This window comes from Pseudomonas sp. 10S5, assembly GCF_035019745.1.
GTDB lineage: Bacteria > Pseudomonadota > Gammaproteobacteria > Pseudomonadales > Pseudomonadaceae > Aquipseudomonas.
Window position 1 is genome coordinate 173,015 of sequence record NZ_JASJVL010000001.1, and the last position, 115,343, is coordinate 288,357.

General features: G+C 54.9%; 106 protein-coding genes (2 of these 106 running past the window's edge). 87 read left to right on the top strand and 19 right to left on the bottom strand.

Annotation, left to right across the window (positions count from 1 at the left end):
- The 58 genes from QN378_RS00785 to QN378_RS01070 form a co-directional block, all read left to right on the top strand.
- Window positions 1-537 carry the 3' end of a glycosyltransferase gene (locus QN378_RS00785; RefSeq protein WP_322204108.1) on the top strand. 3,048 nt of this gene lie to the left of the window's left edge, so only the last 537 of its 3,585 coding nucleotides appear in the window; its start codon lies beyond the left edge, outside the window; it ends in the stop codon at window positions 535-537.
- Window positions 538-967: 430 nt separating this feature from the next.
- Window positions 968-1,741, top strand: a complete 774-nt coding sequence (gene rfbF / locus QN378_RS00790; RefSeq protein WP_322204106.1) for a glucose-1-phosphate cytidylyltransferase — start codon at window positions 968-970, stop codon at window positions 1,739-1,741.
- Window positions 1,723-2,859 (top strand): CDP-glucose 4,6-dehydratase, encoded by a 1,137-nt coding sequence (gene rfbG / locus QN378_RS00795; RefSeq protein ID WP_323549514.1) that lies wholly within the window; start codon window positions 1,723-1,725, stop codon window positions 2,857-2,859. Before rfbF ends, rfbG begins: the two co-directional genes overlap by 19 nt.
- The gene (locus QN378_RS00800; protein WP_322204102.1) at window positions 2,856-4,082 is read left to right on the top strand and encodes a class I SAM-dependent methyltransferase; all 1,227 of its coding nucleotides are present in this window, start codon (window positions 2,856-2,858) and stop codon (window positions 4,080-4,082) included. Before rfbG ends, QN378_RS00800 begins: the two co-directional genes overlap by 4 nt.
- Before the next feature lie 84 nt (window positions 4,083-4,166).
- Window positions 4,167-7,097, top strand: coding sequence for a TIGR00180 family glycosyltransferase (locus tag QN378_RS00805; RefSeq protein WP_323549517.1), 2,931 nt, complete (start codon window positions 4,167-4,169; stop codon window positions 7,095-7,097).
- A gap of 28 nt (window positions 7,098-7,125) precedes the next feature.
- The gene (gene pseB / locus QN378_RS00810) at window positions 7,126-8,151 is read left to right on the top strand and encodes a UDP-N-acetylglucosamine 4,6-dehydratase (inverting) (RefSeq protein WP_323549519.1); all 1,026 of its coding nucleotides are present in this window, start codon (window positions 7,126-7,128) and stop codon (window positions 8,149-8,151) included.
- A complete protein-coding gene (gene pseC, locus QN378_RS00815) occupies window positions 8,148-9,317 on the top strand; it encodes a UDP-4-amino-4,6-dideoxy-N-acetyl-beta-L-altrosamine transaminase (protein ID WP_322204096.1) in 1,170 nt (389 codons plus the stop codon). The genes pseB and pseC overlap by 4 nt, the downstream gene beginning before the upstream one ends.
- Before the next feature lie 31 nt (window positions 9,318-9,348).
- Complete coding sequence (locus QN378_RS00820; protein WP_322204094.1) at window positions 9,349-9,969, top strand: pseudaminic acid biosynthesis-associated methylase; 621 nt, start codon at window positions 9,349-9,351, stop codon at window positions 9,967-9,969.
- Window positions 9,966-10,676, top strand: a complete 711-nt coding sequence (gene pseF / locus QN378_RS00825) for a pseudaminic acid cytidylyltransferase (protein WP_323549522.1) — start codon at window positions 9,966-9,968, stop codon at window positions 10,674-10,676. The genes QN378_RS00820 and pseF overlap by 4 nt, the downstream gene beginning before the upstream one ends.
- Complete coding sequence (gene pseG, locus QN378_RS00830; RefSeq protein ID WP_322204090.1) at window positions 10,673-12,181, top strand: UDP-2,4-diacetamido-2,4,6-trideoxy-beta-L-altropyranose hydrolase; 1,509 nt, start codon at window positions 10,673-10,675, stop codon at window positions 12,179-12,181. The genes pseF and pseG overlap by 4 nt, the downstream gene beginning before the upstream one ends.
- Window positions 12,174-13,226, top strand: a complete 1,053-nt coding sequence (gene pseI / locus QN378_RS00835) for a pseudaminic acid synthase (protein ID WP_323549524.1) — start codon at window positions 12,174-12,176, stop codon at window positions 13,224-13,226. Before pseG ends, pseI begins: the two co-directional genes overlap by 8 nt.
- A gap of 227 nt (window positions 13,227-13,453) precedes the next feature.
- On the top strand, window positions 13,454-14,380 hold the full coding sequence (locus QN378_RS00840) for a ketoacyl-ACP synthase III (protein ID WP_322204086.1): 927 nt from the start codon (window positions 13,454-13,456) through the stop codon (window positions 14,378-14,380).
- Window positions 14,381-14,460: 80 nt separating this feature from the next.
- A complete protein-coding gene (locus QN378_RS00845) occupies window positions 14,461-15,753 on the top strand; it encodes a motility associated factor glycosyltransferase family protein (protein WP_322204084.1) in 1,293 nt (430 codons plus the stop codon).
- Window positions 15,750-16,013, top strand: a complete 264-nt coding sequence (locus QN378_RS00850; protein ID WP_322204082.1) for a hypothetical protein — start codon at window positions 15,750-15,752, stop codon at window positions 16,011-16,013. Before QN378_RS00845 ends, QN378_RS00850 begins: the two co-directional genes overlap by 4 nt.
- 293 nt (window positions 16,014-16,306) lie before the next feature.
- Entirely contained in the window at window positions 16,307-17,494 is a 1,188-nt protein-coding gene (locus QN378_RS00855) for a flagellin (RefSeq protein WP_322204080.1), read from the top strand.
- Between the two features lie 271 nt (window positions 17,495-17,765).
- Window positions 17,766-18,848 carry a flagellin gene (locus QN378_RS00860; protein WP_322206882.1) on the top strand — a complete coding sequence of 361 codons (1,083 nt, stop codon included), beginning with the start codon at window positions 17,766-17,768 and terminating at the stop codon, window positions 18,846-18,848.
- Between the two features lie 74 nt (window positions 18,849-18,922).
- On the top strand, window positions 18,923-19,288 hold the full coding sequence (locus QN378_RS00865; RefSeq protein WP_322204078.1) for a flagellar protein FlaG: 366 nt from the start codon (window positions 18,923-18,925) through the stop codon (window positions 19,286-19,288).
- A gap of 87 nt (window positions 19,289-19,375) precedes the next feature.
- Window positions 19,376-20,803, top strand: a complete 1,428-nt coding sequence (gene fliD / locus QN378_RS00870; RefSeq protein WP_322204076.1) for a flagellar filament capping protein FliD — start codon at window positions 19,376-19,378, stop codon at window positions 20,801-20,803.
- Window positions 20,804-20,933: 130 nt separating this feature from the next.
- Entirely contained in the window at window positions 20,934-21,314 is a 381-nt protein-coding gene (gene fliS / locus QN378_RS00875; protein ID WP_322204073.1) for a flagellar export chaperone FliS, read from the top strand.
- A gap of 25 nt (window positions 21,315-21,339) precedes the next feature.
- Window positions 21,340-21,636, top strand: a complete 297-nt coding sequence (locus QN378_RS00880) for a flagellar protein FliT (protein WP_322204071.1) — start codon at window positions 21,340-21,342, stop codon at window positions 21,634-21,636.
- Between the two features lie 167 nt (window positions 21,637-21,803).
- Window positions 21,804-23,279: a sigma-54 dependent transcriptional regulator gene (locus tag QN378_RS00885; protein ID WP_322204069.1), complete on the top strand. Its 1,476-nt coding sequence runs from the start codon at window positions 21,804-21,806 to the stop codon at window positions 23,277-23,279.
- Window positions 23,280-23,400: 121 nt separating this feature from the next.
- Entirely contained in the window at window positions 23,401-24,615 is a 1,215-nt protein-coding gene (locus QN378_RS00890) for a sensor histidine kinase (RefSeq protein WP_322204067.1), read from the top strand.
- Window positions 24,615-26,039: a sigma-54 dependent transcriptional regulator gene (locus QN378_RS00895; protein ID WP_322204065.1), complete on the top strand. Its 1,425-nt coding sequence runs from the start codon at window positions 24,615-24,617 to the stop codon at window positions 26,037-26,039. The genes QN378_RS00890 and QN378_RS00895 overlap by 1 nt, the downstream gene beginning before the upstream one ends.
- Window positions 26,040-26,241: 202 nt before the next feature.
- Window positions 26,242-26,568: a flagellar hook-basal body complex protein FliE gene (gene fliE, locus QN378_RS00900; protein ID WP_322204063.1), complete on the top strand. Its 327-nt coding sequence runs from the start codon at window positions 26,242-26,244 to the stop codon at window positions 26,566-26,568.
- A 14-nt stretch (window positions 26,569-26,582) separates the two neighbouring features.
- Window positions 26,583-28,367: a flagellar basal-body MS-ring/collar protein FliF gene (fliF, locus tag QN378_RS00905; RefSeq protein WP_322204061.1), complete on the top strand. Its 1,785-nt coding sequence runs from the start codon at window positions 26,583-26,585 to the stop codon at window positions 28,365-28,367.
- Entirely contained in the window at window positions 28,360-29,379 is a 1,020-nt protein-coding gene (gene fliG, locus QN378_RS00910; protein ID WP_322204059.1) for a flagellar motor switch protein FliG, read from the top strand. The genes fliF and fliG overlap by 8 nt, the downstream gene beginning before the upstream one ends.
- A gap of 10 nt (window positions 29,380-29,389) precedes the next feature.
- Window positions 29,390-30,232, top strand: coding sequence for a flagellar assembly protein FliH (fliH, locus tag QN378_RS00915; RefSeq protein WP_322204057.1), 843 nt, complete (start codon window positions 29,390-29,392; stop codon window positions 30,230-30,232).
- Entirely contained in the window at window positions 30,222-31,583 is a 1,362-nt protein-coding gene (gene fliI / locus QN378_RS00920; protein ID WP_322204055.1) for a flagellar protein export ATPase FliI, read from the top strand. Before fliH ends, fliI begins: the two co-directional genes overlap by 11 nt.
- A 2-nt stretch (window positions 31,584-31,585) precedes the next feature.
- Entirely contained in the window at window positions 31,586-32,035 is a 450-nt protein-coding gene (gene fliJ, locus QN378_RS00925) for a flagellar export protein FliJ (RefSeq protein WP_322204048.1), read from the top strand.
- A 105-nt stretch (window positions 32,036-32,140) separates the two neighbouring features.
- Window positions 32,141-32,446, top strand: a complete 306-nt coding sequence (locus QN378_RS00930; RefSeq protein WP_322204046.1) for an STAS domain-containing protein — start codon at window positions 32,141-32,143, stop codon at window positions 32,444-32,446.
- A 3-nt stretch (window positions 32,447-32,449) separates the two neighbouring features.
- Window positions 32,450-34,156 (top strand): fused response regulator/phosphatase, encoded by a 1,707-nt coding sequence (locus QN378_RS00935; protein ID WP_322204044.1) that lies wholly within the window; start codon window positions 32,450-32,452, stop codon window positions 34,154-34,156.
- Window positions 34,157-34,237: 81 nt separating this feature from the next.
- The gene (locus tag QN378_RS00940) at window positions 34,238-34,546 is read left to right on the top strand and encodes an Hpt domain-containing protein (RefSeq protein ID WP_322206881.1); all 309 of its coding nucleotides are present in this window, start codon (window positions 34,238-34,240) and stop codon (window positions 34,544-34,546) included.
- Window positions 34,547-34,617: 71 nt separating this feature from the next.
- Window positions 34,618-36,063: a flagellar hook-length control protein FliK gene (locus tag QN378_RS00945; RefSeq protein ID WP_323549530.1), complete on the top strand. Its 1,446-nt coding sequence runs from the start codon at window positions 34,618-34,620 to the stop codon at window positions 36,061-36,063.
- A 128-nt stretch (window positions 36,064-36,191) separates the two neighbouring features.
- The gene (fliL, locus tag QN378_RS00950) at window positions 36,192-36,686 is read left to right on the top strand and encodes a flagellar basal body-associated protein FliL (protein ID WP_322204040.1); all 495 of its coding nucleotides are present in this window, start codon (window positions 36,192-36,194) and stop codon (window positions 36,684-36,686) included.
- Window positions 36,687-36,696: 10 nt separating this feature from the next.
- The gene (gene fliM, locus QN378_RS00955) at window positions 36,697-37,665 is read left to right on the top strand and encodes a flagellar motor switch protein FliM (RefSeq protein ID WP_322204038.1); all 969 of its coding nucleotides are present in this window, start codon (window positions 36,697-36,699) and stop codon (window positions 37,663-37,665) included.
- A gap of 60 nt (window positions 37,666-37,725) precedes the next feature.
- A complete protein-coding gene (fliN, locus tag QN378_RS00960; protein WP_322204036.1) occupies window positions 37,726-38,193 on the top strand; it encodes a flagellar motor switch protein FliN in 468 nt (155 codons plus the stop codon).
- Window positions 38,194-38,273: 80 nt separating this feature from the next.
- On the top strand, window positions 38,274-38,654 hold the full coding sequence (gene fliO, locus QN378_RS00965) for a flagellar biosynthetic protein FliO (RefSeq protein ID WP_322206880.1): 381 nt from the start codon (window positions 38,274-38,276) through the stop codon (window positions 38,652-38,654).
- A complete protein-coding gene (gene fliP / locus QN378_RS00970) occupies window positions 38,654-39,412 on the top strand; it encodes a flagellar type III secretion system pore protein FliP (protein ID WP_322204034.1) in 759 nt (252 codons plus the stop codon). Before fliO ends, fliP begins: the two co-directional genes overlap by 1 nt.
- A 16-nt stretch (window positions 39,413-39,428) precedes the next feature.
- Window positions 39,429-39,698 carry a flagellar biosynthesis protein FliQ gene (fliQ, locus tag QN378_RS00975; protein WP_322204032.1) on the top strand — a complete coding sequence of 90 codons (270 nt, stop codon included), beginning with the start codon at window positions 39,429-39,431 and terminating at the stop codon, window positions 39,696-39,698.
- A 4-nt stretch (window positions 39,699-39,702) separates the two neighbouring features.
- Entirely contained in the window at window positions 39,703-40,488 is a 786-nt protein-coding gene (gene fliR / locus QN378_RS00980) for a flagellar biosynthetic protein FliR (protein ID WP_322204030.1), read from the top strand.
- Window position 40,489: 1 nt separating this feature from the next.
- On the top strand, window positions 40,490-41,626 hold the full coding sequence (gene flhB / locus QN378_RS00985) for a flagellar biosynthesis protein FlhB (RefSeq protein WP_322204028.1): 1,137 nt from the start codon (window positions 40,490-40,492) through the stop codon (window positions 41,624-41,626).
- A 237-nt stretch (window positions 41,627-41,863) separates the two neighbouring features.
- Window positions 41,864-43,993, top strand: coding sequence for a flagellar biosynthesis protein FlhA (gene flhA, locus QN378_RS00990; RefSeq protein WP_322204026.1), 2,130 nt, complete (start codon window positions 41,864-41,866; stop codon window positions 43,991-43,993).
- An 11-nt stretch (window positions 43,994-44,004) separates the two neighbouring features.
- The gene (flhF, locus tag QN378_RS00995; RefSeq protein ID WP_322204024.1) at window positions 44,005-45,336 is read left to right on the top strand and encodes a flagellar biosynthesis protein FlhF; all 1,332 of its coding nucleotides are present in this window, start codon (window positions 44,005-44,007) and stop codon (window positions 45,334-45,336) included.
- A gap of 110 nt (window positions 45,337-45,446) precedes the next feature.
- On the top strand, window positions 45,447-46,280 hold the full coding sequence (gene fleN / locus QN378_RS01000) for a flagellar synthesis regulator FleN (protein ID WP_322204022.1): 834 nt from the start codon (window positions 45,447-45,449) through the stop codon (window positions 46,278-46,280).
- Window positions 46,277-47,017 carry an RNA polymerase sigma factor FliA gene (gene fliA, locus QN378_RS01005; RefSeq protein ID WP_322168512.1) on the top strand — a complete coding sequence of 247 codons (741 nt, stop codon included), beginning with the start codon at window positions 46,277-46,279 and terminating at the stop codon, window positions 47,015-47,017. The genes fleN and fliA overlap by 4 nt, the downstream gene beginning before the upstream one ends.
- Window positions 47,018-47,273: 256 nt before the next feature.
- Complete coding sequence (locus tag QN378_RS01010) at window positions 47,274-47,648, top strand: chemotaxis response regulator CheY (RefSeq protein ID WP_322184084.1); 375 nt, start codon at window positions 47,274-47,276, stop codon at window positions 47,646-47,648.
- A gap of 19 nt (window positions 47,649-47,667) precedes the next feature.
- Entirely contained in the window at window positions 47,668-48,456 is a 789-nt protein-coding gene (locus tag QN378_RS01015) for a protein phosphatase CheZ (RefSeq protein ID WP_322204020.1), read from the top strand.
- Window positions 48,457-48,487: 31 nt separating this feature from the next.
- The gene (locus QN378_RS01020) at window positions 48,488-50,698 is read left to right on the top strand and encodes a chemotaxis protein CheA (RefSeq protein ID WP_322204018.1); all 2,211 of its coding nucleotides are present in this window, start codon (window positions 48,488-48,490) and stop codon (window positions 50,696-50,698) included.
- Window positions 50,699-50,749: 51 nt separating this feature from the next.
- Window positions 50,750-51,889 (top strand): chemotaxis response regulator protein-glutamate methylesterase, encoded by a 1,140-nt coding sequence (locus QN378_RS01025; protein ID WP_322204016.1) that lies wholly within the window; start codon window positions 50,750-50,752, stop codon window positions 51,887-51,889.
- Window positions 51,889-52,629 (top strand): flagellar motor protein, encoded by a 741-nt coding sequence (locus QN378_RS01030; protein ID WP_322204014.1) that lies wholly within the window; start codon window positions 51,889-51,891, stop codon window positions 52,627-52,629. Before QN378_RS01025 ends, QN378_RS01030 begins: the two co-directional genes overlap by 1 nt.
- Window positions 52,630-52,639: 10 nt before the next feature.
- Entirely contained in the window at window positions 52,640-53,527 is an 888-nt protein-coding gene (gene motD, locus QN378_RS01035) for a flagellar motor protein MotD (protein ID WP_322204012.1), read from the top strand.
- Between the two features lie 45 nt (window positions 53,528-53,572).
- Window positions 53,573-54,361 (top strand): ParA family protein, encoded by a 789-nt coding sequence (locus tag QN378_RS01040; RefSeq protein ID WP_322204010.1) that lies wholly within the window; start codon window positions 53,573-53,575, stop codon window positions 54,359-54,361.
- A gap of 87 nt (window positions 54,362-54,448) precedes the next feature.
- Window positions 54,449-55,282, top strand: coding sequence for a CheW domain-containing protein (locus QN378_RS01045; protein ID WP_322204008.1), 834 nt, complete (start codon window positions 54,449-54,451; stop codon window positions 55,280-55,282).
- Between the two features lie 55 nt (window positions 55,283-55,337).
- The gene (locus QN378_RS01050) at window positions 55,338-55,817 is read left to right on the top strand and encodes a chemotaxis protein CheW (RefSeq protein ID WP_322168526.1); all 480 of its coding nucleotides are present in this window, start codon (window positions 55,338-55,340) and stop codon (window positions 55,815-55,817) included.
- Window positions 55,818-56,222 (top strand): DUF2802 domain-containing protein, encoded by a 405-nt coding sequence (locus tag QN378_RS01055; protein WP_322204006.1) that lies wholly within the window; start codon window positions 55,818-55,820, stop codon window positions 56,220-56,222. It begins immediately after the preceding gene.
- Window positions 56,223-56,436: 214 nt separating this feature from the next.
- Window positions 56,437-57,756, top strand: coding sequence for an MFS transporter (locus tag QN378_RS01060; protein ID WP_322204004.1), 1,320 nt, complete (start codon window positions 56,437-56,439; stop codon window positions 57,754-57,756).
- 21 nt (window positions 57,757-57,777) lie between these two features.
- A complete protein-coding gene (locus tag QN378_RS01065) occupies window positions 57,778-58,530 on the top strand; it encodes an Asp/Glu racemase (protein WP_322204002.1) in 753 nt (250 codons plus the stop codon).
- Between the two features lie 57 nt (window positions 58,531-58,587).
- The gene (locus QN378_RS01070) at window positions 58,588-59,475 is read left to right on the top strand and encodes a LysR family transcriptional regulator (RefSeq protein ID WP_322204000.1); all 888 of its coding nucleotides are present in this window, start codon (window positions 58,588-58,590) and stop codon (window positions 59,473-59,475) included.
- 75 nt (window positions 59,476-59,550) lie between these two features.
- On the opposite strand, the gene QN378_RS01075 is transcribed toward QN378_RS01070, so the two are convergent.
- Both QN378_RS01075 and QN378_RS01080 read right to left on the bottom strand, forming a co-directional pair.
- The gene (locus tag QN378_RS01075) at window positions 59,551-59,874 is read right to left on the bottom strand and encodes an EscU/YscU/HrcU family type III secretion system export apparatus switch protein (protein WP_323550948.1); all 324 of its coding nucleotides are present in this window, start codon (window positions 59,872-59,874) and stop codon (window positions 59,551-59,553) included.
- Complete coding sequence (locus QN378_RS01080; RefSeq protein WP_322203996.1) at window positions 59,874-61,454, bottom strand: flagellar hook-length control protein FliK; 1,581 nt, start codon at window positions 61,452-61,454, stop codon at window positions 59,874-59,876. Before QN378_RS01080 ends, QN378_RS01075 begins: the two co-directional genes overlap by 1 nt.
- Before the next feature lie 201 nt (window positions 61,455-61,655).
- On the opposite strand from QN378_RS01080, the gene ccmA reads away from it, so the two are divergent.
- From ccmA to QN378_RS01130, 10 genes are all read left to right on the top strand, one after another.
- Complete coding sequence (gene ccmA, locus QN378_RS01085; RefSeq protein ID WP_322203994.1) at window positions 61,656-62,291, top strand: cytochrome c biogenesis heme-transporting ATPase CcmA; 636 nt, start codon at window positions 61,656-61,658, stop codon at window positions 62,289-62,291.
- A complete protein-coding gene (ccmB, locus tag QN378_RS01090) occupies window positions 62,288-62,959 on the top strand; it encodes a heme exporter protein CcmB (RefSeq protein WP_323550947.1) in 672 nt (223 codons plus the stop codon). The genes ccmA and ccmB overlap by 4 nt, the downstream gene beginning before the upstream one ends.
- Window positions 62,960-63,034: 75 nt before the next feature.
- On the top strand, window positions 63,035-63,820 hold the full coding sequence (locus QN378_RS01095; protein WP_323550946.1) for a heme ABC transporter permease: 786 nt from the start codon (window positions 63,035-63,037) through the stop codon (window positions 63,818-63,820).
- Entirely contained in the window at window positions 63,817-63,993 is a 177-nt protein-coding gene (gene ccmD / locus QN378_RS01100; protein WP_322203988.1) for a heme exporter protein CcmD, read from the top strand. The genes QN378_RS01095 and ccmD overlap by 4 nt, the downstream gene beginning before the upstream one ends.
- The gene (gene ccmE, locus QN378_RS01105) at window positions 63,990-64,472 is read left to right on the top strand and encodes a cytochrome c maturation protein CcmE (protein WP_323550945.1); all 483 of its coding nucleotides are present in this window, start codon (window positions 63,990-63,992) and stop codon (window positions 64,470-64,472) included. The genes ccmD and ccmE overlap by 4 nt, the downstream gene beginning before the upstream one ends.
- A gap of 3 nt (window positions 64,473-64,475) precedes the next feature.
- Window positions 64,476-66,449, top strand: coding sequence for a heme lyase CcmF/NrfE family subunit (locus QN378_RS01110; RefSeq protein WP_322203984.1), 1,974 nt, complete (start codon window positions 64,476-64,478; stop codon window positions 66,447-66,449).
- The gene (locus QN378_RS01115) at window positions 66,446-66,982 is read left to right on the top strand and encodes a DsbE family thiol:disulfide interchange protein (RefSeq protein WP_322203982.1); all 537 of its coding nucleotides are present in this window, start codon (window positions 66,446-66,448) and stop codon (window positions 66,980-66,982) included. The genes QN378_RS01110 and QN378_RS01115 overlap by 4 nt, the downstream gene beginning before the upstream one ends.
- Entirely contained in the window at window positions 66,979-67,449 is a 471-nt protein-coding gene (locus QN378_RS01120; RefSeq protein WP_322203980.1) for a cytochrome c-type biogenesis protein, read from the top strand. The genes QN378_RS01115 and QN378_RS01120 overlap by 4 nt, the downstream gene beginning before the upstream one ends.
- On the top strand, window positions 67,446-68,681 hold the full coding sequence (gene ccmI, locus QN378_RS01125; RefSeq protein WP_322203978.1) for a c-type cytochrome biogenesis protein CcmI: 1,236 nt from the start codon (window positions 67,446-67,448) through the stop codon (window positions 68,679-68,681). The genes QN378_RS01120 and ccmI overlap by 4 nt, the downstream gene beginning before the upstream one ends.
- Before the next feature lie 11 nt (window positions 68,682-68,692).
- Entirely contained in the window at window positions 68,693-69,082 is a 390-nt protein-coding gene (locus tag QN378_RS01130; RefSeq protein ID WP_322203977.1) for a hypothetical protein, read from the top strand.
- Between the two features lie 18 nt (window positions 69,083-69,100).
- On the opposite strand, the gene QN378_RS01135 is transcribed toward QN378_RS01130, so the two are convergent.
- Complete coding sequence (locus QN378_RS01135; RefSeq protein WP_323550944.1) at window positions 69,101-70,018, bottom strand: AraC family transcriptional regulator; 918 nt, start codon at window positions 70,016-70,018, stop codon at window positions 69,101-69,103.
- Between the two features lie 118 nt (window positions 70,019-70,136).
- Here QN378_RS01135 and QN378_RS01140 point away from each other — a divergent pair, with 118 nt between their 5' ends.
- Window positions 70,137-70,913, top strand: a complete 777-nt coding sequence (locus QN378_RS01140) for an SDR family NAD(P)-dependent oxidoreductase (protein ID WP_322206879.1) — start codon at window positions 70,137-70,139, stop codon at window positions 70,911-70,913.
- Window positions 70,914-71,154: 241 nt separating this feature from the next.
- Complete coding sequence (locus QN378_RS01145) at window positions 71,155-72,351, top strand: YbfB/YjiJ family MFS transporter (RefSeq protein ID WP_323552370.1); 1,197 nt, start codon at window positions 71,155-71,157, stop codon at window positions 72,349-72,351.
- Here QN378_RS01145 and QN378_RS01150 read toward each other — a convergent pair.
- Complete coding sequence (locus QN378_RS01150) at window positions 72,257-73,183, bottom strand: LysR family transcriptional regulator (protein WP_322203971.1); 927 nt, start codon at window positions 73,181-73,183, stop codon at window positions 72,257-72,259. The two genes, QN378_RS01145 and QN378_RS01150, sit on opposite strands and share 95 nt — an antisense overlap.
- Before the next feature lie 467 nt (window positions 73,184-73,650).
- On the opposite strand from QN378_RS01150, the gene QN378_RS01155 reads away from it, so the two are divergent.
- The 6 genes from QN378_RS01155 to QN378_RS01180 all read left to right on the top strand — a co-directional run bounded on the left by QN378_RS01155 (window position 73,651) and on the right by QN378_RS01180 (window position 80,525).
- Window positions 73,651-74,514 (top strand): LysR family transcriptional regulator, encoded by an 864-nt coding sequence (locus QN378_RS01155; protein ID WP_322203969.1) that lies wholly within the window; start codon window positions 73,651-73,653, stop codon window positions 74,512-74,514.
- A 147-nt stretch (window positions 74,515-74,661) separates the two neighbouring features.
- Window positions 74,662-75,738 carry a putative 2-aminoethylphosphonate ABC transporter ATP-binding protein gene (locus tag QN378_RS01160; RefSeq protein WP_322203967.1) on the top strand — a complete coding sequence of 359 codons (1,077 nt, stop codon included), beginning with the start codon at window positions 74,662-74,664 and terminating at the stop codon, window positions 75,736-75,738.
- 1 nt (window position 75,739) lies between these two features.
- Window positions 75,740-77,464, top strand: coding sequence for a putative 2-aminoethylphosphonate ABC transporter permease subunit (locus QN378_RS01165; protein WP_322203965.1), 1,725 nt, complete (start codon window positions 75,740-75,742; stop codon window positions 77,462-77,464).
- Between the two features lie 17 nt (window positions 77,465-77,481).
- Window positions 77,482-78,354, top strand: coding sequence for a phosphonoacetaldehyde hydrolase (gene phnX / locus QN378_RS01170; protein WP_322203963.1), 873 nt, complete (start codon window positions 77,482-77,484; stop codon window positions 78,352-78,354).
- 3 nt (window positions 78,355-78,357) lie between these two features.
- Window positions 78,358-79,371: a putative 2-aminoethylphosphonate ABC transporter substrate-binding protein gene (locus QN378_RS01175; RefSeq protein ID WP_322203961.1), complete on the top strand. Its 1,014-nt coding sequence runs from the start codon at window positions 78,358-78,360 to the stop codon at window positions 79,369-79,371.
- Between the two features lie 14 nt (window positions 79,372-79,385).
- A complete protein-coding gene (locus QN378_RS01180; protein WP_322203958.1) occupies window positions 79,386-80,525 on the top strand; it encodes a TIGR03364 family FAD-dependent oxidoreductase in 1,140 nt (379 codons plus the stop codon).
- 77 nt (window positions 80,526-80,602) lie between these two features.
- On the opposite strand, the gene QN378_RS01185 is transcribed toward QN378_RS01180, so the two are convergent.
- Window positions 80,603-82,921 carry an EAL domain-containing protein gene (locus tag QN378_RS01185; RefSeq protein WP_323547263.1) on the bottom strand — a complete coding sequence of 773 codons (2,319 nt, stop codon included), beginning with the start codon at window positions 82,919-82,921 and terminating at the stop codon, window positions 80,603-80,605.
- Window positions 82,922-83,196: 275 nt separating this feature from the next.
- Between QN378_RS01185 and QN378_RS01190 the strand changes: the two genes are divergently transcribed.
- On the top strand, window positions 83,197-83,430 hold the full coding sequence (locus QN378_RS01190; RefSeq protein ID WP_322203954.1) for a hypothetical protein: 234 nt from the start codon (window positions 83,197-83,199) through the stop codon (window positions 83,428-83,430).
- Window positions 83,431-83,576: 146 nt separating this feature from the next.
- On the top strand, window positions 83,577-84,803 hold the full coding sequence (locus QN378_RS01195; RefSeq protein ID WP_323547261.1) for an MFS transporter: 1,227 nt from the start codon (window positions 83,577-83,579) through the stop codon (window positions 84,801-84,803).
- Between the two features lie 18 nt (window positions 84,804-84,821).
- Here QN378_RS01195 and QN378_RS01200 read toward each other — a convergent pair whose 3' ends face one another.
- From QN378_RS01200 to QN378_RS01220, 5 genes are all read right to left on the bottom strand, one after another.
- On the bottom strand, window positions 84,822-86,876 hold the full coding sequence (locus tag QN378_RS01200) for a bifunctional DedA family/phosphatase PAP2 family protein (protein WP_323547259.1): 2,055 nt from the start codon (window positions 86,874-86,876) through the stop codon (window positions 84,822-84,824).
- Window positions 86,877-86,948: 72 nt separating this feature from the next.
- Entirely contained in the window at window positions 86,949-90,068 is a 3,120-nt protein-coding gene (locus QN378_RS01205) for an efflux RND transporter permease subunit (RefSeq protein WP_323547257.1), read from the bottom strand.
- A 21-nt stretch (window positions 90,069-90,089) separates the two neighbouring features.
- The gene (locus tag QN378_RS01210; protein WP_322203946.1) at window positions 90,090-91,157 is read right to left on the bottom strand and encodes a hypothetical protein; all 1,068 of its coding nucleotides are present in this window, start codon (window positions 91,155-91,157) and stop codon (window positions 90,090-90,092) included.
- Complete coding sequence (locus tag QN378_RS01215) at window positions 91,154-92,524, bottom strand: TolC family protein (RefSeq protein WP_323547255.1); 1,371 nt, start codon at window positions 92,522-92,524, stop codon at window positions 91,154-91,156. Before QN378_RS01215 ends, QN378_RS01210 begins: the two co-directional genes overlap by 4 nt.
- Before the next feature lie 69 nt (window positions 92,525-92,593).
- Window positions 92,594-93,187, bottom strand: coding sequence for an undecaprenyl-diphosphatase (locus tag QN378_RS01220; protein WP_323547254.1), 594 nt, complete (start codon window positions 93,185-93,187; stop codon window positions 92,594-92,596).
- Between the two features lie 267 nt (window positions 93,188-93,454).
- Between QN378_RS01220 and QN378_RS01225 the strand changes: the two genes are divergently transcribed.
- Together QN378_RS01225 and QN378_RS01230 are read left to right on the top strand one after the other, a co-directional pair.
- Window positions 93,455-94,117: a response regulator gene (locus QN378_RS01225; protein WP_322203940.1), complete on the top strand. Its 663-nt coding sequence runs from the start codon at window positions 93,455-93,457 to the stop codon at window positions 94,115-94,117.
- A 98-nt stretch (window positions 94,118-94,215) separates the two neighbouring features.
- Window positions 94,216-95,505 carry an ATP-binding protein gene (locus tag QN378_RS01230; protein ID WP_322203938.1) on the top strand — a complete coding sequence of 430 codons (1,290 nt, stop codon included), beginning with the start codon at window positions 94,216-94,218 and terminating at the stop codon, window positions 95,503-95,505.
- A gap of 77 nt (window positions 95,506-95,582) precedes the next feature.
- Here QN378_RS01230 and copD read toward each other — a convergent pair whose 3' ends face one another.
- The 6 genes from copD to QN378_RS01260 form a co-directional block, all read right to left on the bottom strand.
- Complete coding sequence (gene copD / locus QN378_RS01235; protein WP_322203936.1) at window positions 95,583-96,521, bottom strand: copper homeostasis membrane protein CopD; 939 nt, start codon at window positions 96,519-96,521, stop codon at window positions 95,583-95,585.
- A gap of 3 nt (window positions 96,522-96,524) precedes the next feature.
- Window positions 96,525-96,908 carry a copper homeostasis periplasmic binding protein CopC gene (gene copC / locus QN378_RS01240; RefSeq protein ID WP_322203934.1) on the bottom strand — a complete coding sequence of 128 codons (384 nt, stop codon included), beginning with the start codon at window positions 96,906-96,908 and terminating at the stop codon, window positions 96,525-96,527.
- Between the two features lie 446 nt (window positions 96,909-97,354).
- Window positions 97,355-98,854 carry a multicopper oxidase family protein gene (locus QN378_RS01245; protein ID WP_322203932.1) on the bottom strand — a complete coding sequence of 500 codons (1,500 nt, stop codon included), beginning with the start codon at window positions 98,852-98,854 and terminating at the stop codon, window positions 97,355-97,357.
- A complete protein-coding gene (locus QN378_RS01250; RefSeq protein ID WP_322203930.1) occupies window positions 98,851-99,261 on the bottom strand; it encodes a hypothetical protein in 411 nt (136 codons plus the stop codon). The genes QN378_RS01245 and QN378_RS01250 overlap by 4 nt, the downstream gene beginning before the upstream one ends.
- Before the next feature lie 303 nt (window positions 99,262-99,564).
- Window positions 99,565-100,953, bottom strand: coding sequence for a heavy metal sensor histidine kinase (locus QN378_RS01255; RefSeq protein ID WP_323547251.1), 1,389 nt, complete (start codon window positions 100,951-100,953; stop codon window positions 99,565-99,567).
- The gene (locus QN378_RS01260) at window positions 100,950-101,639 is read right to left on the bottom strand and encodes a heavy metal response regulator transcription factor (protein WP_322203926.1); all 690 of its coding nucleotides are present in this window, start codon (window positions 101,637-101,639) and stop codon (window positions 100,950-100,952) included. The genes QN378_RS01255 and QN378_RS01260 overlap by 4 nt, the downstream gene beginning before the upstream one ends.
- A gap of 365 nt (window positions 101,640-102,004) precedes the next feature.
- On the opposite strand from QN378_RS01260, the gene QN378_RS01265 reads away from it, so the two are divergent.
- The 4 genes from QN378_RS01265 (at window position 102,005) to QN378_RS01280 (ending at window position 108,530) form a co-directional block, all read left to right on the top strand.
- Window positions 102,005-104,359: a heavy metal translocating P-type ATPase gene (locus tag QN378_RS01265; protein WP_323547249.1), complete on the top strand. Its 2,355-nt coding sequence runs from the start codon at window positions 102,005-102,007 to the stop codon at window positions 104,357-104,359.
- 396 nt (window positions 104,360-104,755) lie between these two features.
- Complete coding sequence (locus QN378_RS01270; RefSeq protein WP_323547248.1) at window positions 104,756-106,576, top strand: copper resistance system multicopper oxidase; 1,821 nt, start codon at window positions 104,756-104,758, stop codon at window positions 106,574-106,576.
- A gap of 3 nt (window positions 106,577-106,579) precedes the next feature.
- Window positions 106,580-107,512, top strand: coding sequence for a copper resistance protein B (locus QN378_RS01275; RefSeq protein ID WP_323547246.1), 933 nt, complete (start codon window positions 106,580-106,582; stop codon window positions 107,510-107,512).
- A 340-nt stretch (window positions 107,513-107,852) separates the two neighbouring features.
- The gene (locus tag QN378_RS01280; RefSeq protein WP_322203918.1) at window positions 107,853-108,530 is read left to right on the top strand and encodes a haloacid dehalogenase type II; all 678 of its coding nucleotides are present in this window, start codon (window positions 107,853-107,855) and stop codon (window positions 108,528-108,530) included.
- A gap of 188 nt (window positions 108,531-108,718) precedes the next feature.
- Here the strand turns inward: QN378_RS01280 and arnT are convergent, their stop codons facing one another.
- On the bottom strand, window positions 108,719-110,413 hold the full coding sequence (gene arnT / locus QN378_RS01285) for a lipid IV(A) 4-amino-4-deoxy-L-arabinosyltransferase (protein ID WP_323547244.1): 1,695 nt from the start codon (window positions 110,411-110,413) through the stop codon (window positions 108,719-108,721).
- 170 nt (window positions 110,414-110,583) lie between these two features.
- Here arnT and QN378_RS01290 point away from each other — a divergent pair, with 170 nt between their 5' ends.
- Window positions 110,584-111,249: a response regulator transcription factor gene (locus tag QN378_RS01290; RefSeq protein WP_322203914.1), complete on the top strand. Its 666-nt coding sequence runs from the start codon at window positions 110,584-110,586 to the stop codon at window positions 111,247-111,249.
- Window positions 111,239-112,651, top strand: coding sequence for a HAMP domain-containing sensor histidine kinase (locus QN378_RS01295; RefSeq protein WP_322203911.1), 1,413 nt, complete (start codon window positions 111,239-111,241; stop codon window positions 112,649-112,651). Before QN378_RS01290 ends, QN378_RS01295 begins: the two co-directional genes overlap by 11 nt.
- 119 nt (window positions 112,652-112,770) lie before the next feature.
- Here QN378_RS01295 and ppnN read toward each other — a convergent pair whose 3' ends face one another.
- Window positions 112,771-114,144 (bottom strand): nucleotide 5'-monophosphate nucleosidase PpnN, encoded by a 1,374-nt coding sequence (gene ppnN, locus QN378_RS01300; protein WP_322203909.1) that lies wholly within the window; start codon window positions 114,142-114,144, stop codon window positions 112,771-112,773.
- A 243-nt stretch (window positions 114,145-114,387) separates the two neighbouring features.
- Here ppnN and QN378_RS01305 point away from each other — a divergent pair, with 243 nt between their 5' ends.
- Window positions 114,388-114,912: a DUF3087 family protein gene (locus QN378_RS01305; protein WP_322203907.1), complete on the top strand. Its 525-nt coding sequence runs from the start codon at window positions 114,388-114,390 to the stop codon at window positions 114,910-114,912.
- A gap of 113 nt (window positions 114,913-115,025) precedes the next feature.
- On the opposite strand, the gene QN378_RS01310 is transcribed toward QN378_RS01305, so the two are convergent.
- A protein-coding gene (locus tag QN378_RS01310) for an HWE histidine kinase domain-containing protein (RefSeq protein ID WP_323547242.1) crosses the window boundary here: on the bottom strand, window positions 115,026-115,343 show its 3' portion. The gene runs 2,199 nt beyond the window's last position; 318 of the gene's 2,517 nt are visible here — the last part of the coding sequence; the start codon falls outside the window, past its right edge; its stop codon occupies window positions 115,026-115,028.

Here is a 115,343-nt window from a genome sequence, read left to right on the forward strand (position 1 = left end):
TTGCGCGGCAATCGCCGGACGTCAAAAAAACCACGGATTGGTTGGGGCGGTGGCACCAGTCACACGGGTGATTTGGAGATCATTGCTGAGGTTATCCGGGAGTTGGCGGACGAGGTCGAATGGGTGTTTTTTGGTATGTGCCCGAAAGAACTACGGCCTTATCTTCACGAGTTTCATCCGATTGTGGGTATGGATCAGTACCCGGCGAAGTTGGCAAGTTTGAACTTGGACCTTGCGCTGGCTCCGTTGGAGTTCCATATCTTCAACGATTGTAAGAGCAACTTGCGGCTGTTGGAGTACGGCGCGTGCGGTTTTCCGGTGATTTGCACTAACACCCAAGCCTATCAGGGATATATGCCGTGCACGCGGATCATCACAAACACTACGGATGAATGGCTGCAGGCTATCCGAATGCATTTGTCCGATCCCGATGCCAGCTACCGCATGGGTGATGACTTGCGCGAAGTCGTTCTTCGGGACTACATGTTGCGTGGCGATAATTTGCAGCAGTGGGTAAACGGTTGGATTGCAGATTAATTCCGATAGTTTGTCAAAACGTGCATAACTTATGGATCAAAAACATAAGTCTGCAGGCGCTGCCGAAGGCTGCGATTCGACCGGGTAAGGGTTGCTTTAGTGATACCGCTGAAGGTCGTGCCGACCTTATCGTCGCCTTCGGCAACTCCTACAGGGTTTAGTGATTCTCTGTAGGGCCCAATTCGTTCGGGAGGGCGTCAATTCCGACGCCCAGCCACTCCCCGACGCCGTGGCAACTCTTATAAAACTCATCCCCGCTTGAGTAATTTGAGCTGGCACGCTTCCTGCTAAAACCTCTCTGTATCGCCAAAAAAACTTTATTCCCGCCGCGGTAGCAAAATGCTTCGCGTCGTAGGCAGGCGATCTATTGATAGGGTCCGCGAGGTCGATAACGCTTAGTGCGCCCTTTTGCCAAACAAGAGAGGACAGGATGAAGGCAGTAATTCTGGCGGGCGGTCTGGGTACACGTATCAGCGAAGAGTCGCACCTTAAGCCGAAACCGATGATAGAAATTGGCGGCAAGCCAATTCTTTGGCACATCATGAAACAGTATTCGGCTCATGGTATCAACGACTTCATTATCTGCCTCGGCTACAAGGGCTATGCGATCAAGGACTTCTTCGCCAACTACTTTTTGCATACCTCCGACGTTACGTTCGATATGGTCGCCAATCGGATGGACGTGCACCAGAATTACAGTGAACCATGGCGCGTGACGCTGATTGACACCGGTGAAGAGACTCAGACCGGCGGCCGTTTACGGCGGGCTGCCGGCCATTTGGAAAACGAAGAAGCTTTTTGTTTTACCTACGGCGACGGTGTATCAGATCTGAATATTGGCGCATTGGTGGACTTTCACCTGTCCCACGGCAAGTTAGCGACCGTGACCGCAGTGCAACCGCCGGGACGTTATGGTGCTTTGGATCGCCAAGGCAATTCAGTACAGGGTTTTACCGAAAAACCCCGTGGCGATGGCGGTTGGATCAACGGTGGTTTTTTTGTGCTTTCACCCAAGGTTCTGCCGTTTATTAAAGGCGACTTAACCGCGTGGGAATCTGAACCTTTAGCCGACCTTGCGGCTGGTGGCCACTTAATGGCGTTCCAGCACGACGGTTTTTGGCAGCCGATGGATACCTTGCGCGACAAGAATCATCTTGAGGAGTTGTGGCAAAAAGGAGAGGCCCCATGGAAGCAGTGGGACTAAGCCCGCCATTCTGGCGCGGCAAGCGGGTTCTGCTGACCGGTCACACTGGCTTTAAAGGCAGCTGGTTAGCGCTGTGGTTGAAGAGCCTGGGTGCCGATGTCACCGGTTTCGCCTTGGAACCTCCGACCGAGCCGAATCTGTACACGCTTGCGCGGGTTGCCGATGGCTTGAACGATAGGCGCGGTGACTTGCGTGACTTGGGCGCTTTGCTGGAGGTGATGGCGGATGTCGAACCTGAAATCGTCTTGCACCTGGCGGCTCAACCGCTGGTGCGAGAAGGCTACCGCGACCCGTTAGGCACCTATTCCAGCAACGTGATGGGCACCCTTAATCTGCTTGAAGCGATTCGCCAGGTCGGCTGCGTCCGGGCCTGCGTGTTGGTCACCACCGATAAGGTTTACGCCAATAAAGAATGGCTGTGGCCTTACCGCGAGAACGAGCCGCTGGGTGGGCATGATCCTTACAGCAGCAGCAAAGCCTGCTGCGAGCTGTTGGCTCAATCCTATGCGGCGTCATTTTTCGCCGCTGGTCGCTATGAAGAACACGGTTTGGCGTTAGCCACCGCGCGGGCAGGCAATGTGCTTGGCGGCGGCGACTTCGCCGCTGAGCGTTTAATCCCCGACGTGTTTAAAGCATGGTCAGCCGGCGAGCCGGTCACGTTGCGTTATCCACAGGCCATCAGGCCTTGGCAACACGCGCTGGAACCTTTGGCGGGTTACCTGCAACTGGCGGCAGCGCTGTATGAAAAAGGTCCGGAGTTTGCCGGGGCATGGAATTTCGGCCCGAGCGAAAGCGACATGTGCAGCGTCGGTGAAGTGGTGAATCAACTCGCCCAACGCTGGCCGCAAGCGCCAGGGCTGCGCATCGAACCCAGCGATCTGCATGAAGCCGGCCTGCTACGCCTGGACAGCAGTCGCGCTCATCAATTGTTAGCCTGGCAGCCCCGTTGGTCCCTACAACAGTGTCTAGAACACACAGTGGATTGGCACCTGGCCTGGAAAAATGGCGCAGACATGAGTGACGTGACGTTGGCCCAATTGAATTTGTATCGAGGGCTGTCGGAACGAGACCCCTCGTCTTCTGCACTGGACCCTCGGCTTGTTGGAGTTTCGCTATGAAGTGTAGAGGTTGCGCCACTCCACTGGTTTTGCCGTTGATCGATCTCGGCACCGCACCGCCGTCGAACGCTTATTTAAGTCCACAGCAGCTTGGGCAATCGGAGCAATGGGTGCCGCTCAAGGTTCAGGTGTGTCAGGCCTGTTGGCTGGTACAGACCGAGGACTACACCAGCGCTGAAACCCTGTTTGACGCCGATTATGCGTATTTCAGCTCGTTCTCCACCACTTGGTTGGCGCACGCCGACCGTTACGTCGCCGAGATGGTTGAGCGCTTTGGTTTGACCACCGACAGCCGGGTGGTGGAAATCGCCGCCAACGACGGCTACCTCCTGCAATACGTGGCTCAACGTGGCATTGCCTGCCTGGGCATCGAGCCGACGCACAGCACGGCGCAGGCAGCAAGAGAAAAAGGCCTGGAGATTCGCGAGCTGTTCTTCGGTCAGGCGGCTGCTGCGCAGTTAGTGGCAGAGGGCTGGTCCGCAGACTTGATGGCTGCCAACAACGTCTTGGCGCACGTTCCTGATATCAACGACTTTCTGAGCGGTTTTGCTCTGCTGTTGAAACCCGAAGGCGTTGCGACCTTTGAGTTTCCGCACTTGCTGACACTGATGGCTGGCGCTCAGTTCGATACGCTTTACCACGAGCACTATTCGTATTTGTCGCTGACAGCGGTGCAGCTGTTATGCGAGCGCAATGGCTTGGCGATTTTTGATATCAGTGAGCTGCCGACTCACGGCGGGTCGTTGCGGGTGTTTGTCCAACGTGCCGATGGGCCGCGCCGGACGATTGAACCGACGGTGCAACGGGTGCTGGCTGTCGAGCTGGCTGCCGGAATGAAAACCCCGGAGTTTTATTCCACGCTGGCACCCGCTGCCGAGCGGATCAAACATGGCCTGTTGCGGTTCTTGCTTCAGGCCAAAGCCGACGGCAAACGCGTCGTGGGCTACGGCGCTGCGGCGAAGGGCAACACGTTGCTCAACTACGCCGGGGTCAAGCCTGATTTGTTGGCATGGGTGGCGGATGCCAATCCCCACAAGCAGGGGAAATTTTTGCCTGGCAGTCGGATTCCGGTCGTGGCGCCTGAGCGGCTGGCCATTGAAAAGCCGGATTACGTGTTGGTCCTGCCTTGGAATCTATTGAATGAAGTCAGTGAGCAGCAAGCGCAAGTGCGTGAGTGGGGCGGGCAGTTTGTCATTGCGGTGCCCAAGTTGGTCATGCTGTGACGGGGGCGTCGGCCAGCTGGCCCCTGATCCATTGCACACTCATTAATACAACTTCTTATGACCGTTCGCCGTTTGGGGAAAAGCATGCAAAATAATGACAGTACTGATGAGCCTTCGTCTTTGGCCGAGCGGCTGACGCTGGTGATTATGACCCATAATCGTCCGGCCTTTTTGCTCAGAGCGCTGCAGTTCTATAGCGATTTTCCGTGCACCTTCCTCGTGCTTGATTCTTCTCCAAATGCTGTTGAAGGTCTGACTGAGCGCTTTCCAGATGTCAATTACCAACACCTTCCGCAGTTTGCGTATACCGGCCTGCAGGGGAAGTTAGCCTACGGTCTGACCTTGGTGACCACGCCGTATATGTTGTTTGCGGCGGACGATGACTTTATTTTGCACGATGCCATTGGGCAGTCGTTGGCGTTTCTCGAAACGAACCCGGACTACGGTGTTTGTTACGGATACAGTTTGATGTACTTGGCACACAGCAACTTTGTGCAGTACTACCGTCGCGATAAAAAGGTCCAGGAAGATTACGCGTCTGATCACCCGGAGCAGCGGGTTCGGGACTTCTTTAGCCAATTTATTCCACCGTTCTATTCGGTAGCCCGAACCGAGTTGCTGCGCCAGTGGTTTGAGGCTGCGCCGCTAGACATCATCGTGGAGTGGGGTGAAATCGGCCACGCTTACTATCTTTTAGTCTCGTCAAAAGTTCGTATTCTTCCGATTCCTTACAGTGTTCGAGAGCTGAACTACATTACGTCAGACCACAACACTGAAGTGACGACGGTGCTGGGCCCTAGAGACGCCAAGGGCGAACAGGATCGCGAAGACAAGGCGGAATTTTTCGCCAGTCTGTCTACGACGATTACTGACCTCGATCAGGCGCAGATCAAGCAATCAGTGCTGGACAGTTTTCACGAGATGCTGGACGGCTTGTGCAAAGGGACTGCCTTGACCATGGAGCCTATCTTTATGTCCAGCTGGACCAGTCCGCTCAGTGGGCCGTCCCGGCAGTTCGGTCCGATGCAGTACGTCGAATTGCCGTTCTACAACCAGGCTTTTTTCGACCAACTGACGCAGATTGAGTTTTTGCTTCACGCCATGCCCGCTGGCCGCGTGCAGCTTGAGGAACTCGAAGGTGTCTGGGCATTGCAGCAGGAAGCGTCACTGGAGCACGACACCGATAGCATCAAAACTATTACCGGGCGTTTGTGGCCGGCGATGGACCGTAGTCCATTCAACAAGCAGGTCGTTGAAAGCCTTTCGCATAATCTCCAGCTACTGGATGAGCCCGGAGAATCTGGAGCGTTGGTTGATTGGTTAAAGCGACTGGACGCGGTGTCGGTTCAGAATCGCAACACTCAACTCGCTAAAATGCCTTCCGGTCGCCTGATTAACTGGCTGGAGGCGCGTGCGCCCAGTGCGGATCAAGGCACGTTAATTACTAAACACCTTGATGCGCATCACGGTGGTCCTCAAGTTTGTATATTGCTGTTGAATGCAAACAACGACAACAGAAAATTACAGATAACCCTCGACAGTTTGATGGAAAGTCAGTTTAGAGCGTTCAAGGTCGTGGTGTTTACGAATGGCATGCCTGCGACCACCACCACGGCTCAGGACATGCTGCATTTTGTTAAGATCACCCATGAAAACTGTATCGATAAACTTAACCAAGTGGCACGGCAAACATCCTGTGATTGGATACTACTGGCCAATGGCGGCGATCAGTTCACCGCCAGCGGATTATTGCGCGCCAGTGTCGAGTTGTTAGCAGCGCCTGATTGCCGTGCGGTATTTGCTGACGAAGTACAACGATTGCCGAGTGGGTCGCTGATCGATGTGTTCCGTCCGGATTTCAACTTGGATCTGTTGCAAAGTTTCCCCGCCTTAATGTCGCGCCATTGGTTGATCCGCAAGGACGTGTTTGTCGACGCTGGTGGTTATTCCGCAGACTTCGACAGTGCATTGGATTTCGAATTGCTGCTGCGCATTATCGAGCGCGGTGGAGTGAGTTGGTTGGCCCACCTTGACGAGCCGTTGCTCATTTGCGAGCAGCCGTGGATCGGTGAAAATGGCCATGAAAGCCTGGCGTTAAACCGGCATCTCACCGGCCGCGGCTACAAGGCCCACGTGAGTTCGGCAGTGCCGGGCACCTATCAAATCGACTATCGTCACCGCGAGCAACCTCTGGTGTCGATCATCGTCCACAGCCACAACAATCTTGAGTGTCTCAAACGTTGCCTGACCCATGTTCTGTTGAAAACCCGCCACCGGTTCTACGAAGTGCTGATCGTCGACGACCAGAGCACCGATGACGAAACGATCAGTTGGTTGGCTCTTCAGGATGTCGCCGGCAGTCGAGTAAGGGTGCTGCGCAACGAACAAGCCCTGAATGCGTCAGCGTTGCTCAACGACGCGTGCCGTCAGGCTAACGGCGAGTACCTGGTGTTGCTCTCGGACGAGGCTGAGGTGGTGAGTCCGAACTGGATCGAGCTGCTGCTTAACCAGGCTCAGCGCCCTGAAGTCGGGGTCGTCGGCGCCAAGCTGATTGAAAGTGACGGAAAAATCACTCAAGCCGGTCTGATTCTAGGCCTGAACGGCGGCGTCGGTTCGGCGTTTGTGGGTGAAAAGAAAGACGCCAAAGGCTACTTGCACCGCTTGGTCGTGGAACAAAGCTACTCCGCTGTTTCCGCCAACTGTTTGATGGTTCGCAAAGAACTGTTCGACGCGGTCGGTGGGCTGGATGAAACCGATTTTAGCGAAGCCTACAGTGACGTCGATGTGTGCTTGAAAATCGGACAAGCCGGTTACTTGATCGTTTGGACGCCGCAGGTCGAAATCATTCATCCGGGTACGACGCCGACGTCTGAGGGCGCACTGGAAAAATTGCGCGATAAGTGGAGCAGTCAGTTTGCCCACGACCCAGCCTACAACAGCAACCTGTCCCTGACCGGCAAGGGGTTCACCCTGGGTAAAGCGTCCGGTGTGAACTGGGCTCCGTTGCTCGTTTAAGTCAGGTATCGGTCTAAGGACTCACAGCATGTTCAACGGCAAATCGATTTTTATCTCAGGCGGCACGGGTTCATTCGGCCGTAATTTCATTCGCCGCTTGCTAGAGCAGTATCAGCCCAAGCGCGTCGTGGTGTTTTCACGCGACGAGCTCAAGCAGTACGAAATGCAGCAAACGTTCAATGCACCGTGCATGCGTTATTTTCTTGGCGATGTGCGCGATGCCGAGCGTTTGCGGGTGGCAATGCGAGGGATCGATTACGTGGTACATGCCGCGGCCCTTAAGCAGGTACCAGCGGCGGAATACAATCCGACGGAGTTCATCCGAACCAACGTCAATGGCGCGGAAAATATTATTGCCGCCGCCATTGATAACGGGGTGAAACGGGTGATTGCCTTGTCCACGGACAAGGCCGCCAGCCCGATCAATTTGTATGGCGCAACCAAGTTGCTGTCAGACAAATTGTTCGTCGCGGCGAACAATATTGCCGGCGACCAATCGACGCGTTTCTCGGTGGTGCGTTATGGCAACGTGGCGGGTTCCCGAGGCTCAGTGGTGCCGTTTTTCAGCAAGCTGATCAGCGAAGGTGCGCGGGAACTGCCGATCACTGATGTCCGGATGACACGCTTCTGGATCACCCTCGATCATGGTGTGCAATTTGTACTCGACAGCTTTGCCCGGATGCACGGCGGCGAAGTGTTTGTGCCGAAAATTCCCTCGATACGGGTGGTGGATTTGGCCAAAGGCATGGCAGCGCATTTGCCGCACACGATTGTCGGTATCCGTCCCGGTGAAAAGCTTCATGAACTGATGGTGCCGTTGGACGACGCGCGCATGACCATAGAGTTCAAGGATCACTACACCATTCAACCGTCGATTCGCTTCACCAGCGTCGATGTCGATTTTGCCATCGACGGTGTGGGTGAGCAGGGTGTGGCGGTGGATGAAGATTTTGAATACCGTTCCGACATCAACCCCGAATTTGTGAGTGTGGGGCAGATTTCAGCCCTGCACGAAGAGTCACCTCCCCAGCTGCCGGTCGAGCTACCGGCATGAGCACCTTTTCGATTCCTTATGGGCGACAGAACATCGACCAAACGGACATCGACGCCGTAGTGGCGGTTCTTAAATCGCCGTGGCTGACTCAAGGCCCGACCATTGAACGCTTTGAAGCGGCAATGGCCGAGCGCTGCGAGGCTGATTTTGCGGTGGCGGTGTGCAATGCCACCGCAGCGCTGCACATTGCGTGTCTGGCTGCGGGGTTGAGCGAGGGCGATTGGTTATGGACCACGCCCAATACCTTTGTGGCCTCCGCCAACTGCGGACGCTATTGCGGCGCCAAGGTCGATTTTGTCGACATCGACCCGCTGACCTGGAACCTCGATGCGGATGTGCTGGCGAAAAAGCTCATCGCTGCCGAGGCCGCTGGGACATTGCCCAAGGTAGTGGTGGCGGTCGCCTTTTCCGGCCAAAGCTGTGACCTGCGCGCGATGGCGGCACTGGCTGAGCGTTATGGATTTACGTTAATTGAAGACGCATCCCATGCCGTCGGCGCGACGTACCTTGGGCGTCCTGTAGGCTGTGGCGCGTACGCGGCGATGACCATTTTCAGCTTTCATCCGGTGAAAATCATTACCTCGGGCGAAGGCGGCATGGTCCTGACTAATCGACCGGAATTGGCCGAGCGTTTACGTCGGTTGCGCAGCCATGGGATTACCGCAGACCCAGCACAGATGTCGGTGCCGAGCGAAGGGCTTTGGTATTACCAACAAGTCGAGCTGGGGTTCAACTATCGAATGACGGACTTGCACGCCGCGCTGGGGCTGTCGCAAATAGCCCGGATCGAGGGTTTTATTGCGCGGCGGCGTCAGTTGGCGGCTCGTTACGAGCGACTGTTGGCCGGGCTTCCTATGCAATTACCAAGCTCACAATCCGGCGCTGAATCAGCGTGGCATCTCTATGTGGTGCGGGTACATTTTGATCGGCTTACACTCAGCCAGCGAGAGCTGTTCGACGCTATGCGGGCGGCGGGTATCGGCGTGAACTTGCATTACATTCCAGTGCATTTGCAGCCTTATTACCAAGGCTTAGGCTTTGGCGAGGGTGATTTTCCGGTGGCCGAAGGTTATTTCGGTGAAGCAGTCAGCTTGCCGCTGTTCCCTGATCTGACCGATGAGCAACAAGACTATGTAATCGAGCAGCTGCGCCGCCTTTTGGCCTAAGCGTTGTGCGATTAGTTGATGAGAATGATCGATGCGTGACTTGAGTGAGCAAGAACAGTTCTGGCAGGGCAACTTCGGTGATCAGTACGTGAGGCGCAATCAAGGCCAGCCGCTGACCGCTGCCAACCTGGCGTTATTCGCCAAGGCGCTGGCGCGCACTTTGCGGCTCGACAGCCTGTTAGAACTGGGCACCAACACGGGCAATAACCTGCAGGCGCTGCATCAATTATTTCCGAGCTGCGAGTTGCATGGCGTCGAGATCAACGCACACGCTCACGTCTGCGCTCAAGCGCTGGGCATTGGTGATGTATGGCACGGTTCGTTGTTCGACTATCCCCATGACCGAACCTTCGACCTGACGCTGAGCAAAGGCGTGCTGATTCACTTGGCGCCCGAGTTACTACCCACGGCCTACGCGCAACTGCACGGCCTAAGCCAGCGCTACATTTTAATCTGCGAGTACTACAACCCGGTGCCGGTAGAAGTGGCCTATCGCGGCAATAGCGGCAAGTTGTTCAAGCGTGATTTCGCCGGTGAAATGCTTGACAGTTACCCGGATCTGCAACTGCTGGATTACGGCTTCAGTTACCACCGCGATCCGCAATTTCCCACGGACGACATCAACTGGTTTCTGCTGGAAAAACGCCTATGACAGCGGTGGCGATAATCCCGGCCCGGGGCGGCAGCAAACGGATTGCGCGCAAGAATCTCAAGCTGTTCAACGGCGAACCGATGATCGTCTGGTCGATACGCGCCGCGCTTAAATGCGGGTTGTTCGATCAGGTCGTGGTTAGTACGGATGACGATGAAATTGCAGCGATAGCCAGGGCGAATGGAGCGCAGATGCCGTTCATGCGCCCGGCGCATTTGGCCGACGATTTCACGGGCACGGCAGCGGTTATTGTTCATTCGCTGACGACGCTCCAGGAACAAGGCCAGCGCTTCGAGTATGCGTGCTGCATTTATGCCACCGCGCCGTTACTGCAAGCCCGCTACCTGGCTGAAGGATTGACCCTCCTGAAGCAGCACCCCGACAAATCCTATGCTTTCTCGGTCTGCGGTTTTGGTTTCGCTGTGCAGCGGGCCTTGGGGTTGACCGAGGAGGGCGCCTTGCAATCGATGTATCCGCAATTCCGGGAAACCCGCTCGCAAGATTTGCCCGTGGCCTATCAAGACGCCGGGCAATTTTATTGGGGGCACAGCGAGGCGTGGCTGCGTGGTGATGTGTTGTTTTCCGAGCAAAGTCTGCCGGTTATCCTGCCTCGGCATTTGGTTCAGGACATCGACAACGAAGAAGACTGGACTCGGGCTGAATACCTTTACGCCGCCTTGCTTGCGGGCGGGGAGCTGGAGCCGTGAACGTCCTGATTCGAGCCGACGCGTCCCATGCCATTGGCAGCGGCCATATTGCGCGCTGCCTGACCCTGGCAACGGTGTTGCGCGACAGCGGTGCGCAGGTGAGCTTTGCCTGTCGTTTACTGCCGGGGCATTTGCTTGACCGGTTAACGGCTCAAGGTTGGCGCACCTATGCCTTGCCAGCGGCGTATGCCGAAACGTCCGATGCCGGACAAGACATTGAAGCTGCATTGCCCTGGCAGGCCGATATTGCAGCGCTGCAACAGGTGTTGCCAGTGGATGAGTGCTTCGATTGGATCATCGTCGATCATTACGGCCTGGACCATCAGTGGCAGACCGCAGCGCGGCAATGGGGATTAAAAATTGCGGCCATCGATGACTTGGCCAATCGCCGTCACGCTACGGATTTACTGCTCGACCAGAATTTCAGCGGCACACCCGAGGCGTACGATCCCTGGACTACCCCCGCATGCCGATGCTTATTGGGTCCACGCTTTGCGATGATTCGTGACGAGTTCAAGCGCCCCCCGGTACCGATTCGGCCGCAGGCAAAACGGATTCTGGTGAATTTCGGTGGCTTCGATGCGGCGGGTGAGACGTGGAAAGCCATGTTGGCGCTTGTCGACTTTCATGAGCTGGAGGTTGATTTCATCGCAGGCACCGGCAACCCAAAAGGGTCCTCTATGCAGGCCATGGCCAGTACGCGTCCGACCTGGCGCTTACAGACCCATACCGAGCACTTTGCTGAACTAATGGCGCACGCGGATCTGTTTATTGGTGCGGGCGGCGGCACCAGTTGGGAGCGAGCGGCTTTAGGGCTGCCGACTATCTGTATTGCGGTGGCGGCCAATCAACAGGCCAACGCCCAAGCTATGGCCGCCGTCGGCGCACACTTGTATCTGGGGCCGTGTGAAAGCGTTTCGGTCGAGCTGCTGCGCGACGCCATTGGTGTGCTAGTGACGAATCACGGCTTACGCCAGAGCTTTGCCGAGCGCTCGCGTCAGATGGTTGATGGCCAAGGCGCAAGGCGTGTCGCGGTGGCACTGGAGGGTGAGTTTTTGCAGGTGCGTTTGGCAACCATGGCCGATGCACGTTTACTGTTTGACGGACGCAACGCGCAGCCTGTTCGCCAACGCTCGGGGCACTCTCAATTAATCGACTGGCACAAACATCTCGCTTGGCTGGCGGCCACGCTCAGTAATGTTCAGCGAGTATTGTTGATCGCCGAAGCGCGCGACGGGCCGGTAGGGGTTTTACGTTACGATCTCACTGGCGAGCGAGCCGAGGTCTCGGTCTATCTGCTCGACGGCCGCTTTGGGCTCGGTTGGGGCCGGGCGCTGTTGCTAAAGGGTGAACACTTCGCTCGGTGTCATTGGCCTCAATTACAGGCTATTGAGGCTCGGGTACTGCCCGCCAATCAAGCGTCAATCCGTCTGTTTCGAGAGGCTGGGTACGCCCAAGCCGATTGCCGCTTCGAGCGCGTTTTAAAGGATCATTCAGATGACTAGCATCAAGATTGGCCAACGCTCGATTGGTGCTGGATCGGTACCGTTTATCATTGCCGAGATGAGCGGTAACCATAACCAGTCGTTGGAGGTTGCACTGCAAATCGTTGAGGCGGCGGCAAAAGCCGGTGCTCACGCCCTGAAACTGCAAACCTACACCGCCGACACCATGACCCTGAACCTTGATCACGGCGAGTTTTTCATCAAAGACCCGGACAGCCTGTGGGCGGGCTCATCGTTGTATACGCTGTACGAAAAAGCCCATACGCCCTGGGAATGGCACGCGCCGATTTTCGCCCGGGCCAAAGCGCTGGGCATGCTGGCGTTCTCGACGCCCTTCGATGAAAGTGCAGTGGACTTCCTGGAAAGCCTGGAGGTTCCGGCCTACAAAATCGCCAGTTTTGAAAACACCGATTTGCCGTTGATTCGTCGTGTAGCCACCACCGGCAAACCGATGATCATGTCCACCGGCATGGCCAGCGTTGCCGAGTTAGACGAAAGCGTCCGTGCTGCCCGTGCGGCCGGGTGCAAAGACTTGATCCTGCTCAAATGCACCAGCACTTACCCCGCTTCGCCAGTGAACAGCCACCTGCGGACGATTCCACACTTGCGCGAACTGTTCGGTTGCGAAGTGGGGCTGTCCGATCACTCCATGGGCGTTGGCGTTTCTGTTGCGGCGGTAGCGCTGGGGGCAACTGTGATTGAAAAGCACTTTACTCTTGACCGTTCTGCAGGCGGGGTTGACGCCAGTTTTTCGTTGGAACCGGCGGAGTTGGCGAGCCTGGTGGTTGAAACCAAGCGTGCCTGGCAAGCCATGGGGCAGGTGCATTACGGCGTGACGGAGGCCGAGCGTAAGTCGCTGGTTTATCGTCGGTCGTTGTATGTCACCCAAGACATGGAGGCGGGTGAATTGTTCAGCGCCGACAATCTGCGGGCCATCCGCCCCGGCCTCGGATTAGCGCCCAAACACAGCGACGCGGTCATCGGTCGGCGTGCCAAACATGGGTTGAAACGGGGTACGCCCTTGGACTGGTCGATGGTCGAATAACGGCATTTGTCGATCATTCGGCAAAATAGCGTGACCTGTGAGTCATAACGCGCATCTTCACTGTATTGTATTGACCGGGGATGATGGCGCCTGGCTCTTCTAAAGGTCCAGTGGTAGCCCTTTACTCTCTCTCGTTGTCGCGCCTTGAGACGACATAATTTCTGATTGAAAGCACCCTTGACATTCGCGAGTGGTGGTATTCAGCAGCTCATGATTGGGAAGCCATAATGATTGGCATAAAAAGCATAGCGAGTTACGTGCCCGTAGCTGGCGTCGATAACTACGCACAAGGTGCCAAGTTCGATAAGAACGAAGACTTCATCCTCGGCAAGATCGGCTCTGCCTTCCTGCCGCGCAAAGACGCCGAGCAAGAAACATCGGACCTGTGTGTGGAAGCGGTGAATGCGTTGTTTGCGAACAACCCGGATCTCAAGCGCGAATCCATTGATGTACTGATCGTCGTCACCCAGAACGGTGACGAAGAAGGCCTGCCTCACACGGCGGCCATCGTTCAGGACAAGCTGGGGTTGCCCACCACCGTCGCCGCCTTCGATATTTCCCTCGGCTGCTCGGGTTACGTCTACGGCATCTACGCGATCAAAGGCTTCATGGAGGCCACGGGCATGAAAAACGGCCTGCTGGTGACCGCTGACCCGTATTCGAAAATTGTCGACCCGCAAGACCGCAACACCACCATGCTGTTCGGTGACGCGGCCACCGCGACCTGGATAGGCGAAGACGCGGCTTGGCAGTTGGGCAAGGCCAAGTTTGGTACCGACGGCTCGGGTGCACCGCATCTGAAAGTCAGCAATGGCGTGTTTTTCATGAACGGCCGTCAAGTGTTCAATTTCGCGTTAGTGAAAGTCCCTGCGCATTTGCATGAGCTGCTCGACGAGTCAGGCCTGACAGGCAACGACATTGACGCTTACTGCATTCACCAAGGCAGTGCGGCCATTGTCGATGCCGTGGCACGGCGCTTCGAAGGCGAGCCAGAAAAATTCATCAAGGACATGCTTGAGACCGGGAACACCGTGTCGTCGAGTATTCCGCTGTTGCTAGAGAAGCATGTATTGAATTCAACCTGGAGACGCGTGGCAATCAGCGGTTTCGGGGTGGGCTTGTCGTGGGGATCGGCGATTCTCCACCGCCCGTAAGGGCAGCCGACAGCTAAGTGGCGCTTCAGGTGAGGTAACCTGAAGCGCTATTTTTTTGCGCAGGGTTTGAGCGAGGCCGCATGAGCGAATGTTTTCAGCAAAATGCCGCAGTCCTGGGTCGTCGTTGGCCGACGGTGTTGTCCCGCCTAGTAGCCGAAGAGGGTGAGGCATTGCAGATTGAGTGGGTGCAAGGGCTGGACTCAACCCTGAGAACCGGCGGCATCCAACTGACCAGTCGTCATGACCGCGACGCTGAGGCGCGGCTTCAGGCTGCCATCCTTACTGTTGAAAGTCCGCTGTTGCACGTTTATGGCACCGGCCTAGGCGATCTGCAACGGGTGTTGCTTGAGCGTCCAGCCCTTGAGCGTTTACACGTCCATATCCTCAATGGCGGGCTGTTCAAGCGGGTGCTTGAACTGCTCGACCAAACGGCATGGCTGAATGATCCTCGGGTAGCGCTTTGCTACGCGGCTGACTGCCCGGATATCCAGTTGCCGTTCTTTGCGTTGCCGGGTGAACTCGAGTTGGCGGATGGGCTAAATGCCAGAATTCGCGATCGGCTGATCAGCGAAGTGCACTTGAGCTTCAATAACCGCCATTTCGACCCGCAGGCTCCTGAGATCCTCCAGCGTTTGCAGGACAACCTTGAATGCGTGCGCGGTGATGCGGACGTCGCTGAGCTTTTCGCTACGCAGCCGGGGCGTGATGTTTACGTGATCGGCACCGGGCCAACCCTGGAATTGCACTTTGAAAAGCTCTTGGCTCTCCGTGCGCAGTCGCCCCGACCGCTCTTCATCAGTGTCGATACGGCCTATCGGCCGTTGCTGGAGCACGGCATCAAGCCGGACCTGGTGGTCACCGTCGATAAAAACATCACGCTGCGGCATCTGCCGCTAGAGGGCTCAGACGATCTGCCGCTGGTCTACGTGCCCATGAGCAACCCAAGCGTAGTGCAGGGCTGGCGAGGGAAGCGCTACACCGCCTATTCCGTCAGCCCGATCTATGCCGAACTGCGCCAACAGCTCAGCAAAGCACAACTCAATGTGGGCGGCAGCGTGATGCACCCTGCGGTGGACCTGGCGGTGAAAATGGGGGCCGCACAGATCACTTTGTTCGGTGCCGACTTCGCCTTTCCAATGAATAAAACCCATGCGGGTTGGAATGACGGTGATTTGGGCCCCGGCGCGGACCTGGCCAAACATTGGGTGCTCGATGGTCATGGGCAACGGGTCAAGACGCAGCTCAACTTCCGTGGCTACCTCGCCGTGCTGGAGCGTTACATTGCCGCACATCCTCAGGTGCGCTTTCTCAACAGCAGTAGGGCAGGTGCCATGATTGCGGGCACCACCTACGACCCGGAATTTTGCCAATGAACGCTGCACCGGAGCTGATCCTGGCAGCGCGCCAGTGCGCTGGGCTGTTTCGATTGGGACGGGATGTCGAGGCGGCGTCGGAAATGGTCGAGCTGTTCACCCGGCTGATGCCGCTGTTTTCTGAAGAGCCGGCCAAAGTGCAACAGAAATGGCTCCTTTTGCTGACAGTAATGTTGGCCCATCAGGAGAAGCGCGACGTACTGGGTATGGCGGACTATCTCGAATTTGAATTGGTTGAGTTGTTGGGGTTATGCCCATGAATTTTTGAATGGCTTGATGCGACCATCGATCAGTGTCTATCAGCTCACCTTTTCCAGCTTTACTCTCTCTTTTTTTATATTTTTTCACCCAAAAATAAATCCTTATAAAATCGGTGCTTATAACCTAAATACCCTACATACGTCGGGTATTTGTGCTTATTAATTCCAAAATAATCTTAAAAAGCACATTAAAGCCACTTGTTATTCTTCCGATAAACACTTTGTAGGTGTTCAGGGCATGCCGGATGCAGCCCGCTTTTGAACGCCAGCAATCGTTATCTGAGGAAATCACTATGGCTTTAACTATCAACACCAATACCGCTTCATTGTCGGTTCAGAACAGTCTGAGCCAGAGCTCTGATTCGGTGAACACCACCATGTCCCGCTTGTCTTCCGGCTTGCGCATTAATAGCGCTAAAGACGATGCAGCCGGGATGCAGATTGCCAGTCGACTAACCACGCAAATTCGAGGCATGACCGTTGCCATCCGAAACGCAGGCAACGCCATCTCTATCGCTCAAACCGCCGAAGGGGCGATGGACAAATCAGCCAGCCAGTTGCAGCGGATGCGCGAGTTAACGATTCAGTCTCAAAACGGCAATAACGGTCCCAAAGAGCGCATCGCCCTTAATGCCGAGTTCAAACAAAATCTGGAGGAACTCACCCGGGCTTCTAAGTCCGTGACCTTCGGTGGCGATTTGAACGTAATGGACGGCAGTGCGGGCACCTTGACCTTTCAAGTCGGGGCTAACGCAGGTTCTAACGAGAAGATCAGTCTCTCGCTGTCCGACGACTTTTCCTCAGAGTCATTGTTTGTGGCGGCTAAAAATGTCGCTGGGGTCCAGGAAGACGCTACTACCACCGGTTCCAAGGGCATCGTGGCGGGTGAGTACACGGCGTTTTCAATCGACGGGAAAGGCAGTCGCAAGACCACGGGCGATGATGTGCTGGAGGCCGCTGTTGCTGACAAAACCAAGGCGCTGGACCTCCTGAGGGAGGAGCTGGCCGCGTTGCCCATCCCGCCCGCGCCAGCCGTCACCCCGCCTGGCGGCACCCCCCCAGCGCCTGACCCAGCCGCCGCTGCCTATGAGGCGAAGTTAGCCGAAGTCGCAGCTGCCCAAGAGGAGAAGAACGTGGCCGACGCAGCACTAAAAGTTGACCTGGATAAGAAGAAGCCCTTAATCGACAAGGCCATTTCCGACAACCTGGATTCAACCCTTAAAGCGATCGACGCGGCGCTGCAAAAAATCAACAGCGCCCGCGCCGAGTTGGGGGCCAAGCAAAACCGCCTGACCAGCACCATCTCGAACCTGACCAACATGGTGCATAACGCGACGTTTTCTCGGGGGCAGATTCAGGATGTCGACTACGCCGCAGAAACCGCCGAACTCACTAAGCAGCAAATTCTGCAGCAAGCGTCCACAGCGATTTTGGCGCAAGCCAATCAATTGCCGGCCGCCATTCTGAAGTTGCTTCAGTAAAAAAACGTCTTCGGATATGTTTCAACCCTGGCGTCCTTTTGGGACGTCAGGCCTCACAGATTGGAAATTGATGGTTTGAACCGGTAATGGACGACGAGGCAAATAGCGCTGCAGCCCCCGACAAGTGTAGGGATGTCAGGGTAATGGCAATATTTTTTAAAAAACCCCTCAAGGTCCGTGCTGTCTCGACGATAACCATCATGAAGGTTCTCTAGCCAACCCGGCGGTTGCCAGGGCCGGAAGCCGCATTACCCCAATCGATGAGGAATTCATTATGTTAGGCGTAAACACAAACATTGCCTCCTTGGCAGTACAGAACAACCTGAACAAAGCGTCTGACGCACTGACCTCCGCGATGACTCGTCTGTCTTCCGGCCTGAAAATCAACAGCGCTAAAGATGACGCTGCCGGCCTGCAGATTGCTAACCGTGAAACCAGCCAAATTCGTGGCCAGACTGTAGCAATTAAAAACGCTAACGACGGTATCTCGATGGCGCAGACCGCTGAAGGCGCGCTGCAAGAATCGACCAACATTCTGCAGCGTATGCGTGAATTGTCGGTTCAGTCACGAAACGACAGTAACAGCAGCTCGGACCGTGTGGCTCTGAACGCTGAATTCGGTCAAATGTCTGACGAATTGACCCGTATCGCTGCAAGCACCAGCTTGAACGGCAAGAATTTGCTGGACGGCTCAGCGGGTAACCTGATCCTGCAAGTCGGTTCTGAAACCGGCTCTGCTAACCACATTAACCTGGCCTTGGGTAACAAGTTCGACGCCGCCTCGTTGTCTGTTGCCAGCGCCTCCGTCTCTGTTTCGGGTACTTCCGATACTCAGGCTGTAGCGTCTTCAGCTTCCGTAGCATCTGCTGCATCTGCTGCATCTGCTGCTTCTTCTCCTTCTGCGGCTGCTAACGCTGGTTCTCCTTCCGTAGCATCTACTGCTACTAGTGCTTCAGTCGCTGCTGTTCCATCCTCAGCATCTACTGCTTCTTCTCCTTCATCTGCTGCAGTCGCCGGAAACGCCTCTTCTGCTTCGGTTGCGTCTGCTGCTTCTGTTGCGGGTACCGCTAGCGGCAACATCGACAACGCGATCACCGCGATCGATGCTGCACTGGCTACCATCAACAGCACACGTGCCAACCTGGGTGCTTCGCAGAACCGTCTAGCCAGCACCATCCGTAACCTGCAAAACGTAAACCAGAATGCTACCGCTGCACTGGGTCGTATTCAGGACACCGACTTCGCGGCTGAAACAGCTAACCTGACCAAGCAGCAAACACTGCAGTCTGCTTCCACTGCAGTTCTGGCTCAGGCTAACCAACTGCCTTCCGCTGTACTGAAACTGCTTCAGTAATTTCGGAATGAGTTTTGGCGGGGGAGTGCGTTTACGTGCTTTCTCGCTTTTTTAGTTTTAGGGAGGTGATGGACATGGATATGAGCGTTAAGCTGAACTCGACTTACCCCACCCCCGTGCCCGTTACTACGGCCGCTGTTAAATCTGCTGCGACGTCTGCGGTCGTCGTTACAAGGGACGCTACTGTTGCAGAAGTGCACGCAGACAAAAGCACCGACACGGAAAAATTGAAGCAGGCCGTCCAGCAGATTGAAAAATTTGTGGATGCCACCAAACGTAATCTGAAATTTTCTATCGACGAAAGGTCCGGCAAGATCGTGGTAAAAGTAATTGCCAGTGAAACCGGCGAGGTTGTCCGGCAGCTCCCTTCGGAAGAAGTGTTGAAGCTCGCAGACAGCTTGAAGAATGCGAGCAGCGTGTTGTTCAACGGCAAAGCATAAAGCTGGCATGAATTGTGTTGTTAAGTTCTGTTGACCACACAGTGGTCAAAAGACTGTCGTACGTAAAAAGAAAGGAGATCCATCTACATGGCAAGTCCAATTACTACCAGCACTGGCCTTGGTTCAGGCCTTGATATTGGCTCGATTGTGTCTGCATTGGTAGCTTCTGACACGATTGCCGATACGACGCAGATCAAATCTCAAACCGCTGATGTGACGGCTAAGCTTTCAGGCGTTAGTCAGCTGAAAAGCGCAATGGCGACCTTCCAGACCGCCCTGACCGGTCTTAGCAATCCCAGTGCTCCAGCGTTTACCGGTTTTTCTGCTACTTCATCGACCCCGGCAACTTTAACCACCAAGTCGGATAACACGGCGGTGAGTGGCAGTTACCTTATCGCTGTGCAGCAACTGGCTACTGGATCGAAAGTCGCCAGCGCATCATTTTCTGGCGGTGCATCCAGTGCCATTCCGACTGGGACTTTGAACATCAGTCAAAATGGCACTGTTTATAAAGTTACTATTCCGGATGGCTCAACGCTTCAGTCAACGCGGGATGCCATCAACTCGACCCTTAAAAGCAACGGAGTTACAGCCAACATCGTGACCGATGCCAATGGCTCTCGTCTGGTGCTGGGCTCAACCACTTCCGGCGCTGGCAGCGACCTCAGTACCAGTGGTATTGCGGGGCTGGTCATCAATGGCACTACGTTGATGGATGGCAGTTCAGGCAGTGCCGGTTATATCGGGGCAGTTGCTCAGGACGCGAAATTTACCGTTGACGGCTTGGCAGTGTCCAGCGCCACCAATACCGTAACCCCTATTAGCGGGATCAGCATGACACTGCTGGTGGGTGCAGGTGCAACTTCAACGGTAGCCGTCGCGACTAACACTTCCGGGCTGCAGACATCCCTGCAAACGTTCATCAGTGCCTACAACGCGTTGACCAAAACCATTAATACGCTGACAGCGCCTGGTGCAATTGCGGCTAACGGGACTGTGGGCGATGGTGGCGCGATGGCGAACGATCCATTGCCACGCTCGCTAATTGCCTCTCTTAGGGGCGTGTTGGTAACGCCTGGGCCGGGCAGCAAGCTGTCGGTGCTGTCGCAGCTGGGTATTCAGACTTCTCAAGCCGATGGGACGTTGAGCTTGGATACCGCCAAATTTACATCAGCGATGAACGACAAAAATCTGGGTGGTCAGGTTCAGAACCTGTTTTCCGGAACGCCCAAAGCCGATGGTACACCAGGCGTCAACGGTATGCTGACACGTATGGCCGCTGTCCTCACGCCTTACACACAACCGGGCGGTATTCTCGCTACTCGTACTACCAGTTTGAACTCTGAGCAAAGGGATCTGACTGCTCGGCAGACCGCGCTAAACACGCGCACAGCCAGCCTGACAGCTCAGTTGACCGCGAAATATAACGCGATGGATTTGATCGTTGGTCAGCTCAAAGCCACTGCAACCAGCATTACCGCATTCTTTGCCTCGCTGAACGGGACAAAAGCCTGATCGTTCGCTTTTGAAGAAAAAGCCCGGCTGCGTTCAATCCGCATGCCGGGTTTTTCATTTGAAGTCTAAAGTTTCGGCACGCTGCGTCGATAGCCTTTTATACCCATTTTGAGATGTGATGAGGCAGAACATGAATCCGATGTTAGCTCTACGGCAGTATCAGAAAATTGGCGCGCAGGCCCAAACATCTGAAGCCAGTCCGCACCGTCTGGTACAAATGCTGATGGAAGGCGGCCTTGACCGTATTGCCCAGGCTAAGGGCGCCATGGAGCGTAAGGACACCGCAGGCAAAGGCATGCTGATCGGGAAGGCCATAGACATTGTTGGTGGCTTACGCGAAGGTTTGGACATGCACAACTCAGCGCAATTGCTGGGGCCGCAGGACAACCTGTACATGTACATGATGACTCGCTTGGCCGAAGCCAATATAAAAGATGACCCAAAAATTCTCGATGAAGTCACTGACCTGCTGCGCACGGTCAAAGATGGCTGGGATGCAATTGCGGTCTAACTGCCTGCTGTTTGAGGGAAGCACCATGAGTCTTGCATTGCAGCGTATCGAACAAACCCGTGAAGCCTTGGTCGGTGCGCTGGCAGAGCGCGACTGGAATGCTATCGGTCAATTGGACTTGGCGTGCCGCGCCTGTGTCGATGACGTAATCAGCGAAAGTCCGCTCGACGAAACGGCGGTGCGCAGTAATTTGGAAGAGTTGCTAGGGGTTTATCGCCAACTGCTTGAGGTCGCCATGGGTGAGCGTCAAGCGATAGTCGACGAGATGACGCAGATCCAGCATGCCAAAAACGCGACAAAGGTTTACCATCTGTTCGGCTGAAAGCTGGGTGGATCGAAAAGTAGTGCGCCATAAATTTGACAGTGTATGGTTTTTTGACTTAACTAGTGATGCTTACCATTTTCTGACGTCTAAATTGTCATACGGGCTTTAGACGCCAAGCTGCCTTATTTCATGGGCATTGAGTTGACTAGGGAAGTTGCTATTGCATGTGGCGTGAAATCAAGATTCTACTAATTGATGACGATAGCCAGCGCCGCCGTGATATGGCGGTTATTTTAAATTTTCTTGGTGAAGAAAATTTAGCCTGTTCAAGCCAGGATTGGCAGCAGGTGGTTACTCCTCTTGCCTCAACCCGCGAAGTCCTGTGCGTGCTGGTTGGCGCTGTGAGCGCACCTAGTACTCTCCATGGGCTGCTTAAGACACTCGCTGGGTGGGATGAGTTCCTTCCTGTGATGTTAATGGGAGAAGTGGGCTCTATTGACCTCCCGGATGACTTGCGTCGGCGAGTGCTGTCTACCCTGGAAATGCCCCCGAGCTACAGCAAGCTGCTGGACTCTCTGCACCGCGCCCAGGTCTATCGTGAAATGTACGACCAAGCCCGGGAGCGCGGTCGTCATCGTGAGCCGAACCTGTTTCGCAGTCTGGTAGGCACCAGTCGCGCCATTCAGCATGTTCGGCAAATGATGCAGCAGGTCGCGGATACCGACGCCAGCGTGCTGATCCTCGGCGAGTCTGGAACTGGCAAGGAAGTGGTTGCACGTAATTTGCACTATCACTCCAAGCGCCGCGACGCGCCATTCGTGCCGGTCAATTGCGGTGCGATCCCCGCAGAGTTGCTCGAAAGCGAATTGTTCGGTCACGAGAAGGGCGCCTTTACCGGTGCGATTACCAGCCGTGCCGGGCGCTTTGAACTGGCTAATGGCGGTACGTTGTTCCTCGATGAAATTGGCGACATGCCGCTGCCCATGCAGGTCAAACTGCTGCGCGTTCTGCAAGAACGCACATTTGAGCGCGTCGGCAGCAACAAGACTCAAAGTGTTGACGTGCGAATCATCGCTGCAACGCACAAAAATCTTGAAAGCATGATTGAGGTCGGAACGTTCCGTGAAGACCTGTATTACCGCTTGAACGTATTTCCAATCGAAATGGCTCCGCTGCGTGAGCGCGTAGAAGACATTCCGCTGTTGATGAACGAGCTGATCTCGCGCATGGAGCATGAAAAGCGTGGCTCGATACGCTTCAATTCCGCCGCCATCATGTCGCTTTGCCGCCACCCTTGGCCGGGTAACGTCCGGGAACTGGCAAACCTCGTAGAGCGTATGGCGATCATGCACCCCTACGGAGTCATCGGTGTTATTGAGCTGCCCAAAAAGTTTCGCTACGTCGATGATGAAGACGAGCAGTTAGTTGACAGCCTGCGCAGTGACCTGGAAGAGCGGGTGGCTATCAATGGACACACGCCGAATTTTGCCTCCAGCGCGCTGTTGCCGCCGGAAGGTTTAGACCTCAAGGATTACCTGGGCGGACTTGAGCAGGGCTTGATTCAACAGGCGCTGGACGACGCCAATGGCATCGTGGCCCGTGCTGCAGAAAGGCTACGCATACGCCGCACCACATTGGTGGAAAAGATGCGTAAGTACGGCATGAGCCGTCGTGATGGCGATGAGCAGGCAGATGATTGACGCGCGGATTTTGGCCTGATAACTAAACCCCTGAATATACAGGGGTTTTTTTTCGGCATGGGTATTGCTAGGTCACTGGCTACACACCGTTTAATGACGGTTCGCCATGCGAGAGATCACTATGCCCCAGGCCGCCCAGTTGTCTTCTGCCGTTCCTCTCGGAGCGCAGCCGTCCCTAGAAGCAGAAAGTCGGGCCGGTCTTGAGCAGGCATTCTCGCTGTTCAATCAGATGTCGAACCAATTAAGTGATTCCTACGGTTTGCTTGAAGCGCGGGTTGCCGAGCTGAAAGGCGAGCTGGCCGTGGTCAGCGCCCAGCGGATGCAGGAGTTAGCTGAGAAAGAGTTGTTGGCCAATCGTTTGCAAAACCTGTTGTCGCTGTTACCCGGCGGTGTGATCGTCATCGACGACCATGGCAGAGTGCGTGAAGCCAACCCGGCGGCTGGCGATTTGTTGGGCGAGCCCTTGGTTGGCGAATTGTGGTGGCGAGTGATCGGTCGTTGTTTCGCACCGCGTGACGATGACGGTCACGAAGTTTCGCTCAAAGACGGGCGGCGACTGTCAATTGCTACGCGTTCACTCGACGCTGAACCAGGTCAGTTGGTGCTGCTGACCGACCTCACTGAAACCCGCCATTTGCAAGAGCAGCTGGCTCGCCACGAGCGCCTGTCATCCTTGGGCCGAATGGTTGCCTCTTTAGCGCATCAAATTCGCACGCCGCTGTCCGCCGCGTTGATCTACGCCAGTCATTTGACTGAGCAAGAGTTGCCGGTGGCGACTCAACAGCGGTTCGCCGGCCGCTTGAAAGAGCGTTTGCACGAGCTTGAGCATCAGGTGCGCGACATGCTGGTGTTCGCTCGCGGTGAGTTGCCGATGACCGACCGCCTTGCACCGCAACAGCTGTTTCAAGCCTTGCAGGCGTCGGCCCAGAATCAGGTGCGAGATATGCCGGTGCGCTGGCAATGCGATCCGCTTGAGGGCGAATTACTCTGCAATCGCGACACCTTGGTGGGTGCACTGCTCAACCTGATTGAAAACGCGATCCAAGCCAGTGCCGGTAAGGCCCGCTTGAAAATACACCTGTATGGGCGCGGCGATACCCTTCGTGTCTGCATCAGTGACAACGGCAGCGGTATTGATGCCGCGGCATTGGCACGGATTGGCGAGCCGTTTTTCACCACCAAAGCGACCGGTACCGGTTTGGGCTTGGCGGTTGTCAATGCAGTGACGCGTGCGCATCAGGGGCAGTTACAGTTTCTCTCCCGTCCGGGCCGTGGCACTTGCGCGATTATTTCCCTGCCATTGATACCCGCTGCCATCGTTACAGGCCTCAACTGATGGCGATCAAAGTATTACTGGTCGAAGATGACCCGTCGCTGCGTGAAGCATTGGGCGAAACCCTGTTGCTGGCCGGTCATGATTTTCGCGCGGTCGGTTCTGCCGAGGAAGCGCTGGAGGCGGCGGCCGAAGAGCTGTTCAGTTTGGTGGTCAGTGACGTCAACATGCCCGGCATGGACGGCCACCAATTGTTGACTGCGCTGCGCAGTCGCCATCCGCAGTTGCCGGTATTGCTGATGACGGCGCACGCGACGGTTGATCGTGCCGTAGATGCCATGCGTCAGGGCGCAGTGGACTATCTGGTCAAGCCGTTCGAGCCCAAAGCATTGATGGAACTGGTTGCGCTCCATGCACTGGGACGTCCGGGGCCGGTCGACGGTGAAGGGCCGGTGGCTGCCGAACCTGCCAGCGCGCAATTGCTGGACTTGGCGGCGCGTGTGGCGCGCAGTGATTCTACGGTGTTGATTTCCGGCGAATCTGGCACGGGTAAGGAGGTGCTGGCCCGCTACATTCATCAACAGTCGACTCGCGCCACCAAGCCGTTTATTGCGATTAATTGCGCGGCGATTCCAGACAACATGCTTGAGGCGACTTTGTTCGGGCACGAAAAAGGGTCTTTCACCGGCGCTATAGCGGCGCAGGCCGGCAAGTTCGAGCAGGCCGAAGGCGGCACTATTCTGCTCGACGAAATCTCGGAAATGCCTTTGGGTCTGCAAGCGAAACTGCTGCGAGTCCTGCAGGAGCGAGAAGTTGAACGCGTCGGTGCGCGCAAGCCCATTACCTTGGACATCCGTGTGTTGGCCACCACTAACCGCGATCTCGCTGGCGAAGTGGCGGCTGGGCGTTTTCGGGAAGATCTTTACTATCGAATTTCGGTATTCCCTTTGGCGTGGCGCCCTTTGCGGGAACGGACCGCCGACATTCTGCCGCTGGCTGAGCGGCTGCTGTCTAAACACGTCAATAAAATGAAGCATGCCGGCGTTCGATTGTCGGCGGACGCTCAGGCATGCTTGGTCAGCTACCCGTGGCCGGGCAATGTGCGTGAATTGGACAACGCGATTCAACGCGCATTGATACTGCAACAGGGCGGAGTGATTCAGGCTCAAGACTTCTGCTTGGCCGGTCCGATAACGGCGTCGCCGATGCCGGCGTTGGGCGTACCCACTCAGCCTCGGCTGCTTGTGGTGGCGCGTACCTCACTGGAAGGTTCGCTACCCGATCCGCCTGCAAGCGAGTCCGCCGGTGCGCTGGGTGACGACCTGCGGCGTCGTGAGTTTCAAATGATTATCGACACTCTGCGCGCTGAACGCGGTCGTCGCAAAGAGGCTGCCGAACGGCTGGGCATCAGTCCTCGGACCTTGCGTTACAAGTTGGCCCAAATGCGAGATGCCGGGATGGATGTCGAAGCGTATTTATTCGCTTGAATCCAGAAAAGCGTGGGTTGGCATTGTTTTATGGCGACGAGGCGGTTAGCCGATTTGGCCGTTGAAGGAGAATTTGGCAGCTCAATCGTCTTCAATGCATTTCATGCCAAAAGGCCATTACTCATCTGGCACTCTTGTTGCTAAGTCTTAGATAACCGCTCACTGAGTGTCAAAAATCTGCGGCCCCTTTGAGAGAGACGTCATGAGCCAAGGTGTTGAATTTAATCGCTTGATGTTGGATATGCGTTCCATGCAAATGGATGCCATGTCGATGCCGAAGGTTGCAGGCACTCCAGCTGTAGGCACTAGCAGCTTTGCGGACATGCTCGGCCAGGCGGTCAACAAAGTGAACGATACCCAGCAAGCCTCCAATCAATTGGCAAGTGCTTTCGAAGTCGGTAAAAGCGGCATAGACCTCACCGACGTGATGATCTCCTCGCAAAAAGCCAGCGTGTCGTTCACCGCGCTGACCCAGGTTCGTAACAAACTGGTTCAAGCGTATCAAGACATCATGCAGATGCCGGTTTAAGGACGATTTGAGTCATGGCTGAATCAGTCGGCGACAACCTGCCCGCTAAGTCGGGCGCTGCGGGCAAGTCGCCTTTGTTTGGTTTGTCTTTTCTGGAGAACCTTGCCGAAATGACCATGCTGCGCCAGGTCGGCCTCATGGTCGGTCTGGCAGCCAGTGTGGCGATCGGTTTTGCCGTGGTGCTCTGGTCGCAACAGCCTGATTACAAACCGCTGTACGCAAGCCTTGCAGGCATGGATACCAAACAGGTCATGGAAACCCTGTCCGCAGCGGATATTCCATACACTGTCGAGCCAAGCTCCGGCGCCTTGTTGGTCAGGTCCGACGATTTGCAGCGCGCCAGGATCAAACTGGCCGGTGCCGGTGTTGCGCCAAGCGACGGTAACATCGGCTTCGAAATTCTCGACAAAGACCAAGGACTAGGGACGAGCCAGTTCATGGAGGCCACGCGTTATCGGCGTGGTCTGGAAGGTGAACTGGCGCGGACCATCTCCAGCTTGAACAACGTCAAAGGTGCGCGGGTGCATTTGGCGATTCCCAAAAGCTCTGTGTTTGTTCGAGATGAGCGTAAACCAAGCGCTTCGGTTTTGATCGAGTTGTATGCTGGCCGCTCACTGGAGCCAGGCCAAGTGCTGGCGATCATGAATTTGGTGGCAACTGCCGTTCCTGAATTGAGCAAATCGCAAATCACTGTGGTCGATCAGAAGGGCACGCTGTTGTCCGATCAGAACCAGAACTCCGAATTGAGCATGGCCGGCAAGCAGTTTGATTACAGTCGTCGCATGGAAAGTATGCTGACACAGCGTGTGCAAAGCATCCTGCAGCCGATTTTGGGCAATGACCGTTACAAGGCTGAAGTGTCTGCTGACGTAGATTTCAGCGCCGTTGAATCCACCGCTGAAAGTTTCAACCCGGATCAACCTGCCTTACGCAGCGAGCAATCGGTCAGCGAACAGCGCACGTCCAGTTCAGGATCGTCAGGTGTTCCCGGGGCCCTGAGCAATCAACCGCCAGGCCCGGCGACTGCGCCACAAGCCGCTGGTGCGGCGAGCAGTTCCGCCACCGCATCGATTCAGCCAGGCCAGCCGTTGCTTGATGCCAATGGCCAGCAAATCATGGACCCGGCGACCGGCCAGCCAATGCTTGCTCCTTACCCGGCAGACAAGCGTCAACAGTCCACCAAAAACTTCGAACTGGACCGTTCCATCAGCCATACCAAGCAGCAGCAGGGTCGCGTTAATCGCTTGTCCGTTGCCGTGGTGGTGGACGATAAGTCCAAGGTCGATGCCAAGACGGGCGAAGTCACCCACATACCGTGGAATGCCGATGAGTTGGCGCGCTTTACCCGATTAGTACAAGACGCGGTTGGTTTCAACGCCAGCCGTGGCGACAGCGTAAGCGTGGTCAACGTGCCATTCGCCCCCGATCGTGGCGAAGTGATTCCCGATATCGCGTTTTACTCACAACCCTGGTTTTGGGACATCGTCAAACAAGTGTTAGGCGTGCTGTTTATTCTGGTGTTGGTGTTTGGCGTGTTGCGGCCAGTGCTCAACAACATCACTAGCGGCAAGAGCAGACAACAGCTTGGTTCTGATGGTGATGCCGAGCTTGGCGGCATGGGCGGTCTAGGTGGCGAACTGGCCAACGACCGCGTCAGCCTCGGTGGCCCGCAAAGCATAATGTTGCCTAGCCCGACTGAGGGTTACGACGCGCAATTAAATGCGATCAAGAGTCTGGTTGCTGAAGACCCGGGCCGTGTGGCTCAGGTCGTGAAAGAGTGGATTAATGCAGATGAGTGAGACTCGAGCGCTTCCCACAAAACTGACACGGGTAGACAAAGCCGCGATTTTACTGCTCTCCCTCGGTGAAACCGACGCAGCACAAGTGCTTCGGCACATGGGTCCTAAAGAGGTTCAGCGGGTCGGTGTTGCCATGGCGCAAATGCGCAATGTACACCGCGAGGAAGTTGAACTAGTCATGAGCGAATTCGTCGAAATCGTCGGTGACCAGACGAGCCTTGGCGTGGGTGCCGACGGCTACATTCGCAAAATGCTCACCCAGGCTCTTGGTGAGGATAAGGCCAACGGCCTCATCGATCGCATCCTGTTGGGCGGAAATACCAGCGGGCTGGACAGCCTTAAATGGATGGAGCCTCGAGCCGTTGCTGACGTCATTCGCTACGAGCACCCGCAGATTCAGGCGATTGTAGTGGCTTATCTGGACCCGGACCAAGCCGGTGAAGTGCTGGGTCACTTCGATCAAAAAGTACGCCTAGACATCATTTTGCGCGTGTCCTCGCTTAATACAGTGCAGCCTGCGGCCCTCAAAGAATTGAACCAGATTCTAGAGAAGCAGTTCTCCGGCAACTCCAATGCATCGCGCACCACCCTGGGTGGTATCAAGCGTGCTGCCGATATAATGAACTTCCTCGACAGCTCGATTGAAGGCCAGTTGATGGACGCGATCCGCGAAATCGATGGCGAATTGTCGACGCAGATTGAAGACCTGATGTTCGTCTTCAACAACCTGTCTGATGTTGACGACCGTGGCATCCAAGCGTTGCTGCGCGAAGTGTCTTCCGATGTGCTGGTGTTGGCGCTCAAAGGCTCCGACGAAGCCATCAAGGAAAAGATTTTCAAGAACATGTCCAAGCGCGCTGCCGAACTGTTGCGCGATGACCTTGAGGCCAAAGGACCGGTGCGCGTCAGTGATGTTGAGACGGCCCAGAAAGAAATCCTCACCATCGCTCGCCGTATGGCCGAAGCCGGAGAAATCGTTCTCGGTGGCAAGGGCGGCGAAGAAATGATCTGAGGATCGACACATGTTTACTCCAAAAAAAGAGCCACCTAGCGAACTGATTCGTGCCAAGGACGTGGGCGGTTTTGATATTTGGTCGCTGCCCAGCTTCGACCCGTATCAAGAGCCGCCACCGGCCCCTGAACCTGCTCTGCAAACCCCTGCTGAAATGGAAGAAGTGCCGCTGGACGAAGTTCAGCCGTTGACGCTCGAAGAGTTGGAAGGTATTCGCCAGGAGGCGTATAACGAAGGTTTTGCGACCGGCGAAAAGGAAGGCTTCCACAGCACGCAACTCAAAGTCCGGCACGAAGCCGAAGTCGCCCTGGCCGCCAAACTGGACAGCCTTGAACACTTGATGACTCATTTGCTTGAGCCGATTGCCGAGCAGGACTCGCAGATTGAAAAATCCCTGATCGAGCTGGTTGGACACATTACCCGTCAGGTCATTCAGCGCGAACTGGTCACTGACTCCCGCCAAATCGGCCGGGTCCTGCGTGACGCGTTGAAGTTGTTGCCCATGGGCGCGCAAAACATTCGAATTTTCATCAACCCTCAAGACTTCGAGCAGGTCAAGGCGTTGCGCGAGCGCCACGAAGAAACTTGGCGCATCGTTGAAGACGATACCTTGGAGGCCGGAGGCTGCCGGGTTGAAACTGAATTCAGTCGAATTGACGCCACCATCGAAACTCGTATTTCCCAAGCGCTGGCGAAGATGTTCGACCAGTTGCACGATCAAGCGCTGCATCCGGCAGCGGCCGACGTGAGTATTGATCTCGACGCGGTTCCAGCGTTTACCAGCGTTGATCCGGCTGTTATCGAGCCGCCTGTTGAGCCCTTGGTTAATACAGAAGCCCGCGATGTATCTTGAGCGGACCAGCTTCGGCAAGCGTTTGAGCTCTTACACCGATGCCATAGAATTGGCAACGCAGCCGGTGGTGGAAGGGCGTTTATTGCGGATGGTCGGCTTGACCCTGGAAGCCGAAGGCCTGCGCGCCGCCATGGGCAGTCGCTGTGTTGTTATCAACGACGACAGCCATCACCCGGTAGAGGTCGAAGCCGAGGTCATGGGGTTTTCCGGCTCTAAGGTATTTTTGATGCCCGTCGGCAGCGTCGCGGGCATTGCGCCCGGGGCCCGCGTTGTGCCGTTGGCCGATACCGGTCGCTTGCCTATGGGCATCGGCATGCTGGGTCGGGTACTCGATGGCGCAGGCCGTGCACTCGATGGTAAGGGCGGCATGAAAGCCGAAGATTGGGTGCCAATGGATGGCCCCACTATCAACCCGCTCAAGCGCGACCCTATTAGCCAGCCGTTGGACGTAGGCATTCGCAGCATCAACGGATTATTGACGGTCGGCCGTGGCCAGCGCCTGGGTTTGTTTGCGGGTACGGGTGTCGGTAAAAGTGTCCTGTTGGGAATGATGACCCGCTTTACCGAGGCCGACATCATCGTGGTTGGCCTGATTGGCGAGCGCGGTCGCGAGGTCAAGGAATTTATCGAAAATATTCTTGGCGAAGAAGGCCTCAAGCGCTCGGTGGTGGTTGCTTCGCCTGCTGATGATGCGCCGCTGATGCGGCTGCGGGCGGCTATGTATTGCACGCGAATTGCCGAATATTTCCGTGACAAAGGCAAAAATGTACTGCTGTTAATGGACTCTTTGACTCGATTTGCGCAAGCCCAGCGTGAAATTGCGCTGGCCATCGGTGAGCCGCCCGCCACCAAAGGCTATCCACCGTCGGTGTTTGCCAAGCTGCCCAAACTAGTTGAGCGCGCCGGTAATGCAGAGGCGGGCGGTGGATCGATCACTGCGTTCTATACCGTGTTGTCCGAGGGCGATGATCAGCAAGACCCCATCGCGGATGCGGCACGGGGCGTGCTCGATGGGCACATTGTGCTGTCCAGGCGGTTGGCCGAAGAAGGTCATTACCCGGCCATCGATATCGAAGCGTCCATCAGTCGGGTTATGCCTTCGGTAGTCACTCCAGAGCACATGCAGCAGGCACAGCGCTTCAAGCAGATGTGGTCACGTTACCAGCAGAGCCGTGATCTGATCAGCGTCGGCGCCTACGTGGCAGGCGGCGACCGTGAAACCGACATGGCGATCTCCCTGCAGCCCGCCTTGGTGCGATACCTGCGCCAAGGGCTAGATGATAATGAAAGCCTGCAAGAAAGTGGCGCGCAGCTGGCGGCGGTGTTTAATCCTATTGCCGGCGGAGGCTAGTCATGGCTCAGCCCCGTGCAGTGCGTTTGGCACCGGTGGTCGACATGGCGGAAAAAGCCGAGCGCGCAGCGGTCCAGCGTCTCGGGCATTTTCAGGGGCAGGTCCAGTTAGCGCTGACCAAGCTTGGTGACCTTGAGCGTTTCCGTACTGACTACCAAATGCAGTGGATTGAAAAGGGTGCGACCGGCGTCTCAGGGCAATGGCTAATGAACTATCAGAACTTCCTCAACCAACTGGAAACGGCCGTGTCTCAGCAGCGGCAAAGCTTGACCTGGCACCAAACAAACCTCGATAAAGCGCGCGGCGCTTGGCAGCAATGCTACGCGCGGGTAGAAGGTCTGCGAAAATTAGTGCAACGCTACATCGACGAGGCTCGGCAATTGGAGGACAAACGTGAGCAGAAATTGCTCGACGAATTGTCCCAGCGGTTGCCCCGCCACGACTCCTTATAGCGCCAGGTTCGTGGTTGCCGCTAGATATGGAATTTGCTGCAAGGTCGTTAGAAATGCTAAAAGCCTTTTTGTATTGCGCCCCTAGCTGACCGAAGGAATTCAACCATGTCCGTTACCTCCGAGCTCTCCCGTGACGGGGAAGAGCTGACCATTACTATCACGGGCCGCTTTGACTTCGCCGCGCATCAAGACTTTCGTGGGGCTTATGAAGGGTCTGAAGGCACGCCGCGGCGTTTTGTGGTCGACCTTAAGGACACCAGTTACCTGGACAGCTCGGCACTCGGCATGTTGCTGCTCCTGCGTGACCATGCCGGCGGAGAAAACTCAAAGATAAGTCTGATCAATTGCAACAAGGACGTGGGTACCATCCTGACCATCTCCAACTTTTCCAAACTCTTCAAGATCGCCTGACTGATGACCGGCGTAGCCGAAAGCTTGTGCATTTTGATTGCTGACGACAATGCCAGTGATCGCCTGCTGCTGACCACCATCGTTCGGCGGCAGGGCCATCGCGTAATCAGTGTCAGCAACGGGCAAGAAGCGGTGGATGTTTTTGAAAGGGAACGTCCACAGTTGGTCTTGATGGACGCCTTGATGCCGGTCATGGACGGGTTCGAAGCAGCGCGCCGAATCAAGCACATGGCGGGCGAGTCTTTGGTGCCAATTATTTTCCTGACGTCGCTGAGCGAAAGCGAAGCGTTGGCGCGTTGCCTTGATGCGGGGGGCGATGATTTTGTTGCCAAGCCCTACAATCAAGTGATCCTTGCCGCCAAAATAAACGCCATGGACCGCTTGCGGCGCTTGCAAGAAACAGTGCTGCGGCAGCGCGACCAAATCACCAAGCACCACGATTATTTGCTTAATGAGCAGCGGGTCGCGAAGGCGGTCTTCGATCAGGTTGCGCACTCCGGCTGCCTGAATGCGTCGAATATTCGTTATCTCCAGTCGCCTTACGCGCTGTTCAACGGCGACTTGCTACTCGCGGCTTATACGCCGGCCGGAAACATGCACATTTTACTAGGCGACTTCACCGGTCATGGTCTGCCCGCCGCTGTCGGCGCGATGCCATTGGCAGAGGTGTTTTATGGGATGACCGCCAAAGGCTACGGCCTGGCGCAAACCTTGAGAGAGATGAACGCTAAGCTCAAGCGAATTTTGCCGGTGGACATGTTTTGCTGCGCGACGTTGATAAGCGTCAATTTCAACCTGCATCAAGTCGAAGTTTGGAACGGTGGCTTGCCCGACGGTTACCTGCATCACGTTGCGACAGGGCGGCGCACGCCTTTAGTATCGCGGCACCTGCCGCTGGGTGTGTTAGACCCTAGCCGTTTTGACGACAAGACCGAAGTCCATCCGCTGGAGATAGGCGACCGGGTTTTTCTACTGTCGGACGGTGTACTTGACACCAGCGATGTGGATGACCGGCTGTTTGGTGTAGAACGCCTTAACCGCGTATTTGCCGCCAATCGTCAGCCCGATGCGCTGATCGATGAAATTCAGCAGGCGTTGAGTGATTTCCGTGGAGACGTTCGGGATGACGTAAGCATGGTCGAAATCACCTTAGTCGAGCCCGGGTTGCTGGGCTGCCCAATCGTCACCTACTCCGACAGTGGCGAGTCAAGCCCATTGGACTGGTCCGTAAGTTTTGAATGCCGCGCGGCGACCTTGAAACGATTCGATCCGCTACCCTATTTGTTGCAGTTGCTGTTGGAGGTGCATGGGCTGCGGAGTCAAAGTGGAGCGCTTTATAGTGTGCTGGCGGAGTTATATACCAACGCGTTGGAGCATGGGGTGCTCGGACTCGACTCCGGGCTCAAGCGCGATGCCACGGGTTTTTCCGAATATTACCGAGAGCGTAATAGCCGCTTGTCCCATCTTGAAGACGGCTATGTACGCCTGCATTTGCGTGTTGTGCCACGAGGAACCGGTGGCCAGTTGAGTGTTCGCATCGAAGACAGTGGCGAAGGGTTTGACGTCAACCGTGTAATGGCGTTATCGGCAGATGACCATGAGCTTTCGGGACGCGGTCTCGATCTGGTGCGTAAGTTAAGTCAACATTGCCATTGGTCTGAGGACGGGCGCACGGCATGCGTGGAATTTTCCTGGGGGGCTCAGGCATAATTCCCCGATTCTTGATCAAGGAGCGAACAAGTGGCAGTCATTCATGTGGACTACGGTGTATTGAGTAATTTGCAAGACGTAATGGAAAGTGAATACCCGATACTGATCGATACCTTTCTCGATGATTCAGAGCAGCGGCTAGTGCAGTTGCAGCGTGCGCTCCTGGCACGGATCTCTTGCCTGGAAGCACTGGGCATGGCCGCGCACAGCTTCAAGGGCAGCTGCGGGAATATGGGTGCACTTCGGCTTGCTGAACTGTGTGGGCAGCTTGAAGAGCGCACCTTACGTGGAGAAATTGATGACGCGCCGGAGTGGGTGAGTAAGATAGCGCGCGAATTCGCCACCGTTCGCCGTTTATTCAGTGAAGAGCGCAAGCGGTACACCGAATAATCAGAGCCGGACAGAAAGCTGGCCCGTCGTTTGCTTAGTGTCTTTGTACTAGCGCCCGTACGGAGATCGCCATGCCCCTTGCCCCTAATCCTCTTCTGTTGGCTACTCCTGTAGCCAAATCCCAACCGGCGGTCGCCACCCCAGTGGTGAAACCCGTTGAGACCGGCAAGGACAGCACGCCCAGCTTCGCTCACGTTTACGCCAAACAGGCGAGTCCAAGGCCTGCGGTGATCCATGAGACTCGCCAAAAGCCGGTAAAAGACAAAACTGTAGCCGCCAACAGCAAGCCTGCGCCGGACACCAAATCTGCCGGCTCCAAGCCAGCGGTTGCCGATAGCGGCAAACAGTTGCCTGCCGGCGACGTCAGCAAAAAGAACGATGCGTCCAATAGCGCTGCTGGTCATGATTCGAAAGACAAGGCGCCTGATCCTTTGGCGCAAGCCGCTGCGCCCGTTATTCCGATTGCTGATCCAACGCTGATTGCGGCCGCCGTTGCGCCGCCCGTCCCGGACCCTGCGCTACTTGTTGCCGTCGTACCGCCGCCCATTGAAATCCCGGCGACCATGGTTGCACTGGTAGTTGCGCCGCCAGCAATCCCGGTAAGCTCTGCAAGTTCTGTCAGTTCCACTGGCTCATCAACGCCAGCAACCGCGCCTGTTTTCAACCCTGCATCGGACCCGTTAGCGGGATTGGCCGCCGTACAAGTTGCTGTGCAGCTTAATACTAAAGTTGCGACGACCACTACTAGTGCCACGGAGGGTGCAACCTCGACGTCTGCTGACAAGAAAACGTCAGCCACTCAAGCTAATGCTGACCCGTTGTTGGCAGTCGCCAATAACCTGGCAGTCCCTGCGCAGCCACTGGCCGCCGATAGCGCCAGCACTGGAAGCGGTGACAGAGCTTTTAAGGGGCTGATCGAGGAGGGTTTGAAAGACACTAAAAGTGTGGCGTCTGATACGCGAATCGATGATTTCGCCAATCGCTTGGCAGCGTTGAGTCAAGCGGTGCAGCCTAAGACGGTAGCTGTCACGGGGGCGTCGCCATTGAACCAACCGCTAGCAATGCACCAGAGTGGATGGAGTGAGGCCGTGGTGGATCGAGTTATGTACCTGTCTAGCCAGAACTTGAAATCTGCAGATATCCAATTGGACCCGGCTGAGCTGGGTCGTTTGGATATTCGCATCAACATGGCTGCGGACCAGCAGACGCAGATCACGTTTATGAGCGCGCATGTTGGCGTGCGCGAAGCGCTGGAAGGACAGATGTCCAAATTGCGAGATTCGTTTGTTCAGCAAGGTTTGGGTCAGGTCGATGTGAGTGTATTTGATCAGTCACGGGGCTGGCAGGGCCAAGGTCAAAACCAACAGCAGGCAAACCATGGACAGAGCAGTGGCGGCGTTGCCAGTATGAGCTCTGACCGCAATGATGGGCATGACGACGGCGCAATTCAAGATGTGGCTGTCACAAGTCAACCGATGACCGTCATTGGCACTAGCCAGGTCGATTATTACGCTTGATTGTCGCAGCAGCGGTTTCACCCACTGCCGCGATGCCCCCTAGACAAAGGCTCTCGTATATCTGGCATAACACTTGCTCTTCTTCCGTCACGTATTAAGAACTCCCCGAATAGTGACGGATTATTGGCATGGCGCAGAGCGAAGAAGTTAAAGACCCCGCCGTAAAAGGCAAACTCAAGCTCATTCTCCTGGTGATTTTTGGGTTGCTGTTGGCAGTCGGTATTTCGGTAGGCGCGACGTGGTTTTTTCTGCACAAGTCGCAAGCCAAGCCTGCCGATGCGGCGCTAGCGGCCGATGTCAGGCTCCCATCTATTTACGAACCCATGGCCCCTGCCTTTGTGGTCAACTTCAATCAAGGTGGCCGTCAACGCTATATGCAAGTCAGCATTACCTTGCTGGGCCGAAATCAGGCTGACTTGGATGCATTGAAAGTCCATATGCCAGTCATCCGCAACAACCTTGTCATGCTGTTTTCCGGTCAGCCATTCGAATCGCTGACTCAGCCGATCGGACAAGAGCTGTTGCGGCAAAAAGCCTTTGCCAGTGTGCAGGAAGTGGCGCAGAAAGAAGTCGGTAAAGTCGTAGTGGAACAATTGCTTTTCACCAACTTCGTATTGCAGTAGGACCACGACAATGGCCGTGCAAGACCTGCTGTCACAGGAAGAGATTGATGCGCTGTTGCATGGCGTCGACGATGGTCTGGTCCAGACCGAAAGCGCCGCTGAAGCCGGCAGTGTAAAAAGTTATGACCTGACGAGTCAGGATCGAATCGTCCGTGGGCGGATGCCAACGCTTGAAATGATCAATGAGCGTTTTGCCCGTTACACCCGAATCAGCATGTTCAACATGTTGCGGCGCTCGGCCGATGTTGCGGTGGGCGGCGTTCAGGTGATGAAGTTCGGGGAGTACGTGCACTCGCTGTACGTTCCGACCAGTTTGAATCTGGTCAAGATCAAACCTTTGCGTGGTACAGCCTTATTTATTCTGGACGCCAAGCTGGTGTTCAAGCTGGTGGATAACTTCTTCGGTGGCGACGGGCGACACGCCAAAATTGAAGGCCGCGAATTCACGCCGACGGAATTACGTGTCGTGCGGATGGTGCTTGAACAGGCGTTTATAGACCTCAAAGAAGCCTGGCAGGCCATCATGGATGTGAGCTTTGAGTACATGAATTCCGAAGTTAACCCGGCCATGGCCAACATTGTTGGCCCGAGCGAAGCGGTGGTGGTCTCCACCTTCCATATCGAACTCGACGGCGGTGGCGGCGATTTACACGTGACCATGCCTTACTCGATGATTGAGCCCGTACGCGAAATGCTCGACGCCGGCTTCCAGTCTGATTTGGATGACCAAGACGAGCGCTGGGTCAACGCTCTTAAAGAAGACGTGCTTGATGTCGCCGTGCCTTTGAGCGCCGTCGTCGCCCGTCGTCAGATACGCCTGCGCGACATCCTGCACATGCAGCCGGGTGATGTGATTCCGGTGGAGTTGCCTGAAGAACTGATCATGCGCGCCAACGGCGTGCCTGCGTTCAAGGTCAAACTGGGAACACACAAAGGACACCTGGCGTTGCAAGTGATCGAACCGATCGAACGCCGCTGATATCAATTTCAGCAGAACTACGTGCTGTTTTAACGAAACAAAGCTCGCCGAGGACAACCGATGGCCGATGAAAAAGAAATAACCTCTGCTGAAGATCAGGCATTGGCCGATGAGTGGGCCGCTGCACTGGGAGAATCCGGTGACGCCAGCCAAGACGATATCGACTCCCTGCTTGCTGCCGATGCCGGTAGTGCTTCAGCCTCAAATCGCATGCCGATGGAGGAATTCGGCAGCGTGGCTAAGAGCAATGCCGCCGTGTCTCTGGATGGTCCGAACCTGGATGTAATTCTGGATATCCCGGTTTCCATCTCCATGGAAGTGGGCAGTACCGACATCAACATTCGTAACCTGCTACAGCTTAACCAGGGTTCAGTGATCGAACTCGACCGTTTGGCTGGTGAGCCGCTGGACGTATTGGTTAACGGCACGTTGATCGCTCACGGTGAAGTGGTGGTGGTCAACGAAAAGTTCGGGATCCGCCTGACGGATGTGATCAGCCCTAGCGAACGCATCAAGAAGTTACGCTAGTGAGCAAGCTTCTCAGCGTGACGTCCGGCCTGTTGCTCAGTGTGGTAACAACAGTGGGTGCGTGGGCGGCCGAGCCGGTCATGCCGGCGGTTGCAACGCCCGCTAGCACAATGATCAGCAGCGGCATTGGGAGTCAGTTGACGCAGTTGGTACTTGGCCTGTTGTTGGTTGTCGGCTTGATCTTCGGGCTCGCCTGGCTATTGCGTCGGGTTCAGGGTGCCAGTCCGCGCAATGGTCAACTGATCGAATTGCTCGGGTCGCGGGCACTTGGCCCCCGTGATCGGTTGGTGTTGGTGCAAGTCGGCAAGGAACAGATTTTACTTGGGATATCACCGGGGAGAATCACGCCATTACATGTGCTTAAAGAGCCAGTACAGGCGCCTGACAGCACAAACGCCACGCCAGAATTCGCCCAGCGTCTGATGGAGCTGCTGGGCAAGGATTATAAGGATAAGAAGTAATGACCGCGTTGCGCATCGTATTGACGCTGCTGCTGGTAATGGCCGCGCCTTTGGTGTTCGCTGCAGATCCGTTGACGATCCCGGCGATCAGCATGTCCACCGGTGCCAACGGCGCGCAGGAATATTCAGTCAATCTGCAGATTCTGCTGATCATGACCGCGCTGAGTTTTATCCCGGCGTTCGTTATGCTGATGACCAGTTTCACCCGGATCATCATTGTCTTCTCAATTCTGCGTCAGGCCCTGGGCTTGCAGCAGACGCCGTCGAATCAAATTTTAACCGGCATGGCGCTGTTCCTGACCCTATTTATCATGGCGCCGGTTTTTGATCGGGTGAACGTCGATGCGTTGCAGCCTTATCTAGCCGAAAAACTTACGGCACAGGACGCAGTGATGAAGGCGCAAGTGCCTATCAAGAACTTCATGTTGGCACAAACCCGTCAGAGCGACCTGGACCTGTTTATGCGTTTGTCCAAACGCACCGATATCGCCAGCCCGGATCAGGCGCCCTTAACGATTTTGGTTCCGGCATTTGTGACCTCCGAACTTAAAACCGCGTTCCAGATCGGTTTTATGATATTCATCCCGTTTCTCATCATCGACCTAGTCGTCGCCAGTGTGTTGATGGCAATGGGGATGATGATGCTGTCACCGCTGATTATTTCATTGCCGTTCAAAATCATGTTGTTCGTACTGGTGGATGGTTGGGCCTTGATCATCGGCACGCTGGCCAGCAGTTTCGGGGGTGTATCGCCATGAGAAGGAGGAGCCTGCAATGACGCCAGAAGTTGCCGTCGATTTATTTCGCGACGCGTTATGGCTGACCACCATGATGGTGTCGGTATTGGTAGTCCCGAGCCTGATCGTCGGACTGCTGGTGGCTATGTTTCAGGCGGCGACCCAGATCAACGAACAAACCTTGAGCTTTCTCCCTCGCTTGCTGGTGATGTTGATCACGCTGATTGTCGCCGGACCTTGGTTGATTCGGGTGTTCATGGAGTACATCCAATCGCTGTACGGCAGCATTCCTACTGTGATTGGTTGACGGCATGCCCTCTGTACTTGCCCTGACCGACACGCAGATCGGGACTTGGGTGGCGAGCTTTATGCTTCCGCTATTCCGGGTCGCGGCTGTATTGATGACCATGCCGATTTTTGGCACGACGTTAGTGCCAGCGCGGGTGCGGTTATATTTCTCGCTGGCAATTACCGTCGTGATTGCGCCCAGCCTGCCACCCATGCCGCAAGTCCACGCGCTGGACCTCAGTGCGCTGCTGCTGATTGCGGAGCAGATCATCATCGGTGCCATGTTGGGCATGTCCCTTCAGTTGTTTTTTCAGGCTTTCGTCATCGCCGGGCAAATTGTCTCGATCCAGATGGGTATGGGTTTTGCTTCAATGGTGGACCCCACTAACGGCGTTTCGGTAGCGGTTCTCGGGCAGTTTTTCAGCATGCTGGTCACCCTGCTGTTTCTTTCCATGAATGGTCATCTGGTGGTGTTCGAAGTCTTGGTGGAAAGTTTCACCACTTTGCCGGTTGGCAGCGGCCTTGACGTCGGACACCTCTGGGAGCTGGCCGGTCGTTTTGGCTGGGTATTAGGCGCGGGGTTGTTGCTGGTGCTGCCTGCCATTACCGCCTTGCTGATTGTCAGTGTTGCGTTTGGCGTCATGACCCGTGCGGCACCGCAGCTAAACATGTTCTCCATTGGCATTCCGCTGACTCTGGTTCTGGGGATGGTGATCCTGTGGATGACCCTAGGCGACATGCTTAATCAATTTCCGCCGCTAGTCGCCAACGCGCTGGAATTGTTACGCGGTCTGGTTAGGGCGCGCTGATATGGCTGAGAACGAGAATGGCCAGGACAAGACAGAAGACCCTACGGATAAGCGGGTCAGAGAATCCCGCGAAAAAGGCGAGACGGCCCGCTCAAAGGAGTTAAACACCTTAATCGTTACGATGGCTGGCGCAGGGAGCTTGCTGGTGTTCGGTGGCCAGATCGCACAAATGATGCTCAATCTGATGCGTACCAACTTCACTCTGTCGCGCGAAGTGATCATGGACGATCACTTCATGGGCTTATATTTTCTCAACGCTGGTAAAGCTGCGCTGGTCGCCATTCAGCCGTTGATGCTGGTGATGGTGTTAGCGGCAGTATTAGGCCCTATCACGCTGGGCGGCTGGATATTCTCGGGCAGTTCGATGGCGCCCAAGTTTAGCCGAATGAACCCGTTATCGGGCCTCAAACGGATGGTGTCGACTCATGCGTTGGTCGAGCTCCTGAAGTCCATTGCGAAATTTTCCATCACCCTGATGGTGGCGTTATTCGTGTTGGAGAAGGACAAGAACGACCTGATTTCTATCGCCCACGAACCTCTGGAGTCGGCCATTATCCACAGCATCGTATTGTTGGGCTGGAGTGCTCTATGGATGGCGTGCGGGTTGATTATTATTGCGGCGGTGGACGTTCCGTTTCAGATATACGAAGCCCACAAAAAACTGATGATGACCAAGCAGGAGATACGCGACGAACACAAGGACAGCGAAGGTCGACCTGAGGTCAAACAGCGAATTCGTCAGTTACAACGAGAAATGTCTCAGCGACGCATGCTGTCGTCAGTTCCCAAGGCGGATGTCATCATCACGAACCCGACCCACTACGCCGTGGCGCTGCAATATGATCCCGAGAAGGGCGGGGCGCCAATGTTACTGGCTAAAGGAAATGATTTTCTAGCGCTTAAAATCCGCGAAATTGCGGGTGAGCACAATATTCTGGTGCTTGAGTCAGCCGCCCTGGCACGCTCGATCTACTACTCTACCGAACTGGATCAGGAAATACCCGCCGGGCTGTACTTGGCGGTGGCGCAAGTGTTGGCCTACGTTTATCAAATCCGCCAATACCGCGCCGGTAAAGGCAAACGCCCCGATCCCCTCGGCGACCTGCCGATTCCGTCCGACCTTCAGCGCGACTCTTAGCACTGAGTACTCTCTCTCTCTGTGCCAGTCAGACATGCCTGCGAACTTCACCGCCAGGTAGATCTGGGTTTAAGCACTGGTCAATTGTAAGGGCTGGCGAGGGCTGGAATATGTCTCGCGGCCTCCGATAGCAGCTTGTTTTTCCCTGATTCCCAATAGTTGGAAAGCTTCTTGCAGTGCCCTTGCCATGGCGCGTTTGGCGTCAAAAGTTTGATTTAGCGGGCAGGAAAAGAATTGGTGGATCGCTCTCAATTAATCAACGCAGCGCGTAGCAACCTGGTTAGCATCGGTCGCGGCAACCTGGGTGTGCCGCTGCTGCTGTTGGTCATGTTGGCAATGATGATGTTGCCTGTCCCACCGTTCCTGCTCGACGTATTCTTCACGTTCAACATTGCGCTGTCGATCGTGGTTTTGTTGGTCTGCGTATACGCTCTGCGACCACTGGATTTCTCGGTATTTCCCACCATCCTGTTGGTGGCCACGCTATTGCGATTGGCGCTCAACGTCGCATCTACCCGCGTGGTCATGCTTCATGGTCAAGAGGGTCACGCTGCTGCCGGTAAGGTGATTCAAGCGTTTGGCGAGGTGGTAATCGGCGGTAACTATGTGGTTGGTATCGTGGTTTTCGCGATCCTGATGATCATCAACTTTGTCGTTGTGACAAAAGGTGCCGGGCGGATTTCCGAGGTGAGCGCGCGCTTCACCCTCGATGCTATGCCCGGTAAGCAGATGGCTATTGATGCCGACCTCAACGCCGGCTTGATTGATCAACCTCAAGCCAAGCATCGTCGTCTGGAAGTCGCCCAAGAAGCTGAGTTTTACGGTTCGATGGACGGCGCCAGCAAATTCGTACGCGGCGACGCCATTGCCGGTTTGATGATTCTGTTCATCAATTTAATTGGCGGTGTTGCAGTCGGTGTCTTCCAGCACAACATGTCTTTTGCTGATGCGGGTAAGGTTTACGCCCTGTTGACCATTGGTGACGGTTTGGTGGCGCAATTGCCGTCACTGCTTCTGTCAACGGCCGCCGCGATCATGGTGACCCGTGCTTCCGGATCGGAAGAGATGGGTAAGCTAATCAATCGGCAGATGTTCACCTCACCTAAAGCGTTGGCGGTGGCTGCCGGCTTGATCGTGGTAATGGGCTTGGTGCCGGGCATGCCGCACCTGTCGTTTATCAGTTTGGGCCTGATCGCCGGCGGTGCTGCCTACTTGGTGTGGAAGAAGCAGAACATGGTCAAGGTCAATGCCTTGATGGAGGTCCAGCGGCAACAGGAGCTGTTGCCTTCGCCGACGCGCGCGCAGGACTCCAAGGAGTTGGGTTGGGACGACGTTACGCCCATCGACATGATCGGTCTGGAAGTGGGGTATCGCCTGATTCCGTTAGTGGACCGTAATCAAGGTGGTCAGCTGCTGGCGCGAATCAAAGGTGTACGTAAGAAGCTCTCGCAAGAGTTGGGCTTCTTGATGCCCACTGTGCATATTCGCGACAACCTCGACCTGGCCCCCAGCGCCTACCGCTTGACATTGATGGGCGTGACCCTGGCCGAAGCTGAGATCTACCCGGACCGTGAACTGGCAATCAATCCTGGGCAAGTGTTCGGTACGCTCAACGGTATCACCGCCAAAGACCCTGCGTTTGGTCTGGAAGCAGTGTGGATCGAGGTCAGTCAGCGCAGCCAAGCGCAATCGTTGGGCTATACCGTGGTAGACGCTAGTACCGTGGTCGCGACCCACCTTAACCAGATTTTGTATAAACACTCCCATGAACTGATCGGCCATGAGGAAGTGCAGCAGTTGATGCAATTGCTGGCTAAAGGTTCGCCGAAATTGGCTGAAGAGCTGGTCCCGGGAATTTTGTCGCTTTCTGCGTTGCTCAAAGTGCTGCAAGCATTGTTGGCGGAACAGGTTCCTGTCAGGGATATCCGTAGCATCGCTGAAGCGATCGCCAATGCGGCCCCTCGGAGTCAAGATACCGCCGCGCTAGTGGCCGCCGTACGCATCGCGTTGTGCCGCGCAATCGTGCAAAGCATTGTAGGTACTGAGCCGCAGCTGCCTGTGATCACCCTTGAGCCAAGGTTGGAACAGATATTGCTCAATAGTCTTCAGAAGGCTGGTCAGGGGCAGGAAGAGGGTGTTCTTCTTGAGCCAAGCATGGCTGAAAAGCTCCAGCGGTCGTTGATAGACGCTGCACAACGCCAAGAGATGCAAGGGCAACCGGTGATTTTGTTGGTCGCAGGACCGGTTCGCGCAATGCTGTCACGGTTTGGACGGCTGGCTGTACCGAACATGCATGTGCTGGCGTATCAGGAAATTCCCGACAACAAACAAGTCACGATCGTCGCGACTGTCGGGCCAAACGGCTGAGGTAGTGAGTCATGCAAGTTAAGCGTTTTTTCGCCGCCGATATGCGTCAAGCCATGAAGCTGGTTCGTGATGAGCTGGGCGCTGACGCCGCCATCATTGGTAACCGCCGCATTGCGGGTGGCGTGGAGCTGACTGCTGCCTTGGATTACAAGCTTTCCGCACTGGCGCCACGTGTACCGAACATTGAGCTTGAAGACGAATTGCGTAAGACCCAGTCGCGCATTGTCTCTGCTCAGGCTGAGCTGGGTAACCGTGGTGACAATGATTCGTTGATCAACCGCCATTTGTTTACCGGCGCATCCTCGGATTCTGGCGAGACGCACATAGAACCGACCTTCGAAGAGCCTCGACGCGCTACTGCGGCACCGATGGCAAGCGCTGCCAGCGAGCCGATGATCGGGCTACAAGCTTATGAGTCGATGCGTTCAGAGCTGAACGGCCTGCGTGAATTGCTCGAAGTGCAGCTTGGTTCGCTGGCTTGGAATCAGCTTCAAGGCAGTCGGCCGCAGCAGGCCAACCTGTGGCGTCGCCTGCAACGCATTGGTTTGTCGGGTCCGCTGTCGCGGGACTTGCTGGCGATGACCACTGACATTGAAGAGCCGCGTCAAGCTTGGCGCATGTTGTTGGCTCACCTGGCGCGGATGATTGTGACCCCGGATGTAGAGCCGCTGGAAGAAGGTGGTGTGATCGCCATGGTAGGCCCGGCTGGTATGGGCAAGACCACGACCCTGGCGAAACTGGCCGCACGCTATGTTTTGAAATACGGTCCTCAGAACATTGCATTGGTGAGCATGGATAGCTACCGGATTGGTGCTCAGGAACAGCTTAAAACCCTGGGTCGGATCCTCAATGTGTCGGTGACTCATATTGACCCTGGCCAGTCGTTGGGCCAAGCGTTGGAACCACTATTGCGCAAGCGAGTGGTGTTGATTGATACCGCCGGCCTGCAAGCCAGCGATCCAGCCCTGCGTATGCAGCTGGAAAGTCTTGCGGGTCGGGGTATCAAAGCACGTAATTATCTGGTGTTAGCAACTACCAGTCAGAAGCAAGTTCTAACTGCTGCATACCATAGCTACAAACGCTGTGGGCTGGCGGGCTGCATCCTCACCAAGCTGGACGAAACTGCCAGTCTGGGAGAGGTGTTGAGTTTGGCGATAAGTCATGAGTTACCAGTGGCTTATCTCACGGATGGACCGCGTATACCGGACGACTTGCATTTGCCGCGTAGGCACCAGCTGGTCAGTCGTGCGGTCAGCGTGCAAATGCAGGAAGAACCAAGCGAAGAAGCTATGGCGGATATGTTCGCGGATCTTTATCACAGCCCGAACAAGCGGGTTGGGTAAGGCAAGACATTGGAATGTACCTGCATCAAGGGGCGCCGACGTTGTTCCTACAACGCAAGCGCAATCGTTGATGTGGCCTCGGTCTAAGCAAGTCAAGGTAAAGAACTAAAATGGGTAGCATGCATCCCGTACAGGTCATCGCAGTAACCGGCGGCAAGGGTGGCGTTGGCAAGACAAACGTTTCAGTGAATCTATCACTGGCGCTGGCAGAGCTTGGCCGCCGCGTCATGTTGCTGGACGCCGATTTAGGTCTGGCAAACGTCGATGTCTTGCTGGGTCTTACCCCCAAACGGACGCTGGCCGACGTGATTGAGGGGCGTTGCGAGCTGCGTGATGTGTTGCTCCAAGGTCCTGGCGGGATTCGTATCGTGCCAGCGGCTTCAGGCACTCAAAGCATGGTTCACCTGACGCCTGCGCAACACGCCGGGCTGATTCAGGCGTTCAGCGATATTGGCGACAACCTCGACGTACTAGTGATTGATACAGCAGCCGGTATTGGCGAGTCAGTGGTAAGTTTCGTGCGCGCAGCTCAAGAAGTGCTGCTAGTGGTGTGCGATGAGCCAACGTCTATTACTGACGCCTACGCATTGATCAAGCTGCTGAACCGCGACTACGGCATGAATCGGTTCCGAGTGTTGGCCAACATGGCACAAAGCCCTCAGGAAGGCCGCAATTTGTTCGCCAAGTTGACCAAGGTCACAGATCGCTTTCTCGACGTTGCCTTACAATACGTCGGCGCGGTGCCCTACGACGAGTGCGTACGCAAGGCCGTGCAAAAGCAACGGGCAGTTTACGAGGCTTTTCCACGTTCCAAATGCTCCTTGGCTTTCAAGGCCATCGCGCAGAAAGTCGATTCCTGGCCGTTGCCAGCCAATCCGCGTGGACATCTTGAGTTTTTCGTTGAACGGCTCGTACATCAGACGAGTGCAGGACCGGTCCTATGACAGCCAGCGGCTATCGCATGTACAGCAAGGCGTCCAAGGACTCCCAGTACGAGCTGATCGAGCGGTATGCGCCGCTGGTGAAACGTATCGCCTATCACTTGCTGGCCCGTTTGCCAGCCAGTGTACAAGTTGAAGACCTGATCCAGGCCGGCATGATTGGTTTGCTTGAAGTTTCGACCAAATATGACGCCACCAAAGGCGCAAGTTTCGAGACTTATGCCGGGATTCGTATCCGTGGCGCCATGCTCGATGAAGTGCGAAAGGGCGATTGGGCCCCGCGTTCAGTGCACCGCAATACGCGCATGGTCAGTGACGCGATTAGATCAATTGAAGCTAAAACAGGTCGTGACGCTAAAGATCACGAAGTTGCGGCCGAACTCCAATTGAGTCTTGATGATTATTACGGGATTTTGAACGATACCTTGGGCAGTCGATTGTTCAGTTTCGACGACCTTTTACAGGACGGCGAACACGAAGGGCTGCACGAGGATGGCGCAAGCGCTCAGCTTGAGCCATCACGCGATCTGGAGGATGAACGCTTCCAGGCCGCGTTAGCGGATGCCATAGCCAATTTGCCGGAGCGTGAGCGTCTGGTGTTGGCGCTGTACTACGACGAAGAGCTTAACCTCAAAGAAATTGGTGAGGTATTGGGGGTTAGCGAATCGCGGGTCAGTCAGTTACACAGCCAGTGCGCAGCTCGTTTGCGAGGGCGTTTGGGAGAATGGCGAGCGCGTTGATGGGCAAAGCGTGACCCCTATTGGTCGCGGATTGTCCGTAAGCCGGCTGTGCAAAGCGTTGCGTGCGAAGCATAAGACTAGGCGGAAGCCGGTCAGAAAGTCCCTTGGGCCTTTCTGTGCCGATTCCGGCGTGTTGATTTACCAAGCCCGTCGTCGTTTTCGTGCAGCCCAGGTGTGCTGTGCCGGTTTTGATTGAACAGCGTATTCAGGTGCTGAATGCGTTAAAGACTGCTTGGAGGTCGACTTGGACAAAAACATGAAAATCCTCATCGTTGATGACTTCTCAACGATGCGGCGGATCATTAAAAACTTGTTGCGTGACCTTGGGTTCACCAACACGGCAGAAGCGGACGACGGGACTACTGCGTTGCCGATGCTGCAAAGCGGTAACTTCGACTTTCTGGTGACTGACTGGAATATGCCTGGCATGTCCGGTATCGATTTGTTGCGCCACGTACGCGCAGATGATCGTCTCAAACACTTGCCAGTATTGATGGTGACGGCCGAGGCCAAACGTGACCAAATTATCGAAGCCGCTCAGGCTGGTGTTAATGGTTATGTGGTCAAGCCCTTCACGGCCCAAGTGCTGAAAGAAAAGATCGAAAAGATCTTCGAGCGCGTCAATAGCTGATGTCCGCCGCGGGGGCTCTATGGAGCACACAGATTCAACCGAGGCCGACTTCGAGTCGACCCTGAAGAAACATGCACACGAGTTGGTCGAAAGCCTTGAAAAAGGGCGCTTTGGCGACGCGGTACAAATTATTCACGAGCTAAACCAGACACGTGACCGGGGCCTGTATCAGGAAGTCGGCAAACTGACCCGTGAGCTGCACAATGCGATCGTCAATTTTCAAATTGACCCGAACATGCCGCAAGCCAAAGAAGTTTCTCAGATTACTGATGCTACTGATCGTCTGTCTTATGTGGTCCGGCTGACTGAAAATGCGGCTAACCGCACAATGGATCTGGTAGAAGAAAGCACGCCACTGATGAGCGGGCTGAGTACTGAAGCCAGTGCCTTGAGTGAGGATTGGGCGCGTTTTATGCGTCGCGAAGTCGGTGCCGAAGAGTTTCGCGAACTGGCTCGACGTGTCGAGGGTTTCTTGGCGCGTACCGAGAAAGACAGCCGCGAAGTCTCCGCCCACCTCAACGATATTTTGCTGGCTCAAGACTTCCAGGACCTCACCGGTCAGGTGATCAAGCGCGTTACGCAACTGGTTACGGAAGTGGAAAGCAACTTGCTCAAACTGGTGCTGATGGCCAGCCAAGTCGATCGCTTTGCAGGGATCGAACATGACCATCAATCGATCCGTACAGAACAAGATCAAGAAAAAAATCTGTCTCAGGGTGAAGGTCCGCAGATTCATGCCGATAAGCGTGAAGACGTTGTATCCGGTCAGGATGATGTTGACGATCTGCTATCCAGCCTGGGCTTCTAGGTCGATTGATTGAATTTTTAGGGAGCACCCAATGAGCTTCGGCGCCGATGAAGAGATCCTTCAGGATTTTCTGGTAGAGGCCGGCGAAATTCTCGAGCAATTGTCCGAGCAACTGGTCGAGCTGGAAAGCCGTCCTGATGATGCGGAGTTGCTCAATGCGATTTTTCGCGGTTTTCACACTGTAAAAGGGGGCGCCGGCTTCCTCCAACTCCATGAGTTGGTGGAGTGCTGCCACATCGCCGAGAACGTCTTCGATATCCTGCGTAAGGGCGAGCGTCGCGTCGACTCGGAATTGATGGACGTAGTTTTGGAGGCGTTGGATGCAGTCAACGCGATGTTCACCGAAGTGCGTGAACGTACCGATGTGACCCCGGCCACTCCAGAATTGCTCGCCGCATTGGCACGTCTGGCTGAGCCGGTCGCCAAAGCAAGTATTGCCGCCGTGCCAGTCAGTGTTGAGCCGACACCGGCCGACACCCCTGTGGACATCACCGATACCGAATTCGAACAATTGCTCGATTCGCTCAATGCGGTCAAAGCGCAAGCGGAAGCCTCGGCATCAGTTCCAACAGTGGCGGTTCCGGTCGCAGCGTATGCCGGTGGTTCTGCTGCCAGCGACGAGATCAGCGACGCTGAATTTGATTCGCTGCTCGATCAGTTGCATGGCAAAGGCAAGTTTGCCGCCGATGCAAAACCTATCACGCCTGTGGCTATGGTCGCCGCCCCCGTTAGCAATGACATAAGCGACGACGAGTTCGAAGCGTTGCTCGATCAGTTGCATGGCAAGGGGGCGTTCGCTGCAGATGCACTGGCAGTCACGGCACCGGCAGCCGTCGCTGCGCCAAACAAAGCGCCCGGTGGCGATCAGATTTCCGATCACGAATTCGAGTCACTGCTGGACGAGCTGCATGGCAAGGGCAAGTTCGAGCCTGAAGCGGTCGCGAAGATCGCCGCATCGACGCCCGCCGCTGCCCCCGTGCCCGTCGCTGCTCCTGTCGCGCATGTGCCCGAGCCTGTCAGGGCAGTCGCTGCCCCGGCCAAAGCCGCGCCGGAAAAACCTGCAGCCTCTGAAGCTGAAACCACCGTGCGAGTCGATACCGCACGCCTCGACGAAATCATGAACATGGTGGGCGAGCTGGTATTGGTGCGTAACCGCTTGGTTCGTTTGGGCCTCAATAGTGGCGATGAAGCCATGTCCAAGGCAGTGTCGAACCTGGACGTGGTTACCGCAGATTTGCAGACCGCGGTGATGAAAACGCGGATGCAGCCGATCAAAAAAGTTTTCGGACGCTTCCCGCGGTTGGTCCGAGATCTTGCGCGTCAGTTGAAGAAAGAAATCAACCTGGAACTGGTGGGCGAAGAAACCGATCTGGACAAGAACCTGGTTGAGGCGCTTGCAGACCCGTTGGTCCACTTGGTGCGCAACGCGGTCGATCATGGTATCGAGTCCCCGGAGGAGCGAGAGGCGTCGGGCAAGGCGCGTTGCGGTCGCGTGATTCTTTCGGCGGAACAAGAAGGCGACCATATCCTGCTGTCGATTTCCGATGACGGCAAAGGTATGGACCCTGGTGTTTTGCGTGCCATCGCCGTGAAGCGTGGCGTGATGGACAAAGATGCCGCTGACCGCTTGAGCGACACCGACTGCTACAACTTGATTTTCGCGCCGGGTTTTTCGACCAAAACCGAGATTTCCGACGTGTCAGGGCGTGGTGTGGGCATGGACGTGGTGAAAACCAAAATCGCCCAGCTCAATGGTTCGATCAATATCTACTCGACCAAGGGCCAAGGTTCGAAAATCGTCATCAAGGTGCCGTTGACCTTGGCGATTATGCCGACCCTGATGGTGATGTTGGGCAACCAGGCATTCGCTTTTCCATTGGTCAACGTCAACGAGATTTTCCATCTCGACTTGTCGCGAACCAATGTCGTCGATGGCCAGGAAGTGGTCATCGTTCGTGAAAAAGCCTTGCCGTTGTTCTACCTCAAACGCTGGCTCGTCGCTTCGGCTGCCCATGAAGAACAACGGGAAGGTCATGTCGTGATTCTCTCCGTGGGTACTCAGCGCATCGGCTTCGTTGTCGATCAGCTGGTGGGCCAGGAGGAAGTGGTGATCAAGCCGCTGGGCAAAATGCTACAGGGAACGCCGGGCATGTCGGGCGCCACCATTACCGGTGATGGGCGGATTGCCTTGATTCTCGATGTACCGAGCATGCTCAAGCGCTACGCCGCTCGGCGTATTTGATTCTGGGTTTGCGGGTGGTGATAAACGCCCGCAATACCCTACGGAGTGTTTATGGTAGTTAAAGTGCTTGTGGTGGACGATTCTGGTTTTTTCCGCCGCCGCGTCTCGGAAATTCTTTCTGCTGATCCCAATATTCAGGTTGTCGGTACTGCAACTAACGGCAAGGAAGCAATCGAACAAGCGCTGGTTCTCAAGCCTGACGTGATAACCATGGACTACGAGATGCCAATGATGGACGGCATCACGGCCGTGCGACACATCATGCAGCGCATTCCGACACCAGTCCTGATGTTTTCCTCGCTGACCCATGAGGGCGCTCGCGTCACCCTGGACGCGCTGGATGCGGGTGCGGTTGACTTTCTGCCAAAGAACTTCGAAGACATCTCGCGCAATCCAGAGAAGGTCAAACAACTGCTGTGCGAAAAGATCCACACTCTGTCGCGCAGTCGGTTTAATGGCTATAGCTCACCGACCCCGCCAACCGCTGGGTCGGCTGTTTCATCGTCGTCCGGCTCAACCTCAACGGCCAGCGGTTTCAGTAACGCATCCGCTGCCCCTCGTAGCGTGCAGGCTAGGGCGGTAACTCCTCATACGCCTGCGGCTCATTATTCACCTGCCCCCAAGCGCAAAGCCTACAAGTTGGTGGCCATTGGTACGTCAACCGGTGGTCCCGTGGCGTTGCAGCGTGTGCTGACGCAATTGCCGGCGAACTTCCCGGCACCGATCGTATTGATTCAACACATGCCCGCAGCATTCACCAAGGCGTTTGCCGAGCGTTTAGACAAGCTGTGCCAGATCAGCGTGAAAGAAGCTGAAGACGGGGATATTTTGCGCCCTGGGCTGGCTTTATTAGCGCCTGGTGGCAAGCAGATGATGATTGATGGCCGTGGCGCGGTAAAGATTCTGCCCGGCGATGAGCGTCTGAACTACAAGCCGTGTGTCGATATCACCTTCGGTTCTGCAGCCAAATCCTACGGAGACAAAGTGCTGGCGGTGGTCCTCACGGGTATGGGCGCTGACGGTCGTGAAGGCGCTCGGCTGCTCAAGCAAGGTGGTAGCCATATCTGGGCGCAGGACGAGGCGAGTTGTGTGATTTATGGCATGCCAATGGCCATCGTCAAAGCTAACCTCGCCGATGCGGTGTACGGTTTGGATGAAATTGGCAAGCACCTCGTTGAGGCGTGCATCTGATGGATGTACTGAGTCTTATTGGTCTCATCCTTGCTTTTGTCGCGATCATCGGCGGTAACTTCCTCGAAGGCGGCCACCTGAGTGCATTGCTCAACGGTCCAGCAGCCCTGATTGTGTTAGGCGGCACCATGGCAGCGGCACTGTTGCAGGCGCCAATGAGTGCGTTCATGCGCGCAATCCAAATTGTCGGCTGGATTCTGTTTCCGCCACGGATTGATTTATCTGGCGGTATTGATCGCGTCGTCAACTGGAGCCTGACCGCACGCAAGGAAGGCTTGCTGGGGCTGGAATCCATCGCCGACTCAGAGCCGGATCAGTACGCGCGCAAAGGCCTGCAGTTGCTGGTTGACGGTGCTGAGCCCGAAGCGATCCGGAGCATTCTGGAGGTGGATTTCATCACTCAGGAAACCCGTGATATCCAGGCCGCCAAGGTATTTGAAAGTATGGGCGGCTACGCGCCGACCATCGGCATTATTGGCGCGGTTATGGGCCTGATCCATGTGATGGGTAACTTGGCTGATCCAAGCCAATTGGGTAACGGTATTGCAGTGGCCTTCGTCGCCACGATTTACGGCGTGGCCTCGGCCAACTTGATCCTTCTACCGGTTGCCAACAAGCTTAAAGCGATTGCTATTCGCCAGTCACGGTACCGTGAAATGTTGCTTGAAGGCATTTTGTCTATTGCCGAAGGTGAAAACCCGCGTTCGATCGAATTGAAGCTGCAAGGCTTCATGGAGTGATGGATTAGCCATGGCCCGTCGGCGTCGAGTTGAAGAGCACGATAATCATGAACGTTGGCTGGTGTCCTACGCGGACTTCATCACCTTGCTGTTTGCGTTTTTTGTGGTCATGTATTCGATATCTTCACTTAACGAAGGCAAATACAAGGTGCTGTCACAGGCGCTAATCGGCGCATTTAATGAGCCTGATCGCAGCCTCAAGCCAATTCCTGTTGGCGACCAAAAACCACTGACGATCACGCCCTCCTTGCCACTGATCAAAGACAGCGAGGAGGTCGACGCCGGCCTTGCTCAGAGTTCTATTACACCCTTGCAAACCATTGCCAACGACGTGCGCGACGGTTTTGGTGACCTGATCAAATCAAATCAGATGACCGTCAGGGGCAACGAGTTGTGGATCGAGATCGAGCTCAATTCCAGTATGTTGTTCGGCAGCGGTGATGCGATGCCCAGTGACGCAGCGTTCAATATCATCGAAAAAGTTGCGAAGATCATCAGCCCGTTTGACAACCCGATACATGTCGAAGGCTTCACCGATGACCAGCCGATCCGAACCGCTCAGTACCCAACGAACTGGGAGTTGTCGTCCGCCCGAGCAGCTAGCATCGTTCGCATGCTGGCGATTGACGGGATCAATCCGGCTCGTATGGCTTCGGTCGGCTACGGAGAGTTTCAGCCGGTGGCGTCCAACACCACCGCTGAAGGACGTGCCCACAATCGTCGGGTGGTTTTGGTTATTTCCCGCAATCTGGAAGTTCGTCGCAGCCTCACCGGCTCTGGCAGCGCCAATGCCAAGCCCGACGCGGCACTGAGGCGTGCTGGCACACAAACTGCAAAGCCCCGAATAACACCGCCGGTACGCGCGAACGCCGTCAATTCTCCGCCGCCCGCCTTATAGTCAATTCTCGGTAGGGTCAATGGAATGCCGGGAGGAAAAAGCACCATGAGAGTTTGGGCAGTAGCCAATCAAAAGGGTGGCGTCGGTAAGACCACTTCTTCAATCGCTTTAGCGGGTTTACTGGCTGAGGCGGGTAAGCGCGTGGTTGTTGTAGATCTTGATCCCCATGGCTCCATGACCAGCTACTTCGGACACAATCCGGACACGCTCGAGCACAGTGCTTACGATCTGTTTTTACACAAGGGGTTGGTGCCGGACGGCTTGCCCGGTCAACTGCTGCTACCTACCAGCGATAACAATATCTCATTGATGCCGTCGAGCACTGCCCTAGCGGTGCTTGAACGCCAATCACCGGGCCAAAGTGGTTTGGGCCTGGTGATCGCCAAAAGCTTGGCGCAACTCTGGCAAGATTTTGATTACGCGATCATCGATAGTCCGCCGCTGCTGGGTGTGTTGATGGTCAATGCTCTTGCGGCCAGTCAGCAATTAGTGATTCCAGTGCAAACCGAGTTCCTCGCCGTTAAAGGCTTGGAGCGGATGGTTAACACCTTGGCAATGATTAACCGATCACGCAAAGTCGCGCTGCCTTACACCATCGTCCCGACATTGTTTGATCGCCGCACTCAGGCGTCCATGGGCACGCTAAAAGTGCTGCGCGACAGCTACCCGGAACATATCTGGAAAGCCTATGTGCCGATTGATACCCGACTGCGTGATGCCAGCAGGGTGGGCTTGACCCCTTCGCAGTTCGACAATAAGAGTCGGGCCGTGCTGGCGTATCGAGCGCTGCTCAGAGATTTGCTGTCCCAACAACTTGTCGCGCAGGTCGCTTGAGGTGCGTATGGCTCAGTTGCCGACACATTCAAGTCGGATGCCGGCACGGCCGATAAACCATAAAGGTAATATTTTCGGATCTGAGTCATGAACCGCCCTGTCGATATCGCAACACGGCCACAACTGGCGCTGCAGTCTTATTTGGATGCGTTGCTTCAAGACGCCACTGAAGAGCTGACGGTCAGTTCCGGCCTGGATGAGTTCCAGGCTGCGGTGCTCGAAGAGCAAGCTCGTGATGCGGTGGTTAGCGCGGCGTTGGCGGCGGTTGTCGTTGCCGTGCCTGTGCCGAGCGTGGTTCATGAGGTGGCGTTGCCCGCACCTGTGGCGCTTGTGCCCAAGGTGATCGAAGCGAAGCCAGTTGTTGAGCGTTCGGTGACCATGTTCAACTCCGCAGTGGACGTCTCTCTCCCTTCGGGTCACGGCACACCACCTGCGCTGGCCAAAGACGACCGCCCCGCGTGGGCTGCCGAGCCCTTCGAATGCTTGTTGTTCGATGTTGCCGGCTTGACACTGGCCGTGCCGTTAGTGTGCTTGGGCTCGATCTATTCCTTGGCCGGGGCTGAGCTAACACCATTGTTTGGCCAGCCGGACTGGTTTCTGGGGATCTTGCCCAGCCAAAGCGGCAACTTGAAGGTACTCGACACCGCGCGCTGGGTAATGCCGGACCGCTATCGCGATGATTTCCGCCAGGGCTTGCAATACGTTATTTCTGTTCAGGGTTATGAGTGGGGGTTGGCTGTGCATCACGTTAGCCGCTCGATACGCCTGGACCCTAACGAAATAAAATGGCGCAGCCAGCGTGGCCAACGCCCTTGGTTGGCGGGCACAGTGATTGAACACATGTGCGCATTGTTGGATGTTTCCGAATTGGCCGAGCTGATAGCCAGTGGCGCGGTCAAGCAAATGGGCGTTATAAAATAATCATAGGGCGGCGCTCAGTGCCGTCTGTACAGCAAACACTTGAGGGGTTAGGGGTATGAATAAGTCGTCAGCACAAGGTTCCGAAGATCCTATCCTGCAGTGGGTTACGTTCCGCTTGGATAACGAGTCGTATGGCATCAACGTGATGCAGGTTCAGGAAGTGCTGCGTTATACCGAAATCGCACCGGTTCCGGGAGCACCAAGCTATGTGCTGGGTATCATCAACCTGCGCGGTAACGTGGTGACCGTGATCGATACCCGCCAGCGTTTCGGTCTGGCCCCGGTTGAAGTCAGCGACAACACCCGCGTCGTGATCATCGAAGCAGACAAACAAGTGGTCGGGATTCTGGTCGACAGTGTGGCGGAAGTGGTCTATCTGCGTCAGTCTGAAGTCGAAACCGCACCAAACGTAGGAAATGACGAGTCCGCCAAGTTTATCCAGGGCGTATGCAACAAGAACGGTGAGCTGCTGATCCTTGTTGAGCTGGACAAAATGATGTCGGAAGAAGAGTGGTCGGACCTGGAGAACATCTGATTGATTCTTGAGGCAGCTGTTATTTTCCTGGGCATCCTTTGGGTGCTCTCGTTGGTGTTGTTCTTGTCCGACGCCAAGCGCCAGCGGTTATTGCTGACGCAGCAGGCCGAGGGCGACGCGGTGCGAGATCAACGCATCCGAGACTTAGGCAGACGTCTGGATAATTACCAGAGCGGCACCGTTCGTATGGGTGAAGACTTGCATGAATTGCGCTCAATCGTAGCGCCGTTACCGGACAAGTTGAGCCAACTTGAGCAGCGTGATCCGTCCACGTTGTCCTTCGCCCAAGCTGCCCGTTTGGTCGGCATGGGTGCCAGCGTCGACGAACTGACCCAATCCTGCGGATTGACTCAGGCGGAAGCTCAGTTGATGAGCAAAATGCACGAGGCGCCGCGGCGCGGGTAGGGCACACCTTTACGGCCTAGAAAGCTTTGAATTCTTCTGCAAAAAATACCTTTCAAGTGCTTGCCATCGCCATACGCGATGGCAAGCTCGTCAATGCCTGATATACGCGCTAAATCCCCGCTTTTAGTATCCCTCTCACATGAATGCTCATTCAGTACCGCTGAAGCTGAGTGATTCCGCAAAAACAATAAGTCGATCACGACGAGAGAATGCGATGAAAACCATGACCGCGAGACCGATTGCAGCACCCTCTGCTACGACGGGCGTTAACAGCCTTACACAAGGTGAACGTTACCTGACGCTGGGAGGCTCTTGGGCCGCTTGGTTGTTCGACGCGCTGGACGCCACGGTGTTTGGCTTTGTCCTACTGGCCGTGGCGAAAAGTTTTTCGGTCGGTATGGGTGATGTCGTTTCCACCGTTGCCTGGTTCCTGCTGGCGACCGGGATTGGTGGCTTTTTCCTGGGTAACCTTGCTGACAAGATAGGCCGAAAAAAAACCATGTTGTTGTCGGTGTTTGTATACGGTACTGGAACCCTGCTCTGTGGTTACGCCGACAGCTTATGGCAACTTAACGTCTGCCGCTTTTGTGTCGGTATCGCCGTAGGCGGCCTGTGGTCCGCCGCTGCGGCACTGGTATCGGAAATCTGGCCGCCGGCCGGACGGGCCAAGGCCTTCGCGGTGATGCAAACCGGTTGGTCGGGCGGTGGTCTGCTGGCAGCAATATTCGCCTGGACCTTTCTGAAGACCAACGATCCGGAGTCATGGCGCTCGCTGTTCATTTACGCCTCGATCCCAGCCTATTTCACGCTGGTATTCATCATGCTCTTCGTCAAAGAGTCGCCTGTCTGGCTGGCCAATCGCGAATTCATGAGTAAGAACGCCAGCAAAGGCCGGTTGATGGAAATTTTCACCCCGCAATACCTGAAAATGACCCTGCTGGGCTTAAGCATTTCGGTGCTGGGTATGTATGGCTATTGGATCATCATGACCTTTATGCCGGCCTATCTGCAGAACATCCTCAACGTGCGTATTGATCAAGCGCCGGTGTTTGTGATCTGGATCGGCATCGGCGCGACTATTGGTTACCTGGCGTATGGCTATTTGGCCGAAGCAATTGGCCGACGTCTTTCATTTGCGATCTTTTTCGCGGGCATGGCGATCATGGTGCCGGTGTTTGCCTACTCGGCGACGCTGATGCCATTGACCGACGGCAAACTGCTGTTCACCACCCAGAACGTAATCACCCTCGGCTCCCTGGCCGCATTACTGGGCTTCTTCACTGGCTACTTCAGCGGCTTCGGCTCGTGGTACTCGGAACTGTTCCCGACCAGCATTCGCTCCACCGCGTCAGGTTTTTGCTTCAACTTCGGTCGTGTCGGCGCCATTGCCGGGATCAAGTTGGTGCCTATTTTGATCCCGCTTGTGGGCTTCACCGCGACCATTTCTCTGGCCTCTGTTTCTTATGCGATCGCCGCCGTCATGGTGTTCACGCTTCAGGAAACCAAGGGCGCTCAACTGACCAGCGGAAACTGACTTCTAGAAAAGGACTGAACCATGAAAAATTTTCGTATCGGCCAAATCGTTCCAAGCTCCAACACCACCATGGAAACCGAAATCCCGGCGATGCTGACCTCGCGTTATTCGTTATTCCCAGAGGAGCATTTCACCTTTCACTCCGCGCGCATGCGAATGATGAATGTGAGCCCTGAAGAGCTTAAAAGAATGGACGTCGACAGCGATCGCTGTGCCCTGGAACTGAGCGATGCTCGGGTCGACGTCATGGCTTATGCCTGCCTGGTAGCGATCATGTGCCAAGGCGCCGGTTATCACAAAGTGTCCCAGGCACGTCTGAGCGAAACCGTTAAGAGCAACAATGCGCCGACTCCGGTGCTGAGTTCGGCCGGCGCGCTGATCGACAGTTTGAATGTGCTGGGCTACAAAAAAGTCGCACTGATCACCCCTTACATGAAGCCGCTTACCCAACAAGTGATCGACTACATTGAAGCCGCCGGGATTGAAGTCACCGATTCGATCAGTTTGGAAGTCTCCGACAACCTCGCGGTAGGTCGTTTGGACCCGATGGATCTGGTGGCGCACGCCGACCGCCTGAACATCGGCCAAGCGGACGGCGTGGTGCTTTCGGCCTGTGTGCAAATGCCATCGCTGGCGGCTATCCAGGTGGTTCAAGACCGTATCGACATGCCGGTGCTGTCGGCGTCAGTCGCCACCGTTTACCAGATACTGAAAACCCTGGGCCTCAAAGCCCAAGTGCCAAACGCGGGTTATCTGCTTTCAGGCGCGTTCTGATACAGACGTAAAGGGGTACCATCGGCGCAGTCCAAACAGTTGAGCCTGCTGGCCCCCATGAAACTTGATCCCGTATCGTTACGCCTGTTTGTCAGTGTCATTGAAGAAGGCACGATTGCCGCCGCCGCCAAGCGCGAACACATCGCGGCAGCGGCGGTCAGCAAACGCTTGAGTGAGCTGGAAGAGCTGCTCAATTCGCAGTTGCTGGTACGCACCAACAAGGGCATCACCCCGACGGCCGCAGGCATTTCTTTGCTGTACATGGCCCGTAGCGTGCTCAACAACCTGAATGAGATCGTCGTGCAGATGCACGATTATTCCCACGGTCGACGCGGCTCTATCCATGTGCTCGCCAACATCTCGGCCATCACTCAGTTCATGCCCTCGCTGCTAAAGTCTTTCATGGACCTTTATCCGCAGATTCAGATCACCCTGGAAGAAAAGCAAAGTCTGGCGATTACCAAGGGCATCGCGGAAAACCTTGCGGACATTGGGGTATTCACCCGATTACCGCATGGCTCGGACGTCGAGGTGTATCCGTTCCGCACGGATCAGTTGGTATTGCTGGTGCCCGATGGTCATCCTTTGGCCGCCCGCGACAGCGTGACCTTCGCCGACACCCTTGATTATGAATATGTGGCGTTACGTAGCGGCACCCATTTAAATTTTCAGATGATCAAAGCGGCCAGCGATGCAGGCAGATCGCTCAAGCTGCGCATGGAGGTGTCCAGTTACGACGCCTTGTGCTTGATGGTTCAAGCGGGAATCGGGATCGGCATATTGCCTCAGGGCAGCGTCGATATTTATGCCATTGAACATGCAAAAACCCTCGCGCTGGACGAGCCCTGGGCCACCCGTGAACTGATTATGTGTGTGCGTTCTCGGGAGGCGTTGTCGGTCACTGCGCGGTTGCTGTTTGATCATATGCTGGCGTCGGAGACCTGAAAAATCTTACGCAGAAAATGTGTGCCCCCGATTTTTTGGAAGCCAACTCATGGGCGAAGAGATCAATGCGGTTTGTCAGGCGGTCGGCGTGATGTCTCGCTCCACCGGCTCGGCGTCCGGGTCACGGCCCTCCGGAAACTTACCTTTCAAGTGCCAAGCGAACGCGATTATTTCGGCGATGGTGCGGTACAGCACCTCCGGGATGCTGTCGCCTAATTCCATGCGGGCGAGCAGTTTGACCAGCTCGGCGTTTTCGTAGATAGGGACGTTGTATTCCCGGGCGATGGCCAGGATCGTCTCCGCCAATTCGTCATCGCCTTTGGCTGTGAGGGTCGGTGCTTGTTGCCCGTCGTAGCTGAGGGCGATGGCCTGACGCGGGTGGTGTTCGGATTGGGTCATCAGGCGGTCTCGTCGATCCAGCGTTGTTCAAGGGCGGTGCGCGGGCCTTGCGGCGGCGTACCGCGATGGCAGGCCAACTCGCTGACATCGATGCCCGATGCCACCAGACGTTCGCGCAGGTAACCCAATTCACTCGCGATCAGCTCGGCACTTTCTGAACGCTCGGCCCAAAGCTGGCTGGACAGACTGCCACGTACCAGCTGTACCTGAACCTGCAACGGCCCCAGCGGCTCTAAATCAAATGCTAATTCAACCCGCCATAGCTTCGCTTTCGCGGGCTTGCTCGGGTTGTCGTATTTCTCAGCAGCCTCATCCTGATCCGATGTTTCTTCACGCTGGACTTTGACCTGTAGCGGCACGATGTCTTGCAGATTACGCATCGGGACTTCCAATTGCCAGGTGGTCAGCAGGCTGCCGTCCGCGGTAGTTCGGGTCTGTTCAAGTCCAGACAATTGGTGACTTTGCAGGCGGGAGATGGCTGCCGCCGCGAGCTTCAGGATGGTCTCCAGGTCTTGCGCGTTTTCAGACCCTAAGTAACGCGAAGGGATAGGAAAACTACTGGGGTGCTGTGGGCGTGCGCCGACTAAGCCAAGTGTGCCTAGCGCGTTGCGGATAAAGCTCGGCATAACCCGAGCCATGGTATTGGCGGCCGCTGCGGCGTCGTAATCGGTGTTGTCTGGGACATTCGCAATGATCTGCGAAATCAGCCGCAGTAGATTGGCTTTCAGGTCTGGACCGGCCGCCACGGCTCGGCTGCCCAGGAGATTGGCTTCAAGAAATACACCGCTGCCATTCAACGCTTGCGCAACAACTTTGGGGTCGCTCAATTGCTGAATATTGGGAAGGTTGGCCAATAACGTATTGATACTCGCCTGCAAGGCCGGTGGCAGGCTTTGATTTTGCTGGACGTTTTGCAGCACCTTAAACAAGCCGTCTAGCGACCCTTGGCGGCTTTGCTGAGTACTGAGCTGCTGGGACACTGCCATCTGATCCAGACGTGAGCTCAATTGCACGAAACTCAGGGACTGCGGACCTTGTACCTGTGCGTTGAGCTGGCTGCCAACCGCCAACGGCTGAGGGCTGTCAATCGTCAGGCTAGTGCCAGCGAGTACGGTGTTGATCAAGGTGATGATGGTGCGAAACAGCGCAGGCTGGCCAAGGGCGGGGGGCAATGCCTGGCTGCTCTGTACGGTGCCTTGCAGCAAGGTGCCGACCGGTAGTTGTTTGGTGTCGATTGCCAACAAACTGGCAACTGCCGAATTCAAGCTCTGTTGCACGGTAATTGCCAGGCTGCTGGGCGTGGGTTGCGACACCAATAAATTGGAGCCTACCGCCAACGGCTGCGGGCTGGAGGCCTGTATCAGGGTTTGTCCACCGCTTGCCAGATTAAGCCGTAACAGCAGCTGAAACGTCTGATCTATTGGCGTTGTGGTGACGACTTGCGCCGTTACCGTTTCGCCAGCCGCCAACAACCCTGCTGCCGGTTGAAGCAATTTGAGAACATCAGTCGGTGCAACACCAGCCTTGATCAGAGCGGTGGAGGGGGTAAGCGGTGGGAGGCTACTGATGTCGCCAGTCATGGAGAGTTACAACCTGTCGAAATTGCCCTCTTGAAAGTAGGACATGACATGTATAATGCCGCCCCGTCTGCGAAGGTGCGGATAGAAATATCGGTCACCCATCCTTTCGGGTGGGTGACACGTTTAAACGTCATCAGTATAACGGCCGGTTTTTAGCCGACTTGAACCGCTTAGCCCTTGATCATCAAAGAAAGGTCAGCCATGTCCAGCCCGCTTCTAGAAGCCGTGGCGCTCGCTTGCGAGCGTGACTGGCGGATGCTCTTCGAGAACCTCGAACTGCGTCTGTCGGCCGGCGATATGTTGCAAATAAGCGGCCCCAACGGCAGCGGCAAAACCAGTCTGTTGCGTTTATTGGCCGGGCTGATGCAACCGACAGCGGGCAATGTGCTGCTTAACGGCCAGCCATTAGCGACACAACGGGCCGAGCTGGCGCGCAATCTGCTGTGGATTGGCCATGCCGCTGGAATCAAGGACTTGCTGACCGCCGAGGAAAACTTGACCTGGTTGTGTGCCTTGCACCGGCCGGCACAGCGCGATGACATTTGGCGTGCATTGGAGTCGGTCGGCTTACGCGGTTTCGAAGACGTACCTTGCCATACCCTGTCTGCGGGCCAGCAACGGCGGGTCGCGTTGGCGCGTCTGTATCTGGATAGCCCGCCGCTGTGGATTCTCGATGAGCCCTTCACTGCGCTGGACAAACAAGGCGTGGCCCAACTGGAAAAGCATCTGGCAGCGCATTGCGAACGCGGAGGCATGGTCGTATTGACCACTCACCATACGTTGGGTCACATTCCTGATGGTTATCGAGACCTTGACCTGGGGCAGTGGGCGGTATGAGTCATGTGTTTACCCTGATGGTCGCCCGTGAAGCGCGGTTATTATTTCGTCGTCCGGCGGAGCTGGCCAACCCGCTGGTTTTTTTTGCGATCGTAATCGCCCTATTTCCGCTGGCGGTCGGCCCGGGGACTCATTTGTTGCAAACCTTGTCGCCGGGGTTAGTCTGGGTGGCGGCACTATTGTCAGTCCTGCTCTCGCTTGACGGCCTGTTTCGCAGTGATTTTGAAGACGGTTCGCTGGAACAGTGGGTCCTTTCGTCGCACCCCCTGGCTCTTCTCGTTTCAGCCAAAGTGCTGGCACACTGGGTGTTTTCGGGACTGGCCTTGGTGTTATTGGCACCGTTATTGGCATTGATGCTGGGTTTGCCCGGCGAGTGCCTGCCTGTCTTGTTGCTTTCGTTATTGTTGGGCACACCGGTTTTAAGCTTGCTCGGCGCAGTAGGCGCGGCATTGACTGTAGGTCTTAAGCGCGGCGGATTGTTGTTAGCGTTGTTGATATTGCCGTTGTACATCCCGGTTTTGATTTTGGGCAGCGGCGCGTTACAAGCGGCGCTGCAAGGCATGCCCGCGACTGGTTACTTGCTATGGCTTGGCAGCCTGACCGCTTTGGCAGTAACCCTGACACCTTTTGCAATAGCCGCTGGCCTGAAGATCAGCGTCGGCGAATAATTGAGGTTGGATCATTGCTGTCTGATGGCAGTGGTCAGTAAAGCCCCTGAAAGCACTGTGATGAAAGGCAGCGTGATGAAAAGCAACATCAGTTGGACCTGGTTCCATAAGCTGGGCTCACCTAAATGGTTCTACGGCATCAGCGGGCGCATGCTGCCTTGGCTGAGCATTGCCGCTGTATTGCTGATCGGTATCGGCCTGGTATGGGGGCTCGTGTTCGCGCCGCCCGACTATCAGCAGGGCAACAGCTTTCGCATCATTTATATCCACGTCCCGGCCGCTATGGTTGCCCAGTCCTGCTACGTGATGCTGGCTGTGGCCGGTGTGGTCGGGCTGGTCTGGAAGATGAAAATTGCGGATGTCGCGCTGCAATGTGCCGCCCCGGTTGGCGCCTGGATGACCGCCTTGGCGCTGGTCACGGGGGCAATCTGGGGCAAGCCTACCTGGGGCTCATGGTGGGTGTGGGATGCGCGCCTGACCTCGATGTTGATTTTGCTGTTTCTTTACTTCGGCCTGATTGCCCTTGGCAACGCCATTACTAACCGCGACAGCGCCGCCAAAGCCTGCGCCGTGCTGGCCATCGTGGGCGTGATCAATATTCCAATCATCAAGTATTCAGTGGAGTGGTGGAGCACCCTGCACCAAGGCGCGACCTTTAGCCTCACGGAAAAACCGGCGATGCCTGCCGAGATGTGGCTGCCTTTGCTGTTTATGGTGGTGGGTTTCTACTGCTTCTTTGGTGCAGTGCTGTTGTTGCGCATGCGCCTTGAAGTGCTAAAGCGCGAAGCGCGCAGCAGTTGGGTCAAGGACGAAATCTTGAAAAGCTTAAATCAGGTACCCGTCAAAGGAGTCGTACAGTGAGTTTCGACTCGTTCGGTGATTTCTTGGCAATGGGTCGCCATGCCCTGTATGTCTGGTCGGCGTATGGTATTTGCCTTTCGGTATTGGCTCTAAACGTGGCGCTGCCGATCTTGGCGCGTCGGCGTTACTTGCAACAAGAGGCGCGACGTCTGCGCTGGGAGAATCAGAAGTGAATCCGGTTCGTAAAAAGCGTCTGTTGATCATCGTCGGAATACTGGCCGGAGTGGGTGTCGCCGTCGGCTTGGCCTTGAGTGCGCTGCAACAGAACATCAACCTGTTCTACACCCCGACTCAGATCGCCAACGGCGAGGCGCCCGTTGATGCCCGTATTCGTGCCGGTGGCATGGTGGAGAAAGGTTCGCTGCAACGTTCCGGCGATTCCCTGGACGTCAAATTCATCGTTACCGATTTCAACAAGTCAGTGACCATTACCTATCGCGGCATTCTTCCTGACCTGTTCCGTGAAGGGCAGGGCATCGTCGCCTTGGGCAAACTCAATGCCGATGGCGTAGTAGTCGCCGATGAAGTACTGGCCAAGCACGATGAGAAATACATGCCGCCTGAAGTCCAGAAAGCGCTGAAAGACAGCGGCCAGTCGGTGCCCGTCTCGTCTTCGTCTTCGTCTACCTCCCTACCATCGAAACAGGGCTGACCCATGATTCCCGAACTCGGCCATCTGGCCATGATTCTGGCGCTGTGCCTTGCCATCGTGCAGGCCAGCGTGCCATTGATCGGCGCTTGGCGCGGCGATCGTCAATGGATGAGCCTGGCCCAGCCAGCCGCTTGGGGGCAGTTTGCCTTCTTGGTGTTTTCCTTCGGCTGTTTGACGTATTCGTTCATGACCGATGACTTTTCGGTTGGGTACGTGGCCAATAACTCCAACAGCGCGTTGCCGTGGTACTTCAAGTTCAGTGCGGTGTGGGGCGCTCATGAAGGTTCATTATTACTGTGGGCGCTGATCCTCGGCGGTTGGACCTTTGCGGTATCCATCTTCTCTCGGCAACTGCCGCAGGTCATGTTGGCGCGGGTATTGGCCGTGATGGGCATGATCAGCGTTGGCTTTCTGCTGTTTCTGGTTCTTACCTCTAATCCGTTTTCGCGGATACTCCCGCAAATTCCAGCTGATGGCCACGATCTTAACCCCTTGCTGCAAGACATCGGCCTGATCGTGCACCCGCCGATGCTGTACATGGGCTATGTCGGCTTCTCGGTAGCGTTCGCGTTTGCCATCGCTGCGCTGCTCGGCGGGCGTCTGGACGCGGCATGGGCGCGTTGGTCACGACCGTGGACGATTATCGCCTGGGCGTTCCTTGGCGTGGGTATCACCCTCGGCTCCTGGTGGGCGTACTACGAACTCGGTTGGGGCGGCTGGTGGTTCTGGGATCCGGTGGAAAACGCCTCGTTCATGCCATGGCTGGTTGGCACGGCGCTGATTCACTCGCTGGCGGTTACTGAGAAACGCGGCGTGTTCAAAAGCTGGACCGTGCTGCTGGCAATCGCCGCATTCTCACTGAGTTTGTTGGGCACCTTTCTGGTTCGTTCCGGGGTGGTGACGTCGGTACACGCATTTGCTTCTGACCCAGCCCGTGGTGTGTTCATTCTGGTTTTCCTGCTGATCGTGGTCGGCGGTTCGCTGACGTTATTCGCCTTGCGCGCACCCGTGGTAAAAAGCCACGTAGGTTTCTCGTTATGGTCCCGAGAAACTCTGCTGTTAGGCAATAACCTGATCTTGGTCGTTGCCGCAGCAACAATCCTGTTGGGTACGTTGTATCCGCTGGCGGTGGACGCGATGAGCGGCACCAAAATGTCGGTGGGGCCACCTTACTTCAACGCGCTGTTCGTACCGTTGATGGCCCTGCTGATGGCGGTGATGGCCGTGGGCATGTTGGTGCGCTGGAAAGACACCCCGGTGAAATGGTTGCTGGGCATGTTGGCGCCGGTATTGGTCGGTAGCGCTTTGCTGGCGGGACTCGCAGCGTTCGTGCTGCATGACACGCAATGGGGTTCGCTCGCGGTCTTCATGCTGGCGGCTTGGGTCTTGCTGGCCGGGGTCCGCGATATCCTGGACAAAACTCGCCACAAAGGTTTGATCAAAGGTGTTCGTGGTTTGACCCGCAGTTATTGGGGCATGCAGGTTGCGCACATCGGCATCGCTGTGTGCGCCTTGGGCGTGGTGCTCTCCAGTTCCAACAGTGCTCAACGCGATTTGCGCATGGCACCGGGTGATTCGTTGTACCTGGGCGGTTATGTGTTCCAGTTTGAGGGCGCCAAACACATTCAGGGTCCGAACTTCACCTCTGATCAAGGCACTATTCGCGTGCTCGAAGGCGGTAAGCAAGTTGCGCTGCTGCACCCGGAAAAACGTTTGTACACCGTGCAGCAATCGATGATGACTGAAGCCGGTATCGACGCTGGTTTCCGCCGGGATCTGTATGTGGCCCTTGGCGAACCATTGGAAAATGGCGCGTGGGCGGTTCGCTTACACGTCAAGCCGTTCGTGCGGTGGATTTGGTTCGGCGGGTTGTTTACAGGGTTAGGCGGCCTGATGGCAGCGTCGGATCGCCGTTATCGGGTCAAAGTCAAAAGCAAAGTGCGTGACGCGTTGGGTCTGACAGGGGCCCCCGCATGAAGCGCTGGATTCTGTTAATTCCGCTGGCGTTATTTTTGGGTGTGGCGGCTTTCCTTTATCGCGGCCTGTACCTTGACCCTGCCGAGCTGCCGTCCGCGATGATCGGCAAGCCGTTCCCGGCGTTTTCGCTACCTGAAGTGCAAAGCGGCAAGGTGGTCACTCAGGCCGATTTGCTCGGTAAACCGGCGCTGGTCAACGTTTGGGGTACGTGGTGTATCTCTTGCCGCGTCGAGCATCCAGTGCTGAATAAGTTGGCGCAGCAAGGCGTGGTGATTTATGGCATCAACTACAAAGACGTCAACGTTGATGCGCTGAAATGGTTGAAGGACTTCCATAACCCTTACCAAATCAACATTAATGATGAGACCGGTAGCCTTGGTCTGAACCTGGGGGTGTACGGCGCGCCGGAAACCTTCCTGATCGATAGCAAAGGTGTGATTCGTTACAAGCACGTTGGCGTGATCGACGACGTGGTTTGGCATGAACAGCTAGCTGCTTTGTATCAGGGCTTGGTAGACGAGGCCAAACCATGAAGCGTTGGTTAGCCGCAGGGGTTCTCATTGTAGGGCTGGCGGGTGTCGCCCAGGCCGCAATCGATTCATATGAATTCAAGGACGAAGCTCAGCGCGCGCGTTACGCCGACCTGACCCGAGAGCTGCGTTGCCCGAAATGCCAGAATCAAGACATTGCCGACTCTAATGCGCCCATCGCCGCCGACCTGCGTAAAGAGATTTACCGGATGCTGGGCGAAGGTCAAAGCAATCAGCAGATCATCGACTTCATGGTCGATCGCTACGGCGATTTCGTGCGCTACAAACCGGCACTCAATTCGGGGACCTGGCTGCTGTGGTTTGGCCCGGCTGGATTGCTGCTGGGCGGCGTGCTGGTGATAGGGGTCATGGTCACGCGGCGACGCGGCAAACGTGCGGACGATACAGACGTTCTTTCTGACGAGGAGCGTCAGCGCCTCGCCCACCTGTTGGATAAAAACCACGAATGATTGATTTCTGGCTAGCTGCCGGCCTGCTGTTGCTGGTGGCCCTGAGTTTTTTGTTGATCCCTGTTCTGCGTGGCCGTCGGGCTCAAAGTGAAGAGGATCGTACCGCGCTCAACGTTGCCCTATATCAGGAGCGTGTAGCCGAGCTAGTGGGTCAGCAGGAGGAGGGCGTGCTCTCTGTCTCGCAAATGGATTCCGGCCGTGCCGAGGCCGCGCGTGAGTTACTGGCCGACACCGAAGGTGTTGATGTTTCACGCACGGCGCGTCTGGGTAAATCATTGCCGCTATTGGCGGCGGCGCTGGTGCCGATAGTGGGCATGGCGCTTTACCTGCATTTCGGTGCCAGTGACAAGGTCGAACTGAGCCGCGAATTCGCTCAGGCGCCATCGTCCCTTCAGGAAATGACCACGCGCTTGGAGCGTGCGGTGAAGGCTCAGCCGGATTCAGCGGAAGGCCTGTACTTCCTGGCGCGTTCTTACATGGCTCAGGACCGGCCTGCGGACGCGGCGGGTTTGTTTGAACGTTCGGTGGGCTTGGCCGGGCGTCAACCAGAGCTCCTCGGGCAGTGGGCGCAGGCGCTATATTTTGCCGGTGATAAAAAGTTCTCGCCGCAAGTTCAGGCGCTGACCACCGAGGCGCTTAAAGCTGACCCAAATGAAGTTACCAGCCTCGGGCTGCTGGGCATCGCTGCCTTCGAGGGCGAGCGCTATCAGCAAGCCATGGATTATTGGAAGCGCCTTCTAGCGGTGTTACCGACTGATGATCCTTCCCGCTCAGCGCTGGAAGGTGGCATTTCCCGTGCTGCGGAGAAGCTCGGCAGTGGCGCTCCAGTGGTTGCGACACCCGTGGTCGCGGTCAAAACGCCGGAGACGCCAGCGGTTGAAAGCAAGGTGGCGGCACTGATCAAAGTGCGGGTTGACCTCGCCGAAGCCCTCAAAACCAAGGTCCAACCCGGCGACAGCGTGTTTATCTTTGCCCGCGCCACGTCCGGCCCGCCCATGCCGTTGGCGGTCAAGCGCCTGACCGTGGCCGACCTGCCCGCTGACGTCGAACTGGCTGATGCTGATGCGATGATGCCGCAACTGAAACTGTCGAACTTTCCCGAAGTCCAACTGGTTGCGCGCATCTCCCGCGCAGGCCAAGCGACAACGGGGGAGTGGATTGGACGCAGCGCGCCGCTGGCCAGCAGTACCACTCAGCTGCAAGCGTTGACCATTGACAGTCCGGATCACTAAAAGAGAAAACCATGAACCCCGTCGCACGCATTACCTTGTTAAGTCTGGTGTTGGGCTTGAGTGCGTGTGCGGTGCAGCCACCGGCGCCGCAGAGCAGCGAACCGATTGCGCCGCAGCCCGGTATGTCAGAACCGAGCTCGCCGTACAAGGCGCCACAACGCCCAGTACCTGCCGCACCGCAAACATCCGCCCACTTTGCCCCACCGCCGGGTGGCGACAGTCACTGGGACGCAAAGCTCGGGGTGTATGTGCTGGACGACCAACCGGACACCTTCTACCGACAACGCACCTACTACCGCTGGGACAACGGCTGGAGCTGGTCAACCGCCCGCCGTGGACCGTGGCAAGACACCGACGTTAACGGTGTCCCGCCGGGGTTGAGTCGGCAGATTGGGCACTAGGAATACATGGGATGGGTGTCAATTTGCACTTGAGGGTAGTCTGCTTTTTAGATGCTTTTTGGGGGGTGAGCCAAACATCCGACTGTATTCACGGCTAAATTGGGACTGGCTTTCATACCCGACTTTGAACGCTGCCGTTTCTACATTAGCGCCCTGCGACACCATTAAGCGACGTGCTTCCAGCAGGCGGAGCTCTTTCTGATACTGCAACGGAGTAAGGGACGTCAGTGCTTTAAATTGTCGGTGAAAAGCTGAAGGACTCAGTTGCGCAATAGCTGCTAGCTCGTCGAGATGAAGGGTCTCTGCAAATCGATCGCGAAGTGTGTCAAGAGCATCTTTAATGCGAAGAGACGGATGATTCAAAAGCGTCAGTCGTGCCACTTGGGCACCATGTGGCCCTGTGAGGAGCCAATAGCAAATTTCCTGCATGACAAGTGGGTAAAGTATTGGAATAGCTGCTGGGGTATCAAAAAGTCGGAACAGACGCAGGACGCAATCCGTCAGCGGTCCATCGAAGTCCGTAACAAAAACCCCACACCCGACCCTACTGTTTGTTTGAGGGAACGCATCTAACCTTTGGGCGATGTTTCTCATGAGAGTCAGGTCGAGGCTGAGAGCCAGTACGAGACACGGTTTATCCGGACTGGCTTGGGTGACACGTCCCAGCGAGGGCGCCTGGATGCCTACGACCAACGCTTCACCTGCTTTGTACTCAAACTTGCTTTCGCCAAACATAGCCCACTTGGCACCCTGAGCAACGAAACATATTGCCGGGGTAAATACTCTATGAACGGGCGGCTTCTTCTGGTCTGCTCGCAAGACCACCACACCATCGACAGGCGTTGAGTAGGGGCTCTCTCCCGTTTGACTCTCTGTGTAACGTACTACGGCGTCTATCAATTGCTCCGCCATTGAGCGGTTCTTTTCAAGCGTCACGGCGTGATACCTAAATAGTGGAGGAAGAATAGGCAAATAAAAGGCGTGTTTTGGTATGCAAATCGAGAGGGCTAACCCCCTATGATGACTTTTGACCCTCAAAGTAGAGCGTATCCTGATGTCAGAATATATCGAAAAGCAGACCGGTAAGATCGCCATCATCACCGGTGGTAGCCGGGGCATTGGTCGCAATACTCTGTTATGCCTTGCGAAGCGCGGAGTAACTTCGATCTTTACCTACAAATCAAATCGTGGGGAAGCCGATCAAGTAGTTGCCCTTGCCGCTAAAGCAGGAGCAAAGGCTATTGCTCTACACTTGGATGTCGGGAACGCCCAGTCGTTTGCCGCGTTCGCCAAAGACGTTCAGATTGCGTTGGCGGAGTTAGGGGCTGACCGCTTTGATTATCTCGTTAACAACGCGGGAACCTCCTCCAACTCAAGCTTCGCACAGACAACGGAAGCCGAGTTGGATTCTCTTTTCGCCGTTCATTTCAAGGGCGCGTTTCTGCTTACGCAGACGCTTGTACCATTGATGAATGACGGCGGCAGAATCATCAACATCTCATCGGGCCTGGCCCGCTTCGCCATGCCCAACCGTGCGGCCTATGGTTCAATCAAAGCAGCAGTCGAATCGCTGACAAGGTATATGGCTGTTGAGTTGGCATCTCGCCGAATCAGCGCCAATGTGGTCGCACCCGGTGCAATAGCCACTGACTTTAGCGGTGGCATCGTGCGAGATAACCCTGAAGTTAATAAAGCGGTGGCCAGCCATACTGCTCTTGGCCGAGCGGGTGAACCTCAGGATGTAGGGCCTGTTATTGCGGGACTGTTATCTGACGAGTTTGGATGGGTCAATGCCCAGCGTATAGAAGTAGCTGGCGGCGTTCATATCTAATGAAAGAATAAATCGGCAACTTTATAGCTGCTCGCCTTGGTCGATTGTTGACCCGCTCTTAGTTTAAAAAAAACCGGTTGAAGGGCAATTGAAGTACGGTAGGGTATCGTAAATAAAGATACCCCTATCTATTTAATGCGTTTCTGAAGTCGTCTGATCTCGAGTACTTTGTTCTTAACTGAAGAGAGAAGGACAGATGATGAAAGGTGTTAAGCCTACAATAGGCGAAGCAGATCCTTCAATGAGAAAAACCAAGTCTGGATGGGCAGCGGTAGCAGGCTTTTGCGCTAGCCTCGTTGGTATTGGACTTGCGCGATTTGCGTATACACCCTTGTTGCCAGCGATCATCGCGGCTCACTGGTTTGATCCCTCAATGGCTGCGTATTTGGGCGCAGCCAACTTGGCTGGGTATCTGGGGGGCGCGTTAACGGGGCGTAAAATGGCAGCTAAAACCTCGACCCTATTTATTCTCAGAGCCATGATGCTGCTAGCCTGTCTGGCGTTTTTTGCTTGTGCCTATCCGGTATCGTTTGCATGGTTTTTTTCATGGCGATTCCTGTCAGGTGTCTCCGGCGGCGCGCTGATGGTGCTGGCAGCCCCCGCCGTGTTGGCTCACGTTTCTCCGTCGCGACGTGGACTGGTCGGTGGAGTGATTTTTATGGGCGTCGGTGTTGGAATCGTAGCTTCCGGAACTCTCGTACCCCTTTTACTGCAACAAGACCTGCGGCAAACGTGGTTCGGATTGGGGATCGTGTCATTGGTGTTGACGGCAATTGCCTGGTGCTCTTGGCCAAAGGAAAACGTGCGGGGGGCTCAGGTTCTCACCCCTCAGCATCGTAGCCCAACGCCAAATGGCGCTCTTAACGCACTGTATGTGGAATATGCACTCAACGCCGCAGGCTGGGTTCCGCACATGATGTTTCTCGTGGATTTTGTTGCGCGAGGTAAAGGGCAGGGACTACAAGTAGGTGCTCAGTACTGGGTATTGTTCGGCGTTGGCGCCACCGTTGGACCGTTACTAGCAGGCGTATTAGCCGATCGAATTGGCTTCAGTCGAGCTTTGCGGGTGTCTTTTATTATTGAAGCCATTTGCGTCGCTATTCCGGCTCTTGATCCAGGAACCGTTTGGCTAATTATATCCAGCATTTGCGTGGGGGCGTTTGTGACCGGCACTGTGCCGTTAGTGCTGGGGCGCGTGCACGAGATACTGGCTCACCATCCTGCTCAACAAACTCCGGCGTGGCAGACAGCGACAGTAGGTTTTGCCCTATTTCAAGCGACAGCCGCTTACGGGTTTTCTTTCCTGTTTTCCTATAGCAGTGGCAATTACAGTTTACTATTCGTTATCGGCTCTTTAGCCATATTGCTGGCGTTTTTGATTGATCTTTTTGCCTTAAAAAAAGGAGCTCATTGCGCCGAACGCTGTCGAGAAAAATGATCAGTGCGCTAGAGCAATAGCTATCACTGCGCCGGACAAAAACAGTGTCAACCTTTGAAAACTCGGTCGGCAGTTCGTGAGCATTGACCAAACCTTCATGCACGGCGTTGGTGACTACTCCCCTGGGCAGTAACGTAACTCCAATGCCCGCTGAAACGCAGGCAATAATTGCCTCAATCGAACCAAACTCCAATGGTTCAGGGGCAGGAATGCCTAGGTTGGCTAATAAAGCATCAAGGCGTTGTCGGTAAGAGCAACCGATGCGAAACACTAAAGTTTTCAAATTTTCGATCGCGGCTACATCCTCTAGGCGATAGGTAATACTGGACGTCACCAAAACCAGCTCTTCACGAAATACCTCTTCGCTTATCAAGTGCGGATGGTTGACTGGCCCCACGACGAAGGCTCCCTCAAGCTCACCGTCGACCACCCTTTGGATCAGGCTACAAGTGGTCCCGGTACGAATCACCGGGCGAACCTCTGGGTAAGCCTTGGCAAACTTGGCAATTAGTTTTGGAAGACGCAAGGCTAGCGTGGTCTCAAGGGTACCTATTTCCAACATACCCTTCGGATTACCGTCATCGCGCGCAGCGGTAGAGGCATCGGACAGCAGTTTCGACAACCGCGCGGCAAACGGCAGGATACGGCGCCCAGCAGGAGTTATCTGTACGCCTCTGGCACTGCGCTGAAACAGTGCTACCCCCAACTCATCTTCCAAGGATCGGATCTTGGCGGAAACATTGGACTGCACAGTGTTCAGTTCGCTTGCAGCCTTATTCATGCTGCCGTGTCGAGCGACTGCATCTACGACCTTCAAATCTGCAACGTCCATAACGATTACCTATCTCAAAAAACAATAAGACTTTATGATTTGTTTATATTTTAGAGATTACTGGGACGCATCTCCAGAGGCAATAGGGTGGCCGAGTCATTGATGAATGAATGTGCTCATTGAAAGAAATGATCCAACGCCTCGAAATTCGGTGCCCTTGTATTTTCGTTATCCATTACGCCGCCCATCCCGAGCGTTTAGGCGCCCGTGATATCGACGTCGGAGGGCCGTGGCTAAAATCTGCGCCGGATGCAATTGAGCAGAATTAAAAACTGAGTGAAAGAAGTCTTGCTACCGCTGCAATAGACTGCTTTTTGAACCGCCGTTAAACAGGTGTGGGGGTGGTTGAATCATTTCGCTGCATTTTGTCTGGTCCAATGGATAAACTTGCGCAACGACGCCTGGAGTTCAACGATGAACGAGAAAAATGAAGCGGCTGCTCATACGTCAGAGGTCCGCGCCTGACCATGCTCAGTGCCGAACTCAAGGCTTTCCATATGGTTGCCCGGCTGGGTAGCGTTACTCAAGCGGCGAAAAAACTGGGGCTAAGCCAACCCACGGTAACCACACAAGTTCGTCAACTCGAAAGTCACTATGGAGTGGAATTGTTCTATCGGGGTGGCCGGCGGCTGACTGTCAGTGATGAAGGTGCACGCCTGCTTCCTCTAGTCAAAACACTGCTGCAGCAGGAAGCGGATATCGAATTTCATCTGCGTAATTGCGGCCAAATGCAGGGTGCATTGCGTATTGGTGCGACAGCACCTTATTACATTCTTGACCTGGTAAAAGCCTTTCGCGAACGCTTGCCGCTGATTGAGGTTTCTGTAGAAATCGGCAATTCGCAGCAGGTTCTCGAAGCCTTGGAGGACTACCGCGTCGACCTTGCGGCATCGTCACAACTGCTGGACGATCCGCGCTTAACCCGACTGGTATTGGGCACTGATCCGTTGGTACTTGCGGTACATCGCCAACACCCCTTGGCAGTGCATGCTTCGGTACCGCCCAGTGCTCTGGCTGGGCATTGTCTTTTAATGCGCGAGCATGGCTCGACTACGCGTACGCTCACTGAAAAATTATTGAGTGATCACCATGTCACCCCTGGCATGCAGTTGGAAATTGGCAGTCGTGAATCAATTCGTGAAGCGGTATTGCGCAACATCGGCATTAGTATAATTGCTCGCCAGGAAGTACCTGTTACTCCAGATTTGCGGGTAATAGTCGTTGAAGGCGCGCCGCAGATCGCCGAATACCTCTACTGTCTGAAGGAGCGTCGACAAGCACGCTTGCCAGCCGTTTTTCTAGAGGTCGCTCGAGAAAGCCTCGCCCGATAAAGTGCTTCGCAAATTCACCTATGACACTATCGCCCGCTTTTGCCTTCTTGCCACATCTCGTTCGCATTTACTGCCTAACATTGACCTTATCGAGACAGGCCGCGCTCACCGCGCGGTGCATGCTCAATCGCTCAATGAGGTGTGTTCATGCTGCGCTCCACTCAAATCCCCCAGGCTAATCCTGGTCTGCAGATGCGGGTCACCGGTGTGAACAAGAGCTTTGGTACATTTAAAGCGCTTGATGATGTGTCGCTGGACGTTGCACCTGGGGAGTTAATTTGCCTGCTGGGGCCATCCGGGTGCGGTAAGACGACGTTATTGCGTTGCATCGCCGGCCTCGAACGACAAGACCGTGGCGTAATCCACATCGGCTCGCGGGACGTGTCAAACCTGGCGCCGCAAGCCCGTGACTATGGAATTGTGTTCCAGTCCTATGCACTGTTCCCCAATTTGAGCGTAGAGCAAAATATCGGCTACGGGTTGGCGGGTAGCGCTCGCGAGATTGTTCGGCGGCGTGTTGCCGAGATGCTCGAGCTGGTAGGCCTGACAGGCAGTGAGAAGAAGTTTCCCAGTCAGCTTTCCGGAGGGCAACAACAACGTGTCGCTCTGGCTCGGGCCTTGGCGCCCGCGCCTTCATTGTTACTGCTGGATGAGCCGATGTCGGCGTTGGATGCGCAAGTGCGCGAGCATCTATGTAGAGAGTTGCGCGACCTGCAGCAAAGGTTGGGAGTGACCACATTGATGGTCACCCACAATCAGGAAGAGGCCATGTTAATGGCTGACCGGATCGCGGTGATGAATGAGGGGCGAGTAGAGCAGTACGCCAACCCACAGACCATCTATGAGAAACCTAAAACCCCTTTTGTCGCCAATTTTGTAGGCCAAGGTAATTGGTTACCGTTCAAACGCACAGGTAACGGTCATGTGCAAGTGGGCGGGCTGAGTCTGCGACTGACCGACACGGACCAGCGTTGTTCTAGTGGTCGACTGTTTTGTCGTCCCGAGTCGATCAGCGTTAACCCTTCAACCCCTGAAGAAAATCTGTTTAGGGCACAAATGCGCGAGGTGACCTTTCTGGGTAACCGTTGCCGCATGAGCTTCGAGCTCGACCAATTGCCGGGCCATCAGCTTTGGGCTGAAATCAGTTCGAGGCAGCTTCCTTGTACAGGCACCCGACAGATTCAGGTAGCGTTGCCTCCGCACAGTTTGCAGGTGTTCGCCTAGCATGGCGACTTCAAGTTTGCCGCTGAGCAGCCAAGCCCAAGTGCCAATAGTTTCCCGTGCTGAATGGGGCGACCGCGTGTTCGTCGGCGGCGGTAAAGTTCTGTTTTTGGTCCTTTTGATAGTTGCGGTCTTCTTTCCACTCTTGGCGATTTTCTGGCGAGGATTTAGCGCTGACGCAGGTCAGGGTGGGGGGCTAGGCGCCGCAAAAGAAATGCTCTCTAGCGCAAATTTTCAATGGTTGGTGGGTAATAGCTTAAAAGTTTCATTTAGTGTCGCGGCTATTGTAGTGCCGTGGGCATACGTGTTTGCTTATGCCTTGCAACGCACCTTGATTCCGGCCAAAAGCCTGTGGCGAGCAATCTCTCTACTTCCGTTACTGGCGCCTTCGATGTTGCCGGGAATTGCGTTGATTTACTTGTTTGGTAATCAGGGTCTGCTACGTGGTCTGCTGACGGACAACATCTATGGTTTCTGGGGCATCGTCGTTGGAGAGGTGATCTACACCTTCCCGCATGCACTGATGATTCTGCTGTCAGCGCTGACGCTGGCGGACGCTCGTTTGTTTGACGCCGCATCCAGCATGGGAGCCGGACCTTGGCGCTCGTTTCATAGCATTACCTGGCCCGCTACCCGCCAAGCAGTGTTTGCGGCTTTCTGCCTGGTGTTCACTTTGACCATCACTGATTTTGGCGTGCCTGTTGTGGTGGGTGGGGACTACCAGGTATTGGCACTTGAAGCTTACAAAGCCGTAGTTGGTCAGCAACAGTTCGGCCGCGGAGCATTGATTGGCATGGTGCTGTTAATCCCGGCTTTGTTAAGTTTCGCAGTCGACGCCTGGTTACGTCGGCGTCAAAGTAGCGCCATGAGCGGCCGAGCCCAGGTCTTTGAACCCGAACCGTCAACGCTGCGCGATAGCTGGTATCTGGTCATTGTTGTGCTGAGTTGTGCGGCGCTGTTAGTGGTGTTGGGAATGGCTGTGTATTCGTCGCTGGTAAAATTCTGGCCTTATAACTTGTCGTTGTCGCTCAAGCATTACCTGTTTAACGAGACAGCAGGAGGAGGTTGGTTGGCGTATCGCAACAGCCTTCTGTTGGCGACGAGCAGTGCTGTATTTGGCAGCCTGCTGATCTTTACCGGCGCCTATCTGATGGAAAAAACCCGCGGACCGCTGTGGCTTAATCTGACGCTACGCATGCTCAGCTTTATACCCATGGCGGTACCCGGCCTCGTGTTAGGCCTTGGCTACGTTTTTTTCTTTAATTTGCCGGACAATCCTCTGCACGGCCTCTACGGCAGCATGGCACTGCTGGTGCTCTGCACCATCGCGCACTACCTGACGACCGCTCTAATGACTGCAACCACCGCGTTGCGACAACTAGACGGCGAGTTCGAAGCCGCCGCCCTGTCGCTAAAGGCGCCAATTTTTAAGCATTACTGGCGAGTTACCGTGCCTATCTGTTTGCCGGCTTTGCTGGACATTGTTCGCTACTTGTTCGTCTCGGCCATGACCACTGTTTCAGCCGCGATCTTCCTTTATTCCCCTGACACCATTCTTGCCGCCGTGACCGTCTTGAACATGGATGACTCCGGCAATGTGGGCGGTGCGGCCGCCATGTCGACCTTGATCCTGCTGACGTCCGCGGTCGTTTCTTTGCTACTGGCCTGGGCTTCACGGGGTCTGTTACGTCGCTCTCAAGTCTGGCGCCAAACAGCACTGTCCCACTGATTTTCTGGAGATCAATCATGCACTACCAACAGCCACTGCGCTTGCAGGCCGCCATTCTTGACTGGGCCGGAACCGTCATCGATTTCGGTTCCTTCGCGCCAACCAAAATCTTTGTCGAGGCGTTCGCTACTTTTGATATCGAGTTAAGCCTTGAGGAAGCCAGGGGTCCAATGGGCATGGGCAAATGGGAGCATATCCGCAGTTTGTGCGATCAGCCGGCGATCGCCGAGCGGTTTGCCCAGCGCTTTGGCCATGTGCCCACCGATACCGATGTGACCGCGATCTATGAGCTATTCATGCCGTTACAAATTGCTAACGTCGGTAAGCACAGCGCGATTATCCCGGGCGCCCTACAGGCCATTGATCAACTACGTCAGGCCGGTCTGAAAATCGGCACCACGTCCGGGTATCCGAAACAGGTGATGAACCACGTTGTCGCTCTGGCTGCGGTGGCCGGTTATCGACCAGATTACGTGGTGGCGGCCGATGAGTTACCTACCGGCCGCCCCGGGCCGGCACAAGCACTGGCTAACGTGATTGCTCTAGGCGTCAGCGATGTGGCTGCGTGTGTAAAAGTCGACGATACCTTGCCCGGCATTCTCGAAGGTCGTAGCGCGGGGATGTGGACTGTCGGTCTGCGCTTCTCCGGCAATTTTCTAGGGCTGGATTATCCGTCCTATCAAACCCTCACTCATGCTCAGCGCGAGGACCATCAAGCGCGCATTGATGCGCTGTTTGCTCCGGCGCGTGCGCATTATTTGATCGACACCATCGCCGACTTACCCGCTGTAATCGAGCAGATCAATGCACGCCTGGCCAGTGGCGAAACGCCCAGCGGTCAATGCCTGCAAACTTTCGCACCAACCCTACCCAAAAACCTTCAGGAATAGACCATGTTCAAGCCTCTAGCCTTTGCTGCCGCTGTTCTCGCAGGTTTCAGTCTGCATGCCAACGCTGCTACCGAATTGACGGTGTACACGGCCCTCGAAGCCGAACAGTTGCAGCCTTATAAAGAGGCCTTCGAAAAGGCGAATCCCGACGTGAAAATCAAGTGGGTGCGTGATTCCACCGGGATCATTACCGCTAAATTGCTCGCCGAAAAAGCTCGCCCTCAAGCCGACGCCATCTGGGGGCTGGCCGCATCCAGCTTGGCGATACTCGATCAGCAAGGGATGCTGGACGCTTATGCGCCCCAAGAACTGAGCAAAATTGGCGCGAAATACCGTGATCCGGCTAATCCGCCAGCTTGGGTCGGCATGGATGTGTGGGCTGCGACCATTTGCTTCAACACCATTGAAGCCGAAAAGCAGCACTTGCCCCGGCCCGTTAGTTGGCAAGATCTGACCAATCCGATATATCGCGCAAAGATCGTAATGCCTAACCCGGCTTCATCTGGCACCGGATTCCTGGATGTCAGTGCCTGGCTTCAGACCTTCGGCCAAGCCAAAGGTTGGAAGTACATGGATGCCCTGCATGAAAACATCGGCCAGTACGTTCATTCGGGTTCTAAACCTTGCAAGATGGCAGCGGCCGGTGAGTTCCCAATAGGTATTTCTTTTGAATATCCGGCTATTCAGTTGAAGCGCCAAGGAGCACCGCTGGACATCATCCTGCCCAATGAGGGTCTGGGATGGGAAATCGAAGCTACTGCTGTGATCAAGGGCAGCCCTCATGCCGACGCCGCAAAACGCCTGGCCGATTTCTCCGCAAGCACCGCTGCGATGGACTTGTACAAGCAGAATTTTGCTGTTCTCGCCCAGGCAGGCATTGCCAAACCACCTGCCGAGTTGCCGGCTGACTACGAACAACACCTGATAAAGAACGACTTTGCATGGGCGTCGAAGGAGCGAGACAACATTCTCACCGAATGGCGCAAGCGCTATGACGGCAAATCGGCGAAGCAATAATAAGGAAGTGGCACATGAGTCAGTACGACGGTGACTTTCTGGTGGTAGGGGCCGGGATTCTCGGTCTGTCCCACGCTTACGCGGCGGCAAAGCGCGGTCTCAAGGTTCGGCTGTTTGAGCGTTCGGCAAGCCCGGTAGGTGCCTCGATTCGTAATTTCGGCCAAGCCTTGGTCACCGGGCAGCCGCCCGGTGTGATGCTTGATTTGGCCCGCGCCAGCCGCGATATCTGGGCTGATTGGAGTATGCCAGCAGGCTTTGAACTGAAGCGAAAAGGCTCGTTGCTATTCGCTCGCAGCGAGGCGGAAGAACACCTGCTAGAAGTTTTTTGCGCTGGTCGGGCCAAGGCGTTTGACTACCGAGTAGAGCTGCTGCGGGGCCAGCAACTGGACGATTTGTATGAAGGTCAATTTAGCCATCATCGGGCGGCTCTACATGGTTTCGATGATCAACAACTGTACTCACGCGAAGCGATTCCTAAGTTGATCAGCTATCTTCAGCGCGAGCTCGGAGTCGAGTTTCACTTTTCGACACTGGTCCGTGATGTCGAGCCTGGGCGGTTGCAAAGCACCGCCGGCGTCTTCCATGGCCGGCAAATCGTGGTCTGCTCCGGGCATGATTACCTCACGCTGCTTGCCGAGCCGATAGCCGCTCTGAACCCGAAGATATGCCGTCTGCAGATGCTTCGTGCTCGTGCGCAAGCATCGCTGAATCTCCAACACTCGATACTTACCGGGTTAAGTTGTGTTCATTACGGGGCTTTCTCGGACCTCCCGGAGGCTGATGCCATTCGCGCGCAGATTCAGCGGGAAACGCCGCATTTTGAGCAGCATGGAATTCACTTGCTAGTCAGTCCGACTCCCTACGGCGAGTTGATTATCGGAGATTCCCACGACTACGGAACCGACGCCTCACCGTTCAACGTCGAACCGGTGGACAAATGGCTGCTCGAACTGGCCGAGAACACGCTTGGCTGCAAGCTTGATGTGCTTGAGCGTTGGCAAGGCGTCTACGGAGCTCAGGGACCAGCCCCGTTCTCATTGCTGAACGTCGCGCCGGGGTTGAGCGTAGCGCTGATGCACAGTGGGGTGGGTATGAGTGTAGGTCCAGCGCTTGGCGAGCAGGGTGTTGCTGCGATGCTCGGCGAGAGGGTCTGACTGAAAGCCTGGCTGCGACACCTAATGGGTGTCAGTCGCCAGGCCGTCAGGTTGACAGCCAGATATTTTCACCGCGCTTATTTGTATTGCGCCGCATTTATGAAGGGCGGGTATTCACGCAGTTGTTGCGCAGACATCGGCCGACTGAAGTGATAACCCTGGGCAATGTCGCAGCCAGCCAGTTTCAGACAGACCACCTGCTCTCGGGTTTCTACACCTTCGGCTACGACCACCAGCCCTAAGCGTTTAGCCAGAATAATGGTGGACGAAACAATGGGACTGTCATCGGGGCTGTTGGACAAGCTAGCGATCAACTCGCGATCGATCTTCAGTTTGGTTAGCGGCAGCAATTGCAGATGAGCAAAGTCTGCGTGTCCCTTGCCAAAGTCATCAAGGCTGATGATCAAGCCTGCATCGCGCAGGCGTTCAAGGTGGTTAATGGCTATCACCTCCTTATTCAGCAATGTAGATGCGGTGATTTCCAGCTCCAGAAAGCGCGGTTCGATGGCGTGAAACGCAAGCTCCCTGAGCACCCGTTCACTGAAGTCATTCTGACGTAGCTGAATCACTGATACGTTGATCGCAAGCCGTATCTCGCGCCCTTGTGTCGTCCAAAGTGCCAGGTCCGCACAGGCAAGACGAAGCACTTCCCAACCAAGCGCAATAATAAATCCACTGCGCTCAGCCAGTGAGATGAAACGATTTGGATAAAGCAGACCGAACTCAGGGTGTTCCCAGCGAACCAGTGCTTCGTAGCCATCCACAAGCATTGAATCCAGGCGGATTAGCGGTTGATAGTGGAGAATGAACTGATGCTCGGTTAATGCTGCGCTCAGTGCTTGCTCTAGAGTGAACTCCTCGACATCCACAATATTTAACGACGGATCGAAGAACCGATACTGGCCACGGCCCGCTCGCTTGGCCGAATACATGGCTGTGTCGGCGCTGCGAATCAGATCTTCTACATTCTGGCCGTCACGTGGACAAATGCTGACTCCGACGCTCGGGCTGGTCCTGACTTCGTGTTCGTTAAGGGAATAAATCGCGCATAGCTTTTGTACCAGTGCTCGTACCCAGTGGTCGATTTGATCCTCACTGCGATCTCCAGCCAGCAGCACGACAAATTCATCACCCCCGAAGCGCGCCGCTTCGTCGCCGGGCTCTAACAGTCGCCTGATTCGTCCGGCAACCGCCTGCAACAGCATGTCGCCTATCTTGTGTCCCAAAGAGTCGTTGATCGATTTGAAGCGGTCCATGTCGATGAACAGAATCGCCAATAATCGACGTTTGCCGCGCTGACTGGCCAGCGCCCGTTTACCCATATCGAGAAATTGGCGACGGTTGTGCAGGCCACTCAAATGATCGGTTGCAGCAGCGTGGCTACTTCGCTGATGCTCTTCTTCCAGTCGACCAATGAGCTCTTGGTTAACCTGATGAGCATGTTCTACAGCGTCGAAGGCCTGTTGGCGATTGCGCAATACACGTAGCGTCCAAAAAAGGCTCACCAGCAGCAGCAAGGTCATGCACAGGTTTAACCAGAGTTGTTGTCGGTAGAAAAGCAGGGATGAGGCAAGGATCTCATCGCATGCCTGACTTACCATCACGCTAAAGCCTCGTTGTGGCACCCGCAGATACATACTCTGATACTCGCCAGCAGAAGTATTCTGGATGAGTAAGCCGGATGGTTCTCCGGCATTTGTCAGTTCGGGACTTAGCCTTATTTCAGGGACCACGATCCCGCTGCTGCTGATGCGTAACCGTTCCTGACCGTCACTGTCGAGAACTCGCATCATACCGCTTTGGCCGAAATCTATATGTTCAAAAAGAGCGGCCAGATAGTCCACATCGAGCTGGACGACGAGAATGCTATCCATTTGCCCGGTCGTTGAGTTGAGCAGGGGCAGTAGGAACGGTAATCGCAAGCGTGGGGACAATGAGCTGCTTTGAGATGGGATCGAGCTGGGCAGAAGCGCTTTGAAGCCGTAATGATCAGTATGCTGTTGCAACTGCTTCAGCCATGCCGGTGGCATCCGACGTGGTTCATCCGAGTGGCTAGAAACCAGTAGCTGGCCATCATTGGTATAGAGGCTCATGCGTTTGAACACCGGGTCTTCGGCAAATAGCCTTACCAATCGCCGATGACCTTGTACCGGGTCTTCCATGTCACCGCGCGTAACTTTGCCAATAGCTTGAGCCCGATCAACTAACTGATTCAGATTCTCCGCTGCGATGGTTGCCAGATTCAGATGCTCTGCGGCTTTTGCCGCCAGGGCTTGGTGATGGGAAGTTGCTTTTTGCTGGAAATACAACGCCCAGAGAAAAACCAACGTGGCTGCGCACAGTGTCATCAACAGCAGCTTTAAAAAGCTTAGGGACGAAAAGGATCGGCGGATCACTGCTCATATTCCTACCATGGCGTGGTGGCAATTTACCACCAAACTATTAGGGAATAGTAACAGTCGATGCGAGGGATCTCGATCTCCTTTTGCGGCATCATCAAGTTTCGAAGATCTGTTCTGCAAACATTGGCGTTAGCCCGAAATTATCCATTTGTCATTTCATCGGGAGTTGGCTTGGCTTTTACACGTCCGGGCTATAGCGTGGGATATAGAGATAGCGTTAATTCTCGACTTGATTGCTGCAGGCAAACATCAAAGTAAAAGGAGGCCTCATGAGCTGCCTGATTTGTGCCGGTCATGCTGAAACTATCGAGTGTGCAGAGGGGTGGGAGCAACGAAACTGTCCCCATTGCGGCCCCTACCGAATTTCGCAGGCCTTGGTATTGACACTTATGGAGCAGGGTCAAATTTTCGACACGGGAAAAATGCGAAGGTGGCTTGATGCGCAGCGTTCAGATGTGCCGATACCCTCCATTGAGGTGCATGAAGCGTTATTGATGCTGTAACGTGCATCTGGCGCAGACGAGTCGAACATCGCTGCTTTCTCGCTTATATCTGCCTGGTCGGCAAAGATTTCCCGAAATCCAATTGATATCGAGCTCGAGGAATTTAGCAACGCCTCGGGCGATGTCTGCGTTTTAGGATGAAAATATTGAACAGTGAAAGTCCACACACTAACGCTAAGCGCCTTCGTATTCCGCGCACGATCTGGGCGTTAGGTTTTGTCAGCCTGTTTATGGACCTCTCGTCTGAGCTGGTGCACAGTTTACTGCCTGTATTTTTAGTTACTACGTTAGGTGCGAGTGCATTGACCGTCGGGGTGATCGAAGGTATTGCCGAATCAACCGCAATGATCGTGAAGATTTTCTCTGGCGCTATCAGCGATTTGATAGGACGACGCAAGGGGCTACTGTTGCTTGGGTATGGCCTGGCTGCGCTGACCAAGCCGCTTTTTCCGCTGGCCCACTCGGTAGAAGTGGTCTTTGCCGCACGCATTTTGGATCGCATCGGCAAAGGCATTCGGGGCGCGCCGCGAGATGCCATAATCGCGGATGTTTCGCCCCCGGAGATCCGAGGCGCCTGCTTTGGTTTGCGCCAATCGATGGATACAGTGGGAGCTGTCCTTGGCCCGGCTCTAGCCATTTTGTTGATGTTATGGCTCGCAGATGTCCAGCTTGTACTGTGGTTTGCAGTGATCCCGGCGGCGATAGCGGTGGTTTTCATTGTTACCAGTGTAAAAGAGCCCATACACACCTCTCCAGGGGGCAGCCCTCGATCGCCCATTCATTGGAAAGTGCTGGACGACTTTTCCTATGAATATTGGTGGGTGGTAGTTGTTGGGGGGGTATTTACACTTGCCAGGTTCAGTGAAGCATTTCTGATATTACGGGCTCAACAAATAGGCTTGTCGACCACCTGGGTTCCGCTGGTGATGGTAGTGATGGCACTTTTCTATACGTTGTCCGCGTACCCTGCCGGTTGGTTATCTGACCGTATCAGTCGCACGAAGCTGCTCTGTGTGGGTATGGGGTTACTAGTCCTCGCGGATTTGCTGCTTGCCCAGTCCAACTCCGTCATCACGATGATGCTAGGCGTCGCGTTATGGGGGCTTCATATGGGATTCAGCCAAGGTATTCTCGCCTCAATGGTCGCCGATAAAACGCCTGGAAAGCTTAAGGGCACCGCGTTCGGTATCTTCAATCTGGTTAGTGGCGTATGCATGCTGATCGCCAGCGTTCTTGCGGGTTGGCTATGGCAAAGCCTTGGGTCAGAGAGCACATTTCTGATGGGGGCATTGCTGGCTGCAACAGCTCTGGTCTTGTTGCTTGTTAAGAAACAGTCATTTCATCAGGCGAAGAGCGGAGAAGTTTCGCTTTGATCGAACGAGTCACCGGTTTTACAAGGGGTGACCGCAACACGTGGGTCCGCCTCGGCGTGCTAACAGAACTTCACCATCCCAATCCTCATCTGCGGTTCCAGGGGGGCGAGGTAGGAGCCGCGAGTCGTCTAACGCCTCAGCTAGCGTGCTCCGAGGTGCATTCACTCCGGGCTGGGTTGATGTCAACGTGACCAGGGATAGGGGATGATAAAAGCGTTCCTCCACAACCGAGCCCATCCACAGCGCTGACGCACGCTCGTTCGTGAGCTTGAAATCGACGGCCCACACTCGAAGCACGAGGCGCGAGGGGGCGGGTGCGTCATTACTACTCGGTCTGACGAGCGTCAGACTGGGGAGACGACCACTGGCGAAAAGTGGAATAGCTGGAAGAGCTGCCGGGTCAGTCTGGACTGAAAGCCAATTCAGCGCATTAGAGGGCGTCCAGTCCGCCGAGCTGCGCCACCCGTTGCGCTGCAGGACATCTTGCAAGCCATTAAGGTCTCCTGCCCACTGGAACGTTAATGCTTCATTCGTCTCGCCGGTTAGGTCGATACGCCGCGTCGGCAGTAACTGCCAACCCGAGACCCACCAATGGGTGGCGGCCATTGATGGAGTTCTGTCGGAGGCGGCATATCGAACACTGTCGGTCGCATGGTTACGATAGATATTGAATCCTCCAGCGGCGACCAGTGCCGAGAATCCGACGGCAAGCAGGCCCTTTGGCTCAATGCATCCTGCTGGGCGTCCCAAGTAGGACAGTCCGAGCAGTGCCAGCCACGCGGACCCGAACGCCAGTCCCCCGAGCACGTCGGAAAACCAATGCGCTCCTAGGTAAAGACGTGAGAACGCAATGAGAAATACCAGGGTTACCGCGCTGAGGGCGATCGCCAGGCGCCATGTCGGGCGCATCTCACGCGCAATGAGAAACGCCAGGAAACCGTAGAGCACGGCATTGACTGTGCTATGGCCGCTTGGGAAGGAAAAGGCGCTCCACCCTGAATAAAGAAGCTCATCAGGTCGAGCTCGATGCAACGCAACTTTTATGACTGTATTAAGAATCGATGCACCAGCAATCGCAATCAGCCAATAGGCAGCAGTGCGCCGGGCGCGTTTCCACATGAGCCAGAGTAAGACGACTACAGTGACCGGCACCACGACCTTGGTGTCGCCAAGTTCAGTAATAGCGATCATTACTGCATCGCCGGGAGCTGTGCGAAGATCTTGCAACGCACGGTATATCGCGCTGTCGGCAAGCAGCAATGGGTCACCGGTGACAACATCTTCAAGGGTGCCGAAGAACAGCCAAGCTGCGCTGACGAGAAGTACTGCCGATACTGCGAGCGTCCGCGCCTCGGGCCGAGTTTGATCGAGCAAGGGCGTGAGACTGCGGCTCAACCAAGAATCGTGGGTGCTGACCCAGCACCGAAGCCGCCCCCATGCATTGATGAAGTAAGGAACACCGCGCCGCAACGCCCAGCGCACGATATTTAGCAGTACCCAGCCTGCCGCAAGTATTAAGACCAGCAGGATCGCGAGTGGCTTGGCGGTTGCCCCGAGAATGCTGAACGTTGCGCCTACCAGTACGCCTGACAGGATATGCGACGCAGCCCATGCGAGTGCCGAGGCAACATTGACGGCATAGAACCGATTGACCGCCATTCCCATCATCCCGGCAAGAAGTGGGATGAAGGCGCGCACGCCCGGTACGAAGCGGGCGAGAAACACACTCTTGGCACCATGACGCTTAAAAAAGACCTCGCTGCTCTGAATCAATCCGGGGTAGCGGTTTAAGGGCCAGAAACCAAGAATCGCACGGTGGTATCGATGTCCGAGCCAGAACGAGAGACCATCACCGGCAATTGCACCTAACGTGGCGGCGACTAACAACGGCCAGAGTAAAAGCACCCCACTTGGCACCAAGGCACTGAGCGCAAGGATCACGGCTGTGCCGGGAACGACGGCACCGATAATCGGGATTGACTCGGAAAGTGCCAGAAGAAATACCGCCAGATAGGCAACCTGCGGATTCACCGTGAGGAACTCGATGACCGATGAGACCATGGACGTCATCATGAGCAGGTTACCTGTGCAATGTTGGTGATGAAGCAATCATGTTTTGTGTCTTGTGGATAAATCGCTCGAGCGTTACGAAGCGGTGGCGACGGCAGCGGGAAATTCTTCAACGCGCCGTTCAAAGCGTCCAAAATGTAACGCCAGGGTCGGTAATACCAACAGATTGAGTAGGGTCGAGCTCACTAGCCCACCCAAGATTACGATAGCCATAGGCCCTTCGATTTCATTACCCGCTGCACCACTGGCGAGCGCCAAAGGTAGCAGTCCCAGCGCGGTCACAACGGCCGTCATCAGAATCGGCACCAGGCGTTCAGCGGCGCCTCTCCGAGCCGCTTCCGGGCCCCATGTCATGCCTTCCTCATTCACGAGGTGTGAATAATGCGAGATGAGCATGATCGAGTTGCGCAGCGTTATACCGAACAGGGTAACAAACCCTACAAGGGAGCCCAGTGAGAGGTTTCCACCGTAGATCAGGACTGTCAGGACGCCACCTACCAGTGCGAAGGGTAGATTTACAAGCACCAAAATTAATGCGCGTATGCTTTTGAGCGCAAGGAATAGCAGGATGATGATTCCGACGATAGCAACCGCGGTGTAAACCATTAGATCCTGCTGAGATTGAACACGTGCTTGCTCTTCCCCAGCAAACAAAACGTAGGTGCCTTTGGGAAGAGTAACCTCTTGGTTAATTCGCCGCTTAGCCTCCTGAACAAAGTCGCTCACCGCCCGACCCCTCACGGCGGTCGACACTGTTTGCAGGCGTTGTGCACCGCTGTGCATGATTTGATAACGGCTGGTGGTTTGAGTGATTACCGCTAACTGATCCAAAGGTACCGTTGTTCCGGTTTTGCTACGCAGCAGCAGTGACCCGACAGTCGCGATCGTGTGGTGGGCCGTGGAAGCCAACGAGACGGTGACATCATAAGTCTGGTTACCCTGATAGATTTGGCTGGCGGTCACTCCGTCATAGGCGACCTGAATCGCGTCCATGACGTCGACCGGCTCGAACCCCCAGTGCGTCAATTGCTCAGGCCGCAGCCTGATTGTCAATTGCGGCACATGCTGGGCGGACTCAACTCTCAGGCCGATATTGCCTGGGATTTGGCTTATCACCTGAGCGATTTCCTGGGCTTTGCTGTCCAGTACATCGAGATCAGGACCAAAGACATTGATGACGACCGGTGCTGTTACGCCAGAGATACTTTCGTCCACCCGCTCAGTCAGGAATGTGTTTACTGACGTCGTCAATCCCGGGAAGCTGGCCAGCACTTGTTGGATGCGCGCCACGGCTTTGGTTTCCTCAGCAGCCGACACGCTATTCAAATCCACCTCGAACTCACTGACGTGGACACCGGTTGGATCGACTACTTCGCTGGCTCGCCCTGCGCGTTGCGCTACCAGCCGCACCCCGGGGACTTTGCTTAGCTCCTGTGCCACACGGTTGCCCACACGCATGGATTCGGTCAAAGAGGAGCCTGGGGCCAACGCCATATGGATCAGGTAATGTCCCTCCTTCAATTCCGGTATGAAGTTACCGCCAAAAAACGGCAGCGCGCTGGCCGCCATTGTGCAGAGAATGACGATCATCCAGACGATTGGGCGAGAGTGCGATTCGATGCTGGCGAGTAATTTCAGGTAGCGGGTCTTCAGTCGCTGCACCAACTTTGGTTCGTCCGATTGGAGTCGCTTAGTGGTCAACAACATAAATGCCAGTGCTGGCGTGACCGTTAGGGCTACCACGAGGGAGGCCAAAATCGCCAGAATATAGGCGAGCCCCAAGGGTGCGAACAGTTTTCCAGCGATCCCTGACAGCGCCAGTACCGGAAGGAAAATCAGCACAACTACCAGAGTGGCATACACCACAGCACTGCGGACTTCGTATGAGGCGCGCAATACCACCAAGGCCGCTGAGATAGGATGCTCCAGCGCTTGATTTTGGCGCAGTCGACGGAAGATGTTCTCTACGTCGACCACGGCATCGTCCACCACCTCTCCCAAGGCAATGGCCAGGCCGCCCAAGGTCATGGTGTTAAGGCTCACACCAAAGTGATGGAGTACGATCACTGCTGTTAACAAGGACAGCGGAATCGCCGTAGCCGAGATGATCGCAGTGCGGATATTGAGCAAAAACAGAAACAGCACCAGCACCACTAACACGCCTCCCAATAGCAGTGCTGTCTGCAAATGACCAATCGCGGTTTCGATAAACCTGGCTGGGCGGAAGATGTCTGGATATAGGCTCACCTGTTCTGCGTCCAGCGCAGGTTTCAAACTGTTCAGGGCGCTTTCCACACTACTGGAAACGCTCATCATATCGGCGCCGTATTGGCTTTCGACCATCAGCGACACCGCGGGCTTACCCTCGATGGCCGCCGCGCCCACTGCAGGAGCAGCCCCATAGGCGACCGAGGCGACGTCGCCCAGGCGCACGGCGACACCATTGCGGTAGTTGAGTACAGTTTGAGCCAACTGCTCTGGTGTAACGGTCTGACCCTCGGTATTCAAGACAATGCGCTGGTTGGCAGTTTCCAGAAAGCCTGCGCCACTCACCCCGGTTGCGCGCTGCGCACCACCCAATATGTCTTGGAGAGACAAACCGTACTGCACCAGCTTTTCGGGGTCTGCCTGAATTTGAAATTGCTTTAGATCGCCGCCGAATACGATTACGTCCGCGACGCCGGGCACGCGCAACAATTGCGGTTTGATCGTCCACTGCGCCAGTGTGCGCAGTTCCATCAGCGAGCGAGTGTCAGAGGTGATACCCGCGACAAGAGTGACACTGGTCGATGAGGTTAGCGGCAATAACGCAGGAGGTTTGACCCCATGAGGAAGAATACCGGTTAGCGTGCTGAGTCGCTCTGCAGTGAGTTGTCTAGCGCGGTAAATGTCGGCTCCATCCTTGAAGGTCAACGTCACCATCGATAACCCTGGTAGCGACTTGGACCGCATGCTTGCAAGGTCCAGCGTGCCACCCATTGCATTTTCTACCGATTGGGTAACCAGCATTTCAACTTGTTCGGAAGATAATCCAGGCGCTTCGGTCTGAATAACCGCAAGGGGTGGCGCAAACTCGGGAAAAACATCTTGTCGGGCCTGGGTTAGGGTGAAGATGCCATAACCTGCCAATAAACAAGCGAGGGCAATAACGACCCCGCGCAATCGTACGGCGAAGCGGATAATTGAATTCAACATGATGTATTCGCTGTCGTCTGATTAGTCGTCACATTCAGGGTCTTTGCACGCGGACGCAGTGACGGATGGCCGCTGTTCTTCGGATAACAGCAGCTGAGCGCCCTGTACCACGACGCGATCGCCAGATCTGAACCCGGAGCTAACCAAGTACCCATCTTCGTAGGGGGTTTGCTCTTCGACAGGGCGGCGGGTAAATCGTTTTTTTGCGATTTGTACATAGGCCCACGGCTGACCGCCAAACCATAAAATGGCAGCGTCAGGAATGAGGAGGCTGGTGCTCTCTGGAGTGGCCAACGGTAAGTACGCAACTACTTTGCTGCCGACCGGAAGGGTTGCTGCCGCTCGGTAAAGGTATGCGCGGCCTTCAGTCGAAGAATCGATCTGAGGGGAGACTGAAATGAGCTGAGCTGCTTGCCGAAGGTGTTTGCCGGACTCAATCGAGATCAGTACAGGGGCCACTAAATCAGCACCAAGGGGAAGCGCAATGCGCAACAGCATTTCCTCGCGGCTTAACAGTTTTTGCAGGAGTGGGGCGTCCTGCGCCTCAATCATGCTTGCCAAGGGCGCACCAAATTGTTGCCGCGCGCTGTTATGGATCGACCGAAGGCTTGCACTAGCCACTTGTAATTTGGCCTTGTCTGCAATCCACGCCGCTTGCGAAGTTTGCAGCACACTCAACGCCACGCTTTGGTTGCTTTTAAACAACGCGAGATTGCGCTCGTAATCCTGGCCGGAAGCTGAAATGGCAGACTTTGCCGTCACTGAATCTGCTTGAGCCATAGCGTAACGAGCGCTCAAATCATTCAGCCCCTGTACATCAAGCACGGTGCCGTATACCAACCGTTCCACCGGATGCTTTGACGCAATGATCGGCTCACTCTGAATACCGCTGATCGTCTGGGTTGCTTCATCCAGTGTGACGATGGTCAGACCTCCTTCGGTCGTGACTCTTTTCAAAGGGGGTGTGGCCGAAGTTGCAGGCGTGGCGGTCAGGACTTGGCTAGAAAAAAAACCTACAGCAACTGATCCGATGAGGGCTGTCACCAACAACGCGACTCGTGAGGTTTTGCTACGAAGGAGTGTATTCATTTTCGAATGACCGCCTCTAATGGCTGGGCGTGCAACGGGGTTTCATCGAGCGGTTGCTGGATGGCATTTTCAAGTTGGCTGATGGCTTGCTGGACCTGAACCACCGCATCGACGTGGGTCATTGCATCGACATTCACCGCACGACGTGATCTTGATAGTGTGATTCGGCTGATCGCGCCTAAATTAAAGGAACGTTGGTCAGCATCGAAGACGGCTGTTCGCGTCTTCTCTTGTGTGTTGATAAGCGCGAGGTTCTCGATGGCCAAGCGATAGTGCTTTAGGGCGTTGTCTGTTTGATTGATCGCTTGGTCTTGAAGTGCTTCGACATGGATGGCGACTTCCTTGCGGTGCGCTTCGGCTTGCGCGATAGGGCCTTCATTTCGGTTGAATAGGGGCAGGGTGAAGCCAGCGGGTGTCATGCTGTACTTGTTTACCCCTTGGTCGAACGAATATCCAAGCCCGAGTGACAGGTTCGGATATTGCCGTGCAACTTCCAATTGGAGAGCCGCCTGGCTCGCGTTGTAGTCGGCTAGCGCGCCGAGGATGTCCATGCGATTCAGAATGGTTTGGCGGCGCGCGGTACTTGCAGGGATCTGTAGCGTAAGGTTATTGAAATCGCTCAGATTTATATCGATGGAATCAAGCGCTTTTAGAGTGACCCCAACGGTCGTAGCGATGAGCGCTTTGGCGTCCAGCATTTGCCGTTCGCTTTGAGCCAAATCGCTACGATCACGCTCCAGAATGATCTGTTCCTGGCTCAACTCGAACGTAGCGACCGAACCCAGCGAAAGCTGTTCTTTCAGCATGGTAACTATGCTTTGCTGGATGCTGACCTGAAGCTCGATGATTGAATGGTGTTGGCTGGCACCGTAAAGATCGAGCAATGCGCTACGAAGACGACTTCTGACCTCCCAAGCGGTTTGGCCGATATTCAGACGGGCAACGTTTGAAAGCTGTTGCGCTTGCGCTACTCGATACCCACGTTTACCCGCAGTCTCAATCGGGATGTCGAGGGCCAGTCCGTAAGTCCAGGGCTTGATCGGCTGATCGGCATACTGCAAGGGCAACGACAGAGACGGGTTGGTTCGTTGATCAGCCGTTTCTACCGCCGCCTCACTGCTAGCAAATTTGGCGCGTGCTGCGTCCAGTTCAGGGCTGTAGTAATAGGCCGCCAGCGTTAATTTGCTCAGTCCCCAGACGCCAGTGGTTTTGCTGTCGTGTGCAGTGATGAAGCGCTGAAGCTGCGTATTCGTTAGCGTCCGCTCTTCATAGGAACCCATCATTGCCAGGGGCGCTAGCGGATGTGGGTGGTAACTCACGCAACCCACCAACAGCACTACCACTGAAATAAAACAATGTTTATGCATGGGATATTCTTTGAGAACGAGTAGCAGGGCTCGTAAGACTTTGCGGATAAGGCATTACCGTTTCCCGTATCAATAAGTGTTGCGGCGACTGGCCAGTGGGACCATCCGTTGATAAAGGCGCTCAAGCGTGTCGAGCAAACGCTCGCCAAGATGTCCGAACCTCAGCGCCTGCGGGATCAGCCACGCGCTTATCAACGAGACCAGCAACGACCCGGCAATATCGAATGGGAAATGCGCGCCTAAATAGACACGTGCCCAGCCGACCAATGTGCCCAGCAGCAAAATCAATACGCCAAGCCTGTGCAGCGATGCCCACATCAGAGCCAAGGCCAGCGTGAACATCACCGTGGCGTGATCGCTTGGGAATGAGGACTCTGGGGCGTGCTGGAGTAGGTTTTGTCCTAGTCCGACCATGAAGGGGCGCGGATGGAACCAAAGGGTACTGATAAGCAGGTTGCATCCAAGCGCGAACACGACGCTCAGGGTGGCGGTTACTGCAGCAACTCGGTATTGGCGTGTGCCTCGCAGCCACAATCCAATTAACAAAAGCGGTACAACTGTGATGAGCCACTGCGCCAGAAAAGTCGCCACTAGGCGCATTTCCACCGAGGAGTGCACGCTGGCACTGATGGCCAAAAATAAAGTGCGATTGAGCTCTTCCATAGGGCGATCCAGTCAGGAAACTTGAAAGCATCACGTGTGATCACGGTGCCGATGATGAGCACCTTAGTGGTTGTTTCCTTAAGTCCACCTTAAGGATGGCGCTGGCAGTCTTATCAATCTAGAAGTGGTCAGAGTTCGCGCTTCAGCACTGGCCTTGTTGTGTCAGACTCATCTATGACCTGCGCACCGTATGTGCGCAGCCAAGACTTCGGCACACTGCGCGATAATTTGGCGAAGCGCTGAATGATGTAGGGAAGGGATCAGGCAATGCGAATACTACTGGCAGAAGACGACCCGATGATCGGCAGCGGCTTGCAAAAAGGCTTGCGCCAAGAAGGTTACACAGTGGATTGGGTCACGGACGGCAAGGCCGCTGTCCTCGCTTTGGAAACCACCCCTTATGGGTTGCTGTTACTCGACCTGGGACTGCCGCGTCAGGATGGAATGCAGGTGCTCAAGGTTTTACGTCAGCACGACCAGAGCTTGCCGGTGATCATACTCACCGCCCGAGACTCTCTACCAGATCGTGTAGCGGGCCTTGATAACGGAGCTGACGATTACCTGGTTAAACCGTTTGCCATCGAGGAGTTGGTTGCACGCATCCGCGCCGTCAGTCGACGTCAATCCGGGCGTGTGCAGACCGAACTTCGAGGCGGCCCATTGCGCCTTGATCCTGTGCGACACCTTCTGTGGCTTCGCGATCAACCCGTCAGTGTATCGGCCAAGGAATATGCGTTACTGCACGAACTGCTGAAAGAGTCGGAGGCGGTGATCTCCCGCGAGCAGCTGGAGGATCGCCTGTACGGTTGGGGAGACGAAGTGGGCAGTAATGCGGTGGAAGTTCACATTCACAATCTTCGTAAAAAGCTTGGGGCGCAGGTGATCCGAACCGTTAGAGGGGTCGGTTATCACATAGGAGAAGACTCATGAGTTCGATCCGTCGGCGCTTGCTGTTATGGCTGTTGCCAGCCACTTTTGTGGCAGGACTGCTGGCAAGCGCCGGTACTTATTGGGGCGCCGTACTTGAGTTGAACGATCTGCTCGATGAGCAAATGCGTTATCTCGCAGAACACATTAATGTGGACCCTGGTGAACGGGTTGTGCTGACGAGGAATAAACCCAGTCCATTGCGTGACGATAATACTGATGAGGTATTGCTTCAGGTCTGGAGTGCAGGAGTCTTGAACTACACGACCGACTCAGCACTCATGCTCCCTCCACCGCTGGAAACTGGATTGAGTGATGTTCGAGTCGGGGACAGTACGTGGCACACATTCGTAAGCCAGCGCGGCGATAAGATTTTTCGTGTAGCCCAAGCGCAAAATAAACGATGGGAAGAGCTCGCCGGGTTAGCCTTGCACTTACTGTGGCCGGTCGTATCGCTGGTTCCTTTTCTGGCCCTGTTTTTATGGTTTGGTATCAGCTACGGACTTAAACCGCTGCGAACTGTCGCGACAGAGTTGTCGGCGCGCAACGTGAACAGTCTCCAACCCATTGCTTCGACAGATCTGCCTGACGAGGTTAAACCTCTGGTTGACGCCCTCAACGACCTACTAAAGCGCCTGGCAAATGCTTTCATGATGCAAAAACACTTTATTGCTGATGCCGCACACGAACTACGCACCCCCGTGGCAGCGCTTAGCATCCAGGTGGAGTTGGCGCAGCGGGCTACGCTAGATGTAGACCGTCGGGAATCGCTGTCGCAAGTCCAGGCGGGCGTCACCCGTCTTACTCATCTGACACAACAGTTGTTGACATTGGCTCGCCTGGAGCCTGATGCGCAATCGCCGCCTATGCAGGCTGTTGAATTATCCGCTCTTTGCAAGTCGGTGATCACTGATCAGGTTCGCAGGGCCGAGGCTTCAAATATCGATCTCGGGCTGACCGAACATGCGTCATTTAGCATTCTGGGGGATAGCGATTCGCTACGTATCTTGCTTAACAACTTAGTGGACAACGCGATTCGGTATGCGGGGACTCTTGCAAAAATCGACTTGGCGGTAAAGGAAACCGACCAAGGGGTCATCCTTGAAGTAAGTGACAATGGCCCAGGAATAAGTGAAGTGGATCGCGAAAGGGTGCTTGAGCGCTTTTATCGCGGTAGCAACCAAATAGGCCCTGGCAGTGGGCTGGGGCTGTCAATTGTTAACACTATTGCCGAACAACACGGTGCCAAGGTCTTACTTGAAACAGGGCCAAATGGTATCGGACTGAGAGTGAAAGTAATTTTTCCGACTTACGTCCCTAACAAAATCTGTTCAGGTGCTGCAACTGATCGAAGCCAAGATATTCCCAATGCCCTGAAAAATATTCAATGATCCTCATTGACGTTAACTTCGCTTTATGGTCGGAGCAAGCAGCTCGCGACCACGCCTGCACACCTCAGATTTTTTTCTCAGTTAGCTAATGGTTCCATGTCAGGACTCAACGTTCCTAACCACGCAACCAAGCACACAATGACTATCGCTAATGTGAATTCCAAGGTCATGCTGCGTCTAAGGGCATTAACGGCAACGGTGTATTCGCCTTCTTTAATAGAGCGGGCTAATGAAGGACTCAAATGAAAACGATGAAGGATTGCCAATACAATCATCCCTGCAAACAGTAATATTTTTATAAGTAACAGCACCCCGTAGATGCTAAATATGACGTGGTCAAAAACAGGCCCGACGATGAAAAGATAGTTCACTATTCCGGACAGGGCTAGGGTCACTACAATCAATGCACCCGCGGACTCGAATCCGGTCAAGGCTCTCGCCAAAATCCGCACCTCCTGTTCGCCCATAAGCGGCTTTGCTCGCAGCAATAGGAAGAATCCTGCGATGGCACCTAACCAGCCACCTGCTGCCAAAAGATGAAGGATATCGCTGGTGAAATGCAGGTAACGACGGCTGCCTTCATCCATGGCGCCGTGCCCTGTCCATGCGAGAGTTGCCAGGGCGATAGCACTGAATAGGGTAACTGCCCATAAACTTGGAGTCGCGAAGCGTCTATTCAACGCGACGGCTATGCACGCCAGTGTCAGGGATATTATTCTAACCATCCAGCTCAATCCAACATCAGTGCCCATCAGAATCATTTGGAAAATGTGATGATGAAGCTCCATGAAATCAGAGACGCCACTCATCATTTTAGCGAGCAATAACATGGCGAAAAGGGATAGGGGTATAGCGATAATGGCGGTGCCGAACAGGAGCGACTCAAAGTTTAGAACAGCGCCGGATACCCTCTCTTTTCCCTTAAGACTATACAAGCCGAAGACTGCCAGGCCGAATAACAGCATCAGGTCCATATAAAGAGCGAAGCGAAGAATAATATTGATTGAGTCGCTCATGTATCATTTCACTTTAAAAGAAAAGTGACCAGTCATTGGATGAGTGTCGGAAGAAACTGCCCGCCATTCGACTTTATAAGAACCCGTGGTGAGCGGGGACGAGGGTGTTATGATCATGACCTTAGGATCCCCACTGCCAGAGATATTAGCTTTAATACTCATCGGTGAGTTAGGCATGCCGGGCATATCCGTCATTATCAGTTTGGCGCCTGAAAACTGAGTCGAAAGAGTTTCCGAAAAGTGGAGTTCAATTTTAGCGGGTGCTGCGTAGACAACACCATCAGCAGGGATTGAAGATATGAGCTTTGGATGCGCCAGGGCTACCGCGCTCAAAAGCATTCCGGCAGTAAGTGCCACCCCCAGAGTTGAAGTTTTAAACAATGACATGCAAGACTCCTCACGGCACAGGCCGTCGTTTAATTTTATATGGATTATCTGGATTTATAGTGTTCGGTTTTGTTCGCGTCAACAGACGAGCTTTTGTATCTGCCGCATTATAAAGATTGGCTCAAGTGATAGATTAAATATGCCTGCTTACTGAAGCTGTGACACGATGCCACACGACAGCGTGTTGGTCGATTACAATTCAGTAAGCTTTGCGCCTGCGCCAGGTTTCAGCCTATTTCACTGATGCGATCGTCCACTCGTTGGATATCAAGTGCATTTCCATTGATTAACCGCAGGTTTATCTAACGTCGAGCTCGGTCAGTTCCTTATTTTGAACGATGACCGAGCTAACCGACGAGGAGTGCACGCTTCTAACGGTCCGAGCAATCTTTCAGTGTGTTCGCGTCTGGAGCGACTGCGGCCGAAGATTTTATTGTCGTTCGTGATCAAACCACATTGAGTTGCCCCATCATGCCCATCTCTTCGTGTTCGAGGATGTGGCAGTGAAACATCCGCAGACCAGGCAATCGCTGTAAGGTTTTAATGCGTACGATTTCACTTGAACGCAGGTTGACGGTGTCTTGCCATGCACGGAAAGATACCGGTGTGACAACGCCGTCAAACTCCCGCTCAACCACTTGGAACTGATTGCCATGCAGGTGGAAGGGATGATCCATGTCAGAGTGATTGACGATTTCCCAGAGCTCTACCTCGTTGATTCGGCTCACCAGATCGATACGTTGCATGTCGTATTCTTGGTCGTTGACCAGAAACTGCACGCTATGGCGACCGTTGGCCATACTCATTTTTTCGCTGAATACCACCTGTTTGCTTGCGGTGGCCGCACCAAGGTCGGGTACTGAGCCGAGCTTAAGCGGCAGGGCTGCCTGGCCAGTGGCTGTGACTGTCGTAAAATCAACTGTCAGCAGCGGCATGATGTGATCGGGCGCCACTTTGCCCATCTTGCCGCGCGCATAGACATTAGCGTTCAATTCCACTCGGTCGCGACGGCTGCCCGCGTCGATTATCAGTTCGATCCGCTGAGCTGGGGCCAGCAGGTATTCGGTCAACCCCGACTGTGGCTTTTCGAGCAGACCACCGTCGGTGCCGACCAACGTTAGCGTGCTACCGGGCAGCGCGAGTTGCAGATAGCGAGCACTACAGGCGTTCACGACGCGCCAGCGCTCACGACCTCCGGCGGCGAATGGTAAAACGGGTTGGTGCTGGGCATTGACCAAGGCGAACTGACCTTCGCGACCATTCATCCAGTCGTTGGCTTCGTTCGGTGCGATGGTGGCATAACTGTCGAGTTTGAGGTCTGAAACCACCAGCAACCTCTCTGGTAAATGAGCCAGAGGGTCATGCCGCGACCTTATCAACAGTGGACCTGCCAAGCCTCGGAACGCTTGTTCCGCGGTATTTTGGTGCGGATGCGGGTGATACCAATAAGTGCCTGCGCTGCCTTCGGGCAAATTGAAACTGTAAGTACGGCGCCCGCCTGGCGGTACAGGATCATGCGGATTACCGTCCTGGTCCGACGGTACTGGCAAGCCGTGCCAGTGAATAGTGGATGGCTGTGTAAGATTGTTGACGAAGGTGATTGCGACCTTGTCCCCCTCAAACAGCTCGATCAGCGGGCCAGGCAGGCCCCCGTTGTAGGCCCAGAATTCGGTCGCGGTTTTTCCGGGAACAAAGGGAACTGAGACAGGCGCAGCGGTCAGAGTTGCCTCAAAGTAGCCTGGTACGCTGCTGGTGTTGGCTAATTTGGGAATTTCTCGCAGTGAGCTGCCAGTCGGTAGCAGCTCTGGTGCCAGCAACGGTAGTCCAAGAGGTGTGGACGAGGCGGTCATGGTGTCTGCCGACCATGCCTGTAACCAGGGGCCAGCTAGCCCGGTCAACGCTAACCCTCCAAGAAAGGTGCGCCGTTGCATCAAGTAAGTTTTCATTTGGACATCTGCATATTCATCATGCTGGACTGCTGATCCATCATCTTCATCATCATGTCCATCATTCCTGTACCGCCATTTGCTGAGCCTGGCATGCCCATTTCATTACAACCTTTGCCTGCGTGCATAGTCCGCATCATGGCTATGGAGTTTTTCATGGTCTGCATGCTCTCCTGCATAGCGGCCCGGCGCTCGGCAGGCGTCTTGGCGGCGGAAACTTTGTCGCGGGCGGCTTGCATCTTCTGCATTTGCTGAGTCATGGCATGATCGGCATCAGACTGGGGCTGAGTGCTTGTCTCGGTGGTGGGTAGCGGGGCTTCAGCCGGAGGGTGAGCTTCCGTGGCATTGGCGACTATGGCGATGGCTGCGATTAGAGCGGCTAAAACTAATTTCAGTGGTGCTTGCATGGCAAATCTCCAGACTAAGGGGAACGTTCGCACGGTTGGACCGCGCTGAATCAGTATGCAGTCGAGCAGTATGCGTAGAGGGTATGGCAGCCGACTCTAGGATCAACCGTAACAGCGCTTTCCAAGATGAGGTTACTTCCCACTTAACCTACTTTGGTTGATTGACCACCCGGCCACCTGTAAACAATAGCGCTGGTTGAATGGAGATTGTTGATATACGTCAAACATGACAGCACTCCCGTTACTACTGGTACTTCAGGAATCGGCTCTTGGGCTAAACGTTGGCTCGAAGCATCGTCATTCTTAGGCACGTTTGGTACCGGCACTAGAGAGTTCAATATGAAAAACAGTTGTTCCATCGGCTGAAGTGCACCATATCCTGCCCTCATGAGCTTCAATGATGGATCGAGTAATCGATAACCCCAGTCCTGCGTTACTGGGGCTCCCTTCACGTCTCGCAGGATCTGCGCGGTAAAAACGATCAAAAAGTTTATCTAGGTGCTTGGGCGCAATAGTCGTCCCGGGGTTTTGTACCGTCAGCACCGTCGAGGTTTTTGTCTGGCAGATGTCCACGCAAATGGTTTCTCCCTCTGGCGTGTAACGTAGCGCATTCGACAGTAAGTTCGAGATAGCCCTGCGCAGCATCAATACGTCGCCGCTAACACTTCCAGCACCTAATACGCGAAGCTCAATGCCTCGCTCGTCAGCCAGCAGGCGATAGTATTCGAGCAATGTTCCCACCACCTCCCGCAGCTCTATCTGGGTGTTTTCTGGCTTGATCAATTTATTGTCGGACTTGGCCAGAAAAAGCATGTCATCGATCATGCGAGACATACGCTTCAAGTCTTCGAGATTTGAAAACAGATTGTCTTCGTAGTCCTCAATGTTTCTTTTTCGTGAGAGCACGACTTCAGTGTGCGTCATCAGATTACTGACGGGCGTTCGCAGCTCATGAGCAATGTCTGCGGAAAAATTTGAAAGCCGAACAAACGCATCGTCCAGACGAGACAACATGGCGTTGAACGATGTCACCATCTGTTGGAGTTCTTTTGGCACGGGTGCCAATGGTATGCGGTCTTTCAGCGAACCGGCGGACATAGATGCCGCGACCATGGTCAACTGCCGAATAGGTCGCATACCGCTGCGTGCTACCATCCACCCCAGTGCGGCACTGGCCAGTGCGCTGATGACCAATCCTGTCCAGAACCATTGCTGAAGCGTTTCGAAGAAAGACATGTGCTGCGTCACATCAAAGATCAAGATCACGGTCAGCGGTTTAATCTGTCCGGAAACCATTGCCGGGGCGGTCACGCCGCGGTAAGTCTGCTCATGGTCTTTCCATTCCCACATTGTTTGACTATCGAGCGTGCGCAGTTGCTCTGGCACAGTGACGGGCCCGGGACTAGCGAAAAACAACTTTCCTTCGCTGTTCAGGATGATTGCCGTCAAATCTCGGTGGGCCCCCAGCAACGCCTCAAGTTGTGGTTTTAACTCACTGAATTGATCGATGTTGTGCAGCTCTCCCAAAATTCGTTGGGTTGAGCTGAGTTTTTCGTCCAGGGTTTGTTGATCCAGCATCTTGAAATGATGCTGACTTAGATGATTGAAACTGACGCCGGCAACAGTTAGCACGACGGTCACCGAAAGCATGAACATCAAGCTCAGGCGGGTGGTGAGGGAGAGGCGGTTCATCTCTGATCCAAGTCCGGTGAGTCGAGCATGTAACCCATACCTCGGACGGTCTGGATCAGCTTAACGTCGAAGTCGTCATCAATTTTCGCCCTGAGCCTTCTGACGGCCACTTCAATCACATTGGTATCGCTGTCGAAATTCATATCCCAGACTTGAGAGGCGATGAGCGATTTTGAGAGCACTTCGCCTCTACGACGCAGCAGTAGCTCTAACAACGCAAACTCCTTAGCCGTCAGGTCTATGCGCGTTCCTCCCCGAATTGCCCTGCGTTTGAGCAGGTCGACCTCAAGGTCAGCCATTTTTATATGGGTTTGCGCAGGGGTGCTGTTACCGCGACGTAGCAAGGTTCTAACGCGAGCCAGCAACTCAGAGAAGGCGAATGGTTTGATCAGGTAATCGTCTGCCCCAAGCTCCAGTCCCTTGACCCTATCTTCAATGCTGTCTCGCGCCGTCAGAAATAGCACTGGCACTTCTTTTCCTGACTTACGGACCTTTCGAAGGAGTTCCCATCCATCCATTCCCGGCATCATCACATCCAGAATCAGTAAGTCATAGGCCTCGCTTAACGCGTGTTGAAGGGCCTCAACGCCGTCGGTAAAACGATCAACAGTAAATCCGGCCTCAGTCAGGCCCTGCTGTAGATAAATGCCCAATGTCGGTTCATCTTCAGCGACTAGAAGTTTCATGAGGTGAATCTCAACGGGACCATTAAGATGAGTGTGCATCAAATAAGTCTCGCTGATTTGAAACTTACATAAATGTAATCTCTGCGTCAGGTAAATGTTCGTCCGCTTGAACGCCTGTCGGCTTTTAGCCCACAGGGGCCTTCAATAAATGATCGGCCCGCAGAAGTGATTAGACTATATTCGTCTAGCAAGAGGTGTATTCAATTCGATCAAGATTATCCAATTGATTGCAATGGCTGCGTTTGATTGACTATGAATACTTCATTTGTTTTTTAAGGCGGATGCCTACTTTCGGACATGCACACGGTTCATGGTCAACCTGTTGATCTGGCACAATCCACCCAGTTGAAAAAGGAAAAATAGCCATGCCTACCGAAAAAAACGACCATGGTCATACTCATTCTGCAAGGGTGGAGGATGAAAGTCGGTGCGATCCGGTGTGTGGCATGGCTATTACCTCTCCGGGCTCTTTCAGCGAGAATTATCAGGGGCACGCCTATCAGTTTTGCAGCTTGAATTGCCAAAAGAAGTTTAGAGCGGAACCTGGTCGCTACGCGCCTGAACAGTTGGATAGCGATTATTCCAGTCACACCGGCCCAGCCACTGAAATACAAGAGGTCACTCAGTTCACCTGCCCTATGCATCCGGAAATACGTCAGCTTGGCCCCGGTACCTGCCCGATATGCGGCATGACATTGGAACCGGTCATGCCCACGCTAGAAGAGGATGAAAATCCTGAATTCAAGGATTTCACCCGTCGTTTTTGGTGGTCATTACCCTTAACTGTGATCGTGACAGTACTCGCGATGACGGGGCATGTATGGCAGTTATTTCACGGGACTATTCAGAACTGGATTGAGCTAAGCCTCGCAACGCCAGTCATTTTGTGGGCGGGTTGGCCTTTTTTTGTGAGAGGCATCGATTCGATTCGCCATCGCAGTCCCAATATGTGGACCTTGATTAGCCTAGGCACATCCGCAGCCTATCTCTATAGCGTCGCAGCAACACTGTTTCCTGAGAGCTTCCCCGTCGCCTTTGTGCGAGAAGGCCGCATTGGCGTCTATTTCGAAGCCGCCGCCGTGATTATCTCGCTGACCTTGTTCGGACAGATGCTTGAACTTAAAGCTCGATCACAAACGTCTTCGGCGATTAAATCCTTGCTTGGCTTGTCTCCGAAAACCGCGCGCAGGATCAATGCCGATGGCGAAGAGGAAGATGTCCCGCTTACCCATGTGCATAAGGGCGACCATTTGCGGGTAAGACCGGGTGAAAAAGTTCCTGTCGATGGTTCCGTTCTGGAGGGCGAAAGCGCAGTAGATGAATCGATGCTCACCGGCGAGCCCTTGCCCGTAATGAAAAGGGGCGGTGATAGCCTCATGGGTGCAACGCTCAATACCCATGGCAGCTTGATCATGGAGGCGCAGAAAATTGGTGCCGAGACCATGCTGTCGCAAATTGTTCAAATGGTGGCCTTGGCTCAGCGTTCTAAAGCGCCGATGCAGCGAATGGCTGACGCCGTTGCCGGTTATTTTGTGATGGGAGTCATTGTTATTGCGATGTTCACTCTTTTGGGGTGGGGGTTGTTTGGTCCTGAGCCCAGCTGGGTTTTTGGACTGATAAACGCGGTTGCAGTGTTAATTGTTGCCTGCCCTTGCGCGTTGGGGCTTGCGACGCCGATGTCAATCATGGTTTCCACCGGCAAAGCCGCCAGTATGGGCGTGCTGTTCAGAGATGCTGGCGCTATCGAGAATCTGTGCCAGATCGACACGCTGATCGTCGATAAGACCGGCACCCTCACAGAAGGACGTCCGGTATTTCACAGCGTGGAGGTCACCCACAAGTTCGCGGCCAATGAGGTACTCCAACTCGCTGCCAGTCTTGATCAAGGCAGTGAACATCCATTAGCCCATGCAATTGTGGATCATGCCCGGTCTGAAAACCTTGTTTTGACCAAACCGGAGTCGTTCGAATCCGGTTCAGGAATAGGTGTCAGCGGCTTGGTAGATGGTAAGAAAATTCAGCTTGGCAACACGGCATTAATGGCCGTGGCTGGGGTAAGCATCGATTCGCTTGAAGCTCGCGCGGAGCAGTTGCGCCTTGAGGGGATCAGCATCATCTACGTGGCAGTGGATGGAATATTGGCAGGGTTGCTGGCAGTCTCAGATCCGATCAAGCCGACTTCCAGGGAGGCTGTTACTAAACTTAAAGCAGACCATGTAAGGATCATTATGGCCACCGGAGATGGCCTTACCACTGCCCGTGCTGTTGCCAGGGAAATGGGTATTGAAGAGGTTCATGGCGAGGTGAAACCTCAGGATAAGGAGCGTCTGGTCGCAGACTTGCAGAAATCGGGAAGGCGCGTTGCCATGGCCGGCGATGGAATCAATGATGCTCCTGCGCTGGCCCGAGCAGATGTAGGCATTGCCATGGGAACAGGCACAGACGTTGCGATGAATAGTGCACAGCTCACGCTAGTAAAGGGTGACTTAATGGGGATTCTCCGAGCGCGGGCGCTCTCTGTCGCGACGGTAAAAAACATGCGGCAGAATCTGGGCTTTGCTTTTATCTACAATTCGATGGGAATCCCTCTGGCGGCGGGCTTGCTATACCCCATAACGGGACATCTGTTATCGCCGATGATCGCGGCAATCGCCATGAGCGTTAGCTCTGCATCCGTCGTTTTCAATGCATTAAGACTGAAGAACACCCATATAGAGTGAGCAAAAACTGCTCGACCCACAACCTTAGACACTCCTTGACCTTCCCGCCAAGTCAAGGCTGATGCTTGTTTTTTGCGGCTAAATAGCCCGCTCAGCACAAGAAGGACGTCTGTATTCGCTTCGCAAGCTTCAGGCACAGGTCGCTTACCCCCATCGCCCCACATGAGCACTGTTCCTGAAGCTTATTTCATACATCCGGCACGTCGGAGCAGTCTGGGTCTTGGTCATTCTCGCGTGGCTTCGTCGCAACTGCGTTGGTCACTAAGCTGACAGAAATGTAATCGCGGCAGTGATTAAACTGTGGCAATTTCTGCACTCGATACCGCGCTATCAACCTGTGAGCACCGAAGTGGCTGTTTCGCAGGGTTACTCTTTGACTGATTGGACATAAACAGTATGCATTCCAAAACTTCTAGGCGGACGTTCGTCAAAGGCTTGGCCGCTGGTGGAGTTCTCGGCGGCTTTGGCCTCTGGCGCACGCCTGTATGGGCCGTGACCAGCCCCGATATGCCCAGCGTACTGACCGGCAACCAATTTGATCTCTTCATCGGTGAAACCCCGGTAAATATAACCGGATCACCCCGCACCGCCATGACGGTCAACGGCTCTTTGCCAGGGCCGTTGCTCCACTGGCGCGAGGGCGAAACAGTCACGATCCGGGTGAAAAATCGTCTGGACCAAGACACCTCTATCCATTGGCACGGAATTATCCTGCCAGCGAATATGGATGGCGTGCCAGGAATGAGTTTTCATGGCATAGCACCCGATGGCATGTACGAATACAAGTTCAAGGTCCATCAGAACGGTACGTATTGGTACCACAGCCATTCTGGCTTGCAAGAGCAAGCAGGCGTTTACGGGCCGATCGTAGTCGATGCGAAAGCGCCCGAACCGTTTCAATACAGCCGTGATTATGTGGTGATGCTAACTGACTGGACCGATGAAGCGCCCGATCGTGTCATGGCCAAACTCAAGAAACAGTCGGATTACTACAATCATCACAAACGCACCGTTGGTGATTTTATTGAGGATGTCAGCGAGAAGGGCTGGGCCGCTACGGTGGCTGATCGGAAGATGTGGGCCGAGATGAAAATGAGCCCCACTGACTTAGCGGACGTGAGCGGGAACACTTATACCTACCTCCTGAATGGTCAGGCGCCCAACGGTAACTGGACAGGAATTTTCAAACGCGGCGAAAAGCTCCGTCTTCGCTTCATTAACGGCTCTTCCATGAGTTACTTCGATGTCCGTATACCAGGGTTGAAAATGACCGTGGTGGCCGCCGATGGTCAGCACGTTAATCCTGTCAGCGTCGAGGAGTTCCGCATTGCCGTGGCAGAAACCTATGACGTGATCGTCGAGCCGACTAGCGAAGATGCCTACACCATCTTCGCGCAGTCCATGGACCGAACCGGATATGCACGCGGAACCTTGGCAACGCGCGAAGGAATGAGCGCACCTGTCCCTGCTACCGATCCACGCCCACTCATTACGATGGATGACATGGGAATGGCCGGTATGGCAGGGATGGAGCACGGCAGCATGGCCGGTATGAGCGACGGTGGCATGAAGCCGGGAAGTATGTCCGCGATGTCTGGGATGGATCACGGCCAGATGACGGGTATGGACGGCGGTAGTATGCAGCACAGTGATATGGCCGGGATGTCCGGGATGGCTGGAATGGAAGCAGAAATGCAGTCCCACCCGGCTTCCGAAACCAACAATCCCTTAGTCGACATGCAAGCCATGAATGTGACGCCCAAGCTCACCGATCCTGGTATTGGCTTGAGGAACAATGGACGTCACGTACTCACCTATGCCGATCTGAAAAGCACCTTTCCAGATCCCGACGGCCGCACACCCAGCCGCACCATCGAGCTGCATCTCACAGGCCATATGGAAAAATTTGCTTGGTCGTTCAACGGCATCAAGTTTTCTGATGCGGAGCCTATACGTCTTAAATATGGCGAGCGCGTTCGAATCACACTGGTGAATGACACGATGATGACTCACCCCATCCACCTTCACGGAATGTGGAGCGACCTTGAGGATGAGGACGGTAATTTCATGGTGCGCAAACACACCATCGACATGCCACCGGGTACTAAGCGCAGCTATCGCGTAACCGCCGACGCGCTAGGGCGTTGGGCCTATCACTGCCATCTGTTGTTTCACATGGAAATGGGCATGTTCCGTGAAGTCCGGGTTGATGAGTAAAGGATGCTGGTTATGAGTAAATATTTGATTGCACTCTCTGTTTCAGTTAGCGCAGCCTTTTTAAGCTCGGCGTTAAAAGCTGAGGAAGTGAATCCGCCCATAGCGCCCAACGGCAGTCAGATGGATCACTCAAAGATGGATCATGGTTCGATGGACAACATGGACTCTGGCCAGATGGACACGATGGATCACAGTAAAATGAACGACTCGAAATCGCGCAGCACCAGCCGAACACCCATCCCGGTGCTTTCCGATGCGGATCGCCAAGCTGCGTTTCCCGATGTTGCCGGCCACGGTGTTCATGATAAAAAACTCAATACTTTCTTCCTGCTTGATCAGTTTGAGTACCAGGACTCTATGGGCGGCAGCACGCTCAATTGGGATGCAAAAGGATGGATCGGCGGTGACGTTGATCGGCTATGGCTGCGGTCAGAAGGTGAACGCACCAACGGGGTGACTGAGCACGCTGAACTCCAAGCACTGTGGGGGCACTCAATAAGTCCTTGGTGGGAGGTTGTCACGGGAGTGCGTCAAGACTTCAAACCTGGTTCGCCACAGACATGGGGCGCCATCGGCATCCAAGGTATGGCTCTGTATAACCTTGAATCGGAGGTCACTGCCTATATCGGCGAGAATGGCCATGCCGCCGCTCGGTTAGAAAGCGACTATGACATTCTGCTCACCAATCGTCTGATCTTGCAGCCCAGGCTGGAAATGAACCTTTATGGGAAAAACGACCCTGGCCGGGGCATAGGTTCAGGATTGGCTGATACTGAGTTAGGATTTCGACTGCGTTACGAGGTTGTCCGCGAGTTTGCTCCGTATATCGGGGTGACCTGGAATCGTTCTTATGGCAACACGGCCGACTTGATTAATAACGAAGGAGGTGATTCAAACCAGACGAGATTTGTGGCGGGCATCCGGATGTGGTTTTAGGTACCCGTACAATTCAAATCAGCTCATGGCTCCCTATCAGTCGATCTGCGGTCCTGATCAAATCACGCGAGCCTAGCGGCTGCGGTTAATGAGGCTGATTCGGTAAGTGATCATGCCTGCCTTGGTCAGGCTTTAAAAAATATCCGGTCAGTCCATTCCTATCCAGTCCATAATGCCGGTATGAATCTTTAACAAATCACTGGCGGATAAGGCACTTGCACCGGGTGGGACGTTAAAGCATCGCACAATGGATAGTCTACGCACGCCCCCCCTGAGTTGTCATGCCCACTGTTTTTACACTTATAGGTTCTTAATTTATTCAACGCAGGAGTAGCCGACCATGGTCAAGGCAATTGCATTCGATATCTACGGAACGTTGATCGACACTCAAGGTGTGCTAGGTCAATTGACCCAGTTGATAGGTGAAAAAGCGCTAATTGTGGCGAAAACCTGGCGACAAAAACAGCTGGAATACAGCTTCCGCAGAGGACTGATGCGTGATTACTGCGACTTTTCTATCTGTACCCGCCAAGCATTGATCTTCGCCTGTCGTGAACAGTCGATAGAACTTGATAGTGTTAGCATCCAATTGCTTATGGACACCTACTCAGAACTTGAAGCTTTCGCCGATGTAAGCGGCGCGCTTGAAGAGATGGTAAACAGTGGCTTGCATTTGTACGCGTTTTCAAATGGTAGTCAGCAAGCTGTCGAGCGGCTGCTACAGCATGCCCACGTCCGCGAATTCTTCACGGGTATCGTAAGTGTAGAGTCAGTACGCTCTTTTAAACCGGCTCCAGAAGTATATGACCATCTCATTGGCATCTGTAAACTGCCAGCCGCAGAAGTCTGTTTGGTGTCGAGCAATCCTTTTGATGTTCTGGGGGCAATGCATTCAGGCTTGAAGTGTGCGTGGGTGAATCGTGACCCGGCGGTGCAGTTTGACCCCTGGGGAGTTGAACCGCATCTGATCCTAGATGGTTTAACTAATGCGGGCCACAAACTGCAAAATATTAAATAACGTCCTTGAGAGATTAAGGCGTACTTGAAGTAGCCTTAATCTCTAACTGTCGCAATACCGCCTACGCATCACGAATTCGGGCGGGAGCAGGCTACAAACTAGCCAGCTCCCGCCCCCTTCAGTTGCTCGAACTCAGTAGGTTCGATATGCGTGAGACTCGGTAGAGTTCGAATAAACCTTGGATGGCTCTAGGGAGTGATTACGATGAGCAGATTATTCTCTCGGAAGAGCTTCGCACCATCGGGAAGCCATGACGGGAGCTGCTCTTTATCAGCTTTATCGGACTCTTTCAGCACTATCCCGACAGAGCCCAGCTTCATCTGCTTTTTCAGCCATTCAGCTACGTCTTTGGATAAGACGCGGCGGTCTTGTGCATCAGCGTATCCAAGCCCGTAACGTAGCTCACCCTCGACATCAAGCAGAGTCACATCAGTCCGGTTCAGGCGCCAGGCCAAGGCCGATGCAGTTCCCAGGCTATTACTAAGCAGGGATTTGGTGCCTTGCAGTTGTTCCAGGTGTTGAGCAATGAATTGGTCTGGCATTTTGTTGTCGACGATTACTTGTGGCATCGAGTTTGGCAGGATAGCGATCAATACCCAGATGGCCAGCGCTGGCGCGTACCAATGCTTAGCGGCTCGCTTCCATTGTAGAAAACCACACAATGCCCAGACCAGGCAGACGACTGCCGCGCCAACCAAGCGCAGGGTATGACCTTCAAATACCGGATTCACCAGTTCCAGACCGATCAAGCTAAGCAGCGACAGACTGCCGAGGGCCACGTTGAACAAGCCGTTGGCGCGCAAGGCTCCCAGGTCGCCCTGTCGCAGTTTGTCCACTAGCGTATTGGCCATCAGCAGTGCGAACGGCGTGAAGCATGGAAGAATATAGGTCGGCAGCTTGCCCTTGCTCAGACTGAAAAACAGGAACGGCATGGCAAACCACAGCGCTAAAAACACGATATTTCTGTCGCTCCGCTCGGCCCAGGCTCGCTTCAGGCTGGGGATTACCAACAAAGGCCATGGCAGGGTGCCGGCGAACAGGATAGGCAGGAAGAACCAGAAGGGTGCCGCGTGCTGAGCATCGTTACCGGAGAAGCGGCGGATATTCTCGTTCCAGAAGAAGAAATTCCAGAAATCCGACTCGCGATGGTTGACCGCCAGAATCCACGGCAGGCTGAGTAGGATGGCAATCAGAACCGCCAACGTCCCCCCCTTGAGCAATACCCGCCAGCGACCTTTGAGCACCGCGTACGGTAAGACTACGATCATCGGCAATAACCAAGCTAGGAAGCCCTTAGTCATAAAGCCCAATGCGCATCCAACACCCAGCATCACCCAGCCAAAGCCGCGCTCTCTCGCATTGCGGCCTTCTAGCCCGAACCAGGCCGAAGCCACGCTGAGAGTGGTCCACAGCGCCAATTGCGGGTCGATGTTGGAGTAACCGGCCTGTCCGGCGGCAAGGCCAAATGTCATATACAGCAGACAGGCGGTCCAGGTTTTGCGTGGATCATTCCATATCCGCTGGGCCAATAAATACACCAGTAGAACTGTCGCCCCGGTGGTCAGCGCCGAGGCTATTCGCGCGCCGAACAGGTTGTCGCCAAACACCGCTTGGCCGATTGCGATTAACCAGTAGCCGCCGATTGGTTTCTCGAAATAGCGCAGACCCAAGAAGTGTGGCACTACCCAGTTGCCACTGTGCAGCAACTCCTGAGCCGCCTGTGCATAACGGGTTTCATCGGGTACCCAAAGCCCATGGAGGCCCAGCGGGAAAATAAAGAACAGCGCGAAGGCTATAAAGAGCGCCGGATAGGCCAGCGCATGCAGCCCCTCGGTCGGCTTTGCCGACGCTATTGGACGGTTTGTCGAGATGGTCGAAGACATGCAGATGATTTCCTCAAGAGCGGCATCGGGAGGGCCGGGGTTAAGATGGCCCAATGATAGTGATGTGCGAATGAATGGCGCATGAACGAGTTGTTTAAGGTCATCTGTGAGCTTTGTCGTGACCTCGCCTTGCGCTATTGTGTTGTGGAATTTCCGCTTGCGAGGTAGGCATGAAGGCGCTGCTGGTCGAAGACAATGCTCTGCTGGGCAAGAGCGTGAAGCGTGGTCTGGAGGAGGGTGGCTGGATCGTTGATTTGGCCACTGACGGCGAAGAAGCGCAGTACCTGCTGCAGTCGAGCGAATACGATCTGGCGCTGTTCGACTGGATGCTGCCCAAACTCTCCGGCTTGGATCTGGTGCGCCAATTGCGCGCCGCCGGCAGCGAGTTGCCGGTGCTGATGCTGACCGCGCGCGGTGAGCTTGCCGACCGCGTAGAAGGTTTAGAGCGCGGTGCCGACGACTACCTAGTGAAGCCGTTCGACATGCCGGAGCTGATCGCCCGAGTGAACGCTCTTTATCGCCGCGCTGCCGGTCGTGGGTCATCCATCCTGAGGCTCGGCGAACTGAGCCTTGAGTTATCTAGCGCAAGGGTTACTCGAAACGGGCAGGTGTTGGAGCTGACCGGCAAGGAATACGACCTGTTGGCAGCACTTGCCGCCAAGCCAGAGCAGCTGTTGATGCGAACGGCTCTGCTGGGCCTGCTTTATCCATTTGACATGGAGCCCGATAGCAACAGTCTCGACGTGCTGCTCGTACGCCTGCGACGCAAGCTTTCTGGTTCCGGTGTAGAGATCGAGACCGTGCGTGGCAAAGGGTTCATTCTCCATGTGGTCTAAATGGCCGCTAAACGTCAAAATCGCCCTGTTCTTAATCCTGATGCAAGCTCTGCTGCTGGGAGGAAGTCTGCTTTGGCTCTCAAATTGGATTGAGCAGGCTCGCCTGAACGAGTTAGCCGAGCGACTGGACACTCAGTCGGATTTTATTGAATCGTTGATCATGGTAGAGAATGGTCGTCTGGTGTATCGACGACATGGCGAGTTCGCCGCCGAGTTGGATCATGATCCCGAACTCTATTTCGCAGTCTACGACGAGGATGGCCAGCTGCTTTTTGATTCCGAAGGCCCGCAGCCGGAACATCGCCGAGCACTGCAACATCGATTGTCCACTGCTCAGCTGGGTTCAGATGAGACCCGGCTCATTCGATTGGATCAACGAGAGTGGTTGTTGCAAATTGGCCATATCATCCGCGAGCTAGACGGGCGCAAAGTGCTCGTGGATGTGCGCGTAGCGATCAACGCGCAACCCGTGCTCAATTCTGTCGCGGGCCTCCAAAGAGTCTTGGCATTAGTCGGGATAGCGCTTCTGTTGCTCACTTCATTAGGAGGCTTCATCGTCGTATCGGCGAGTACCAGGAATTTGCGGCTATTCGCTCATCAACTGCGATTGCTCAAGCCTCCACATTTCCAAGGGGTTCCGCCACCGGAGCCGCACAGTAAAGAAGAAATGCTGTTATTCGACAGCTACAGGCAAATGGAAGCGGAGGTGCGCAATGCGCTTCAGAACCAGCGATTATTTATTGCCAACGCCTCTCACGAGCTTAAAACACCTATTGCAGCGGTTACTTCTGCCTTACAAGTCATACTCGCACGTCGGCGCCCTCTGGAAGAATACATCGCCACTTGTGAGGATGTACTGGCGGAAATGCAAACGCTCAAGCGTTTGTCTATCGCGCTGCTGGACTTAGCTCGTTTGGACGCCAATGTGGAATACACCGGTTTAATAGATTTAATAACGGTGACCGATCCGGTAGTCGAACGCTGGCAACGCCATGCAGCCTCTCGCAGTATCACAATTCAGGCAGACATCAGTGTCTATAAGCCTGTGGATGTACCAGGAACGGCCGAACTCTGGGAAGTGATGCTGGGCAATCTTCTAGACAATGCAATCAAGTATTCACCCGATGGTGCAACCGTAGTGCTTTCGATTCACGCTTACTCTCAGAGCGAGGTGAAAATTTGCGTGACTGACAATGGCATTGGAATGTCTAGCGAACAATTGGAGCGGTTAGGGCAGGTCTTCTACCGAGCAGACGACTCCCGCTCCAACACCGACTCGTTCGGCCTTGGCTTCGCCCATACTAAGCGGATAGCCGAACAATTAGGTGTTCTGCTTAGGGTCCAAAGCGTTCCCGATAATGGGACATGTGTCAGTCTCTTAGTGACGCAATCTACCCAGTAACTGCCGCCAGATGGCTTCTTGCTCTTTGCTGGGCGCCCGTAAGTTGGAGGCGACCTCGGCGAATGAGGCGGCCTCGGTGCCATGCACTAAGGCCGCTAGGCCTGACAGTGGATCTTTTTTTAAGTCACCACCCGATAACACGGCACATACGCCGCGCCGCCGGGAAGTTTCATCCGATGTTGAGCGACAAAGGCTTGCAGCAGATGGTCCAACGGTTCCATCACAGCAGCGTCTCCATGAATTTCATACGGGCCATGTTCTTCGATCAGGCGGATGCCTTTATCTTTGACATTGCCAGCCACAATTCCAGAGAAGGCCCGACGCAGGTTTGCCGCCAGCTCGTGAGGCGGCAGGTCACGGCTCAGTTGCAAGCTGGCCATATTGGCGTGGGTCGGATCAAATGGGCGTTGAAAGCCTTCGTCGATTCTAAGCAGCCAGTTGAAGTGAAACGCATCGTTGCGCTCGCGGCGGAACTGTTTCACTTCCTTGAGCCCCAGACTCATCTCTCGCGCCACCTGAACGGGGTCGTCGATGATAATTTTGTAGCGGCTTTGTGCGGCTTCGCCCAAGGTGGCGCCGACGAAATTATGCAGCTGTTGCAGGTACGGCGCCGCATGTTTAGGGCCCGTCAGAATCACCGGAAACGGCAAGTTCTGGTTGTCTGGGTGCATCAAAATGCCGAGCAGGTAAAGGAACTCTTCAGCGGTGCCTGCGCCACCCGGAAAGATGATGATCCCGTGACCAACCCTTACGAAGGCCTCCAGACGTTTCTCGATGTCCGGTAAAATTACCAGCTCGTTGACAATTGGATTAGGCGCTTCGGCAGCAATGATGCCCGGCTCGGTCAGGCCCAAATAGCGACCGCCGCTGATGCGCTGTTTGGCGTGGGCAATGGTCGCGCCCTTCATCGGACCCTTCATAACGCCAGGGCCGCAACCTGTGCAGATGTCCAGGCTGCGCAGGCCCAATTCATGGCCGACTTTCTTAGTGTATTTGTACTCTTCGGTGTTGATCGAATGACCACCCCAGCACACGACGATCTTTGGTTCTACCGCCGGGCGCAGGGTGCGTGCATTGCGCAATAGGTGAAAAACATAGTCGGTAATACCTTGGGAGCTTTCGAGATCGATGCGCGGGCTGTCCAACTCGTTTTCGGTGTAGACAATGTCGCGCAAGGCGCAGAACAACATTTCGCGAGTGCTGGCGATCATCTCTCCGTCGACAAAGGCGTCGGCCGGTGCATTGAGCAATTCCAGGCGCACTCCACGGTCTTGCTGGTGGATGCGAACTTCGAAACTTTCATACGCCTCGAGAATTGTCTTGGCGTTATCGACATGGGCGCCTGTGTTGAGAATAGCCAAGGCGCATTGGCGAAATAACTTATAAATGCTTCCTGACCCGGCTTCGCTCAGTTGCTGAACTTCACGCTGGGACAATGTCTCCAGACTGCCCTTTGGGCTGACCGAGGCGTTAATTACGTGTCTTGAAACCATTCTGAATTCCTGAAAACGATGCAACCAAGCCAGAAAGGGATCAGTTACATCAAATAAGTGAGCGCCGCAGCTAAAGGTCTTTGGCCCCTTGAGCGGTGAAAACGAGCGGGTATCGCATCTTACTCCGGCACTGGATCAAACGGCATGCGCCGGAAATTGATTAACTGTGTGTGTGACCCTTTGTACAGGCGATAATGCCCTGTCATTTTGTATTCACCTTACCCTTGGAGTTCGGCAGACGTCATGTTCGAGATAAAACACCTGAATCCTGAAACCTATCGCCGCCAAACCCGGCGCAGCACGTTAGTGATTGCTCTGACGTTTGCGGTGTTGGCCGTTGTGTTGTCCAGCGTCGCCGTGAACCTATTTGGCGAAACGGGTGGCGATAATTTTCGTTTGAATGTGGCGGGCGTTTTCACGGGCCTGTTATTGACCATCGCCTTGGTGCGATATAAATTTTGGTCGCAAGCCTGGATGGCACCAGCGGTCTACGGTTGGCAGCTTAAACGCACCTTGATGAAAGTCACTAACGTGATGCATCACGTGACCGCTGGCGTAGCGGTTAATGATCCCGCAGCGATGAAGTTGCTGCGGTTTTACCATTTGGGCATTAGTGAAATGCATCAGTTGGATGCCAATTCCAGTGCTCATCTGCAGATGATCCAAGAGATTGATGAACACCAACTGCGGATGAACGCGCTGGCGATCAACACCGATCAGACTCGATTTGACCCCACGTGGATTAATGCCGTCAAAGTCCGCAACTAAGCGAACTCTGACGGCAGCTGTTCTGTCTTGAAACGTTGTATGCCGGGAGTAACTTAATCGAATTTTTCACGCTGAGGGCGGCGATCACCGGCCTGGGCTTGATGATTACAGGGTTACTCCTCAGCGGGTTTTGCGACCAAAAACGACTCGACGCTGTATGGTTTTTTGATGATAGCGACGTCGGCAAGTTCGGCCGGTACACGAAGCTCATTTCCATAACCAGTGGCGAACGCAAACGGTATGTTTTTTTGTTTGAGGATCAGCGCGACCGGCAAGCTGGTTTCGCTCCCCAGATTAAAATCGAGCAACGCAAAGTTAGGTGGCGTCTGGTCAATAATGCGCAGCGCGTCAGCCACCCGGGACGTAATATCGACTTCCTGCGCGCCTAGCTTGAGCAAAATATCTTCGGCCTCAAGTGCAATGATAATGTT

Bases quoted from the DNA above. Each gene is read 5' to 3' on its own strand.
- rfbF (WP_322204106.1), top strand. From the start codon at position 968: ATGAAGGCAGTAATTCTGGCGGGCGGTCTGGGTACACGTATCAGCGAA.
- rfbG (WP_323549514.1), top strand. From the start codon at position 1,723: ATGGAAGCAGTGGGACTAAGCCCGCCATTCTGGCGCGGCAAGCGGGTT.
- QN378_RS00800 (WP_322204102.1), top strand. From the start codon at position 2,856: ATGAAGTGTAGAGGTTGCGCCACTCCACTGGTTTTGCCGTTGATCGAT.
- QN378_RS00805 (WP_323549517.1), top strand. From the start codon at position 4,167: ATGCAAAATAATGACAGTACTGATGAGCCTTCGTCTTTGGCCGAGCGG.
- pseB (WP_323549519.1), top strand. From the start codon at position 7,126: ATGTTCAACGGCAAATCGATTTTTATCTCAGGCGGCACGGGTTCATTC.
- pseC (WP_322204096.1), top strand. From the start codon at position 8,148: ATGAGCACCTTTTCGATTCCTTATGGGCGACAGAACATCGACCAAACG.
- QN378_RS00820 (WP_322204094.1), top strand. From the start codon at position 9,349: ATGCGTGACTTGAGTGAGCAAGAACAGTTCTGGCAGGGCAACTTCGGT.
- pseF (WP_323549522.1), top strand. From the start codon at position 9,966: ATGACAGCGGTGGCGATAATCCCGGCCCGGGGCGGCAGCAAACGGATT.
- pseI (WP_323549524.1), top strand. From the start codon at position 12,174: ATGACTAGCATCAAGATTGGCCAACGCTCGATTGGTGCTGGATCGGTA.
- QN378_RS00840 (WP_322204086.1), top strand. From the start codon at position 13,454: ATGATTGGCATAAAAAGCATAGCGAGTTACGTGCCCGTAGCTGGCGTC.
- QN378_RS00845 (WP_322204084.1), top strand. From the start codon at position 14,461: ATGAGCGAATGTTTTCAGCAAAATGCCGCAGTCCTGGGTCGTCGTTGG.
- QN378_RS00850 (WP_322204082.1), top strand. From the start codon at position 15,750: ATGAACGCTGCACCGGAGCTGATCCTGGCAGCGCGCCAGTGCGCTGGG.
- QN378_RS00855 (WP_322204080.1), top strand. From the start codon at position 16,307: ATGGCTTTAACTATCAACACCAATACCGCTTCATTGTCGGTTCAGAAC.
- QN378_RS00865 (WP_322204078.1), top strand. From the start codon at position 18,923: ATGGATATGAGCGTTAAGCTGAACTCGACTTACCCCACCCCCGTGCCC.
- fliD (WP_322204076.1), top strand. From the start codon at position 19,376: ATGGCAAGTCCAATTACTACCAGCACTGGCCTTGGTTCAGGCCTTGAT.
- fliS (WP_322204073.1), top strand. From the start codon at position 20,934: ATGAATCCGATGTTAGCTCTACGGCAGTATCAGAAAATTGGCGCGCAG.
- QN378_RS00880 (WP_322204071.1), top strand. From the start codon at position 21,340: ATGAGTCTTGCATTGCAGCGTATCGAACAAACCCGTGAAGCCTTGGTC.
- QN378_RS00885 (WP_322204069.1), top strand. From the start codon at position 21,804: ATGTGGCGTGAAATCAAGATTCTACTAATTGATGACGATAGCCAGCGC.
- QN378_RS00890 (WP_322204067.1), top strand. From the start codon at position 23,401: ATGCCCCAGGCCGCCCAGTTGTCTTCTGCCGTTCCTCTCGGAGCGCAG.
- QN378_RS00895 (WP_322204065.1), top strand. From the start codon at position 24,615: ATGGCGATCAAAGTATTACTGGTCGAAGATGACCCGTCGCTGCGTGAA.
- fliE (WP_322204063.1), top strand. From the start codon at position 26,242: ATGAGCCAAGGTGTTGAATTTAATCGCTTGATGTTGGATATGCGTTCC.
- fliF (WP_322204061.1), top strand. From the start codon at position 26,583: ATGGCTGAATCAGTCGGCGACAACCTGCCCGCTAAGTCGGGCGCTGCG.
- fliG (WP_322204059.1), top strand. From the start codon at position 28,360: ATGAGTGAGACTCGAGCGCTTCCCACAAAACTGACACGGGTAGACAAA.
- fliH (WP_322204057.1), top strand. From the start codon at position 29,390: ATGTTTACTCCAAAAAAAGAGCCACCTAGCGAACTGATTCGTGCCAAG.
- fliI (WP_322204055.1), top strand. From the start codon at position 30,222: ATGTATCTTGAGCGGACCAGCTTCGGCAAGCGTTTGAGCTCTTACACC.
- fliJ (WP_322204048.1), top strand. From the start codon at position 31,586: ATGGCTCAGCCCCGTGCAGTGCGTTTGGCACCGGTGGTCGACATGGCG.
- QN378_RS00930 (WP_322204046.1), top strand. From the start codon at position 32,141: ATGTCCGTTACCTCCGAGCTCTCCCGTGACGGGGAAGAGCTGACCATT.
- QN378_RS00935 (WP_322204044.1), top strand. From the start codon at position 32,450: ATGACCGGCGTAGCCGAAAGCTTGTGCATTTTGATTGCTGACGACAAT.
- QN378_RS00940 (WP_322206881.1), top strand. From the start codon at position 34,238: ATGGAAAGTGAATACCCGATACTGATCGATACCTTTCTCGATGATTCA.
- QN378_RS00945 (WP_323549530.1), top strand. From the start codon at position 34,618: ATGCCCCTTGCCCCTAATCCTCTTCTGTTGGCTACTCCTGTAGCCAAA.
- fliL (WP_322204040.1), top strand. From the start codon at position 36,192: ATGGCGCAGAGCGAAGAAGTTAAAGACCCCGCCGTAAAAGGCAAACTC.
- fliM (WP_322204038.1), top strand. From the start codon at position 36,697: ATGGCCGTGCAAGACCTGCTGTCACAGGAAGAGATTGATGCGCTGTTG.
- fliN (WP_322204036.1), top strand. From the start codon at position 37,726: ATGGCCGATGAAAAAGAAATAACCTCTGCTGAAGATCAGGCATTGGCC.
- fliO (WP_322206880.1), top strand. From the start codon at position 38,274: ATGCCGGCGGTTGCAACGCCCGCTAGCACAATGATCAGCAGCGGCATT.
- fliP (WP_322204034.1), top strand. From the start codon at position 38,654: ATGACCGCGTTGCGCATCGTATTGACGCTGCTGCTGGTAATGGCCGCG.
- fliQ (WP_322204032.1), top strand. From the start codon at position 39,429: ATGACGCCAGAAGTTGCCGTCGATTTATTTCGCGACGCGTTATGGCTG.
- fliR (WP_322204030.1), top strand. From the start codon at position 39,703: ATGCCCTCTGTACTTGCCCTGACCGACACGCAGATCGGGACTTGGGTG.
- flhB (WP_322204028.1), top strand. From the start codon at position 40,490: ATGGCTGAGAACGAGAATGGCCAGGACAAGACAGAAGACCCTACGGAT.
- flhF (WP_322204024.1), top strand. From the start codon at position 44,005: ATGCAAGTTAAGCGTTTTTTCGCCGCCGATATGCGTCAAGCCATGAAG.
- fleN (WP_322204022.1), top strand. From the start codon at position 45,447: ATGGGTAGCATGCATCCCGTACAGGTCATCGCAGTAACCGGCGGCAAG.
- fliA (WP_322168512.1), top strand. From the start codon at position 46,277: ATGACAGCCAGCGGCTATCGCATGTACAGCAAGGCGTCCAAGGACTCC.
- QN378_RS01010 (WP_322184084.1), top strand. From the start codon at position 47,274: ATGAAAATCCTCATCGTTGATGACTTCTCAACGATGCGGCGGATCATT.
- QN378_RS01015 (WP_322204020.1), top strand. From the start codon at position 47,668: ATGGAGCACACAGATTCAACCGAGGCCGACTTCGAGTCGACCCTGAAG.
- QN378_RS01020 (WP_322204018.1), top strand. From the start codon at position 48,488: ATGAGCTTCGGCGCCGATGAAGAGATCCTTCAGGATTTTCTGGTAGAG.
- QN378_RS01025 (WP_322204016.1), top strand. From the start codon at position 50,750: ATGGTAGTTAAAGTGCTTGTGGTGGACGATTCTGGTTTTTTCCGCCGC.
- QN378_RS01030 (WP_322204014.1), top strand. From the start codon at position 51,889: ATGGATGTACTGAGTCTTATTGGTCTCATCCTTGCTTTTGTCGCGATC.
- motD (WP_322204012.1), top strand. From the start codon at position 52,640: ATGGCCCGTCGGCGTCGAGTTGAAGAGCACGATAATCATGAACGTTGG.
- QN378_RS01040 (WP_322204010.1), top strand. From the start codon at position 53,573: ATGAGAGTTTGGGCAGTAGCCAATCAAAAGGGTGGCGTCGGTAAGACC.
- QN378_RS01045 (WP_322204008.1), top strand. From the start codon at position 54,449: ATGAACCGCCCTGTCGATATCGCAACACGGCCACAACTGGCGCTGCAG.
- QN378_RS01050 (WP_322168526.1), top strand. From the start codon at position 55,338: ATGAATAAGTCGTCAGCACAAGGTTCCGAAGATCCTATCCTGCAGTGG.
- QN378_RS01060 (WP_322204004.1), top strand. From the start codon at position 56,437: ATGAAAACCATGACCGCGAGACCGATTGCAGCACCCTCTGCTACGACG.
- QN378_RS01065 (WP_322204002.1), top strand. From the start codon at position 57,778: ATGAAAAATTTTCGTATCGGCCAAATCGTTCCAAGCTCCAACACCACC.
- QN378_RS01070 (WP_322204000.1), top strand. From the start codon at position 58,588: ATGAAACTTGATCCCGTATCGTTACGCCTGTTTGTCAGTGTCATTGAA.
- QN378_RS01075 (WP_323550948.1), bottom strand. From the start codon at position 59,874: ATGACCCAATCCGAACACCACCCGCGTCAGGCCATCGCCCTCAGCTAC.
- QN378_RS01080 (WP_322203996.1), bottom strand. From the start codon at position 61,454: ATGACTGGCGACATCAGTAGCCTCCCACCGCTTACCCCCTCCACCGCT.
- ccmA (WP_322203994.1), top strand. From the start codon at position 61,656: ATGTCCAGCCCGCTTCTAGAAGCCGTGGCGCTCGCTTGCGAGCGTGAC.
- ccmB (WP_323550947.1), top strand. From the start codon at position 62,288: ATGAGTCATGTGTTTACCCTGATGGTCGCCCGTGAAGCGCGGTTATTA.
- QN378_RS01095 (WP_323550946.1), top strand. From the start codon at position 63,035: ATGAAAAGCAACATCAGTTGGACCTGGTTCCATAAGCTGGGCTCACCT.
- QN378_RS01110 (WP_322203984.1), top strand. From the start codon at position 64,476: ATGATTCCCGAACTCGGCCATCTGGCCATGATTCTGGCGCTGTGCCTT.
- QN378_RS01115 (WP_322203982.1), top strand. From the start codon at position 66,446: ATGAAGCGCTGGATTCTGTTAATTCCGCTGGCGTTATTTTTGGGTGTG.
- QN378_RS01120 (WP_322203980.1), top strand. From the start codon at position 66,979: ATGAAGCGTTGGTTAGCCGCAGGGGTTCTCATTGTAGGGCTGGCGGGT.
- ccmI (WP_322203978.1), top strand. From the start codon at position 67,446: ATGATTGATTTCTGGCTAGCTGCCGGCCTGCTGTTGCTGGTGGCCCTG.
- QN378_RS01130 (WP_322203977.1), top strand. From the start codon at position 68,693: ATGAACCCCGTCGCACGCATTACCTTGTTAAGTCTGGTGTTGGGCTTG.
- QN378_RS01140 (WP_322206879.1), top strand. From the start codon at position 70,137: ATGTCAGAATATATCGAAAAGCAGACCGGTAAGATCGCCATCATCACC.
- QN378_RS01145 (WP_323552370.1), top strand. From the start codon at position 71,155: ATGAGAAAAACCAAGTCTGGATGGGCAGCGGTAGCAGGCTTTTGCGCT.
- QN378_RS01150 (WP_322203971.1), bottom strand. From the start codon at position 73,183: ATGGACGTTGCAGATTTGAAGGTCGTAGATGCAGTCGCTCGACACGGC.
- QN378_RS01155 (WP_322203969.1), top strand. From the start codon at position 73,651: ATGCTCAGTGCCGAACTCAAGGCTTTCCATATGGTTGCCCGGCTGGGT.
- QN378_RS01160 (WP_322203967.1), top strand. From the start codon at position 74,662: ATGCTGCGCTCCACTCAAATCCCCCAGGCTAATCCTGGTCTGCAGATG.
- QN378_RS01165 (WP_322203965.1), top strand. From the start codon at position 75,740: ATGGCGACTTCAAGTTTGCCGCTGAGCAGCCAAGCCCAAGTGCCAATA.
- phnX (WP_322203963.1), top strand. From the start codon at position 77,482: ATGCACTACCAACAGCCACTGCGCTTGCAGGCCGCCATTCTTGACTGG.
- QN378_RS01175 (WP_322203961.1), top strand. From the start codon at position 78,358: ATGTTCAAGCCTCTAGCCTTTGCTGCCGCTGTTCTCGCAGGTTTCAGT.
- QN378_RS01180 (WP_322203958.1), top strand. From the start codon at position 79,386: ATGAGTCAGTACGACGGTGACTTTCTGGTGGTAGGGGCCGGGATTCTC.
- QN378_RS01190 (WP_322203954.1), top strand. From the start codon at position 83,197: ATGAGCTGCCTGATTTGTGCCGGTCATGCTGAAACTATCGAGTGTGCA.
- QN378_RS01200 (WP_323547259.1), bottom strand. From the start codon at position 86,876: ATGATGACGTCCATGGTCTCATCGGTCATCGAGTTCCTCACGGTGAAT.
- QN378_RS01205 (WP_323547257.1), bottom strand. From the start codon at position 90,068: ATGTTGAATTCAATTATCCGCTTCGCCGTACGATTGCGCGGGGTCGTT.
- QN378_RS01210 (WP_322203946.1), bottom strand. From the start codon at position 91,157: ATGAATACACTCCTTCGTAGCAAAACCTCACGAGTCGCGTTGTTGGTG.
- QN378_RS01215 (WP_323547255.1), bottom strand. From the start codon at position 92,524: ATGCATAAACATTGTTTTATTTCAGTGGTAGTGCTGTTGGTGGGTTGC.
- QN378_RS01220 (WP_323547254.1), bottom strand. From the start codon at position 93,187: ATGGAAGAGCTCAATCGCACTTTATTTTTGGCCATCAGTGCCAGCGTG.
- QN378_RS01225 (WP_322203940.1), top strand. From the start codon at position 93,455: ATGCGAATACTACTGGCAGAAGACGACCCGATGATCGGCAGCGGCTTG.
- copD (WP_322203936.1), bottom strand. From the start codon at position 96,521: ATGAGCGACTCAATCAATATTATTCTTCGCTTCGCTCTTTATATGGAC.
- copC (WP_322203934.1), bottom strand. From the start codon at position 96,908: ATGTCATTGTTTAAAACTTCAACTCTGGGGGTGGCACTTACTGCCGGA.
- QN378_RS01245 (WP_322203932.1), bottom strand. From the start codon at position 98,854: ATGAAAACTTACTTGATGCAACGGCGCACCTTTCTTGGAGGGTTAGCG.
- QN378_RS01250 (WP_322203930.1), bottom strand. From the start codon at position 99,261: ATGCAAGCACCACTGAAATTAGTTTTAGCCGCTCTAATCGCAGCCATC.
- QN378_RS01255 (WP_323547251.1), bottom strand. From the start codon at position 100,953: ATGAACCGCCTCTCCCTCACCACCCGCCTGAGCTTGATGTTCATGCTT.
- QN378_RS01260 (WP_322203926.1), bottom strand. From the start codon at position 101,639: ATGAAACTTCTAGTCGCTGAAGATGAACCGACATTGGGCATTTATCTA.
- QN378_RS01265 (WP_323547249.1), top strand. From the start codon at position 102,005: ATGCCTACCGAAAAAAACGACCATGGTCATACTCATTCTGCAAGGGTG.
- QN378_RS01270 (WP_323547248.1), top strand. From the start codon at position 104,756: ATGCATTCCAAAACTTCTAGGCGGACGTTCGTCAAAGGCTTGGCCGCT.
- QN378_RS01275 (WP_323547246.1), top strand. From the start codon at position 106,580: ATGCTGGTTATGAGTAAATATTTGATTGCACTCTCTGTTTCAGTTAGC.
- QN378_RS01280 (WP_322203918.1), top strand. From the start codon at position 107,853: ATGGTCAAGGCAATTGCATTCGATATCTACGGAACGTTGATCGACACT.
- arnT (WP_323547244.1), bottom strand. From the start codon at position 110,413: ATGTCTTCGACCATCTCGACAAACCGTCCAATAGCGTCGGCAAAGCCG.
- QN378_RS01290 (WP_322203914.1), top strand. From the start codon at position 110,584: ATGAAGGCGCTGCTGGTCGAAGACAATGCTCTGCTGGGCAAGAGCGTG.
- QN378_RS01295 (WP_322203911.1), top strand. From the start codon at position 111,239: ATGTGGTCTAAATGGCCGCTAAACGTCAAAATCGCCCTGTTCTTAATC.
- ppnN (WP_322203909.1), bottom strand. From the start codon at position 114,144: ATGGTTTCAAGACACGTAATTAACGCCTCGGTCAGCCCAAAGGGCAGT.
- QN378_RS01305 (WP_322203907.1), top strand. From the start codon at position 114,388: ATGTTCGAGATAAAACACCTGAATCCTGAAACCTATCGCCGCCAAACC.